Origin of the sequence: Pseudomonas sp. MF6394 (assembly GCF_002018845.1) — a bacterium.
In the GTDB taxonomy this organism is placed as follows: Bacteria; Pseudomonadota; Gammaproteobacteria; order Pseudomonadales; family Pseudomonadaceae; genus Aquipseudomonas; species Aquipseudomonas lactis.
In genome coordinates this window covers 1-109669 of sequence record NZ_MVOJ01000012.1, presented here as the reverse complement: position 1 = coordinate 109669, position 109669 = coordinate 1, and the positions used below count along the sequence as shown (strand labels likewise).

Here is a 109669-nt window from a genome sequence, read left to right as displayed (position 1 = left end):
CCAGCAACATCGCCCTGGACCGCGTCGGGCCACGGCGCTGGATCGCCTGCCTGATGGTGGTGTGGGGCCTAATCTCCACCGGCATGCTGTGGGTGGAGAGCGCGCGCGGGTTCTACGTGCTGCGCTTTCTACTGGGGGTGGCCGAGGCCGGGTTTTTCCCGGGGATCCTGGTGTTCCTCAACCGCTGGTACCCGGCGCGCCGTCGCGCCCAGGTCACTGCCTTGTTTGCCATTGCGGTGCCCATGGCCGGGGTGTTGGGCGGGCCGATTTCCGGGGCGATCCTGGAGAACTTCCACGACGTCGGCAGCCTGCGCGGCTGGCAGTGGATGTTCCTGATCGAAGGCGCGCCCGTGGTGCTGCTGGGGCTGGTGGTACTCAAGTGGTTGCCGGACAGCTTCGAGTCGGTGCACTGGCTGACTGCCGAGCAAAAACAGCAACTGCGCACCCAATTGAGCAACGAGGAACAGCGCAAGACCATCACCTCGTTCGGCGGCATCCTGCGAGACCCGCAGGTGTGGCTGCTGGTGGCTGTGTACTTTGCGGTGATGCTGGCGGTCAATACCCTGGCGTTCTGGATGCCCACCCTGATCCACGGCGCCGGCATCGGCCGTGACAGCCAGGTCGGCTTGCTCAGCGCCGTGCCGTACCTGGCCGGCTGCTTCTTCATGCTCGGCTGCGGGCGCTCGTCCGATCGCCACCGCGAGCGCCGCTGGCACCTGTGCGTGCCCCTGCTGATGGCGGCGCTCGGTATCGCCGTGGCGGGTTTGGCGCCCGGCAATGCGCTGCTGGTGATGAGCGGGCTGGTGGTCGCCGGCATGGGCGCCAGTGCCGCGCTGCCGATGTTCTGGCAACTGCCGCCGGCGTTTCTTTCCCACACCACCCAGGCGGCGGGCATCGCCATGATCAGCTCGTTCGGCAGCATCGCGGCGTTCCTCGCGCCGTACCTGATCGGCTGGATGCGCGACGCCACCCAGAGCGCCAGCCTGGCCTTGTACGTACTTGCCCTGTTTATCGCCCTCGGTGGCTTGCTGGTGCTGCGCACCCAGGCCGCCATCGTCAACCCACACTAGAGACCGTTGCCATGCTCGACTCCCAGCAAATCCTCGCGGCCGCCGCCCACCTGGACCGTGCCGAACGCAGCCGCGAACAGGTGCGTCAGTTTTCCCTCGACTACCCCGGCATGACGATCGAGGATGCCTACGCCGTCCAGCGTGAATGGGTCGCGCAAAAGATCAAGGCCGGGCGCACGCTCAAGGGCCACAAGATCGGCCTGACCTCACGGGCCATGCAGGTGTCGTCGAATATCACCGAACCCGATTACGGCGCCCTGCTCGACGACATGTTTTTCGACGAAGGCAGCGACATCCCCTTCGAGCGCTTCATCGTGCCCCGGGTGGAAGTGGAACTGGCCTTCATCCTCGGCAAGCCGCTCAAGGGCCCCAACTGCACGGTGTTCGATGTACTCGACGCCACCGAATGGGTGATCCCGGCGCTGGAAATCATCGACGCCCGCATCCAGCAGGTCGACCCCCACACCAACGCCACCCGCAAGGTGTTCGACACCATCTCCGACAACGCCGCCAATGCCGGTGTGGTGCTCGGCGGCCGCGCCGTGCGCCCCACCGAGATCGACCTGCGCAAGGTGCCGGCGGTGCTGTATCGCAATGGCGTGATCGAGGAGTCCGGGGTGTCGGCGGCGGTGCTCAACCACCCGGCCAAAGGCGTGGCGTGGCTGGCCAACAAGCTGGCGCCCTATGACGTCACCCTGCTGCCCGGCCAGGTGATTCTCGGCGGCTCGTTTACCCGCCCGGTCGCGGCCCGCCCTGGCGATACCTTCCACGTCGATTACGACCTGCTCGGCTCGATTGCCTGCCGCTTCGTCTGAACCCAGGAGTGCTGTCATGGACATGCCTGTCAACCGCTTCAAGCAACGCCTGCACAACGGCGACGTACAGATCGGCCTGTGGCTGGGCCTAGCCAACGCCTACTGCGCCGAACTGGCCGCCAACGCCGGTTTCGACTGGCTGCTGATCGACGGCGAACATGCGCCCAATCAACTGGGAGACATGCTCGCGCAACTACAGGCCATCGCGCACTACCCCAGCCAGGCGTTGATTCGCCCGGTGATCGGCGACACGGCGCTGATCAAGCAACTGCTGGATATCGGCGCGCAGACGCTGTTGGTGCCCATGGTAGAAAGCGCCGCCCAGGCCCGGGAACTGGTGCGCGCCCTGCGCTACCCGCCCCAGGGTATTCGCGGGGTCGGCAGCGCCCTGGCCCGCGCTTCGCGCTGGAACAGCATCACCGACTACCTCGACCAGGCCGATGCGCAGATGTGCCTGCTGGTGCAGATTGAGAACGCCGAGGGTCTGGCCAATCTGGACGCCATCGCCGCCGTCGAAGGCGTGGACGGGGTGTTCATTGGCCCTGCGGATTTGAGCGCGGCCATGGGGCATCGCGGTAACCCGGGGCACCCTGAAGTGCAGGCGGCGATTGAGGATGCCATCGTGCGTATCGTCAAGGCGGGTAAGGCGGCGGGGATTCTCAGTGCCGATGAGCGCCTGGCACGGCGCTATATCGAGTTGGGGGCGACGTTCGTGGCGGTGGGGGTCGATACCACGGTGTTGATGCGGGGGCTGCAAAGCCTGGCCGGGAAGTTCAAAGATATTCCACAGGCCACCACCACTGGCGCAGTGTATTGATATCCCCTGTGGGAGCGGGCTTGCTCGCGAATGCGGCGTGTCAGTCAGCAGATTCATTGACGGATATACCGCATTCGCGAGCAAGCCCGCTCCCACATTTTGATCGGTGGTGATTCAGCTGTTGGTTTATCGCTTGATGTTCTTCAAGTCATCCAGCAACCCCAACAAGGTCTGGAATTTCTCTGCGCCCAACTGATCCTGCAAACGCTGATAGTTGGCCTCCATGCACTGGCTCATGGACTCGAAACTCGCCTTGCCCTTGTCCGCCAGGGTAATCAGCACCCGGCGCTGGTCCTGTTCGGCCTTGCGCCGGTGCACCATGCCGGCCGCTTCCATGCGCACCAGCACGCCGGTCATGCTCGGCTTGAGGATGCAGGCCAGTTCAGCCAGTTGATAGATCTCCAACTCACCGTGCTGTTCAAGGATGCGGATGATGCGCCATTGCTGTTCGGTCAGGCCGTGTTCATTCAGGGAAGGACGGAAAAAACTCATCGCGGCCTCGCGCGCTTGCAGCAAGGCCAGGGTCAGGGATTGTCGAGGTGTGGACATAGGGCTCAGGGTCACGAAGTATTTAGTTAATAGTTTAACGAAACTCTAACATTCCCGGCCGGCGAGCGCGCTATAACTTATAGGTGCCCTCGCCCGTGGCGCGCTGAATCAAAAACCCGGGCACGCAGGATCAAGACTTCCAGCCCGCCAAGGGCCCTAATGGAGGCATCCGCTTTAGCGCCTTCCTTCACATTTTCAGGCTGCGCCATGATCAACATCGAAACCCCCACGTACTACACCGCCACCAAGAAATACAACCTCAGCTTCCCCACCCTGGAACAGGATATCGACGCAGACGTCGTGGTCATCGGCGGCGGCTTTTCCGGGATCAACACGGCCCTTGAGCTGGCGGAAAAAGGCATCACCAACATTGTGGTGCTTGAAGCGCGCTACCTGGGCTTTGGCGGCACGGGCCGCAACGGCGGGCAGATCATGGCAGGCATCGGCCATGACCTGGAGAAGATCAAGAAGGACGTGGGCGAAGACGGCCTGCGCCAGGTGTTCGAGATCAGCGACCTGGGCGCCGACATCATCAAGAACCGCATCGCCAAGTACAACATCGACGCGGACTTTTGCCACGGCTACGGCTACATGGGCTTCAACGCCCGCCAGGAAAAAACCCTGCGCGCCTGGGAGAAGGACTTCAAGTCGATCAACAGCCAGCACGAAATCCGCTTTCTGGGCGGCTCTGACGTGCAGCAGATCATCGGCTCCACCGCCTACACCAGCGCCCTGCTGCACATGGGCGGCGGGCATGTGCATTCACTCAACCTGCTGCTGGGCGAAGCCACCGCGCTGGTCAGCCATGGTGTGAAAATCTTCGAGAACAGCCCGGCGCTGGAAGTCAGCTACGGCGAGCGCATCACCGTGCGCACCGGTCGCGGTTCGGTACGCGCCAGCAAGTTGCTGTGGGCCTGTGACAGCTTTCTCAACAAGCTGGAGCCGGAACTGCACCGCTCGACCATCAACACCTACGCGTTCCAGATGATGACCGAGCCGTTGTCCGAGGAGTTGATCCAGCGCATCAGCCCGATCCGTGGGGCGTATAGCGACATCCGCCCGGTGATCGACTACTACCGCGTGACCAATGAAAACCGTCTGCTGTTCGGCGCCGCCACGCCGTTGGTGGAGCACATTCCCGGCGATCTGAAAGCCTGGAACCGCCAGCTGATGCTGAAGATTTTCCCCTACCTCAAGGACGTGAAAATCGACCTGGCCTGGGGCGGCCCGATGGCGTGCAGCCCGAACCTGTTCCCGCAGGTGGGCACCTTGCCGGGGCGCAGCAATGCGTTTTTCGTGCAGGGCTATTCCGGCTTTGGTGTCACCCCCAGCCACATCATCTGCAAGGTACTGGCCGAAGGCATGAGCGAAGGCTCGGCGCGTTATGACCTGGTCAGTTCAATCCCCCGCCCCACCAGCATCGGCAAGGACGCGATTCGCCCGCTGCTGCTGACGGCGGGCAAATCCTGGCACCAACTTTCCGGCTACTGGAACGGTCGCCGCTAACCCCTGTAGGAGCGGGCTTGCCCGCGAAAAACGTCAACGATAACGGGTGCTTTCTGAATGAACGTGGCGCCTGTGAGTTTTTCGCGAGCAAGCTCGCTCCTACAAAAAATAATGTCGTATTTATCAGGAGCATCTGCCATGACCCTTACCGCTATCAAACACAACGTCCAGCTGTCGGAACTCGACGCCTGGGGCACCGTGGCCGACCTCGGCTCGCAAATCCTCGAAGGCGAAGTACGCGCCTTCGGCAAGATGACCTTCGGCGCGCCCACCGATGCGGTCAGCAGTGCGTACTTCGGCACCACCCAGGGCAAGTTCCGCATGGTTTACCCGTTTGCCGAACAGGCCACGATAGTCACCGGCGAAGTGGTACTCACCGATGAATCCACCGGCCAGTCCACCCGCTACAAGGCCGGTGACAGCTGGTTCGTGACCAAGGGCACGCCTGTGCTGTGGGAAGTGGTCAGCGAGAGTTTCGTCAAACACTACTTCGCCGTCGTGTAAGGGAGGCGTTGCCATGTCGAATTCATCTGACTGGATCACCGTAGGCGCCCTGGCTGAGGGTTTTGCACCCGAAGCGTTCATTCTGCCGAACCTGGCCGACCTGGCCGGCCAGACGTTCACCCTGCACTTTGCCAACGGCTGGCAGATCGAACACCGCTTCGAACAGGAACGCCTGGCCTGGCACGCCGCCGATGGCCACTCCAGCGGCAGCGCCGCCTACCGCGCCAGCTCGATTCGCCCGGGCCTGTACCTGGTGGACTTTATCAAGCACGAGGCTGGGCAAAGCTGGTCGATCAGCCTGGTGCTGGACACGCCAACTGCCTCCTTTACCGCCGTGATTGGCCGTATGCCAGAACCGGCAGAGACCCACGAAGGCCTGTACCACCGCGCCCTGGCCGGCAAACCGCTGACCTCGGTACAGGTCGACTTCCTCCACGGCAGCCTCGACCGGCCGTGGCAGGATGGCCACTGCCTGCACGCCCCCACCGACGAGTTGGTCGGCCTGCGCAACCACTATCGCTACAGCCCCAGCGAGGTCTACGAACACATCTACCTCAACCCACGGTTCTACGCCTGGCAATGCCTTGAGGGCGTGGAGAAAGGCCTGTGCGACACCGACCGCTGCCATTACTACAAAATCGCCGAACAGCTGTACCTGTTCGTCTGGCAGGAGAAGATCGTGCCGACCCTCGGCCTGGTGCTGATCGACCTGCAACAGCACCGCAGCGACGGCAAGATCTTCGGCTATGCCGGGGCGTCCTTCGACGCGTTGTCGAACTTCCCGATCAGTTCCTATTGCCAGGTGCTCAACCGCACGGAGTACCCCCGTGACTGACCCGCGCACGGTGGTGATCACCGGGGCCGGCACCGGCATCGGCGCCGCCTGCGCACGTTTGTACGCACAGGAAGGCGCACAGCTGGTGCTGATCGGTCGGCGCCGTGAGCCACTGGAACAGGTGGCGCAGGACACCGGCGGGCTGATCCTGGTGGGCGATGCCGCCTGCCCGGACACCTGGGACGGTTTCATCCAGCAAATCCGCACCCACTTCGGGCGCCTCGATGTGCTGCTGGCCTGTGCCGGTGGCCACGGCCTGGGCAGCGCGACCCAGACCAGCCCGGCCACCTGGGAAGGCGCGCTGCGCAGCAACCTCGACAGTGCGTTCTACAGCGCTCGCGCCTGCCTGCCGTTGTTGCAGGAAAGCGCCGGGAACATGGTGCTGATTGGCTCCATCGCCTCATTGGCAGCAGGCCCCGAGGTGTGTGGCTACACCACCGCCAAGCATGCGTTGCTCGGGCTCAACCGCTCGCTGGCCCGTGACTATGGGCCCCATGGCGTACGGGTGAACGCGGTGTGCCCAGGCTGGGTGCACACGCCGATGGCCGACGCCGAGATGCAGCCGTTGATGGAGGCGTACGGCGAGACCTTGCAGCAGGCCTATGCGCGTGTGTGTGCCGATGTACCGCTGCGGCGCGCCGCCCGTGCCGACGAGATCGCCAAGGTGTGCCGCTTCCTGGCCAGCGACGACGCCTCGATCATTACCGGCGCCACCTTGGTGGCGGACGGTGGCTCCAGCATCGTCGACGTGCCGACGCTGGCGTTTACGCGCCTGGAGCCTGCCCATGCCCAATGACCTGGATTTCAGCGGCCAGCTCGTGCTGGTCACCGGCGGCGCCCAGGGCATTGGCCTTGGCATCGTCCAAGCCTTTGCCCAACGCGGTGCGCGGGTGGTGATTGCCGACCGTCTGCTTGAACAGGCTGAAGCCGTGGCTGCCGAGTTGTGCGCGCAGGGCTATCAAGTGGAAGCCGTTGGCGTTGACCTGGCGGATGCCGAAGCGGTGTTTGCTTGCGTCCAAGGCTTGGCGCAACTGGATGTGCTGGTGCACAACGCCGGGTACTTTCCGCTGACCGCCTTTGCCGACATCACCCCAGCGATTCTGGAGCGCACCCTGGCGGTGAACCTGTCGGCGCTGTTCTGGCTGACCCAGGCGGCGTTGCCGAGGTTTCGCGCCCAAGGCGGGGGCTGCGTGCTGGTGACGTCTTCGGTTACCGGCAACCGTGTCGGTTATCCGGGGCTGAGCCACTATGCGGCGTCCAAGGCCGGGGTGAATGGGTTTATCCGCAATGCAGCGCTGGAGCTGGCGCCGTTGAATGTGCGGGTAAACGGCGTAGAGCCGGGCATGATCGCCACCCCGGCGATGGATAACCTGGGCGACGCGGCCGTGAATGACAGCATCGCGCGCCGTGTGCCGCTGGGACGCCTGGGCGCAGCGGCGGATATTGCCGGGGCGATGGTGTTTCTGGCCTCTGACCTGGCGGGCTATATCACTGGGCAGACGCTGGTGGTGGATGGTGGGTCTACCCTACCCGAAACCTGAAACCCGAACTAACTGTGGGGCTTGTCACAATACCAGTCAGTTAAGCGCAATCCCCTGTGGGAGCTGGCTTGCCTGCGATGGCGGTTGGGCGCACTGATATGCCAACTGACAGTTCGCTATCGCAGCATAGGTATCTACACAACTTTGGGGGCTGTAGCAGCAGACGGTAACCACGATGCGAAGCGAGTCGCTCTTGATCTTGATCTGCTTTTGATCTCAGGCGCCCCGTTAAACCACGCTGGCCGGAATTCGACAGGGATTTGGGGGGTAAACCGGCAGGGATGCCGGTTTAGCCGCCCCGCGCCATGGATGGCGCGTGGCGGCGGCCCCCCAAATCACTGGCGAATTACGGGCACACCGAGCCTAAGCGAGGTGCCGAGTGGTGGGGCAAGAGCCTTTTGCTTACTTTTGGGCTCTTTTCAAAAGTGAGCCGCTGTCAGAGCGGAACCCTAAGCGGCCGTTACCGCAGCAATGGATATGTACCCAATCCAACTGTGTTGACTGTCAGGCCGCCTTCGCGAGCAAGCCCGCTCCCACAGTTGGATTGTGGAATGTCAGGTAGAAAAGTGTCGGCTGCCAGGCCGTCATCGCAGGCAAGCCAGCTCCAACATTAGATCTCATGCACATTGAAGAACCTGTTTACACCCCCACCGCCTGCAACCGGCTGGAACGAAAGTCCTTGGGCGACACCTCAAACTGCTTCTTGAACGAGCGGCTGAAATGCGCCGAGTCGGTAAAGCCCCATTTGTAGGCAATCGAGGTGATCGACTCGCTGCGCAGGAACGGGTTGGTCAAGTCATCCGCACTGCGCTTGAGCCGCGCGCGCTGGATGTAGCGGCAGACGCTGTCGTCCTGTTCCTCGAACAAACGATACAGGTGCCGCACCGAGATATTCAGGCGGTTGGCCAGGCCGATCGGGCTCAGGCCTGGCTGGCTCAGCGACTCGTCGATGACCTTCTGCACATAACTGCGCAGGTTATTGCCCTGCAACGCGGCCACGCCTTCGCGGCACTCGTCGCCCTGCTCCAACGCCGAACCCAACAGCGAGACGAACGCCGCTTGCAGCGCTTCCACTTGCGTGGCGTCTTCGTCGGTATCGTCCTTGCACAGTTGGTCCATCAGTACATGCAGCATGCGCCCACAGGCTTTGGTCGAGGAGACCTTGCCGAAAGCCCGTGCCTGGCCGCCCAGGTGCTTGCACACCGCAGTGCGCGGCAAGGACAGCGAGGCGTGTTCGATCAGGCCGAAGGGGGTAATTTCGATGGCGCCCACCGAGTCCATCAACAGCATTTCGCCGGGGGCCAATTGCACGGTCTGGTCGTTCTGGGTGATTTGCGAATAGCCGCTGCGCTGGCTGACCAGGAAACATTCCTGGTCGTTGTCATGGTCGGCGTGGTGCGTCGGGCGCTTGATCAGCCCGGCATTGGTGCGCAGGATGGCCAGGCCACGCGACAGGTTGTGGATCTCGCCGATAAACAGCGAACGGTTGAAAGCCAGTTCGGTATCGAAGTGGCCGCACGCGGCGCGCAGTTCGCGGTTCCAGCTGTCGAGCCCGTCGGGTGCATGCTGTGGGATGCTCATGGGGTGTCTCCGCAGTGGCGTTATTCTTGTTGTTCTGGTGCAATAGTTAACATGTTATCTATATGCACGCAACAACAACCTGTTTGCCCTTTGCAGAAGCACTAATGGTGCCAATTACAGGTCCGACAATACTCGTTGTAGACCCACCAATGCAGCCAGCAGATACCCCCGTTGCTCGGCGCTCAACGCAATGTAGCGCCGGAACGCCGGCATGCGGTTGACCACCTCGCTGCCACCCATATGCTCCAGGCGCACGTACCATTGCTGGTCGTGCAGCTCGATGCGCAGGCGCTTGAAATCCAGCGGCATCAACGCCTGGAACAACGCGCTGTCAGCCTGTAAACGCGCCTGCAACTCACGGCCCAGTGCCTGGTTGCCAGCGCGGCGCCGCACATGAATGCCGCTGCGCCGGATCGCGCCGCCATGATGCACCTCAAAGCTGCCAGCGCCACCCGCTGCAGCAGGAACGCGCAGGACACATTCGGTCAGCACCAGGTGCATCAACAACTGCGACTCGGTGCGCTCGACAATCTCGAAGGCCACACCGTCCACTTCAAGGGTGGCCAGGCCCAGATCACGTCGCAGATGAGCCAGGGTCACCCCCGGTCGATACCCGACGGGGGCGCGGTCGGCACGAAACAGCTCAAACAGTTTTTGCCGCAAGGTCGCTATAACTGGCATGGGCGTACCCCGGTTCGTGATTGAATTCCCTGGCCAACACCTCCTCTACGCAGGCGGGCTTGAAGGGGTTGACCTTCTGCACCACCAGGGTCCAGAACAGCGCGTAGGTGGCCGTCACGCCGAGCATCACGCCAAACGGCACGTAGATGTCCGCCGGGTTCATGCCGGGCGGGGTGATAAACCACATGCCCAGCAGGATGCCGATGCTGGAGACGATCTGCGGCAGCGGGAACCACGGCGAGCGATAGGCGCGGGGCAAGTCCGGACGCCGAATGCGCAGGATCACCACCGACAGCGTCACCAACAGGTAAGCGAAACTCCAGGCACACACCGCCGCCAGCACCAGGTGCATGATGTTGTCGGTGTTGCCGCCCAGGTACAGCGCGTGCAGACACGGGATCAACATCGCCACCAGGATGCACAACAGCGGCGTCTTGAAACGCGGGTGCAGGTAGGTGAACACCTTGGGCAAGGCGCCATCCACTGCCATGCCGTAGAGAATGCGCGGCACGCCGGCCATCAGGGTATTGATGGTCGCGGCGCCAGCGAACAGAAAACCGATGCCCAGCCACAACGGGCCGATCTGCCCCATTACCTGTTCGGCAAACCGGGGGATGGCCATGGGTGTGTCCAACAGGTGCACACCGGAAGCCGCATCGAGCACTACGTTTTCCACCTGGCGCTTCATCGCCGCGCCATAGATGAACATGCACGTGGCCACGCCCATCAGCCCGAGCATCATCGCCCGTGGCATCACCTTGGCCGATTGGCGCAGGTCCGGCGCCAGCGGCGTGACGAACTCGCAGCCCACGAACATGAACATCGCCATGCCCACCAGCGACAGCACGGTGACCAGGTCGGTGCCCACCAGCGACTCACCGAACCAGCCATCCAACTGCACCGCCGGCGCGGCGATCAGGCCCAGTACACCAAACACCATCAGGGTGGTCCACATGCCGAAGGTCAGGATGATCTCCGCGCGGCCAAATGCGCTGACGCCAAAGGCATTCAGCACACCGAACACCAGCACGAAACCGACGCCCAGCAACCACGAGCCGCCGGCCGACTCTGCCAGGGTATTGAGGTGTTCGAAGTTCACCAGGGCCATGACCCCGGCGAGGATAGTTTCGGCTGTGCCGGCGAACACATGCACGATCAGGTAGGCCGACAAGGTGCCGGTGATCGCAAAGAACCGGCCCATGCCGCAGTTGATGTAGTCGTACACCGAACCGGTGGTGGGCAGTATCGAGGCAGCCTCGGCGAAGGTGGTGGCCTGGGCCAGCATCATCACCACGGCGATCAGCATCGCCAGGGCAAACGCACTGCCACCGATGCCAAAGCCCATGGTGGCGGTGAGGATCACCGGGCTGGCCATGATCAGGCCGATGGTGCTGGCCAACGCAGTGGGAAAACCTACCGTACCCCGGTTGAGGTGTGCGGTGAGTCGGTCGTTGATCGACATGGAGGGGTCCTCGAAGCGGTTTTTTTTAATGTGTCGGCACTCTGCGCCCCACTCCCGTTGATCGTCTTGCCCCTGTCTGCCGCCGGTTTTGTTGCTGCCTGCCAGGGCGTGCGGCCTGGCGGCCAGAGTCAATTGCCTGGCACGCAGGGAAAAGACTTGGCCTCATACCGCTCGCCCTAATGCGCCCTCACTCTTAACCAAGATGGGGGCAATAACAATGGAGCACACACTGAAAAACCGCCGCCTGCGCCAGGCGGTCGGCCTGGGCGTGGCACTGCTGGTGGGCCAGGCGCAGGCCATCGAGTTGTATGCCGACGCCGACACCCAGGTCACCGGCAACTTCCTCGCCGTGTACGGTCTGTTCAACAGCCCGAAGAACTACGATGGGCGCAGCGGCGGCTCCACCTGGCGCGAGGCGTTCATCAAGTACGGTTTGAGCGTCGAACAAAGCCTGGGCCACCTGGGGGGCGTGTATGGCACGGCCAACCTGGTGAGTTCGGGTACCTGGGGCGATGGCGATGCGGCAGGGCTCACCAACGGCATCGAGCGCACCACCAAGTTTGACGAGGCCTTCGCCGGCTGGCGGTCCGGGGAGCTGTTCCCGGTGTTGGGCAAGGACGGTGTGGACCTGTCGTTCGGTCGCCAGATCATCATGCTCGGCGACGGTTTTATCCTTAACGACGACGGCCCCAACCTGGGCAATGGCGTGGGCGACGGCGAGTTCAATCGCGGCGGCGCCTACTACATCGCCGCGCGCCATGCCTTCGATAAAACGGCGGTGATTCGCCTGGGCGGCAAGGACGGCGTGCACGGCAGCCTGATGTGGATCAAGTCCGACAACCGCGCCCAGGCCCTCACCGAAATGGCCGCCGGCACCCTGGAATACAGCGCCGCGCCGGGTACCCTGGGGCTGACCTATATTCACGGCATCGACGTGGATGAGCGCTTCGCCACCGACCTGCAGCGCCAGCGCAAAGGCATGAACCTCTACAGCCTGCGCGGCGCCGGCAGTGCCGGTATCGACAACGCGCACTTCGCCTTCGAACTGGCGCGCCAAAGCCGTCGCGACGGCCAGGAAAATGCCGGCTACGCCGAAGCCGGCTACACCTTCGCCAACCTGCCGTGGTCACCGGATCTGACCTACCGCTACGCCCGTTATTCGAAGAACTGGGACAGCATGTTCTCAGGTTTCAACCGTGGCTACGGCACCTGGGTGCAAGGCGAAGTGGCAGGCAACTATTCCGGCCCCTTCAACAGCAACACCGCCGTGCAGCACGTGGCGCTCAAGGTCAAACCCTTGGAGAACGTCACGCTTGGGGCACTGTTCTTCGACTACACCACCGTGAGTACCCGTGACCAGCCCAATCTGGATGGTCGCGAACTGGACCTGTATGCCGAATGGGCCGTCAACGAGCACCTGATCATCACGCCGCTGCTCGGCCTGTACAAACCGAATAAATCAGCCGACAACGGCGGCAATCAGGTCGGCGGCAACGGCACCAATGTCTACAGCCAACTGGTGGTCGCCGTGCCGTTCTAAACCGCCTCGGGCGCGCACGGAGGCAGCGCCCGGACCTCAGCATAGGCGCCCTGATGATAGAGCAGCGGCGCGCGGCCAAAATCATCAAAGGCCACCACCTTGCCGATCATGATCCAATGGTCGCCGCCGTCCACCTGCTGGTATTTCTCACAGTGAAAACGCGCCGAGCAATCGGCGAACACCGGCGAGCCACCCTCCCCCGGCTCGTATTCGATCAGGGCGAAGCGGTCTTCACGGGGGCGCGCGAAATTGTTGGATAAATGCACCTGGTCCGCCGCCAACACATTCACCGCAAAATGGCTGGCCTCCTCGAACACCGCATGGCTGTTGGAGCGTTTGTCGATGCTCCACAGCACCAGCGGCGGGTCGAGGGACACCGAGTTGAAACTGTTGGCGGTCACGCCCACCTTGCGCCCGGAGGCGGTGGCGGCGGTAACCACGGTCACGCCAGTGGCAAAGTTACCCAAGGCGCGACGAAAGGCTCGTGGGTCGAATACGTCAGACATGCAAGACTCCCGGGTGGCCTCTATGGGCCGCCCTGATTGTTGTAGGGAAAACGCGGCTACACCATGCTCGGGTCGGGTTCCAGGCCCATCAGCTCACGGCCGAGGATCTGCGCGCACACGTCATAGTCGGTGTACGCATGGGCGCCGGTCATATGGGAATCGCGGAACAGGCGCTGCATTTCGTTGTGTTCGAACCAGGCATTGCCACCGGCGGCAGCGAACAGCCGGTCTACCGCTTCGATGCACATCTTGGTGGCGTAGGCCTGGTTGGTGCGCCAGAACGCCAGGGTTTCTCGCGTTGGGTAGCGGTGGGCGGCGCTGTGTTGGGCGTGGTCTTGCCAGGTCTTTTCCAAAAACGCCCGGGCGGCGGCCACTTGGTGGGTGGACTCGGCCAGGCGCATGAGCGCCGGGGTCGCGGCGCCGACGGCAGCGCCGGTGTAGGCACGTACGCGGTTTTTGGTTTTTTCGCGGAACACCTCCAGCATGCGCTCGGCCACGCCGAGGCTGACGGTGGAGAAGCCACTGGCGAAATACGGCCGATACGGCGCGTAGAAAATCTGGCTGTCTGGGTACAGGCCAAAGCCTGCGGACTTGCCTTCCATCATGTCCTTGGCCTTCTGGATCCGGTGCTCGGGCACCCAGGCGTTGTCGATGATCAGGGTCTTGGTGCCGCTGCCTTTCATGCCGGCTGAAAACCAGTCATCGCGGATCTGATAGTCACTGCGCGGCAGCACGGCAAAGCAGTAGTCCTGGGTGCCTTCGGCATTCTGGCGACGGCAGCCGACAATCGCCCATTCGCCATGGTCACAGCCGCTGCTCCAGCCCATCTCGCCACTGAAGTACACGCCGCCCTCGCCCTCGGTCACCCGGCCGAACGGCGCAATACTGCTGCTGGCCGTGGCATCCGGGTTGGCGCCCCAGATTTCCTGCTGCAACTGCGCCGAGAACAGCGCCAGTTGATGGCTGTGGGTGCACAACAAACTCATGGCCCAGGCGGTGCTGGCGCAACTGCCGGCGAGCAAGGCGATGCAGTCGGCGAATTCGGGCAGCGACAGTTCCAGGCCACCGAATGCCTTGGGCTGGAAGGCGCGGTGCAGCCCGATGCTCTTGAGCAGCGCGATATTCTCATCCGGCACTTGTCGCAGTTGTTCGGCACGGCTGGCGTTGGCGGCAATGGCAGGCAGAAGAGGCTTGAGGTCTTCGAGGAGCGGGTTTGGCTTTTTCATGGACGGCCCTGCTTATTATTGGAAGTCCGGCAGGCGTTCCAAATCGTGGAACGGCGCGGGATGCAGGGCCAGTATCGACCGGCTTGCGCCGGCACAACATGCACGTTCGGCAGGCAAGGTTGTACTTTTCACAGGCACGGCAGGCACAGGCATAAAACTTGGCAGGCACGGTCAAGCCGCGTACCTGCGCGTTGGTTAACCTCGAGTTTTCTTTTGTGAACTGCCAGGAACCTGCCATGAGCGATATCCCGCTGCTGCCTCACGTCGAAGCCTTTTTGCGCCGCCGTCATGGGCTCTTCATCGACGGCGCCAGTGTGCGCAGCCACGCCGATGCACGCCTGAGCGTGACCAACCCTGCCACCGGCCAGGTGATCGCCGATGTGGCCGACGCAGACCTGGCGGATATCGACGCTGCGGTCGCTTGCGCCAACCGGGGTTTCCAGTTGTGGTCCCAGACCGCTTCCGCAACCCGTGGCAACGTGCTGCTGAAACTGGCCGACCTGCTGGAGCACCACCGCGAAGAACTGGCGCAGATCGAAACCTGCCAGTCGGGCAAGATCATCCAGATTTCCCGCGCCTTTGAGGTCGACCAGGCCGCGCACTTCCTGCGTTACTACGCAGGTTGGGCCACCAAGCTCAGCGGCCAGACCCTCACGCCATCGCTGCCTTCGTTCAATGGCGAGCGCTACACCGCCTTCACCTTGCGCGAACCGGTGGGCGTGGTGGTAGGCATTGTGCCGTGGAATTTCTCGACCATGATCGCCATCTGGAAGCTCGCCTCGGCACTGGTAACCGGCTGCAGCATCATCATCAAGCCCAGCGAATTCACGCCGCTGACCCTGTTGCGCATCGCCGAACTGGCCATCGACGCCGGGTTGCCGGCGGGCGTGCTCAACGTGTTGACCGGCGGCGGCCATGTCGGCAAGGGGCTGGTGGAACACCCCGGCACGCACAAGGTGTCGTTCACCGGCTCAGTGCCCACCGGTATTGCGGTGGGCCGCAGTGCCATGGGCGCAGGCCTCACCCGCGCGACCCTGGAACTGGGTGGCAAGAACGCCGCCGGCTTCCTGCGCGACATGGACGTGGACAAAGCGGTGGATGGCATCATCGAAGCGGGCTTCTTGCATTCTGGGCAAATCTGCGCAGCGGCCGAGCGTTTCTTCGTGCACCGCTCGCAGATCGACGCCGTGCTGGAAAAACTAAAAGCACGCCTCAGCCGCCTGACCATCGGCTCGCCCCTGGACGAACACACCGACTTCGGCCCGGTGACCCATCAGCAACACCAACACAAACTGCTCGGCTACTTCAACCAGGCCCGCGCCGAAAACAACACGATCATCCACGGCGGCCACCTCATCGACCGCCCCGGCTGCTACGTCGAACCCACCGTGATCCTGGCCAACCACCTGCACGACACCCTGCTCAACGAAGAAACCTTCGGCCCCATCGCCACCTTCCTGCCCTACGACGATGAAGACGAATTGCTGGCCATGATGAACCACGGGCCCTACGGGTTGAGCGCCAGCCTGTGGACCAATGACCTGGGCAAGGCCCTGCGCATGATCCCGGCTGTCAAGGCGGGCACGGTGTGGGTGAACATGCACACCTTGCTCGACCCGGCAGTGCCGTTTGGGGGCAGCCGGTCTTCGGGATTAGGGCGGGAGTTTGGCAGTGCGTTCATTGAGGATTACACCGAGCTTAAGTCGGTGATGGTTCGGTATTGAATGGCTGTAGGAGCGAGCTTGCTCGCGAAAAACCCACAGGCGCCGCGCTTACTCAGGGAGCACGCGTTATCGTTGACGTTTTTCGCGAGCAAGCTCGCTCCTACATGGGGTATTCGGCGTACCCGCAATGGCGCGGTTGTCAGACCGCTCTTACACAACTTTCGGGTTGCGTCCGATGAGCCCCACCGCTAACCTTCGCGGGTCGCTGCAAAATCAGCGAATGGGTGTGGTAGCCCAGTTCTTTCATAGACCCCAAAAACGCTCAAGGGCGTTTTTTTATGCGGGCTGCTTTGTGGCGGCTGTGCATGGGAGGCTTCGGCCTGCCGGGTTTCTATGACCGGTCTACCACCCCGTGTACAGTCGCCTCCTTACTTCGTGTGGTAGCGAAATGGAGGTGCTCATTCATAGGAGCTTCGCCATGAAAAAAGTCACACCCAATCCCCCACCATCCCCCTCGGATGAAAACCCGCAACTGCCTCCAGATGTCATCTTCACCGTCCGCCCCGGACTCAGCACTGAAGCCGCCTTGAGCAATGCCAGCGAAATGCTGGAGTCCGCGACTGTCTGCGCCTACGACTGTGCCGAACAGCTTGACGGTCACGCCCGCAAGCAGGTGTTGGCGGTGGTGCAGATGATCGAGATTGCGCAGTTGCTGGTAGATGAAGCGTTGAACCGTGAGTGCCCGGTGGCCTGATGAAAACGCACACCCCCAACAGGCAATGACATTCCCCTGTGGGAGCCGTCGAGCTTTAGCGAGGCCGCGATAGCGGTGGATCAGGCAATGAATATGTTGACAGTGCCGCCGCCATCGCAGCCTCGCTAAAGCTCGACAGCTCCCACATTGGATCGGCCGCGTCTCAGTAGAGAGTGATCCATGCTGGAACTTCACTGCTATCATCCAGCCACTACTTATGACATGGAGGTCGCTATGCACCAGGTAACAACCCTCGCTTGCTTACTGGTAGGCGGCGCCCTCACCGGCTGCAGTATCACGCAAACCGTCACCCCCGTTCCCTCCTCAACTGTTCACTCGCCCGAAATCTGCATGATTCCCGCCGCAGGCTTGCGTGAAGGCTTCAATACGACTTACACCGCTCAATTACGCAGTAAGGGCTTTCAACCCCGCGAGTTGCCGCCAGGCGCCCCGCCCGCCAGTTGCGCGCTGTCGACCACTTATATCGGTACATGGAGCTGGGACATGGCGCTGTACATGAGCTTCGCCGATATCCAGGTGTTCGAGAACGGTCGAAGCGTCGGACAGGCGTTGTATGACTCAACTTCGGGTGGCGCCCGAATGGGCAAGTTCATCGATGCGCAAAGCAAAATCATCGAGATGACCAATCAGCTGTTTCCCAATGCTGATTACGGCATGACTCGACGTCAGGCTGACCTTCTTCCCTAGAGCGAGCTCATCCACCTGCCTGCGCCACACTTCACACCACCTTCTGTAGGAGCGAGCTTGCTCGCGAAAAACCCACAGGCGCCGCGCTTACTCAGGGAGCACGCGTTATCGTTGACGTTTTTCGCGAGCAAGCTCGCTCCTACAGGGCATTATCGTGCCAGGCTACCAGGTGCCCATCGCCAGGCTGTGTGGCGAAAATTCCGCGAATTGCCAGCGCAAGGCCAACGCTGCCGGGCGGCGGACCACATGTTCCACCGTCACCGTCCACAAGCGCTGCGCGCCTTCGAACTCAGCCACTTGCGGCCCACCCAGGATCAACGAAGTACGCCCGGCCACTTGCAGCACGTCGCCGGTCTCAAAATCCACAAACAACAACCCCGCCACCGGGTTGGCGTGCAGGTTGCCGAGGGTGTTGAAGAACAGGTTGCCGGCAAAATCCGGGATGGTCAGTACGTTGCCTTGCACCCGCACAAATCCCGTATTGCCGCCTCGGTGGGAGACGTCTACCGAGCGTTCGCCGTGCAGGTCGACGTAGCTGGCGACGAAGAAGGTGTCGGCGTGGCGGATCAGTGCTTGAGCCGCGTCGTCCAGGCGGTTGCTGCGCTCGGCCAGGTTGCCGGGTTTGCGCGCAATGCCGGCGACGGGGCGCAGTTGGATGTACTTGGGGCAGTTGCCGAAGGTGTGTACCACGTCGACCGTGAAGCCCTCCTGCTCATGCGTTCCAATGCGGCCATTCATGCGGTTGCGGCGGCGGGTGTTGAGGTCGATGCCCAGCAGGCCAATGGCCGAGCCATCCGTTATTCCAGCCCAGGCGGGATCAGTTCTGGAAGGCAGGCTGTCGATCTGCAACGTGTGCGGATCGGGTGAGTGCGCGAAGCCTGGTGCGCCTTCCAGCATCGTCGCCCAGGGGATGCCCTGTTCGTCCACCACACCCGCGATCAGGTACGGCAGTAGCGGATAGAAATCGCGATGCTGCTCAGGCAAATGATCACGAATGACTTTGGGCCCGATCATGGCCATGCGTTCAGAAACGCCGGCACTGTCCTGCATGTGTCGTTCGCCGACATGCCAAGGGGTTGGTTCAATCGAGTGCATGGCGCTCACCTCCGGTTAGAGACTGAAGATGCTGCGCCCACACCGCGATGAAGAGAATGCCCACCCTGGGCAATCCACTATTACGCCAACTGAAACGCCGGATGCTCGCGCAACGCGCTGACGCAGTAGTCAACAAAGCTGCGCACGCGCATCGACGCATGGCGGCCTTCGCGGTAGACCACATGCACCGGCTGCGGCGGTAACTCGAAGGCAGGCAACAGGCGCTGCAACTGGCCGCTCGCCAGGTGTTCGTGCAGCGGGTAACTCAAGGTTCGAATCACGCCCGCCCCCTGCACCGCCGCATTGATCGCGCCTTGGACAGTGGCGCAACTCAGCCGGGCGCGAGCCTTGAGGGTGTAATGCGGGAAATCCCAGTGCACCGGGTCGGCGCTGGCAATCAGATGATGCTGCTTGAGTTCAGCTGGATGCCGGGGCTCCCCCCGGGTCGCCAGGTAAGCGGGGCTGGCGCAAAGGACTGTGCCCACCTGCCCGACCTGCCGCGCAATCAGCGACGAACTGGGCAATTCGCCGACCAGCACCGCCACGTCCAGCCCCTCTACGTGCAGGTTCGGGTAATAGTCGTGGTAATGCGCGATCACACGCACCGCCGGGTAGCGATCCGCATAGCCGGCCAACAGCGGCGCCATGACATAGCGGCTGAACAGCAATGGCAGGAATATCCGCAGGTCGCCCTGGGCCTGCACATGCAAACCGTTGGCCGAAGCCTCGGCCGCGTCCACCGCTGCCAGCAGGCGCACGCAGTCGGCAAGGTAAGCTTGGCCTGCGTCGCTTAAACTGACGCCGCGGGTGCTGCGTTGCAGCAACACCACGCGCAGGCGTGTCTCCAGGCGCGCAACTGCACGTACCAGCGTCGGCCCGGAAACCTGCGCATGACGTGCCGCCGACGCCAGGCTCGGTTGCCCGGCCAGCGCGGTAAACAGCTGCATATCGCGAAAACGCTCCATCAGGCGCGCCGCTTGGTCGCCGCGTTCAGGGCCGGGTCCTGCCCGAGGCGCTGGCTGAGGAAATCCACAAACGTATTGACCTTGGCCGGTACGCGGCCGTTTTGCTGGAACACCACGTGGATCGGCAGCGGCGCCGGTTCGAAATCCTCCAGCACCAGCTCCAGCTCACCCGCCGCCACCGCTGCCGCGACTTGATAAGACAGCACCCGCGTCATACCCCAGCCCAGGCGGGCCAGGGTGATCGCGGCATTGTTGGCGGTGACCACCAGGCGTGGCTCGATCGGTACCTTCAGCGGCTGGCCGGCGTCGATAAATGTCCACTCACTGACCCGTTGGCTGGACGATGAGGTGACAAGCTTGGCCTCACGCAACTGCTCGGGGCGCTGGGGCCGCCCGTGTTGGTCAAGATAAGCCGGCGATGCGCACACCACCCGGCGTACTTCGCCGACCTTGATCGCTTGCTGCCCGGATTGTTGCAGGTGGCCGATACGTACCGCCACGTCAACACCTTCGTCGGTCATATTGACCACCCTGTCGACCAGCAAGGCGTTGATACTCACCAAAGGAAAACGGTCCAGGTAATCCCCCAGCACCGGCGCCACATACAGCTCGCCAAACAGTACCGGTGCGGTCACCGTCAACTGGCCGCCCGGGATGGAGTAACTGCCCGCCGCCGCTTCCTCGGCCTCGTCCAGCTCGGCAAGGATGCGTCGGCAATCTTCCAGGTAACGCTGGCCGGCTTCGGTCAAGTGCAGGCTGCGGGTGGTGCGCGCCAGCAACTGGGTGCCGATGCGTTGTTCCATGGCGGCAATGGCCCGAGTCACGCTGGGCGGCGACGTGTTCAGGCGGCGCGCGGCAGCCGCGAAGCCCTCCTCCTCGGCCACGGCCAGGAACACCTGCATTTCATGAAATCGGTCCATCGGCGCCCCTTGTTTGTTATTGCGATTGCAGCCCCACCGCCGTACGCGGCATGCCAACGAAACCCGGCAGTGCTTCGATGCTGGCCAGCCAGGCGCGTACCTTAGGGTAGTCGGCCAGGGACACATTGCCTTCCGGCGCGTGGGCCACGTAGGTGTAGAAGGCGATATCGGCAATGCTGGGCTGCTCACTGGCGAGGAAACGGCTCTGGCTCAGTTGCTGCTCCATCACGCTCAACAAGGCATGGGCACGGTTGATTGCGCTGACAGTGTCCACCTCGGCGCCAAACACCGTGGCCAAGCGCGCCGTGGCAGGCCCGGCATGCAGTGGGCCGGCAGCGGCCGAGAGCCAGCGTTGTACTCGCGCTTGCCCGACAAGGTCACTCGGCAGCCATTGGCCGTTGCCATAGTTGCTGGCCAGGTAAAGCAGGATGGCATTGGAGTCGGCCAGTACCGTGCCGCCGTCATCAATCACCGGCACCTGGCCGAAGCTGTTCAGGGTGGTGAGAAACTCAGGCGTTTTATGCGCACCTTGCTTGAGATCCACCAGGATAAATTCGCTCGTCAGCCCCAGCAGGGACAACATCAGCTCGACCCGGTGGGAGTGGCCGGACAGGGGAAAACCATAGAGTTTGATCGCAGGCTGGGTCATGACAGGCTCCAAATGAGTGGGTATCGACGCCAGGGATGTTCTACCGCTGCCCTGTCTGGCGGAATGACCAGGATTCACAATCCAGCATTTCATCCAGCGAAACAATCCCTCGTGCACGTCGCAGCCAAGCCTGGCGCGAGCATTTCATGAAAAAATTCAAACTATCGCCGTCCCCATCGTTCACACCTTCACGTGCAACGTTAAGTAGGAGGCAACATGCAGTACCGACAACTGGGTCATTCCGGCCTGCTGGTATCGGAAATCATCCTGGGCACCGTGCCCTTTGGCGGTCGCGCAGAGTTTGAAAAATGCGGTGCGGTGGACGTGCCCCTGGCCAAGCGCATGTTCGATATGGCGTTCGACGCCGGAGTGAATATGGTCGACACCGCCGACCTCTATTCCCACGGCCTGGCCGAAGAAGTGGTGGGCAAGGCGCTGGGCGACAAGCGCAACGACATTCTGCTGGCCACCAAGGGCCGCAGCCCGGTAGACGACAACCCCAACAACTCCGGCTCGTCGCGCTACCACTTGATCCGCGCCTGCGAAGACAGCCTCAAGCGCTTGGGCACCGACCACATCGACTTGTACCAACTGCACAACTGGGACGGCATGACGCCAATCGAAGAGACCCTGGAAGCCCTGCGCCTGTTGGTCGGCTCGGGCAAGATCCGCTACTTCGGCACCAGCAACTTCACCGCCTGGCAGATGATGAAAACCCTGGGCAAGGCTGAACTGCACGGCATGCTCAAGCCGATTACCCAGCAGATCTACTACACCCCGGAATCCCGCGAGGCCGAGTACGAGTTGCTGCCGTTGGCCCTGGACCAGCAGGTTGGCACTTTGGTGTGGGGCCCGATGGGCGAAGGCTTGCTGACCGGCACAACCCGACGCGGGCACAAGCCGCCGGCCAATACCCGCCAGGGCAGCGGTTGGCCGGAACCCTACGTCCACGACCAGGAACGTGCGCTGGACATTATCGAGACCCTCGCCGCCGTCGGCGATGAACACGGCGTCTCGGTCGCCCGCACCTGCCTGGCCTGGCTCAAGGATCGCCCGGGGATCACCTCGCTGATTGTCGGCGCCCGTACCGAAGCACACCTGCGCGATAACCTGGCGGCCACCGAGCTGAAACTCACCGAAGCGCAGTCGGCGCGTATCGAGGCCGTCACTCGCCGTCAGCCGTTGTACCCCTACTGGCACCGCTTCACCGCCGGGATTGATCGTTTTGACCCCGCGGAGCAACCGTTCCTGGCCGAGCATCAAAAGACCCTGGATGCGCGCAAGGACAGGTAAAACAACACCCGCCCCAATACCGATTAATTAAGCGAGCGCAATGCTCAAAGCAACGAAGACCCAATGTGGGAGCTGGCTTGCCTGCTCCCACAGTTGGATCGAGGGGTGTCGGGTAGATATGCGCAGGCTTTCAGGGCGTCACGGGAGCAAGCTCCCTCGCCACAGGTCCGGCATCGCCATCTACACAACTTTTTTGGGTAGCCGCAGACGGTAACCACGATGCGAAGCGAGCCGCTCTTGATCTTGATCTGCTTTTGATCTTAGGCGCCCCGTTAAACCACGCTGGCCGGAATTCGACAGGGATTTGGGGGGTAAACCGGCAGGGATGCCGGTTTAGCCGCCCCGCGCCATGGATGGCGCGTGGCGGCGGCCCCCCAAATCACTGGCGGATTACGGGCACACCGAGCCTAAGCGAGGTGCCGAGTGGTGGGGCAAGAGCGTTTTGCTTACTTTTGCGCTGTTCAAAAGTGAGCCGCTGTCAGAGCGGAACCCTAAGTGGCCGTTACCGCAGCAATGGATATGTACACAATCCAACTGTGTCGCCTGCCAGACCGCCTTCGCGAGCAAGCCCGCTCCCACAGCAAGCTGCCTCGCCACAGGTCCAGCGTCGCGTCGAAGTTGGGTAGATACCTATGCTCATCGCAGGCAAGCCAGCGCCTTCATTTGACATGCATCCCCTGTGGACGGGCTTGCCCTCATGCCGATGAGTTAAGCAAATACGATGCTCAAAGCAATGAAGCTCAACGCGTGGGTGACATCCCGGCGACGCGCGCCATCGCCGCCGGGTGGAGCATTTCCAGGCAGCGGCACAGGGAATTGAAATCCGGCGACTGCGACAACGACAGATGCAAGGTCTGGCTGGCCGACACCGGCACCATCGACCGCTGCGCGCACTGCCCGTCATAGAGCAGCGCATGCCGGATCATCGGATTTTCTCGGCAGAACTTCAGCAGGTCGACCTGGCGCGAACGCACCAGCGCGGTGTTGATGATCAACAGGTCGAACATCACGCCGTTCGAGCGCGTCAGCGCCTCCACTTCTTCGAATGAGCTCAAGGGGGCGATACGGTGATAGCCCAACTGGTTGAGCATCTTCTCGATCTTGACCCGCTGCAGATGCTCTCCATCGGCGATCAGAAAACGTAACGCTTTATTGGGCATAGGCAAACCTGGCAGATGGGCAGCGACGACGATCCTTCAACGCTCGCTACATTACCCGCCAAGGGTGAAGCCTGGCTTTAAGACGATTCCGAAACGGCAACGAGCCGCGAGCCTCGCAAGTGATTAGACTGGCGTGCAGACCACGCCACCCCGTTCTTCGAGACCCAGCCCATGCGAAACCTGCTCTTTGCCAGCCTCTGCTTGCTCACCACCGCCCTCGCGGGCTGCCAGCAACACCCGCCTGCCAACGACCAACTCGACGCCGTGCTCTGGACTCAGACCTCCATCGAGCACGAACTGATCTACCGCCAGCTCTTCGCCAATGCCACCCGCCAACTGGACGTCGCCCTGGCCGACCCGAGCTGGGACGCCCTACCCTTTGCCCCACGCAACCTGGCCGGCTTGCCCCCGGCCGTGGTGGTGGACATCGACGAAACCCTGCTGGACAACGTGCCCCTCAACGCCCGCGACATCATCAACAATCAGGTCTATTCCTATGACCGCTGGAACACCTGGGTCGAGCAGGCCAAGGCCCAGGCATTGCCAGGCTCGGTGGCGTTCCTGCAGGCGGCCCGGCAAAAAGGCATCCAGGTTTACTACCTCACCAACCGAGAACACAGCCAAGTCGCGGCCACGGCCAAAAACCTGCGTTTGCGCGGTTTCCCGATTGAGAGCGACGCACAGATCCTGGCGGCCAGCACCCCCACCGGCCACTGCGAAAGCGCAGGCTACGGCAAGCAGTGCCGCCGCCAGTGGGTCGCCAGCCATGCCCGCGTGCTGTTGATGGCCGGAGACTCGCTGGGAGATTTCGTGCAAGCCGAACACAACACCCTGGATGCGCAGCGCAAGGCCGTCGAACCCTATGTGAACTGGCTAGGCCAGCGTTGGTTTCTGCTGCCCAACCCGAGCTACGGCAACTGGTATAGCGCGCCGTATGGTGACGATGAGAGCTTGCCGTTTGCGCACAAACGCAGGCTCAAGCAGGGGGCGTTGCTGTTGCAGGAATAGGGTGAAGCCCTGCCATGATGATCGTTCCCACGCAGAGCGTACTCACACCGCCCTGGCCGCAATCGCCTCCACCTCCACCAACGCCCCCGGCAACGGCAGCGCCACTACTTGCAACGCGGTGCGCGCCGGTTTGTTTGGCTGTTCGGGTGTGCCAAAGAACTGGGTATAGCCGCGCTGCAACCCGGCAAAATCCAGCTTGCCACCGGTCTCTTCGGCGCCGACCAGAAACACCCGTAACTGCACGATGTCGCCCACGTCCAGGTCGTGTTGGCGCAGGATCTGGCGCAGTTTGTTGAACACTGAAACGCTCTGCACTTCGGTGTCGCCATACACCCCAGGCACCTTCGGGTCGGCGGGGTCCGGTAGCGTGCCGCTGACAAATACCAAGCTGGCTGAGGCCGGCACGGTGACGGTTTGCGAGATGGGGAATTCACCGACGCTGGTGCGTTGGATGCTGTCGCTCATGGTGTGGCTCCTCAGGATGCGGCCAACGCCGCGAGTTGGTGTTGTTGGGTGATGCGCTCGGCCAGTTGCGCGACCACATGGCGCGCCGAGTTGGCTGCCGATTCCTGCCAGATACCCACGCCGCTTTGCACCAGGCCGTCGCCGGCGAAATACACGCGGCCATGGGGCTGTTCAAGCAAGGCGTGGGCCTGGGCTGGGAAATGTTCACGTTGCAACCACGGGCCTTCGCTGTAGGGGATCTGCTCCCAGGACACCGCCAGTGGATTGCGCAAATGCCTGGAATTACCTGGATGCAACAGCTCCACGGCGTGTCGGGAGGCGGCGTACTGCTGATCGAGCGGTTGGGCGCCAAACACGTCGGCGCCCTCGCCGGTCACGTAACCGGCCACCAGCACGCCTTCGCGGGTGTTGAGGTCGTTGCTGGGGTACCACAGCAGGCGCGCCGGATGCTCGATCCACGACAAGCCGCCGTAGGTACGGTAGTCGGTCTCCCAAAAGCGCGGGGATTGCCAGGCCACCTTGGTCGCCTGGTCGCTGCGAGTGCTGAGCAGGGCCGCCTTGACCGGTGCGCTGAAGTCCGTATCGAGCTTGGCCAGCAGGGGCAGCGGCAAGGTGGAGACCAGAAAGTCGGCACGCACCACCTGTTCGCGGCCACTGTGCTGGTCGTGGTAGGTCACCGCCACGCCGTCCTCCAACTGGCGAATCTGCCGCACCTGGGCGCCCAGTTGCACCTGCTCCTGCACGCGTCGGTAGAGGGCGTCGGTGATGCGGTCCATGCCGCCCACGGGCTGGAACATGGTCGCCGAAAATTCCGGGAATTCGGTGTGTAACAGAGCGCCCCAGAGTTCCGGGTGCAGCAAGCGGTCCAACGTCAACGGGCTGCGGCGGGCGGGCAAGGCGCCAGGGTGAGCGGCGGATTCGAGGTGCCCCGAACGCAGAGTGCCCTCAAACGCCAACGCCTGGGACAGGTCGCCATAGACCTGCAAAAAAGCCAGCAGGCGCGTGCGTTCTTCGCCACTCAGTACATCATCAAGAGCATCGCGTTGCACCGCCTTGGCCAACAAGCCGGATAAATGCCCACGCGTATCGTTGAGCGCCTGGCCGACGCTGAACGCTGCCTGGCTCAAGTCCGGTCGCACCTGGGCACCATGACTGCTGTTGACCAGCACTTCCAGGGGCACGCCCAGTTCACTGCAATAGTCGAGGATCGTGCGGTGCTGGCTGGGAATACGCGCCGGCCCAGCGTTGAAATACTGGCCAGGGTCAAACCCCACCGTTTGCGAGCGACCGTCCTTATAGTCCACGCGGTCGCCGTGGCGCAGGGTCCAGGTACGGCCACCCACGCGCTCGCGGGCCTCCAGCACCTGCACGCTGAAGCCGGCGCGCGTCAATTCCAGCGCAGTGACCAGCCCGGCAATCCCGGCGCCCAGCACCAGTACACGGGTGCCCTGCCCCAGGCCGTCCTTGAGTTTCAGTGGTTGCGGTCGACGGTGTGACGATGGGCCCAGGCCCAACACTGCCAGTGCATCCTTGACCGCTTTCTCACCGCCCACCGCTGCGATACTCGACAGCGCTTCACGTCGTGTCAGTCCCATGTCTGTGCCTCCTTAATCCGGCAGCCCAGGCGGGTTGATCAGCGACTGGTCGACCCGTTCCACATCCAGGCCCCAACGTTGCAGCACCTGCGCATATTGCCCCCCGGCAATCGCACCTTGCAGGGCGGTGTGAATCGGTTTGACCAAGCCGTTGTCCTTGCGCGTGGTTACCGCGATATCGGCCTGCAACGGCCAGCCACCGTTGACGGTGCCGACGCGCTTGATGCCGCCGGTGATCGCCGCCGAATAGGCGTACACTGAGTTCGGCCCGAACAGTGCGTCACTGCGTCCCGACTGCACCGCCAGTTGTGCGGCGGCCTGGTCGTCGAAGTACTGCAACAACGCAGGTTTGAGACCGGCTTTCTCATTGGCCTCGTTCCAGGCCAGCAGGACCTTTTCCTGGTTGGTGCCGGAGCCGACGATGATCTTCAGCCCGGCAATGTCCGCCGCCTGCTTGATCTCATTGATCTTGCTGGTGCTCTTGACGTAAAAGCCGAGCACATCCTGGCGGTAGGTGGCGAAGTCGAAACGCTTCTTGCGTGCCTCGGTCACGGTGACATTGCTGATCACCGCGTCGTATTTGCCCGAGCTGACGCCCAGGGGCCAGTCTTCCCAACTGGTCTGCACCACGTTGAGTTGCAGACCAAGGCTGTCGGCCACCAATTGGGCGGTGTCGGCCTCGCTGCCGATGGTGGTCTTGTCGTCATTGGCCAGCAGCGCCAGCGGTGGCCCGGCTACGCCTGACACGGCCACGGTGAACTTGCCCGGCTGGGCGAACTTGAAGCCCGGCGGGATCTGCGCGATGGCCGCTTCATTGCGTGGCGCATGGATGCGCGGGCGGTCGGGGCTGAGGTCGACCTGTTGCACGGCGAATGCGCTGTGGGCCGTGGCCCCGGCAATGGCCAACAGGGCGACACGGGCAGTGGTGATAAACATGGGCAGTCACTCCTTGAACTAAAGCACTTTGCCGAGAAAGGCCTGGGTGCGGGGATGTCGGGGTTGGCGCAAGATTTGTTCGGGCGGGCCTTCTTCGATCAGTTGACCGTCGCAGAGGAACACCACGTGGTCGGCCACTTCGCGGGCAAAGCCGATCTCATGGGTGACGATCACCAGGGTCACACCCAGTTGGGTCAGGCCCTTGATCACGTCCAGCACCTCGCCCACCAGTTCCGGGTCGAGGGCCGAGGTGGGCTCGTCGAACAGCAGCACTTTGGGGTCGAGCGCCAAGGCCCGGGCGATGGCGACGCGTTGCTGTTGGCCGCCGGAAAGCTGGCGCGGGTAAGCGTCGGCCTTGTCCGCCAGGCCGACCTTGGCGAGCAGTTCATCGGCCTTGTCACGGGCCTGCACCCGGCTCCAGCGCTTGTGCGCCAGGGGCGCTTCGGCGATGTTTTCCCAGGCAGTGAGGTGGGGAAACAGGTTGAAGTTCTGGAACACAAAGCCCACGTCGATACGGCGCTTGAGGATCTCGCGTTCGGTGAGTTCAAACAGCAGGTCGCCTTTGCGCCGATAGCCGACGTATTCACCGTCGATGGTGATATGCCCGCTGTCGATCTTCTCCAAGTGGTTGATGGTGCGCAGCAAGGTGGACTTGCCCGAGCCGGACGGCCCGAGGATCACCGTGACCTTGCCAGGGTCGATGCTCAGGTCGATATGATCGAGTACCTGCTGGTTGCCAAAGCGCTTGCCCACGCCCTGGATCTGAATGCGCCCGGCGCGTGCTTCAGGCATGGGCCTTCTCCTTGAACCAGCGGCGCACGCGCTGCAGCGGCGTGGGTGGCAGCACCCGCGCGGTGCCCCGGGCGAAGTGGCGCTCGACGTAGTACTGGGCGCTGGTGAGCGCGGTGGTGATGATCAAGTACCAGACCGTGGCGACGATCAGCAACGGGATCACCGCCTGGGTGCGGTTGTAGATGACCTGCACGGTGTAGAACAGCTCGGGCAAGGCCAGCACGTAGACAATCGAGGTGCCCTTGACCAGGCCGATGATTTCATTGAACCCCGACGGCAAGATCGAGCGCAGCGCCTGGGGCAAAATGATCCGGAAGATGCGTCGAGAGGCCGGCAACCCCAAGGCCGCCGCCGCTTCATGCTGGCCGGCATCCACGCCAATCAGCCCACCGCGAATGATCTCCGCCGCGTAGGCCGCCTGCATCAGGCTCAAGCCCAGGACGGCCACGGTGAATTGGCTGAGCACATCCACCGTCGACCACTCGACGAACACCAGGTCGGTGAACGGCACGCCTAGCACGATGTGGTCGTACAGGTAGGCAAAGTTGTAGAGGATGATCAGCACCAGCAGGGCCGGCATCGAGCGGAAGAACCAGATATAGCCCCAGGCCAACGCCGCCAGCAACGGCGAACCCGACAGCCGCGCCAGGGCCAACGCGGTGCCCAGCAGGATGCTGAACACTGTGCTCAGCAGCGTCAGCAGCAACGTCTGGCCCAGCCCGCGCAGCACCGAGGGCGAAAAAAACCACTGGCCGAACACCCCCCATTCCCAGCGCGGGTTGGTGGCCAGAGAGTGCACGATGGCGAGTAATACCAGCGCGGCGAAAATCGACCCGGCCCAGCGCCAGGGGTGCCGGGCCGGCACCACGCGCAACGCCTTGATCGGCGTGGCGGCACGGCGCTGGTGCAGCGGTTGGGCGCTGACTTCATTCAGCAGGTCATAGGGTTTGGCGACAATGGGCATGTTCTTTTCCTCGCAGGCCTCAGAAGGCGTAAGTCAGCCGGGTGTAGTAATACCCGCCGGTAAAACCGTAGGGCGAATAGGTGCCGTAGCTGGCAACCATGGTGCTGCTCGGCACCCCTTGTTTCTTGGGATAGAGGTCGAACAGGTTCTTGGCGCCGATGGCGATGTTCAGGTCTTTGGTGAGGCTGTAGCCAAGGTCGAGGTCGGTGATCCAGCGGGCGTTGTAGACCCGGTCCAGGTCACGATTGGCCGATGAGTTCACTTCCTTGTACGAGCCGTAGCGGGTCAGGGCCAGGTTGAGATTGAAGCGTTCGATGCGCCAGTCACCGCCCAGGATCAGCTTGGTGTTGGGTTGCACGCCGGTGATCAGGTTGCGCGCCTGGCGGTCCATCAGGTCGTAGGAGGTGCCGAGGATGTCGGTAGATGCCCTGTAGTTGAGGATGTTGGTCTGGTTCCAGTTGAACGCTGCGGTCCACTTCAGCGCGCCGAACGCGCCCAGGTCCTGGTTGTAGCTGCTGACCAAGTCCAGGCCTTTGGTGCGAGTGTCGGCACCGTTGATAAAGTACTGGCCGCCGGAGGTGGAGTTGATGCCGTTGTTCTGCAGCACCTGGGTGACTTCCGGGCCCAGCAAGGTGCCGGTAAGGGTAATGCGGTCACGCAGGTTGATCACGTAGGCATCGGCGGTGAAACTCAGGCGGTCGGTGGGTGTGAGCGTGAAACCGAGGCTGAAGTTGGTAGAGCGCTCGGGCTTGAGCTCCTGCGCGCCTAGTGCCTGGGCCGCCGCCGAACCCACCGGCAGCACGCCATAGTTGATCGACTGATACACCCCATCGACGACGCCATAGGTGGTGGAGCGCGCACTGAACAGGCTGTTGGCCAGGGACGGCGCACGAAAGCCATTGCTCACCGTGGCGCGCACTGCGAACTGCGGGGTGAAGTCGTAGCGGGTGGTCAGCTTGCCGCTGCGGGTGGCGCCCACGCCCTCGTTGTAATGCTCATAACGCACCGCTGTGCCGACGTACCAGTTAGGCAAGGGGTTGAAACCCACGTCCACATAACCGGCCAGGCTGTTGCGCGAGGCGCTGCTTTCTTCGTCCGGTGAAATACCATTGGTGACCTGCGCCCCGGACGATGCGCAGTTACCCGGCGCCACGCAGTAACCGCCATTGGCATAGGACGCGTAATCACCGGCTTGCACCTCGTAGGTGTCGCGCCGATGCTCGAAGCCGTAGGACAGGTCCAAGGGCTTTTGCAGTCCGATGTCGAAGCCACGCTTGAAGTCCAGGTTGGTGGTCAGCTCGGTGGAAATCCAGGTGCCGGAGGTGAAGCTGTTCGGGGTGGCTTGGCCCAGGGAAGGGTTCTGGTTATGGGTGGTGCCCTGCTCCGCTTCGTTGCGCCCATAGGTGGTAGACAAGTCCCAGTCCCACTCGCCCACAATGCCCTTGCCACCGAACGCCGCCTGGAAGTCGTCCTCGTCGATGTACCAGGTGGGGGTGTACCCGGCCGGGTAACCGTTGGGCCCGCTAGTGATGGTGTTGGTGATGGTCGGCAGGCGGAAGTTCTGCCCCTGCTCGGCCTTGCGTCGCGAGTAGGTGGTGAAGGAATAGAGGCTGAGGCTGTCGTCGATCGGCAACTCGGCGTTGTAGCCCAGGGTCAGCAGGTTGGTCTTGGGCGTACCGTAGCCGCCATAGGTGGACTTGCCCGCCAGGCCATAGGCTTGCTCATAGGTGTAGCCGTTGGCGCTGGCCTTGTTGTCATCGTTCTGGCTGCGCGCATCCAGGGCCAGTTGCACGATGCCGCCGTTGCCGATTTCGAAGCCCTTGTTGAGGCTTTGCTGCACGGTCTGTTTCTTGCCGTCGTAGCCAAGGCCGGCGTGGGTCACCGAGGTACCGCGGGTGTCGGCCTTGAGGATCACGTTGATCACCCCTGCGATGGCGTCAGACCCGTATTGGGCAGCCGCACCATCGCGCAGCACTTCGACATGGTCGATGGCGCTGATGGGGATCAGGTCCAGATCAGCCGGCGCCGCGCCGGTGTTAATGCCGTTGATATTCAAGGTGGCACTGGTGTGGCGGCGCTTGCCGTTGACCAGCACCAACACTTCGGCGGCGCTCAAACCCCGCAGGTTCGGTGCCCGGGCAATGCCGCTGGCGTCCCAACCGGTTTTTTCCGGCAGGGTCAGCGACGGGATCACCGCGCTCAACGCCTCCATCAACCCGGGCTTGCCGGTGTTTTGCAATTGCCGGGCGCTGACCACGTCAATCGGCACCGGGCTGCTGGTGACCGTACGCTGCTCGGCGCCACGGTTGCCGGTCACAACGACCGTAGACAAAGTGCTGTCTTCCTGGGCCTGCGAAGCTGCGGCGAACAGCGACAGGGTCAGGGCAGCAGTAGGTTGCAGAATGTGCTTCATATCCATTCCCAGCTTTTTCCAAATCGCAAAGTCGAGCAGGCACGCGCCAGGCGCGGCGGGGCCGATGTTCAAAGGGGCGATACGGCGTGGGCTAGGTGTGGGGCAAGCGAGGGGTTTGAAGTGGCAACATGCGTTGAGCTCCCGTCCAACGACTCTGCGGCGGCGGGAGGATTACCCGGTCAGGCGCGCAGAATCTGAATCACGCTGGGTACCATCCGAGGTCAGGGGTAGGCTGTTGGGATCAAACATAACGGAATGGATTTTAAAAATATAATGCTATTTGGGCATAAGCTAATATTCTCTACTTTCATTATTTTTAAAAATAATTATTCATAAAAATGATTTTTAATCTGAGCGCGCAAAACGCTAAAAATGTGGGAGGGGGCGTACTACCGATGACCGTGGGCCAGTCAAAATACATTCACTGACACGCCCCCACCGCAACGGTAACTACGATGCGAAGCGAGCCGCTCTTGATCTTGATCTGCTTGTGATCTTGATCTCAGGCGCCCCGTTAAACCACGCTGGCCGGAATTCGACAGGGATTTGGGGGGTAAACCGGCAGGGATGCCGGTTTAGCCGCCCCGCGCCATGGATGGCGCGTGGCGGCGGCCCCCCAAATCACTGGCGAATTACGGGCACACCGAGCCCAAGCGAGGTGCCGAGTGGTGGGGCAAGAGCGTTTTGCTTACTTTGCCGCTTTTGCAAAGTGAGCCGCCGTCAGGGCGGAAACCTAAGTGGCCGTGACCGCAGGAATGGATATGTACCCGGTATAACTGCGTCGCCTGTTAGGCCGTCATCGCAGGCAAGCCAGCTCCCACATTTTTGATCGCGGGCTGTCAGGCCACCATCGGGAGCGAGCCCCCTCCCACATTGGTACTCGGTGCAGCCAGGATCACTGAGCCGGCCGCAACAGCTGCATCTGCTGGCGATAATCATCCGTCACCTGCCGCGCCTGGCTGCTGCTGGTAATCACCCTCGGCGTAATCAGCACAATCAGCTCCGTGCGGTCCTTGGACTTGCCGGTATTGCCAAACAACCAGCGCAACCCCGGAATCTTCCCCAGGTAAGGCACGGCACTGACACGCTCCGCGTTGTCCTGCTTGATCAACCCACCGAGCAACACTGTCTGGCCACTCTGAACCGCCACCTGGGTCGACACCGAGCGCGTGGAGATGCGTGGGTTCACCGGCGTCTCACTGCTCCCCGTCGGGTTCTGAGCATCACTGACCTGTTGCTGAATATCCATGTACACCAGCCCACCCGGATTGATGCGCGGCACCACATCCAGAATCACCCCCGTCTGCACATATTCGACACTGCTCAAGGTGGTGTCGGCGTCGCCGGTATTGACGGTGGTCTGGCTGATGGGAATGTTGTCCCCCACCTGGATCTGCGCCGGCTGGTTGTTCATCACCACCAGCGATGGCGCCGACAGCACCTGGGTGCGGCCGTTGGTTTCCAGGGCATGCAGGGCCACTTGCAGGTTGGAGCTGACGAAGGAATAGAACAACGAGTCCGCCGCCCCCAGCCCTGCCCCGCCACCGCCCAGGGCGCCTTGACTGCCGGAGGCGTTGGCCACCGTGGTGCTGGTGGAATTACCGGCCAGGCGGCCCAGGTACCACTGCACGCCCAGGTCCAGTTCGCCGGTGAGCTTAACCTCCAGGATGCGAGTTTCGATCTGCACTTGCAGCGGTGGGTTGTCGAGGCGTTTGATCGCCGCTTCGATCTCTTTCCACTGCGCCGGGCGGGTGCGCACCAGCAGTTGGTTGCTGCTCTTTTGCGCGGTGATGCGCGTGCCCGCTTCGAGGTCGCTGGTGGGCGATGCAGGGGTGATTTCGGCAGGCTCGGCTTCAGGTTCTTCGGCTGCGGGCACGGGCGCGTTGGCCTGCAAACCGGCGCTGGTGGACGAGGACAAGGTGGTGGTACGCAAGCCCGGCGCTACCTTCGCCGGGGCGTCATCCTTGATCGCGCCGTTGCCGTAGATCTGCCGCAGGTACTTGGCGAGGTCGGCGGCCTTCATATTGCGCACGTCGTACACATACATCTGCGGCTCGTTGCCGCCGCCCTCGTCGATGGTGCGGATCCAGTCGCCCACTTCGCTGAGGTACTGGGGCTGGGAAGAAATCGCCACCACCGAGTTGGTGCGCTCCACCGGCAAGAACCGCAGCATGCCGGCCAGGGGTGTGCCACTGTCCGTGCCGAACATGGCTTGCAGCTCGGGCATCAGCTCGGCTACCGAGGCGCGTTGCAGGCCAAACACCGCCACCGACATACCCTTGAGCCAGTCCACATCGAAGGTGTCGATCGTGTCCTGGTAGTTGGCCAGTTCTTCAGGCGTGCCGGCCAGGCTCAGCACATTGCGCGCCGGGTCCACCAACAAAAAAGCGTTTTCACGGGCGAAGGGTTTGAGCAGTTTCTGCATCTCGGTGGCCGAGATATAGCGCAGTGAAAACAGACGTGCCGAGAGGCCGCTGGCCGGTTGCGCCACGCGCATCTGCGGCACCAACTTGCCCGCCACTGCCTGGTTAGCCGGCAGGACCACATAGCGGTTGCCCTGTTTGATCATGGCGTTGTCGGTCCAGGACAGCAGGGTTTCGAGAATCGACAGCGCTTGCTGTTTGTCCACCGGTTTGGAAGTGGAGAAGCTGACAGTACCTTTCACGCCCTCGGCGATGCTGTAGTTCTCGTGCAGCAGGTCGCCCATCACACTGTTGATCACGGCCTCGATGGGCTGGCCGGCGAAGTTGAACACGATGTCGCCGCCCTGCTCCGGCACGTTTACAGGCGCCTTGGGCTGGCGCACGAACGCTTGATTGCCGCGAATCAACTGGCGCTGTGGCGGGGCCTGGGTGGCAGGTGGAGGGCTTTGGGCCACAGGCGTCTGAAGCGGCGGGCGTTGCGCGCCGGTGCCCTGCAGGGCCTCGTGCAGCAGCTCGTCGTCCGGGTCGAGGGTGTCGGGCAAAGAGCCACAGCCGCCCAGGGAGACGGCGGTAGCCAGGCAAAACAGCGAAGTGCGCATATCGATCAAGGGAGAGACTCGCGGGGATGTGAGATCAGGGGTAGCCGCTTACCGTAGAGGCTCAGGGTCTGGGTGCGCCCGTCCAGGGCAAAACGGGCGTATTGCGGGGTCAGGTGTTCCAGGCGCCAGCCGTTGGGCAACGCCTGGCCCAAGCGCACCGTGAGCGTGGGGCCACCGGCTTGCTTGAGCATGGCCATTTGCAGGTTGCCGGTGATCAGGATGCCGCTGAGGGTCAGGTTGGCCAGGCTCGCCACCTGGGTTTTACCCACCTCCCGGTCTGGGCGGCGATCCGGGCTGAACAGCGGCGTTTGCCAAGTGCCAGCAAGGTCTTGCAACGCCGGCGTGGGCGCGGCCTGCACCTGGAACGAGGGCGGCGCATGCACCGGCGCATCGGGTAACCACCGCGGGGCATCGCCGATGCTGCTGAGGATCATCGCCATCAACAACCCCAAAAGCGCGGCCACGCCGAGCCAACCCCATTCCAGAGGACGCAAGGGGCCGATCATGGTGCCACCCGCGCCGGTTGCAGGTAGCCGCGTACCAGCAGTTGCACCGCCAGCTTGCCTGCCCCGCCATTGGCCGGCGCCAGTTTGTCACGACGAATATGCAGCTCATCGACGAACAGAAAAGGCGGCTGATATTCCAGCCCATGCAGGATCGCGGTCAGCGGTTCGATGGCGCAATTGAGCGTGAGGCTGACCTTGACCTGACGATAGGGCTCGCTGTCGTCCTGTTCAGGCGTGATCGGCTTGCGCTGGGTGAGGTTGCAGCCGCCGCCGAGGTTGGCGTGGCTGTTGATCAGGTCGGCAAGACGCTGCATCAGGTCGGCGGCGACCACGTCCGGGTCGTCCCCCGGCAACAGGCTGGCGCTGCTGGCCGGGTCTTGCTGTGCTTGCGCCAGTTGTTTGCGCAACGCATCGCCCTGGCGTATGACGCTGGCATAGCGCTGCTGCTGTTCACGCAACTGTTCGGCCTGTTCACCCATGGCCCGCAGCGGGCCGGCGAACCAGCTGTCGATCAACAGCCAATAGGCCGCGCCGAGCACCAAAGCCAGGGTCAACAAGGCGGCGCCGCGGCGTTCACGGGGTGTGAGGGGTCGGCGCATCGGCGGCCTCCTGGCGTAAGTGGGCACGCAAGGCAAACTGGTCCTTGCCGGTGCGTGCGTCGGGTTGGATCACCCCTTCGAACTGTGCGTTGTCCAAGCGCTGGCAGCCTTTGATGCGGCTGATCAGGCCACTGGCCTTGGCGCTCTGGCCGGAGAAACTCACCTCGCCGTCCTTGACGTCCAATTGGTCGAGCCAGGTGTCGGCGGGCAGGCAACTGGTCAAGTCATTCAGCAGCGCGGCCAGGGGTGGTTGCGCCCGTTTACGCTGGGACAGGTACTGCGCCGCACCACGGGTATTGAGCAGTTGCTGGCGCAGGGCGTGCACCTGGGCGACCTCGGCTTTTTGCTGTTGGACAGTGGCGCGCATGCTGTCGAGTACCCGCTGGCGGTCGTTGAGCCACAACAGCATCGCCGCGATCAGCAACGCGCCGCACAACCACGGCAGGCTGCGCTGCAATTGCTTGCCGGCGGAACGCGAACGCGGGCGTAACGGCGCGGGCAGCAGATCAATACCCAAGCCCGCCACATCCACGCGGTGCGGGTACAGGCCGAGGGCAGCGCAGTCGGTGAGAATCTGGTCCAGGCGCTCGCGCAGGATCGCCACCACCCTCACCTCCAGGTGGCCAGGTGTGCGCCGCTCCTGACGGGCGACGAAGTAGAGCTGCTCGGCGTCAAACGGGGTGTAGCGGTCCAGTTCATAGCCAACTACTTCCATGAGGTTACGTGCAGCGGCCAGAGGCAGTTGCACGCTTTGCTGCAACACCGCGTCGGGGGCAAGCATCAGCACCTGGCGCGCATTGCCTGGCACCACCGGCGCCGTCAGCGGCCAGTGATGAACCTGCTCAGGCGGCTCCTGGAACGCCAGCCACTTCGGCACACAGCCGCGTAACTCCGTGAGCCACAAGCGCCAGCCTTGTTGCAGCAGGCTGGCGCGCCAATAGCGGGCAATCGGTTCGAGTTGAATCATTCTTGCCACCGCACCACCCGATAGGGCTGTGCGCTGTCCTCCGCAGGGCTCAATAAAAGGGTGAGTCGCAGGCGTGCCTGATAGCCGCCGGGGCGCTCGGCGCGGCTGTCGATTTCCACCACCTGGCCGGGGTCGACGCCCTCGGCGTCCTGGCGTGGCAGGTTCAACGCCTTGCGCATCAGGGGGCTTGCGAATGCCGGAGCAGGCCGGTCGAGGTCGCTCCACAAGGTGATTTCAGGCAGCAATTGGCTGTAGAGCGCCTGGGTCATGCCGGGGAGTTGACGCACCTCTTCCAGCACCCGAAACGGCGCCAGGCCCTGTTGGCGGCGCGTCTCAAGGGCCTTGGCCAACTGCTGAGCCTGGGCCGCTGTAGCACCGCAGGCCAGGGCCAGGCGCGTGACGTCTTGGAGAGCGGCGTTGACCAGGTACAGCTTGCCGCGCTCACTGCGCACACTGACCTGTAAGCGGGCGTCGTCGAAGGTCAGCGCAATAGAACGCCCGTCCGCCACCCACTGCCCTTGCGCCATGACCTGTGCGATTCCGGCCTGGGCGGCCAACAGTGTCTGGGTGTGCTGGCGCAGCCACAGCGCCTGGCGACTTTGCAGCTGCACCCACCCGGCCAGTCCACCCAGCAATACGCTGAGCAAGGCCAGCACCCACAGCACCAGCAACAGGGCCGCACCGCGTTGGCGCTTCATTCTTCGCTGCTCGCGCTGGACAGGTTCAGGCGCAACGCAACCACCTGAGTAACCCACGGCACCGGCCCGTTGACGGCGGCGTCGATGCGCACCGCTGTGGGCAAGCGCCGGGGCCAGGGCCACGGGCTCAACCAGTCGGTGGGTTGGCCCAGTGGCGATATACCGCGATAACTGAACTGCAGGGCCTCGACGTTATGCAAAAGCACCTGCGGCTCATCGCGCTGCGCGTTGGCGTGGGAGGCCCTCTGCGAAAAAGCCACCTGCAGATCCTGCCCGACCCGTTGCAGGGTAAAGCGCTGGATCCCCCCGCCCAATACACCGGGCAAGGTCGCTACAAACTGCAGCCGCTCCGGCGTGCCGATCAAGAAACCCTCGGCCTGGCTGTCGTCGTCAGTGAGTTTTAACGGCAGCGCCTCGCTGATTGAGGTGCGCAAAAACTGTTGGGCAGCGCGCATTTCATCCAGGCTGGCAGTGTAGGCCTGAGCCTTGGCCACCGCCCGATTGGCCCCCAGCAACGCTGCGCTCACCAGCAGCAACAACACCGACAGCAAGCTGAGTACCACGAGCACTTCCAGCAACGTGAAGCCCTGCTCACGGCGCTTCACAGGCGTGCCTTCAAGGTGCTGAAGTGCGCCTGATGCGCGCCTTCACGCACGTTAAGGTCGAGACGAAACAGGTGCGGCTGTTGGCGGGTACTGGTCAATTGCCAATGGATGCCGTCAAGTTCGCCTTGGCGGGTTCCTTCAATCAGCGGGCCGGCAGCTTCCTGGTCCAGTAGCGTAAGCGCCGCATGGGTGAGGCGGTCGCTGTGGGCCACCTGGGACAAGGAGCGAGCGCTCTGGCCGAAGGCAACCAGCAACACGCTGCTGCACACCGCCATCAACGTCAGGGCGGCGAGCATTTCCAGCAAGGTGAAACCGGCCTGGCGCTTCATGGCAGCGCCTTGGACTGCACACTGCCGGTGAGCCAGCCGATGTCGATGCGCCAACGCCGGCTACCGTTGGCCAGCAGCAGGTTACCGCCGGTGGAACTGCCGTCGGGATAGAACACCACGGCGGCCCCGGCCTGCTCGGCACTGTGCAAGGTCACCTGCACCTGAGCCGGCCACCGCTGTGACGCACGCCCTGGCGCCTGGAACGTGCGGCCCTGGAGGTCGAATTGAGTGTGCGCCGTCTGGCCGCTGACGATCGCGCTCGCCCGCGTGGCGCGCAGGGCCTCGACCATCTGCGCCACCACCCGGCGCTCCATGGCCACCTGCAGCCCTTGCCGTACACCCAGCCCCAACAACCCAGCCGCAATGCCGATCAATAGAATGACCACCAGCATCTCCAGCAGGGTAAAGCCTCGCTGGGCCACGGGCGGGTTATTCCCAGTTGCCCAGATCGGCACTGTAGCCCTCGCCGCCGGGTTGGCCGTCCTGGCCGTAGAAGATCAGGTCGAAGGCGCCGTGCTCACCGGGGAAGCGATAGCCAAACCCATGGCCGAACGGGTCTTTCAGCTCCGAAGGCTTGGCGTAGGGGCCGGCCCAGTTGGACGCACTGGCGGGCTTGTCGAGCAGTTGTTGCAGGTTGTTGGGCGGCGCGCCCACGTCCAGGGCGTAGCTGTCGATCTTCATGCTCAAACTGGCCAGTTGCGCCTTGCCTGCGCCGTACTTGCCCTTGTCCACATTGCCACCGACCTGGCGCACCACAATGGTCGCGACAATGCCCAGCAGCACGATCACCGCCAGCATTTCCAAAAGAGTGAAGCCGCCTTGGCGGTGTCGGGTTTTCATCGGTTCTGCTCCTTGAAAGTTCATATATGACTGGTGAGGCTCATCAGCGGCAGCATGATCGCCAGCATGATCACCGCCACCAGCACCGCCATGACCACGGTCAGGGTCGGCACCAGTGCAGCGAGCAAGCGTTCGATGGCGCGCTTGGCCTCGACGTCGAAGATGTCGGCGACCTTGAGCAGCATGCTGTCCAGTTCACCGGCCTGTTCGCCGACTTCGATCATGTGCAGCGCCAGCTCCGGTAGCAGCGGCTGGCGACCGAACGCATCGGCCAGGGTGCCGCCGCCCTTGACCCGTTGCGCCGCCAGCGCCACTTGCGCCTGGAGCGCACGGTTGCTGCAAACCTGCCGGGCGATCACCAGCGCGGGCAGCAGCGCCACGCCATTGCTCAGCAACGTGCCGAGGGTGCGGGCCAGGCGGGCGGCTTGCACCCGTTGCAACAGCGGGCCGATCACGCGGATGCCCAGCAGGTGACGGTCGTAACGCTCACCGCGCAGGGGGTCCCGTAGGCGCGCCGCCAGGACCCATCCACTGATCGACAACCCGGCCAGCACCACCAGGCCGTAGGCGCCGAGGAACTCGCCGAGCCCCAGGATCACCTGGGTGATCAGTGGAATCGGTACGCCAAGGTCCTGAAAAATCGGCACGAATTGCGGCACCACATAAGCCAGTAACAACGCCAGGGAACCCAGTACACCCACCACCAGGAAGGTCGGGTAGATCAGCGCATTGATCACCTCGCCGCGCAGCAACTGGCTGCGCTCCAGGTAGTCGCTGAGCTGGCGCAGGGTGCCTTCCAGCGCCCCGCCGGCTTCACCGGCGCGCACCATGCTCAGGTACAGCGGGGAAAACGTGCCGCCCTCCTCCTCCAGCGCCGCCGACAGCGGTTTGCCAGCCTTGACCTGGTCGCGGATACGCTCGATCAAGGCCCGCACCTGGGGATGACGGGCTTGCTTGAGCAACAGGTTTAAAGCGCGCTCGAGGGGCTGGCCGGCGCCCAGTAGCGTGGCCAATTGCTGGGTAAAACTCACCAGCGCTGCGCCCTTCAACTGCCCGCGTGCCTGGCGCAACAAGGGGCCGCTGGCCGTTTCGATGTGCAGTAGCAACCACCCGCGCTGATGCAAGACGGCGACAGCGGCCGCCTGGTCAATGGCCTGCAACGTGCCGTTCTGGGCCACGCCCTGGCTGTCCAGGGCGCGGAACTTGAACAGGCTCACGCGTCGTCACCACGGGTGACGCGCAGCACTTCTTCCAGGGACGTGACACCGGCAAGGGCCTGGCGCAAACCGTCTTCATACAAGGTGCGCAAACCGGCGCGGCGGGCGGCGTGTTCGAGGCTGGCGGCGTCGGCGTGGCCCATCAGCAGGCCACGCAACTCGTCGTTCATTACCAACAATTCAGTGAGGGCGCTGCGACCGTGATAAGCGCCGCGGTAAAGCAGGATCGGACGCTGCTCGGTCAGGCGATCCAGGCCGTGCTCCTGGATCAATTCCGGCGGGGCCTGGAAAGCCACCCGCGTGCCAGGGTCCAGGCGGCGCACCAGGCGCTGGGCGAGGATACCGCTGACCGTGGAGGCAATCAGGTAGCTTTCCACGCCCATGTCCAGCAAGCGCGTGATGCTCGCCGCGGCGCTGTTGGTGTGCAGGGTTGAGAGCACCAAGTGACCCGTGAGGGAGGACTGCACGGCGATACGGCAGGTTTCCAGGTCGCGGATTTCGCCGATCATGATCACGTCCGGGTCCTGGCGCACGATGGCGCGCAGCGCTCCGGCAAAGTCCAGGCCGATGGCCGGCTTGACCTGGATCTGGTTAATCCCTTCAAGCTGATATTCCACCGGGTCTTCCACGGTGATGATCTTGCGTTCAGCGGTATTGAGCTGCGACAACGCGGTGTAGAGCGTGGTGGTTTTGCCCGAGCCCGTAGGCCCGGTGACCAACAGGATGCCGTAGGGCCGCGCCAACAGGTCCAGAAAGGCCGCCAGGCGTGGGCCATCAAAGCCCAGGCTGGGGAAGTTGAATTGCACGGTTTGCCGGTCCAACAGGCGCATCACCACCGACTCGCCAAAGCTGGTGGGCACCGTGGACACCCGCAGATCCAGCGCCTTGCCCTGAATACGCAGCATGATGCGCCCGTCCTGGGGCAGGCGCCGTTCGGCAATGTCCAGGCGCGCCATGATCTTCACCCGCGAGATCACCGCCGCCGACGAACTGGCCGGCGGCGCTTCGGCGTCGTGTAACACACCGTCGATGCGGTAGCGCACCTTGAGTTGGTTTTCGAAGGGTTCGATATGGATATCCGAAGCGCGCTGTTCCACCGCGCGCTGCAGGATCAGGTTGACCAAGCGAATCACCGGTGCTTCGGAAGCCATGTCCTTGAGGTGTTCGATATCTTCCAGGGCGCCCCCCTGCTCATCGAGGTTTTCGATCAGGCTGCCCATGGCGGAACGGCCCTGGCCGTAATAGCGCTCGATCAGCGTGTCGACTTCAGTACGCGAACCGATGGCCAGCCACACCGGCACCTCACAGGCGTATGCCAGGGCCTGGAACGGATACCACTGCGCCGGGTTGGCGGCTAGCACACGTAACCCACCCTGCTGCCAACCCATGGGCACTATCTGGTAGTGACGCATGAAGCGCTCGGTGAGCACGGGAAGCGGGTCGAGCAACGGCGGCGCCGCGTCGGCCAGCAGCAGTGGCGCATTCAGCAAATCGGCCCAGGCGCGAGCCAGTTCGATTTCAGACACCAAGCCCAAGCGCGTGAGTAAACCGAGCAGGTCGCCAGGCTCGGTGGATAAACGCTGGGCGCGTTCCAGATCAGCGGTTTTGAGCCCGGCATGCTGCATCAGCCACGCGCACACCTGGTCGGTGTGCGGGATCTGCATCTTGCAAGCATCGATGGGCGCTGACGACATCATTGAGGAATATCTAACGTTGCGAAAAGTATGGCTATTTAGAACTACCGAACAATGCCATTAGTTCGCCATAGCCCAGGCAGGCGTTAGCCGGGTGTATCGACTGGAAGTTATAGCCCTAGTTCCGGATGAGGGGGTAATTAAATACAAAACATTACCAAATGCACTGATTTAGAGCGTTAGCAGCCAATAGCCACTAGTTGCACTTAGCCATAACGGCGGGTCATTCAGGTGCTCTCTCTTTCAATTAACTGACAATACAAAAGATTCAAGCGCTTAACTTCCGCATCGGTGGCTAATACACCCAGACTTTGCAGAACGCGTGTGGCAGCGAGTACACCAATCTCCAACGCGGGTGGCTGGAGGGTGCTGAGGCTGGGCAGCAACATGGGGGCAAACGGGTAGTCGCCGAATCCCAATACGGCGCAGTCCTGGGGGATGCTCAGCCCGGCGCGTTGACCGGCCAGCAAACCGCCAGCGGCGAGGTTGTCATTGGCGAAGAAAATCGCGTCAGGCGTGATCGCCTGCCCCATCAGCGCTTCCATGGCCTGCTTGCCGGCGTCGAAGGGGGCGCGGTCGGCGTCCGGCACAAAGACCCAGGGCTGCACACCCAACTCGGAAAGGGTCGCGGTAAACCCATCGCGGCGCTCCAACGCACTGAAGTCGCCTACTGCGCTGTTCTGTACGAAGGCGATGCGCCGATAGCCCTTGCCATGCAAGTAGCGCGCGGCGCTGACGCCCACTTCGTAATGGGAAAAACCCACTTGCAACGGCGCGCGTTCCGGCACGTAGTCCCAGGTTTCGACGATCGGTATATCTGCCTCGGCGATCATCTTCTCGGTGCCTGGGCTGTGAAAGCGGCTGGTCAGCACCAGCGCTGCCGGCGACCAACCGAGAAAAGCGCGCACCGCGCTTTCCTCCTGCTCGACGCTGAAATAGCTGGAGGCCAGCAACAGCTGGTAGCCGTGACGACTGAGGGTGTCGCTGAAGCCCTGCAGCGTATTGGCAAAAATCGGTCCCGAGATATTCGGGATCACCATCGCAACGATTTTGCCGCGCGCGGAGGCCAATCCACCGGCCACCAGATTCGGCACATACCCCAACTGCGCAACTACCTCGGCGATACGTTCACGGCGCTCGGGCGAAACCTGTTCAGGTTGGTTGAAGTAACGCGACACGGTAATGGCCGACACCCCGGCCTGGCGCGCCACGGTGTTGAGGGTGACGCGGCCGGCGCCCCGGCGCTTGCGCGGTTTGTGTTCGTCCACGGCACAATCCTCAAAAAGGAATATAAAACTAATTTTTTAGTATTTGACGCTCTAAACGGTCGCCTTCAATAATCCAGATGTTAGCGCTAACAAAGCGCACTGTCTGCTACTCGCTCGAGCGAATGCCCAAGACATTTTCACAGGCGCTGACGGTCGCAGAACCGCAGCGGACCAGGGTATTTTTTCGAGCGGGCACAGCATGCATAACTTTCCACGGCACACCCCTTTGTTGCTTCTGGCAGGCCTTTGCGCCTTGCCCGTCTGCGGCGCTGTTGCGGCTGACGCGCAGGAACCCACGCTTCAATCCGTGACAGTCACCGCCACCCGCCGCGAAGAATCGCTGCAAAAAGTCCCGGTGGCCGTCTCGGTGCTCGAGGGCGAGCAACTGGAGCGTGACAATCGCAACGGGGTGGCGAGCATCGCGCAGCAGGTGCCATCGCTGAACTTTCGCACCGGCGCTTCGAACAAGGACACGTCACTGTTCGTGCGTGGCGTGGGCACCATTTCTACCTCGCCGGGCGTTGAGCCAACGGTGGCCACGGTGATTGACGGCGTGGTCTATGCGCGCCCCGGCCAGGCCACGCTCGACCTGTTGGACTTGGAGCGCATCGAGGTGCTGCGTGGCCCGCAAGGCACGCTGTTCGGCAAGAACGCGTCGGCCGGTGTGCTGAATATCACCAGTAAGGCGCCGACTGCCCAGACCCACGGCTTTATCGACCAGTCGTTCTACAGCGGCAATGAAAGCCGCACGCGCTTCGGCATCGGCGGCAGCCTGGTGCCGGAGGTGCTCAAGGGTTCGGTCAGCACCTTGTTCGGCAGCTACGACGGTAACGTCGATAACCGCCACAATGGCCAAGAGGTTAACGGTTACAACCACAAGGGCATTCGCGGCAAGCTGGAATTCACGCCTAACGATGACGTGACACTGACCCTGATCGCCGACTACATGCAATCCCACGATGACGCACCCAATGGCGTGGTCAGCAAGTCCCTGAGCCCGGCGTTCAGCAGTGCCTTGAGGCCAGTGCGTGCCTCAAGTGACAACCGCGATATCAACACCGATACCCGCAGCCATGTGGAAGACACCAACAAGGGTTTGTCGGCGCAGCTGGACTGGAACCTGGGCGACTACACCCTCACCTCGATCACCGCCTGGCGTGGCTGGGACAACACTCAATATCAGGATGGCGACCGCTTGGGCACGGTCACTGCCGCGTTCCCCGGCACCGCCGACAAAGGCGAGCTGGCGTTCGACCAGTATTCCCAGGAGCTGCGCCTGGCCTCGCCCAAAGGTGAGTTCCTGGAGTACGTCGGCGGCCTGTTCTACATGCATGGCAAGGATGAAGAAACCTACCAGCGCACCCTCACCACCACGACGCGTGTCGACCGTGGCATTGCCGACTACAACACCACCAGCGACAGCTACGCGGCGTTCGGCGAGACCACGCTCAACTTCACCTCGCGCTTTCGCGGCATCGCCGGTTTGCGTTACACCCATGACGACTTGAAGTACGACCATCGCCGCGTGTCCACCTCTGCCACTGCCGTCAGCGGCATTCAACCGGCGACGTCGAGTTCTGGTTCGGTAGACGAGGACGGTTGGTCCGGGCGGCTGGGCGTGCAGTACGACATCAGCGACACCGTGACCAGCTACCTCACCTACTCGCGCGGCTACAAAGGCCCGGCCTATAACGTGTTCTTCAACATGCAGCCGCGCGACACCGACGCGCTCAAGCCGGAGACTTCCAATACCTGGGAAGCCGGAATCAAGGCCACTGCCTGGAACAACCGCCTGACCACCAACCTGGCGGTGTTCCACAGTGACTACGACAACTACCAAGCCAACTTTTTCGACACCGTCGCCGGCCAAGTCGTGACACGCCTGATCAACGCTGGCAGCGTCAGCACCGAAGGCGTCGAGCTCGATTACGCCCTGCAAGCCACCCAGCAACTCAAGCTGTCCGGCGCCCTGGCCTATACCCGGGCGCGCATCGATCAGTTCGCGTGCCCGCCAGGCGCAGCGGCAACCTGCGACGTCAATGGCAAGCCACTGCCGTTCAGCCCGGACTGGAAAAGCTACGTGCGCGCCGACTACAGCATCCCCTTGGATAACGGCCTGGATATCGAACTGGGCACTGACTACAGCTGGCAGAGCGAAGTGCAGTACGACATCAGCCAGAATCTGGACACCAAACAAGGCGCCTACGGCATCTGGAACGCCAGCGTGGCCCTGGCCGATTACACCAACGGCTGGCGCGTGGCGCTGTTGGCGAAGAACCTCGCCGACAAATCCTACTCACCGCTGCTGGCCAGCGGCGGCAACTACATCTACCGCGCCGTGCCTCGTGACGATGAGCGTTACTTCGGCGTGCAACTGCGCAAGGATTTCTAGCATGAGCCGTCAACTCAAACTCGGCGCCTTCCTGATGGCTACGGGGCACCACGTGGCCGCCTGGCGCCACCCCGACGTACCGGCGAACGCTGGCCTGGACTTCGCCCAATACAAGCATTTGGCACGGGTGGCGGAAGCGGCGAAGTTCGACGCCCTGTTCGTGGCCGACAGCATTGCCGCGGGCACCGGCGAGGTCGCCAGCCAGATGGCGCGTTCAGATCATTTCGAGCCGCTCACCCTGCTCTCGGCGCTCAGTGCAGTGACCGAGCACATCGGCCTGATCGCGACCGCCACCACCAGCTACAACGAGCCCTACCATGTGGCGCGCAAATTTGCTTCGCTGGATCACCTGTCCGGTGGCCGTGCAGGCTGGAACCTGGTGACCTCGGATAACGCCGCCGAGGCGCTGAATTTCGGTCGCGACGAACACCTGGGGCATGCCGAACGCTACAGCCGCGCGCGGGAGTTTCATCAGGTGGTGACGGGATTGTGGGACAGCTGGGACGACGATGCTTTCGTGCGTGACAAGGCCAGCGGGCGCTATTACGAGCCAAGTAAACGCCATGTGCTGGACCATGTGGGCGAACATTTCCGGGTCAAAGGCCCTCTGAACGTGGCGCGCTCGCCCCAGGGCCAGCCAGTGATCGTTCAGGCCGGTTCCTCGGAAACCGGCCGTGAACTGGCCGCGCAGACCGCCGAAGTGGTGTTTACCGCGCAGACCTCACTGGCCGACGCGCAGGCCTTCTACAGCGACCTCAAAGCTCGCCTGGGCCAATACGAGCGCGAGGCCGATTCGCTGAAAATCATGCCGGGCGTGTTTGTGGTGGTGGGCCAAACCGAAGCCTTGGCCCAGGCCAAATTCGAAGCGTTCCAGGCGCTGGTCGAGCCCGAGGTGGGAGTGGCGTTGCTGGGGCGCATGCTGGGTAATTTCGACCTGTCCGGCTACCCGCTGGATGAGCCGCTGCCCGAGCTACCCTTGACCGACAGCGGACAGCGCAGCCGTCAGCAACTGCTGAGTGAACTGGCCCAACGCGAACAACTGACGCTGGCGCAACTGGGCCGACGCATTGCCGGTGGACGCGGTCATTACAACGTGATCGGCACACCGGTGCAGATCGCTGATGAGCTGCAGCGATGGTTTGAAGAAGGTGCGGCGGATGGCTTCAATATATTGGTACCGCACTTGCCGGGTGGGCTGGAGGATTTTGCCGGTTTGGTCGTTCCTGAGTTACAGCGGCGTGGTTTGTTTCGTCGCGAATACACCGGCACCACACTGCGCGAAAACCTTGGTTTGGTGCGCCCGGGCAACCGTTACAAGGCGGCTCGATCATGAAGAACACGGTCCGCTCGCCGAGCAAAGGTGGCCTGAGCGATTACTGTTTTGTCGCCAACACGAACCGGTGCACGAGCCCACCAAACACGCCACCGAGCAAAGGCACCACCCAGAACACCCACAACTGGGCCATCGCCCAATCGCCTTGAAACAGTGCCACGCCCGTACTGCGCGCCGGGTTAACCGATGTATTGCTCACCGGAATACTGATCAGGTGAATCAAGACCAACGCAAACCCGATGGCCAGCGGCGCAAAACCGGCCGGCGCCTTTTTATCGGTAACACCCAGGATGATCAGCAGGAAAAACGCCGTGAGTACAAACTCGGTGACCACCACTGACAGAAACGAGAAGCCACCCGGCGAGTGCTCGCCATAACCATTGGTGGCAAAACCCGCCGACACATCAAACCCGGCCTTGCCGCTGGCGATCAGGTACAACACCCCGGCCGCTGCAATCGCACCCAGAACCTGAGTGAGGATGTAGGGCACCACGTCCTTGCCATCAATACGCCCCGCGGCGAGCAAACCCAGAGTGACCGCCGGATTGAAATGACCGCCGGAAATGTGGCCGACGGCGTAGGCCATGGTTAATACCGTCAAGCCAAATGCCAACGCCACGCCTACAAAGCCGATGCCCAGCTCAGGGAAGGCGGCAGCCAGAACGGCACTGCCGCAACCGCCCAGTACCAGCCAGAATGTGCCGAAGAACTCGGCAGCTAGACGTTTTGTCATCAGGTAACTCCTTGAAGTTAGGTCAAAGAGTGGGAGCGTAACAACGGGTACTGGCGTTGGATGTGGGAAATTTCCTTGGTGCGTGATGATTATGAAAAATGGTGACGGATGCTGGGAAAGGCATTTAATCCGGACATGAAAAAGCCCAACCGTTACCGATTGGGCTAAATCATTGAAAAATATGGTCGGGACGGAGTGATTCGAACACTCGACCCCTAGCACCCCATGCTAGTGCGCTACCGGACTGCGCTACGCCCCGACTAGGCGTGTTACTGGGTTCGCTTCTTAACGAAGCGAACCGGAATATACCGCAAGCTTTTGAAATGTGGAAGTATTTTTAAAGCTTGAATCATTTTTTCAGCACCACCAGTACATCTTCCAATTCGGAGATCATCTGGCGGATCAGTTGCTTGTATTGGGTGGTGTCGTCTTTGGCTTCATCACCGGACATACGCTGGCGTGCGCCGCTGATGGTGAACCCCTGGTCGTACAGCAACGCGCGGATCTGTCGGATCATCAGCACGTCCTGGCGCTGATAATACCGACGGTTCCCGGTGCGTTTGACGGGGTTGAGTTGAGGAAACTCCTGCTCCCAATAGCGCAGCACGTGCGGTTTTACCGCACACAGCTCGCTGACTTCACCAATGGTGAAGTAGCGTTTGCCTGGGATGACGGGTAGCTCGTCGTTATGACTTGGTTCCAGCATAAGCCTCAACTCGGGCCTTCAACTTCTGCCCTGGACGAAAGGTGACCACACGGCGAGCCGTGATCGGGATTTCTTCTCCCGTTTTTGGATTGCGGCCAGGCCGCTGGCGTTTGTCTCGCAGGTCAAAATTGCCGAAACCGGACAATTTGACCTGTTCGTTGTCTTCCAGAGCGTGTCTGATCTCTTCAAAAAACAGCTCGACCAATTCCTTGGCCTCGCGCTTGTTCAGACCCAACTCTTCGTACAGACGTTCCGCCATCTCAGCTTTCGTCAAAGCCCCCATACGTCACTTCCTTAACGTGGCGTTCAACCTTTGTTCGAGCGAGGTGAGGATATTTTGCGTCGTGGTATTCACCTCATCGTCATTAAGAGTGCGCGATGGATGCTGCCAGGTCAAGCCAACTGCGAGGCTTTTTCTATGCGGATCAATGCCTTTACCCTGATAGACGTCAAATAGCCTGAGGTCTGTCAGCCATTCCCCTGCATTTTCACGGATTACATCCAGAACTGCAGTGGCAGCGACTTCACGGTCGGCAATCAGGGCCAGGTCGCGGCGCACTTCAGGGAAGCGCGACAACTCGCTGAATTTAGGCATCTTGCCCGACGCAACTTCAGCCAAGACTAGCTCAAACACGAAGACTGGACGGTCCAGACCCAAGGTTTTCGACAGTTCCGGGTGAATGGCGCCGACGAAGCCCACCAGGCGACCTTCACGCTCGATACGTGCAGTCTGGCCTGGGTGCAAGGCTGGGTGGCTGCCCGGTACAAACGTAAAGGCGTCCAGCGCACCGGCAAAGCCCAGCACCGCTTCCACGTCAGCCTTGACGTCGAAGAAGTCCACGACCTCACGGCCTTGCGCCCAGCCTTCCGGCAGACGGCTGCCGCAGACAACACCCGCCAGCATTGGCTCTTGCTTCAAGCCATCGAGCTGGCCGACGAAACGCAGGCCGCTTTCGAACAGGCGCACGCGGTCTTGCTGGCGGTTCAGGTTGTGGGAAAGTGCCTTCACCAGGCCCGGCCACAACGAGGAACGCATGGCGGCCATGTCGTTGGAGATCGGGTTGGCCAGCAGCAACGGCTCTACGCCAGGGTTGAACAGTTCGAACTGTTTTGGATCAATGAAGCTATAGGTCACTGCTTCCTGGTAACCACGGGCAACCAGCAAACGACGCAGTTCAGGCAGGTGCGCACGCGCTTCGGCCTTGGGTTGCGGTGCCAGGCGTGCTTGCGGATAGCGAACCGGCAGGCGGTTGTAGCCGTACAGGCGCGCCAGCTCTTCGATCAGGTCGACTTCCAGGCTGATGTCGAAGCGATGGCTAGGTACTGCAACCTGCCACTGCCCTTCCCCGCCCGCAGAAATACCCAGGCCAAGCGCGGACAGCAGTTGCTCGATTTCAGCCGGCTCGATGACCAGGCCAAGCATCTGCTCAACGCTTCTGGCACGCAAGGTGATCGGCGCAATCGACGGCAGGTACTGTTCGCTGACGGTTTCGGTGATCGGGCCGGCTTCGCCACCGGTGATTTCCAGCAGCAGGCCGGTGGCGCGCTCCATGGCTTCACGGGCGAGTTTCCAATCCACACCACGCTCGTAGCGGTGCGACGCATCGGTGTGCAGACCGTAGGAACGGGCCTTGCCAGCGATCGCGATCTGGTCGAAGAACGCGCTTTCAAGGAACACGTCACGAGTGGTCGCGGATACACCGCTGTGCTCGCCACCCATCACGCCGGCAATTGCCAGGGCGCGAGCGTGGTCGGCGATCACCAAGGTGTCGGCACGCAGGCTGACTTCCTGGCCATCGAGCAGCACCAGCTTTTCGCCCTCTTCGGCCATACGCACGCGGATGCCGCCGTTGATTTCGGCGAGATCAAACGCGTGCAACGGCTGGCCCAGTTCGAGCATCACGTAGTTGGTGATGTCGACGGCGGCGTCGATGCTGCGCACGTCGGCACGACGCAGGCGCTCGACCATCCACAGCGGAGTTGGCTTGGACAGGTCGACGTTACGGATCACACGCCCCAGGTAACGCGGGCAAGCGTTGGGCGCCAATACTTCAATCGAGCGGACTTCGTCGTGTACCGCCGGCACGGCAGCAACCACTGGACGGGTGACAGGCGCGTTGTACAGCGCACCCACTTCACGGGCCAGGCCAGCCAGGGACAGGCAGTCGCCGCGGTTGGGGGTCAGGTCGACCTCGATGCTGGCGTCTTCCAGTTCCAGGTAAGCACGAATGTCCTGACCCACTGGCGCGTCGGCCGGCAGCTCCATCAGGCCATCATTGCCCTCACCTACTTGCAGCTCGGCCTGGGAGCACAGCATGCCGTTGGATTCAACGCCACGCAGCTTGGCCTTCTTGATCTTGAAGTCGCCCGGCAACTGGGCGCCGATCATGGCGAACGGGATCTTCAGGCCCGGGCGCACGTTAGGCGCTCCGCACACGACCTGAAAGGTTTCCGAACCGTTGCTGACCTGGCACACACGCAATTTGTCGGCATCCGGGTGCTGCTCGGTGCTCAACACCTCGCCCACCACCACGCCACTGAAAACACCGGCGGCCGGCGTAACGCTATCGACCTCAAGACCGGCCATCGACAGACGAGCAACCAGCTCGTCGCGATCTACCTGCGGGCTTACCCAGCCACGCAGCCATTGTTCACTGAATTTCATCCTGCTCTCCTAAAGATTCGTTACGACTAGCGAAATTGCGCGAGGAACCGCAAGTCGTTGTCGAAGAACAGACGCAAGTCGTTCACGCCGTAACGCAGCATGGCCAGACGCTCAACGCCCATGCCGAAGGCAAAGCCCGAGAACTCTTCCGGGTCGATCCCGGACATGCGCAGCACGTTGGGGTGAACCATGCCGCAGCCCATTACTTCCAGCCAGCCGGTCTGCTTGCACACACGGCAGCCTTTACCGCTGCACATCACGCATTCCATGTCGACTTCGGCGGATGGCTCGGTGAACGGGAAGAACGAAGGACGGAAACGTACCGCCAACTCTTTTTCGAAGAACACCCGCAGGAACTCTTCGATGGTGCCTTTGAGGTCGGCGAAATTGATATCGCGATCAACCAGCAGGCCTTCGACCTGGTGGAACATCGGCGAATGGGTGATATCCGAGTCGCTACGGTACACACGGCCTGGGCAGACAATGCGGATCGGCGGCTTGTTCGCTTCCATGGTGCGGACCTGTACCGGCGAGGTATGGGTGCGCAGCAGCATGTTGGCGTTGAAATAGAAGGTGTCGTGCATCGACCGGGCCGGGTGATGGCCTGGGATGTTGAGCGCCTCGAAGTTGTGGTAGTCGTCTTCGACCTCAGGGCCTTCGGCAATGCCGTAGCCGATGTGGGTGAAGAACTGTTCGATACGTTCCAGAGTCCGGGTGATCGGATGCAGACCGCCCGAGGCCTGGCCACGACCAGGCAAGGTCACGTCAATGGACTCGGCGGCGAGCTTGGCCGCAAGGTCGGCCTCCTCGAGCGACGCCTTGCGCGCATTGAGAACCTCTGTGACACGCTCCTTGGCGACGTTGATCAGCGCACCGACTTGCGGACGCTCTTCAGCAGGCAGATTTCCCAGGGTCTTCATCACCTGAGTCAATTCACCTTTCTTGCCAAGGTAGTGAACCCGGATTTGCTCCAGGGCATTTACATCTTCAGCGCTTTGCACAGCCTCAAGGGCTTGGGCGACGAGCGCGTCCAGGTTTTCCATGTACAGACTCCAGATACAAAATAGGGGAAGAGCTTGAAGGCTCTTCCCCTATTTATGACGTTTACCACCTTGGGCCACAGGAGTAGCCCAGGGTGACTGTCGGGGGTACTTAAGCCAAGGAGGCTTTAGCTTTCTCGACAATCGCAGCAAACACCGCTTTTTCGTTCACGGCCAGTTCAGCCAGAACCTTACGGTCGATTTCGATGGACGCTTTTTTCAGGCCAGCGATGAAACGGCTGTAGGACAGACCGTTAACACGTGCACCAGCGTTGATACGAGCGATCCACAGAGCGCGGAACTGACGTTTTTTCTGACGACGGTCGCGGTAGGCGTATTGGCCTGCCTTGATTACCGCTTGCTTGGCAACACGGAATACGCGTGAACGCGCGCCGTAGTAGCCTTTAGCAAGTTTCAGAATTTTTTTGTGACGCTTACGGGCCATGACGCCACGCTTTACACGAGCCATGAGTTACTTCCTCTATTCTTGAACCAAAATTAACGAAGGCGCAGCATGCGCTCGACTTTTGCCACGTCAGACGGATGCAGCAAGCTGCTACCGCGCAGTTGACGCTTACGCTTGGTCGACATTTTGGTCAGGATGTGGCTCTTGAAAGCGTGCTTGTGCTTGATGCCGTTAGCAGTTTTCAGAAACCGCTTAGCAGCACCACTTTTAGTTTTCATCTTTGGCATGTTCGGTACTCCGCATTCAGTTGATAAACATAATCAGAAGGCCTGCCGTGCCCTGTTGATTACTTCTTCTTTTTCGGGGCGATGACCATAATAAGCTGGCGTCCTTCCATCTTAGGATGCTGTTCGACCGAACCGTACTCGAGCAGGTCAGCTTCAACCCGCTTGAGGAGTTCCATCCCCAGCTCCTGGTGGGCCATCTCACGGCCGCGGAATCGCAAGGATACCTTGGCCCTGTCCCCATCACTCAGGAAACGTACCAGGTTGCGCAGTTTTACCTGGTAATCCCCTTCCTCCGTCCCTGGACGAAACTTGATTTCTTTTACTTGAATCTGCTTCTGGTTCTTCTTCGCTGCGGCAACCTGCTTCTTCTTTTCGAAGATCGATTTGCCGTAGTCCATCACCCGACAAACAGGTGGGATTGCATCGGCGGAGATTTCCACCAGGTCCAGCTTGGACTCTTCTGCAATACGAAGCGCTTCATCAATCGAGACGATGCCAATCTGCTCGCCATCAGCGCCAATTAACCGAACCTCGCGTGCCGAGATATTCTCGTTGATCGGGGCTTTCGGTGCAGCTCGTTTATCTTGTCTCATTTCACGCTTAATAATAATTACTCCGAATCTGGGCGACCACGCCGGGAAACCGCTTGCGCGAGGAACTCAGCGAACTGGGCGACGGGCATCGAGCCCAGGTCAGCACCTTCACGAGTACGCACAGCGACAGTCTGCATCTCGACTTCCCGATCTCCGATAACCAAGAGATAGGGAACCTTGAGCAAGGTATGCTCGCGGATTTTAAAGCCGATCTTTTCATTTCTCAAGTCGGACTTGGCACGAAACCCGCTTTCGTTGAGAGTTTTTTCAACTTCAGCGGCAAAATCTGCCTGTTTATCAGTGATATTCATGATCACTGCCTGGGTCGGAGCCAGCCACGCAGGGAACGCGCCCTCGTAGTGCTCGATCAGGATACCGACGAACCGTTCGAACGAGCCGAGGATCGCCCGGTGCAGCATAACCGGGTGTTTACGGCTGTTGTCTTCGGAGACGTATTCGGCTCCCAGACGGATCGGCAGGTTAAAATCGAGCTGCAGGGTACCACACTGCCAGACACGGCCAAGGCAATCTTTGAGCGAAAACTCGATCTTCGGACCGTAGAAGGCGCCCTCACCCGGCTGCAGATCGTATGCAAGGCCCGCACTGTCGAGCGCTGCCGCCAGTGCCGCTTCGGCGCGATCCCACAGCTCGTCGGAACCGACACGCTTTTCCGGACGAGTGGACAGCTTCATCTCGACTTCGGTAAAGCCGAAATCGCGATAAACGTCCATGGTCAGCTTGATGAACGCTGCGGACTCGGCCTGCATCTGCTCTTCGGTGCAGAAGATGTGGGCATCGTCCTGGGTGAAACCACGCACGCGCATGATGCCGTGCAGCGCACCGGATGGCTCGTTACGGTGGCAGGCACCAAACTCGGCCAGGCGCATCGGCAACTCGCGGTAGCTCTTCAGGCCCTGGTTGAAGACCTGCACGTGGCACGGGCAGTTCATCGGCTTGATGGCGTAGTCGCGGTTTTCCGACTGGGTGGTGAACATGTTGTCGGCATAGTTGGCCCAGTGCCCGGATTTCTCCCACAGGCTGCGATCAACCACCTGTGGAGTCTTGATCTCCAGGTAGCCGTTTTCGCGCTGCACCTTGCGCATGTACTGCTCAAGCACTTGGTACAAGGTCCAGCCATTCGGGTGCCAAAACACCATGCCCGGCGCTTCTTCCTGAAGGTGGAACAGGTTCAGGCGCTTGCCGATCTTGCGATGGTCGCGTTTTTCGGCTTCTTCGATGCGCTGGATATAGGCGGCCAGCTGCTTCTTGTCAGCCCAGGCCGTGCCGTAGATCCGTTGCAGTTGTTCGTTCTTCGCATCACCGCGCCAGTAGGCACCGGACAGCTTGGTCAGCTTGAACGACTTGAGAAAGCGCGTGTTCGGCACGTGCGGGCCACGGCACATGTCGACATATTCTTCGTGGTAGTACAGGCCCATGGCCTGCTCGTCCGGCATGTCTTCCACCAGGCGCAGCTTGTAGTCCTCGCCACGCGCGGTAAACACGTCGATCACTTCGGCACGCGGGGTGACTTTCTTGATGACGTCGTAATCTTTTTCGATCAGCGCGTGCATGCGCTGATCGATGGCCGCCAAGTCGTCCGGAGTAAAAGGACGCTCATAGGCGATGTCGTAATAGAAGCCTTCTTCAATGACCGGGCCGATCACCATCTTGGCGGTTGGGTACAGTTGCTTGACCGCATGGCCAATCAAGTGCGCGCAAGAGTGGCGAATGATCTCCAGCCCCTCCTGATCCTTGGGCGTGATGATTTGCAGGCTGGCGTCGCTGGTGATCAGGTCGCTGGCGTCAACCAGCTTGCCGTCGACCTTGCCGGCCACGGTGGCCTTGGCCAGGCCTGCACCAATGGATGCGGCGACCTCGGCTACGGAAACCGGATGATCGAATGAACGTTGACTGCCGTCGGGAAGAGTAATAGTTGGCATGGCGCCTCCTCTCCTAGTGGTGACCCCTACCAAAGGTCACGTGGGTTGGGATGAGCCAGTACAAGATCCAACACTAGGCCGTTCAATGCTGAACGCCTGCCTTACAGCGGCAGGAGCCTTTCGGCCAACCGATAATCGAACCAGAGTGACTGGAGTGAACAAAAAGAACCTGGCAAGGCGGCAAATGGCGCGCCGGGAAATAGCCAGGCGAGGATGCTAGCACAGATGAACGGTCATCGCGTCGGCCAAGCGTTGGGGAAAGAGCAATTCGTGGCTTTATAGCTGCGAAAGTGAACTTGAGCTGTACGTGAGGCCTCAAAGCCACTGAGAATCGCCGTTCGTCCTCGACCCAAAGGAGCATCCCATGATGCGTTTTACCTCTACCCTCGCTGTCGCCGCTACCCTGAGCCTCCTTTCCCTCGGCGCGCAGGCTGCAGCCCCTTCCAACTGGCCAGCTGGCGCCCGTGACGCCTTCGTCAACGACTGCAGTGCCGCCGCCAGCCAGAACGTGGACGTCAAAACTGCCAAAGCCCACTGTGAATGTGGCGCCGACAAGATCAATGCCGAATTGAGCACTGCCGAGATCAAGGAATTGATGACCAACCAGAACGCCAGCCCGGAGCTAAAAAACAAAGCAGTCGCGGCTATTTCGTCCTGCAAAGTGGTGAAGAAAAAGTAAGATTGGCTGACGATTCGACGGCCATTTCGCTGGAAAAACAGCCTGAAAACTGCCATTTCGCACAAATTATGCAGGTTTTACGGCTTTTTTTAACAGCTGATATTTCGTCGCAAAGCCCCGTAAATCGGGGCTTTCAGCCTAAAGACGGATCAAACGCAAAGCGATTGATTAGCAAACAGTGCCTTGGGGGGGCTCCCAAGCCGAACATTTCGACTATGATAGCCCAGTGTGCCCAGTTGGCCTGAGCAGCACAGCACTACTGAAAATATATGTTTCTTGGAGATACACCATGTCTAATCGCCAAACCGGCACCGTTAAATGGTTCAACGATGAAAAAGGCTTCGGCTTCATCACTCCTCAAGGTGGCGGTGACGACCTGTTCGTACACTTCAAAGCTATCGAAAGCGACGGTTTCAAAAGCCTGAAAGAAGGCCAGACCGTTTCCTTCGTGGCTGAGAAAGGCCAAAAGGGTATGCAAGCTGCACAGGTTCGCCCAGAGTAATTCTGCGCTGAGCTAAAAAAACCCCGTCCATGTGACGGGGTTTTTTATGGGTGATGCAAAAGCCGCATCAGCCGCAGTTAACCCGGTTGATCACCAGGTTGTTGTCGGTGTTCAGGTTCAAGCGGTCGGAGCGATACTCCAGTGTGATCATGTCATTGGGCTTGAGAATGCGTGCATTCTGCGCGCCGGCACGCGTGCGGGCCTGTTCCAGCAATTGAGGCGAGGCTTTCTGGCCGATGGCGAACTCTGCAGCCTTCGACTCACAGCGGCTATGACCGGCATCGGTCGCGGTGGCAGCTTTGCCTGGCTCAGAGGCACCCGGGGTGCTGCAACCTGCCAACGCGAGCGCAGCCAACAAAGTACCGAATGATGCGAGCTTCCAAGGCATGAAGCCTCCTATGATAAAAAGTGGACAGAGATCGTGCGACAGCAGTCAAAGCGATTGGTTTCAAGACGTTAACCGCCTGTAAGCAAGTCTGCCTGAGTCCCGGCCTGCAATCGCTCGGTGAATCGTGACTAGATATGAACGTATTCAGTAGATGTCGATGTAGTCCGACGAAGGCGTAGGCCAATTCTGCTTCAGCGCGTTGAAAATCTGCATAACCCAGACTTCATCGCTGGCTGCCACCTTGCCGACATAGCCGGAACCTTTGGCCCAGGTCTCCAGGCGAAACAGCAGGCCATCGATATCAGCACCCCCGACTACGCCGGAAGAAATGTAGGCGACGCCTTTTTTGGTCACCCGCAGCTGGGTATGTTCGTCGTCACTGGCGCTGCCAAGCAGTTGGCGCACGGCGTCCAGCGTCAGGTTGTCGGGCTTGCTCAAATCGATTTGCACGCGGTGTTTCCCGGCCATTTAACAGGCCGACAGTGTCGCACAGCCTCTGCGTCATGCCTAAGTAGCAGTGCCAAATGCCGTACAAAATGCTTAACTGCGCCCCTCTGGAACAGCGTTCCAGTGCACTGCCCCGCATTTTCAGCCCGTGAGATTTCCATGACCACCGTAACGCTTCAAGCCGACATCAAAGCCAAGTGGCCCCAAGGGCAAAGTTCCTACAGCCCCGGAAGCCCGGAAGAACTGGCGATCATTGGTATCGACCTGCTGGTCAAGGAACTGGGCACCCAGGCGGCGCAAGCGTTCATCGGCCAGATATTCGAGAAATACCCGGTCGATTACGGGGGCGCCCAAGGGCGCGAATAAGAACCGGACGACGAGCGCCGCCCGGTAAAATACCTTACTTCAGACGTGCCAGGCGCTCGGTCAGCAGATCGAAGAAGCCCTGGGCGTCGCCATTCTCAACCCAGAACACATTCTTGGGCTGCTTGAGGCCGTCGTACCAATCGACGATGGTCTGGCCGAAGGTCGGGCCTTCGCGGCTGTCGACCACCATATTGGCCTCACGACCGCTGAACAGCGAAGGCTTGAGCAGGTACGCCACCACGGTAGCGTCGTGGACCGGGCCACCGGGAATGCCGTAGTGCTCCATATCGCCTTTGACGTACTCATTCAGAATACTGCTGACGACCTTGCTCGCGTTGTTGTTCAGGTCGGCAATTTTCTTCAGGCGGGCGTCGCTGGTGAGGACTTTATGGGTCACGTCCAACGGCAGGTAGGTCAACTTCACACCGCTTTTGAGCACGATCTCCGCCGCCACTGGATCGGCGAACAGGTTGAACTCAGCCACTGGGGTGATATTGCCGCCGTTGAAGTGGGCGCCGCCCATCACGACCACTTCCTTGATGCCCTGGGTGATTTCGGGCGCTTGAGTCAGTGCCAGTGCCAGGTTGGTCTGCGGGCCGAGCATGGCGATGGTGATGCTGTGCGGCTTGGCGCTGCTTAGGGTCTTGATCAGGTAATCGACTGCATTGCCTTCGGCCAGGCCTTTTTTCGGTTCATGCACCGTGACGCCCGAGATGCCTTCCTTGCCATGGATATTCTCGGCGTAGATCGGTTTGCGCAGCAGCGGCGCTGGCGCACCGGCGTACACCGGGATGTCCTCGCGCCCTGCCCACTCACGCGCCAGGCGCGCGTTGCGCGAGGTCTTGTCCAGGCGCACATTGCCGGCCACGGTGGTCAGCGCACGAATGCTCAACTCCTGCGGCGAAGCCATGGCAAACAGCAAGGCCACCACATCGTCGGCACCCGGATCGGTGTCGATGATCAGGTCGATTTTTTCCGCCGCTTGGGCGCTTGCAGCAGTGAGCGCGGACAAAAGCAGAACACTCCGGAACAGGTTTTTCAGGGTAGGTAGACCACGTTGCATAAAGCACTCCTTGTCATTGGGGGGGACGCTAGAACGTTACGCCGGACACCAGCGCGATATTGCAGTACGGCTGGCACTCGCCAGTGCGCACCACAGCGCGGGCATTGCGGCTCAATTGCTTGAATTGGTCATGGCTGAGCAGGCGTCTTTCGCCCAATGCAGCCTGCTCAGTGAGCGCATTTAGCGAAGTCAGCGCGGGCGGTTGCTTCAGCAGGATCTCTTCTGCCAGCACATGGCTTTCCACCTGCATTTCGCTAAGCACGATGCGCAAGGTGCTGATGAAGTCCGGGATGCCCTGGGTCAGTGCCAGGTCGATCAATTCGACGCCGGGAGGCACCGGCAAGCCGGCATCGCCGATGACCAGGATGTCGCCGTGGCCCAGGGACGCGATCACGCGCGACAGGGCGATATTCAGCAAAGGAGTCTTTTTCATGCGGGTACAAAACCTTGTACGTCGTGCAGCGTAGGAATGGAAGGCTGAGCGCCGGCGCGGGTCACTGACAACGCGGCCGCCACCTGGCCAAAACGGATCGCCTCGGCTTCGCTCTTGCCCGCGGCCAGCGCGGCGGCAAAGCCACCGACAAAGGTATCGCCAGCAGCGGTGGTATCCACCGCTTTGACCTTCGGCGCCACCAGGTGCTCAAAGCCCTTGCCGTCGGCAAACAGCGCGCCCTGGGCGCCCAGGGTGATGATGACCTTGCCAGCACCCGCCCTGATCAGCGCGGTCGCGGCGACCTTGGCGCTGTCGAGGGAGTCGACCGTCACGCCGCTTAGAGCGCTGGCCTCGCTTTCATTGGGGATCAGATAATCGATCGAGGCATACCAATCAGCGGGCAACGGTCCGCTTGCCGGGGCCGGATTGAGGATGACCGTCTTGCCCAGCTCGCGACCCCGCTTGAGCGCATACCCAACGGTCTCCATTGGCACCTCAAGCTGACAGATGATCACGTCGGCCGTCTGCAGCACAGCGTCGCACGTTCGCAGCGACGCAGGCGTCAACTCACCGTTGCTGCCGGCCACAATGACAATGGCGTTCTGGCTGCTGTCATCGACCACGATCAACGCCACACCGCTGGAGCCCTCCACCGTGCTGACTGCCTGGCAATCGATCCCTTCCACCAGCAGCGCATCGCGCAATTGGCTGCCGTAGGCGTCGGTACCGATGCACCCCACCATTGCGACACTGGCGCCCAGGCGTGCCGAGGCGACGGCCTGGTTGGCGCCCTTGCCACCGGGCACAGTGGAGAACGTCTGGCCGATCAGGGTTTCACCGGCACGCGGCAAGCGACTGGCGCGGGTGACCAGGTCCATGTTCAAGCTGCCTATTACCACTACTTTTGCTGGCATACATCAGTACTCATCAATTCGGTTCAGCGGTATTGGGCGAACACATCAGCCAATGGCGCGGTCGACTCACGCAAAACAATACTGGGCGTCACGATACGTTGATCGATCGGCAGTTGGGGTGTTGCTATTCGTTGCAGTAATAATTCGGCCGCAGTCTCGCCTAACTGCAGGATCGACTGGCCGACCGTTGTCAGCGCCGGGTAGACGTAGCGCCCCATCTGAATGTCATCGAAACCGATGACCGACAGCTCGCCCGGCACCCGCACATTGCGCTCGGCGGCGGCGCGCAGTACGCCAAACCCGATCATATCGTTGCTGGCGAAAATCGCGCTGGGCGGGTGTTGCGATAATAACTGTACGGCTGCGGCATACCCCCCCGTGCTGGTGAAATCGCTTTCCAGGGTACGACTGGCCAACACCTCGATGCCCGCCTCGCGCAATGCACGCTGGTAACCCGCCAGGCGCATCTGCGCCACGCGGGTATGCCCCGGGCCGCCGATACAGGCGATGTCCCGGTGCCCCAATTCCAACAAGTGCCGGGTCGCCAGGTAAGCGCCCTCCTCGTGATCGATGCGCACCAGGTCCACATCAATCCCATCCAGCGCCCGGTCGACAATCACCATGGGCGTGCGCACTGCACTCAAGCCCGCGGCAAGGCCACTGTCATCGCCACCCACGGAGGTCACGATCAAGCCGTCGACGCGTTTTTCCAGCAACACGCGCAAGTAACTGCGCTGTTTCTCTGCGTCGTCATCCGAGTTGCAAAGGATCACGCAATAGCCATTACGCTCGCAGTAATCCTCGATACCCCGGGCCAGTTCGGCAAAATACGGGTTGAGGCTGTTGGGCACCAGCAGGCCGATGGTCGCCGTGGTCTTGGCCTTGAGCGAGCGTGCGACGGCACTGGGCACGTAGTCCAACTGCTTGATCGCCGCCTCGACCTTGATGCGTACCGGCTCGCTCACCGGGCGCGTCTTGTTCACCACATGGGACACGGTGGTGTAGGAAATACCTGCAAGCGCTGCCACATCTTTGATCGTTGCCATGGTTCAGCCCCGCCGACTGGCGCGCTGGCTGCGGTAAGTGTCGAGGACCACGGCGATCACGATCACAGCACCGGTAATGATGCGTTTAGTCGGCTCCGTCGCACCGATCTGCGCCAGCCCGGCCGCCAAGACCGAAATAATCAACACGCCGAAGAACGTACTGATGACTGAACCACGCCCGCCCATCAGGCTGGTGCCACCGATCACCACGGCGGCGATCACTTGCAGCTCCAGGCCCGAACCGGCATTCGGGTCCGCCGCTTCCAGGCGCGAAATCTGAAACAGCGCCGCCACACCGGCCAACAGGCCCATCAGGCTGAACACCAGGATCTTGTAAGGCTTGGGATTAATACCTGCCAGGCGCACCGCTTCTTCGTTGGTGCCGATGCCGATCAGGTAACGGCCGAAGACCGTACGGGTCAGTACCAATTGGGCCGCGATGATCACCAGCAGCGCGATGATAAACGACGGGGAAATACCAAAGGCAATCGGGTTGGACAGCCAGGCAAACGAGTCACCGATATAAGCGGTGCGCGAGCCCGTCATCTGGTAGGCCACGCCGCGGGCCATCTCCAGCACGCCGAGGGATACGATAAATGACGGAATGCGCCAGGCCACCGTGATGGAACCGGTGATAGTGCCGGCCAACGCCGCGCAGCCCATGCCCAGCAGAGCAGCGGGCAACACGCTCCAGCCCCAGCCCAGGATCGCCACGCTGACTGCCGAGGCCGCCAATGCCAGTACCGAGCCCACGGACAGGTCGATGCCGCCAATGATCAGGATGAAGGTCATGCCCACCGCCAGCACCATCAGGTCCGGGATCTGGTTGGCCAGGGTGCTGAAGGTGTCATAGGACAGGAAGTGATCGCTGAGCACCGAGAACAGCGCAATCATCGCCAGCAACGCACCCGCCAGCCCCAGGTAGGTACCCAGGCCATAGAAGTTGCCGCCAGTTTTACCAGGGGAAATGTTTGTTTTCATGGGGTATTCCTAGGCGCTGCTTCGTTGAGCAGCGCATCACGTTTCTGATAGCCGGCAAAGGCGGCGGCGAGCAATTCGTCCTGGGTCCAGCTGTCACGCTCAAAGGTCTCGATCAGGCGCCCGGCAGACAACACACCAATGCGGTCACAGATCAGCATCAGCTCACGCAGGTCACTGGACACCACCACCAGCGCTTTGCCCTGGCGGGTCAGTTCACCGAGCAAGGCATAGATGTCGAACTTGGCACCGACGTCGATGCCGCGGGTGGGCTCATCAAAGAGCATCACCGCGCAATCGCGCTCCAGCCAGCGGCCAATCACCACCTTTTGCTGGTTACCACCCGACAGCTCGGACACCAGTTGCGTCGGGCTGGAACTGCGGATACGCATGGCATCGATCTGGCGCTTGGCCAGAGCAGTTTCATTGCGGCTGTTGACGACGCCACCGCCGGAAATTTCCGGCATGTTGCCCAGGGCGATGTTGGCGCTGATGGATTGGGTCAGCAGCAGACCCTCACCCTTGCGGTCTTCGGTGATCAAGGCAATACCATGACCGACTGCGTCAACCGGAGAGCGAATACTCACCACCTTGGCCGGCGAACCCAAGGCCACGGTGCCGCTGTCGGCCGGGTCGGCGCCGAAGATCAGGCGCAGCAATTCGGTGCGGCCGGCGCCGATCAGGCCGGAAATGCCATAGATTTCACCGGCGCGCACTTCAAAGGACACATCGCGAACCTTGTCCGAACGGGTCAGGCCCGTCACCGTCAAGGCCGGGCCACCGATGGTGCGCGGGCCCAGGTCGATGTGTTCGCCCAGTTCGCGACCGACCATCAAGGTCACCAACTGCTCACTGTTGTAATTGGCCATCGGCTCGACGCAGACCAGCTTGCCGTCGCGCAATACCGCAATGCGCTGGGCGACACGGGCCAGCTCTTCGAGCCGGTGCGAAATATAAATGATCGCCACGCCTCGGGCCTGCAGGCGGGTGATTTGTTCGAACAGCATCTCGACTTCACGGGCGGTGAGCATCGCCGTGGGCTCATCGAGGATCAGTACATGGCAGTCGCCGATCAGGTTACGGGCAATCTCGACCATCTGCTGGTGACCAATGCCCAGGCTGCCCACCAGCGTGTCCGGGTCGATCGCGTCCAGGCCGACTTGGGCCATGGCTTCGATCGCGGCCTTGCGCAGTTGTTTGCGGCTGATCCAGCCACAGCGGCTTGGCAGGTTATCCAGGAACAGGTTCTCAGCCACGGTCAGCGTCGGCAGCAGGTTGAGCTCCTGCATGACCATGCGCACGCCCAAGGCTTCGGCCTGGGTGCGGCTGGCGGGGGCGTAATCCTGACCGTTGAATTGCATGTGCCCGGTGGTGGGCGTGACCAGGCCGCCGATGATCTTCGACAAGGTACTTTTGCCTGCGCCGTTTTCACCGGTCAGCGCCAACACTTCCCCGCGATTGAGCGTCAGGGTGATGTCGGACAGAACCGGTTGGGCATAGGTCTTACCGATACCGCTGACCGAGAGGACAGCGTTCGGGGCGGAAGATGACATAGGAAAATCTCCAGGCGCCCGCTCAGGACGAGCGGGCGCTGTTGGGTACTGCCAGGATTACTGCTTGATGACGAGTTCGACCGGGGTTTCGATCACGCCATCTTTGGCATCGACTTTCTCACCCTTGACCAGCTTCAGCGCGTTCAGGATACCGAACACGGCTTGCTGGGCGGCGGCCTGGTCAGCGGTGGCCAACACGCGGCCGTCCTTGAGCATTGGCTTGATCGCGTCAATGTTGTCGTAACCCACCACCAACACCTTGCCGGCCTTGCCTGCCGCACGCACGGCGGAGACGGCGCCCAGGGCCATGTTGTCGTTACCGGCCAACAGCGCCTTGATATCTGGCGTTTCGCTCAGCATCGCTGCCGCGATCTTGTTGCCCTGGTCGATTTCCCAGTTACCGGATTGGGTGGAAACAATCTTCATGCCCGCCGCGTCCATCGCATCCTTGAAGCCTGCGGTGCGCTGCTGGGCATTGGTGGTAGTGGGTACGCCCTCAATGATGCCGACCTTGTCACCGGCGGCCAGTTGCTTGGCCAGGTAGTCGCCCACCAGTTTGGAGCCTTTGCGGTTATCCGGGCCTACGAACGGGATATCGAGGTTTTTGCTTTTGAGGACATCCGGGTCCAGGCGGTTGTCGATGTTGACGACTTTGATACCGGCATCGGAAGCTTTCTTCAGCACACTGGCGAGTGCCTTGGAGTCGGCGGGAGCGATGACAAGCGCATCGACCTTGGCGTTGATCATTTCGTTGACGATGGCGATCTGCGCGCTGGTATCGGTCTCGTTCTTGATGCCGTTGGAGATCAACTTGAATTCGGTAGGATGCGCTTTCTGGTAGTCCTTCGCACCGTCGGTCATGGTGACAAAAAACTCATTGGCAAGGGACTTCATCACCAAACCCACGGTAGGCGTTTTGGCAGCGTCATCGGCAAATGCAGAAGAGAGAGGCAAAGCGGCGGATGCGGCAGCAAGCACAGCAACAGCAAGAAGACGTCCAGCAAATGGCAGCTTCATGGGTTCACTCCGATCTTATGATTATTGTGAGCAACGCTTGCACCGAAGACCTCTTCGGCAGCCCTCCCACCTGGGCGGCTGATACGAGCTGTGACGATGTGCCAAGGGCGCAGTGAAACATCTCGCAAACGTTTGCGTTGAGCAAACTATGAGAACCTTGTCGAGATTTGTCAACGGTAGCAGCAAGCCTTTCATGGGCGCCCTCCAAGCTCACACTTTAGCTACTGACCGCTGATACGTTTAAGCAAATTCGCCCTGCCTGACCGTTCTCTGAAACGACAGACTGTGCGGCGAACGATCACACAGGGTGCCCGGACAAATCGTGAAGGCTTTCGGACAACCGAACACCACAGCCCTTCTCGTTCGGAAAGCCGGACAGCGCCGCACCCCATCAAACCGAAATATTACTTTAAGTTGTTTTAAATCAATAAGTTAATTTAAAAAAACCAACATGCTCAGCCTGGTACAAATCCTGCTCTTTCTCAGCACCTCGCGGCGTTCAGAACCGCCCGGGTGTTCTAGATGAACCTGCTACAGCACTCATCAAAAACCAGAGAGAAAAATAATGAAATCTGCATTGAAGAACGTTATTCCGGGCGCCCTGGCCCTTCTGCTGCTGTTCCCCGTTGCCGCCCAGGCAAAGGAAGTTGAAAGCAAGACCAAACTGTCCAACGTGGTCATCCTCGCCACCGGCGGTACCATCGCTGGCGCTGGCGCCAGTGCGGCCAACAGTGCCACTTACCAAGCGGCCAAAGTCGGCATCGAACAACTGATCGCCGGCGTTCCTGAGCTTAGCCAGATCGCCAACGTTCGCGGCGAACAAGTGATGCAAATTGCGTCGGAAAGCATCAACAACGAAAACCTGCTGCAACTGGGTCGCCGTGTCGCCGAACTGGCCGACAACAAGGACGTGGATGGCATCGTGATCACCCACGGCACCGATACCCTTGAAGAAACCGCCTACTTCCTGAACCTGGTAGAAAAAACCGACAAGCCTATCGTGGTGGTCGGCTCCATGCGCCCAGGCACCGCGATGTCGGCAGACGGCATGCTCAACCTGTACAACGCTGTTGCGGTCGCGGGTAGCAAGGAAGCCCGCGGCAAAGGCGTGCTGGTGACCATGAACGACGAGATCCAATCGGGTCGCGACGTCAGCAAGATGATCAACATCAAGACCGAAGCCTTCAAGAGCCCATGGGGCCCAATGGGCATGGTCGTTGAAGGCAAATCCTACTGGTTCCGCCTGCCGGCCAAGCGTCACACCATGGATTCTGAGTTCGACATCAAAACCATCAAAAGCCTGCCTGACGTTGAAATTGCCTACGGCTACGGCAACGTGAGCGACACCGCCTACAAAGCACTGGCCCAAGCGGGTGCCAAAGCGATCATTCACGCCGGTACCGGCAATGGCTCGGTATCGTCCAAGGTGGTTCCAGCGCTGGTGGAACTGCGTAAACAAGGCGTGCAGATCATTCGCTCTTCCCACGTCAACGCCGGTGGCATGGTTCTGCGTAACGCCGAACAGCCAGACGACAAATACGACTGGGTCGCCGCCCTTGACCTGAACCCGCAGAAAGCCCGCATCCTGGCGATGGTCGCCCTGACCAAGACCCAGGACAGCAAGGAACTGCAACGGATCTTCTGGGAGTACTGATCCCTGCTGATTCACCCGTAGGAGCGAGCTTGCTCGCGAAAAACTTGATAGCGCCGCGTTAAGTCAGGCTTTACGCGTTATCGTTAACGTTCTTCGCGAGCAAGCTCGCTCCTACAATTGCTGCCCGCCCTTCTCAACAAACTTCCTGATTCGCTGTCAGACGAACTTCTTGAAATTTAAGCAGTTGCGAAATTGCCTACAGTTAAATACTGTATGTGCGTACAGCCAATTAAGGAACACCCTGTGGCAAAGCCCTCTTCCGCAGCATCTACCACGCCTGACGCCTACCAGCGCCTGGCTATCCGCGTGCAAAAAATCATCAACTCAACCAACGCGCAGAAAGCCAAGGCCGCGCTGATCTTCCGTTTACCCGATGAACCGGAGAACGATTGGCAACGTTTACTGGAAGAGATTGCGGAAAACGACAACGTCACCCTCGCTTATCGAGATGACGGTGGCGTGCAGATTTTCTGGGTTGTGCCGAAGGAAGATTGATTCAATGAGTGCCCGTTTTATTGCTGTGTGCTGTCTGTTTTTTACCGTCACCGCCAACGCCCAGGCCCCTCGAACCTTCAGCGAAGCCAAGAAAATCGCCTGGAAGCTCTACGCGCCGCAATCCACTGAATTCTATTGCGGCTGCAAATACACCGGTAATCGGGTGAACCTGAAAGCCTGCGGTTACATACCGCGTAAAAACGCCAACCGCGCCGCGCGCATTGAGTGGGAACACATCGTGCCGGCCTGGCAAATCGGGCATCTGCGTCAATGCTGGCAAAATGGCGGGCGAAAAAACTGCACGCGCCATGATGAGGTGTTCAAGCGCGCCGAGGCCGACCTGCACAACTTGGTGCCGAGCATCGGTGAAGTGAACGGCGACCGTAACAACTTCAGCTTTGGCTGGCTGCCGGTGCAAAGCGGGCAGTACGGCTCATGCCTGACCCAGGTGGACTTCAAGGCGAAGAAGGTCATGCCGCGCCCGTCCATTCGCGGAATGATCGCGCGCACGTATTTTTATATGAGCAAGCAATACGGCCTGCGCCTGTCGAAGCAGGACCGGCAATTATATGAGGCCTGGAACAAGACCTACCCGGTGCAAACCTGGGAACGCCAGCGCAACCAGACCGTGGCTTGCGTGATGGGGCGGGGTAATGAGTTCGTCGGCCCGGTCAACCTCAAGGCCTGCGGCTGAACGTGGGCGGGGGTGCCCGCCCAACTGGCCTGCTACTGCGCTGCCTTGTGTTCGATAATCTCCGACACGGTGTCGTTTTTCTTGGCCCGCGCCATTTTCTCGTTTAGCAGCGCCTGCTTGGCCTCGGCCTCGGCTTTGGTCGCGAACGGCCCCAAAAGCACCTCATCCTTGCCGTCGACTTTCACGATATAGAAATTGAACCCGTGTTCCAGCAACCAGGCGGTCAGGTCGGTGATCGCCTGCAACTTGTGGTCCGGCGGGCCGACCCGGATATCCCATTCCTGGGCGGCAATCGCACCGGCTTGCGGCAGGCTTTCGGTCACGGCAGGCTTGGCCTTGGGGGTATCGACCGACTTACCTTCACCGCATCCGGCCAACGCCAACACCACAATTGCCATCGCTACTTTACGCACTGCCCTGCTCCTTTGAGGATCAAAGAGGCAACTTTACCATTCACTGTCTATTCTGGCCGTCATAAACGTTGGCTTAAACAATGCGAATCATGTATCGCGACCTGTATGATACCGCCATGGGAATTAATGTCGCCTCTACGCGTCCTAAAAGAGGCAGTCACAGGGAAGCGCTTCGCAGTAAGCTACACACATCCGACACCTGCCCTGTCTGAAACATGTGTCCTTAAAAGTAACTCAAGGAGAAGTCCATGCTTATACTCACCCGCAAAGTCGGTGAAAGCATAAACATCGGTGATGACATTACGATCACCATCCTGGGCGTTAGCGGCCAGCAAGTACGAATCGGCATCAACGCCCCTAAGGATGTTGCCGTGCATCGCGAAGAGATTTACCAACGTATCCAGGCCGGCCTGACTGCACCCGACAAAAACCAGACGCCTTGAAACGCCTCCAGTAGCCAGCCTTTTCGTTCACTGTAACGGCTGGCGAAAACCCAATTGGCCTGTTCGCGTACCCCCGCGTGACCAGCGCGCCTTGAACCTTCCCTTCGTTGCAAGATGAAACTGTCAGGGCATCCGGAACTTGTCGCGCTATTGGCAGCCCAATTTCTGACACTTTATCCTGCCATCCGAGTGCATTTCAGGAACACGTCGATGAGGCCAGCCGCGTCGCAACCCCTTGTTTCAAGATCCTGGATGATTGCCCTGCTGATAGGGCTGGTCTTCGTGGCACTCGGGTGTGGGTTGAGAATGGAAGTTGAAGGGGCCGATCCCGACACCCATTCCTGGGTGGATCTGGCGCTTCTGCTCTGTGGCTACCTGCTTGTGTTCTGCCTCAAGCCCATCCAGAAGGTGATCTTGCGCAAGTTGCGCCAGCGCGCCGCCCATCGCGCCCGCGGGAAAGCCGCACGCTGAGCGCTGCTGCCTGCTATCGGATAGCCGGTATTTACAGCGCCGCCGCACCACCTATCATTGGCCTTGCTCTGCGTAGCCAATCAAAGGTGCAAATGCAGATGGACACCCTCAACAAATCCCAAATCGAAAAAGCCTTGGCTGACCGCCTGCCCAGCTACAGAGTTGAGTGCACGCTGCATGCCGACGGCACCCTGTCCGCCGTGCTGACCGGCCCAGAGACCGATCACTTCGCGATTACAGGCATCGTGCGTGCGCACTATCACAGTACAGAAGCCATCAACCGGCTCGCCACCGAGATCCTCAGGGAAATGGTGTTGTCGCGTCAGGGTATGAAAAACAGCCGGCTGCTGGCGTTGTCCGATCCCATCGACAGCCTGGAAGGCCGAAACCGGTAACAGGCTCGGCCTTCCATGTGTCACGGCGCTAACCGACTCAGGGACAGCAAGCCATCAGTCCCACGCTCGGCTTTCAACGCACCGTATTGCTCGATGCAAGCATGGGCCGTCACCATCGGCGCCAAGTGTGTCGAGGTCACCACCATGATATCCGCCCCCGCCGCTTCCCCTGCCTGAATGCCCACTGTGGCGTCCTCGAACACCAGGCAGTCTTGCACCGGCACACCCAGGCGCTGGGCTCCCAGCACATAACAGGCCGGATCAGGCTTACCCGTCTTCACGTCTTCGGCTGTCACCAGTACCGCCGGCACAGGAATGCCCGCCGCTTGCAGCCGGCGCACGGCCAAGGCTTTTGGCGCAGAGGTAACCAACGCCCATTGATCGGCGGGCAGGCTCGCCAAAAACGCCACCGCGCCAGGAACTGCCACGATGCCTTCGACATCGTGCAGCTCAGCCTCGGTGATCCATTGGGCTTCTACCTGTGGATCGACACCCGGCAACGCCTGGCGGGTGATCGTATCAATCGCGCGGGCCCCATGAATGGTGTGCAGAAATGCTTCCACATCCAAGCCATGCCGTGCAGCCCAGATGCCCCAGACGCGCTCCGCAGCGGCAATGGAGTTGAGCAGAGTCCCGTCCATATCGAACAGAAAGGCGCGGTAACGCCGGCTAAATACACTCGGATTTGGACTGGACACTGCGCGGTTTCCTCATGGGCTGGGCCCCTGCAATCTACGGATCACTTAGGCGCTTGTAAACGCCGAGACCTGGCCCGTCAGTTCCGAGGCAAAAATGACGAACTTGTCATGATCCTGTTGGTTGGCTGTTGGGGTCGCCTGGTTACCGTGAACTCACTGCCAACCCGGTAGCCAACCCGAAACGTGAGACACCACCATGAAACTGATTGCCCTGGGCTTCACCGCTTTGCTCGTCACTGGCTCGGCATTCGCTGCCGACGCCGCCCCTGCCGCCAACGTGATCCACGACAAAACCGGCTTCTTCGTCCACCTGGATGTCGCCAAGGTGCTCTCGAGCACCGACACCTACGGCCAATGCGGGGTTGTGCCGGCGCAACTGCGCTACCTCGACCACCAAAACCGCGTACACGTGCTGGATTATCAAGTCCAGGATACCGGTTGCACCAATGACAATTGATCGGGCTACACTGGCGCAACTTATTGAGGCAGAGCACTTCCCATGAACATCCTTGTAGTCGAAGACGAACCCAAGGCCGGCAATTATCTGCTCAATGGCCTGCAGGAGCTGGGGCATTGCGTGAGCCTGGCCCGCGATGGCGTGGATGGTTTGCACCAGGCCCTGGAGACGCCGTTCGACGTGATCGTACTGGACGTGATGATGCCGAAAATGGATGGCTGGGAAGTGCTGCGCCGCCTGCGCAAAGAAGCCGATACCCCGGTGCTGTTCCTCACCGCCCGCGATGACATCGCCGACCGCATCAAGGGCCTTGAGCTGGGTGCCGACGACTACCTGATCAAGCCCTTTTCGTTCGCCGAGCTGGTGGCGCGCCTGCGTACTCTCAACCGTCGCGGCCCGAGCCGGGATGAAGAACACCTGCAAATCGCCGACTTGCACATTGACGTACTCAAGCGCCGGGTGACCCGCGCCGGCACGCGCATTACCCTGACCAACAAAGAATTCGCCCTGCTGCATCTGTTCGCCACGCACCAAGACCAGGTGCTGTCCCGCTCGCTGATTGCTTCGCGGGTGTGGGACATGAATTTCGACAGCGACACCAACGTGGTGGACGTCGCCGTGCGCCGCCTGCGCCTGAAAATCGACGACCCGTTCCAGCTCAAGCTGATCCACAGCGTGCGGGGCATTGGCTACCGCTTCGATACCCAGCCATGAACCGCGGGCATCCTTACTCCCTGACCCTGCGCCTGGCGCTGATCTTCGCCCTGCTCGCCTTCGCCCTGCTGGCAACCCTGGGCGTGGCGCTGTACCGGGAACTGGAGCGCGAACTGATCCGCCGCGATGACGCCGCGCTGATATCCCGAGTGGATCAGCTACGCAACTTGCTCAACGACAGCAATACCCTGGACCTGATCAAGACCAAGCCAGAGCTGTTCCAGAACATGTTGGGCAACCGCGAATCGGTGCTGAGCATCGCCGCACCCGGCCAGCAGCCGCTGCTACTGGTGAACCCGGGGAACATTGCGCTGCCGTCGATCCAGCCGCTGCCCAAGGATCACCGGCTCATATTGAGCGACGTGCAACATTTACCAGGCCTGAACGGCATTCCCTTCTCGCTGGTGGCCGTGGCCATCGACTCCGGCGACCTGGGCAGCTTGCAAATCACCAGCGGCCGCCTGATGACCGAGCGCACCGCAGTACTCGCCAGTTATCGACTCAGCGTATACATCCTGGCGAGTATCGCCGCGATCATCCTGGCGCTGGTCGGTTACCTACTGGTCCATCGCGGCTTGCTGCCCTTGCGCCGTCTGGCCCGACACGCCCAAGGGATCGGCGTCAGCAACCTGGCCGAACGCCTCGACAGCCACGGCGCACCGAAAGAATTACTGCCCATGATCGACTCGTTCAACACCATGCTTGAGCGCCTGGCCAAAGGTTTTGTACAACTGGGCCAAGTGTCCACCGACATGGCCCATGAACTGCGCACCCCGATCAACAACCTGCTCGGCGAAACCCAGGTGGCCCTGCAGCAGCACCGCAGCATCGAGAGCTATCAGCAACTGCTGGCCTCCAATGTCGAAGAGCTGGAGCGCCTGGCGCGGATGCTCGACAACATGCTGTTCCTGGCCCGCACCGACCCCGCCAGCGCACTGCGCCAACGCCAGGCGCTGGATGCGGCGGATGAAGTGGAACGTATCGCGGATTACTTCGAAGGGCTGGCCGGGGATGTGAACATGCACATCACCGCCTTGGGCGAAGGGGTGATCTGGGCTGAACCGATGTTGCTGCGCCGGGCCTTGGCCAACCTGTGTGCCAACGCCATCAAGTATGGCGCGCCGGGCTCGGAGCTGAGTATCCAGGCAGTGCCGGATGGCGCGGGCATCAACCTGAGGGTCAGCAACCACGGCCAGACGATCCCGGCCGAGCACCTGCCGCGGCTGTTCGAACGGTTTTACCGGGTGGATGAATCCCGCGAGCGCTCGTCCCAGTCCAACGGCCTGGGGCTCTCGATCGTGGCGACCATCATGCAGTTGCATAACGGGCGCTACCGCGTCAGCAGTGAAGACGGCGTGACCTGTTTTGAGTTGTTTTTCCCTGGCCGTGAAGCCTGAGGATGCGGTAACTCAATCAAACGCGCCGTTAAGGACTTCGTAGATGATGCCGGTCGCAATGGTCACCAATATCAAGTCGGTTCCCGCTTGCTGCCACTCGTAACCGTCGTAGCGAGGCAACTGCCCCAGCAAGCGGCCGTCGAGTTTCTTGGCAATACCCGGCGGCAGTGGCTTTCCGCGTGCCAGGTTTTTCTGAATGCCAGGCGGTAAGGCCGGGCCAGGGCGCCAATAATCGCGGTGACCGCCCAACACATTCAGCACACGACCTCGATCAACGCTGAAGTCATTGCTGGAGGGGCCGCCCTTGTCTTTGCCCTTACCTTGCCCACCCTGGGCATTACCTTTGTTATTACCGTGACCTTTGCCGGTGTCCTGCCCACCATAGGCATCACCTTTGTTGTTGCCTTGGCCTTTGCCATTACCTGGATCTGCAAGGGCAAGGCCACTGGTGACGGACAGTGCAAGCGACAACGCAATCGATACGAATTTCGTACGCTTTAGCATGGCGACTTTCCAAGGCGAGGGTGTGCTGGAACTGTAGTTGAAATTGCAACACAGCGTATAGCCTCAGCTGATCTGGCCACCGGCAAGGACGACATCCGCCTGGGTTTGCCAGGCGGCCAACGCCGCAACCCGCAACCCCTCCACGGTCGTCAATAACGCCATCGAAGGCTCGCCCGACTCAGGCAAGCCAGGCACATGAATAAACCCACTGCGCACCCCAGTCCCCGCCAACGCATGCTGCAAGCGGTAAAACACCTGGTTACACACAAACGTCCCCGCCGTCTGCGACACCGAGGCCGCAATGCCCGCGTCACGCACCGCCTTGACCATGCCCTTGATCGGCAACGTCGAGAAGTACGCCGCCGGGCCGCCCTCCACCACTGCGGTATCAATTGGCTGCGCGCCCAGATTGTCGGGAATACGCGCATCGTTAACGTTGATCGCAACGCGCTCGATGGAAATATCACTGCGCCCAGGCCCCAGGCCCGTGGCGATGACCATTGCTGGATGCAGTTCGTTGATCAACTGCAGCAAGGTCTCGGCAGCGGTGGCAAATGCGCAGGGCAAGCAACGCGCAACCATCGTCACGCCCTCGCTCAACGGCACACCGTCCAACTGGCGCACGGCCTCCCAAGAGGGGTTTACCGCCGCCTTATCAAAGGGCTCGAAGCCCGTCAGCAATACGTTTTGCACAATGACCTCACATCAACAGGTAAAGCAGCACGATATTGACCACCAGCATCATCAACGCCGTGGGTATCTGGGCCTTGATCACCGCATTTTTGTCCGGCAGTTCCAGTAGCGCCGCCGGTACGATATTGAAGTTGGCCGCCATGGGCGTCATCAACGTACCGCAATAACCCGAAAACATACCAATGGCCGCCATCACCGCAGGGTTGCCGCCGTAAATCCCCACCAGCACCGGCACGCCGACCCCACCGGTCATCACTGGAAAGGCCGCAAAACCATTGCCCATGATCACGGTAAACAAGGCCATGCCCAACACATAGACCATCACCGCCACCAACTTGTAGTCCAGGTTGATGTACGTGGTCGTAACGTGGGCAACCGCCGTGCCCACCCCGGCCTCATTGAACAGCAACCCGAGCATCGCCAGCATTTGCGGGAGCACCATGGCCCAGCCCAGCGCTTCGGTCAGGCGACGAGACTCGCGCAGCGCTTGTACCGGCGTATCACGGGTCAGCCAGCAGGCCAGGCCAAGGGCGATCAGGCAACCGATGCCGAGGGAGACAAAGGTGGTGTTCTTCGGATCCAGCAGCGGGACACCGCCGATTTCGGTGTGTTTGAGCAACACCGAACCAATCACCGTGGTCAGCGGAATCGCCAACGCCGGGATGAACAATTTATGGCCCAGGCGCCCGGCACTGGCGCGAGACGCCTTGTCGTGCAATTCGGCGTGCTGGCCACGACCTACGCCGCCCAAGCCCGCAATCAATGCCATCACCACCACACCCACCCCGATGACCACCGAAGGCAGGCGCTCACCTATAAGGAACGGCACCGCAAACAACAACCAGAACAGCGCACTGGACCAACGCTTGGGGTGGGTACGGTCGAGCAGGATCATGCCGGCGGTGATCAGCAACAGCACGCCAGCCAGCCAGTACAGGTATTGAATGGAAATGATCATTGAGCAGCCTCCACCGGGGTAGTGGCCGAGCTCATTTCGCGGGTCAGGCGCCGGTCGAAACGATGCAACCGGATAGCGTGAATGATGAAGGCACAGATCGCCGTCGGGATGCCCCACACCGCAATGTGCAGCGGCTCCACATCAATCCCCGAGCCGAGCAGGAAGGTGTGCATCAACGCAATCGCACCAAAGGCCACGAAGATGTCCTCACCAAAAAACAACCCGACATTGTCGGTAGCAGCGCACATGGCCAATACCTTGTGACGCAGCTTGTCCGGCAGCTTGCCATAACGTTTCTCCGCTGCACCCTCGGCCATCGGCGCCAGCAGCGGCCGCACCATCTGCGGATGCCCACCCAGGCTGGTCAACCCCATGGCCGCCGTGGACTCACGCACAAACAAATAGATGATCAACAAGCGGCCGACCGTGGCGCGTTCAAAGCGTGCGATCCAGTTCTGCGCATGCAGGCGCAGGCCATGGCGCTCCAACAGGCCAATCACCGCCAGCGGCAATAACAGAATCAGTTGCAGGGCACGGGTCTGAAGGAAGCCATCGCCCATGGTGGAGAGAATTTTTTCCAGCGGGAACTGGGCGGCAAGCCCGGTGGCGATGGCGGCCGCAGTGACCACCAACAGCGGATTGAAGCGCAATACAAAGCCGACCACGATGACAAGTACGCCGATCAACGGCCATAAGTTCACAACAGTTTGCATGGCGGGGAGGTCCTTTAGTGCGCGCTGCGGCGCCATTACAGCAGGATGTGGGCAAAGGGCTCACAGCTTGAAAGTGGCGTGCAGTCGGCTCGGTTTTTTATTGTTGACCTGGAAGGTCGAGCGTCAGTGGCGGCAACTTTGCTGCCTGGGGCCTTGGGGTGTCCAACAAGAAAAATTGTTGCTGCAAACCAATAATTTTTGTGGGGGGATGACACTGTTCGGTACGGTGCCTGGAAGGAATTGAGCCCAGTTTTTTTTGGACAAATCGCGTGGGTGAGCTCGCTATGGCGTCGGAAGTGAAAATTCCTGATCAGCACCTATACTCCACGATGCAGCTGTGTGTACTTGCAGTTCATTCACGGCGTCATGCCGACAATGAGGGGGTCCCGCTATGTATGCCGGACAAATGAGTAATATGGCGACCACGCTTGGCGAAATACGCTGCCAACTGTTCGCCCAGGTAATTTGCCTGCTGGCGGTGGCGACGCTGTTCGCCTGATTGGACTTTGTAGCCCTGTAAGGACGCCGCCAGGCGTCTTGGCTTTGCTGTGCCCAAATTTCAGGCAACAAAAAAGGGCCCACCTTTCGGTGAGCCCTTCTAGACCGCCCAGCAGAGCGGATTTTGTTTGGTAGGCGCGATTGGACTCGAACCAACGACCCCCACCATGTCAAGGTGACCCCGTAACATACGTAGACTATTGATTTATAATGAAATAGGGGCCGTTTATAGAACATCAAAGCGCCTCGGTTCGACCTATAAGAATCAATAACTTAGCGTTGTATATTCCTACAGTATTCTCCTTCCCCGGCGTCCTGCCGAACGACCTCCCAACTCAATAATTTGCCTGCTACGCTGTTCGCTCCACGGAGGAACAACGATGCCGAACTCAGACCTAATCCCTTCCCTGCTTTCCAAACTCTACGAAAACCAACTTGCCCTCGAAGCGTCCATCCTGGAGCTGTCAAATTGGGTTGAGCAACGCGGCTCCGCCGAGGTGGCAGAAAACGTGCGAGGCGCCCTCTTCACAGTCGGACACAACGAAGAGTTCATCAAAATGACTCTCGCCGTGCTGATGGAATCGGAATAGCCGCAAGCCCCTACAGCTCGTCGGCTCAAATCGCGCCACGTCCAAACCTCGATTACTGTACGCACATACAGTATTTGAGATTCACGCTATGAACGTTGACATGGACACCGATGATTGGCTCGGCTGCCCCACTCCGCTGGAGATGTACCAGCACCAGTGCGCAATCCTCGTGGACGAGCTGGTAGAGACCGAGCGCATGCTGCGTAGAGCGCGGGCGAATATCGCAGGCCTGGTGCAGATGAATGACCTGCTGATGACGGGAAAGGCCGAGACAGAAGCAAAGCTCGCTGCGGCTGAGGAAAAGATCAGCACGCTGGAACAGCAGTACTCGTTTGCCTCAGTGCAAAGCGTGAAAATCATCACCGGGCAGCGCGACCATCTGCTCAGGGAGAATCAGCGCCTGCTGCTCGAGCTTAGCGTTTACAAGCAGCCATTAGCCTAGCTCGTCGGCATAGGCCGCAACTGCTTCCTCAGTCAGCTCACGCCACTCACCTTCGTTGATCAGCCCCTGTTGCTTGAGGTCGTCAGCCAGGGCCAGTCGCGTTTCGTAACGCTCTTCCGGTGTGGCCGATATGAAGGTTGGATCGTTACGCAACGCAAACCACGCCTCCATTGCGTTCACCTGATCAATGTTGATCGCCATGACGAATACCTCGGGCCAGTGTCTACAGTGTAGAGATTGGCCGGGGACCGGCTGTTCATCGGCGCCGACGAGCGGAGATGCTTATGTGCGGGAGACTTTCGCAGTACCGGGGAATCCACGACTTCGTTGCAGCGCTGAGAATGCCCAATGCTCTGGCGAACTCCCTGGGCGATCAGCCGATTGAGCGCTACAACGTGGCACCGACAACCGCGGTTGCGCTGCTGCACCTGCAGGGCGACCTACTCCACGCCGACCCGGTACGCTGGGGCTGGCGACCGCACTGGGCAAAAGACCGGGCAGCGCCGATCAATGCCCGCGTGGAAAAGGTAGCCCACGGCCCGTTCTTCCGGGCGATCTGGCCGCATCGGGCGATCACGCCTATAGACAACTGGTTTGAGTGGGTGGATGAGGGCGGGCCCAAGAAGCAGCCGTACCTTATCCGCCGGCGGGATGGTGCCCCGATACTCTGCGCTGCGATTGGCCAGCTACCGGACGCTGATGAAGGACCTGGCGAGCATGATGGCTTTGTGATCATCACCGCCGACAGTGCCGGGGGCATGGTGGACATTCACGACCGCCGCCCGGTGGTGCTTACCCCGGACCTGGCGCGGGAATGGTTGGACCCGGCCACGCCCAAGGAGCGCGCCGAGCAAATGGTCCTTCACCAGGGCGAGCCGTCCGAAGTGTTCGAATGGTTCAAGGTCAGCATGGCCGTGGGTAACGTGCGGAATAAGGGACCAGAAGTGATACGACTTTTAGGTTAATTGTCGTAGAAATACCACATGACAGACGCCACTGTGACGACCCATCCAAGGGTGAGCAGTATTGACAGCCCCGCAAGCCGCTTATCCATGGTGCCCTTCAGTTACCAAAATGATCGAAGTCAGAGCGCACCCGGCAATATTAGCTCAACGCACTCATCGTGCAATTGCGCGGACATAGGCCTGGCACGCGCGCAAGGCGATTATGGCGTTATCCCCGTCGTCGGTGATGGCGACAATTCGTTGCGCATGCGCTGGGTCAAGTTGGGCTCGACGGGCTGCATGAACCACGCCGACGGCGCCGGGGGTGGTAGGCACGTTGCAGCTACTGGCTGGATCCTCGGCAAGGAGGACTGACAGCCGGACATCAGCAGTAGCAAGCTGGTCACGCAGGCGAGCCTGGTTGCGCTGGGCATCGGATAATTCCTTGGTGTGTTGTTGGTCCTGGAGCGTGAGCTTTTCCTCGGTGGCCAGGCGCTTGTCCTGTTCGGCCGCCTGCTGACGCCAGGCCTCGCCAGTGATTGCATCCAGTTCCTTCTGATGGTGGGCTCCCTGCTCCGCAATACGCTCGGCCATCTTCTTGCCCATACGCCAGCCCTGAACCTGCCACGCACTACCAAAGCCGATGGCCAGCGCCAGCAGGATTGCCAGCCCAAGGCCGATCAGCTTCTGTACCGGCGTCATCACGGCACATCCTTGAAGAATATGTGGTGACCAAGGCGCAGCGTCTGCTTGGCCTTTGCCGCCCAGGCTGGGGCCTTTGGCATCGTGGTCGCGTAGTAATGCGTGGCGCCGCCGGTTGGATCAGGCGCGGCGCCGGACATCACCTGGTCAGCCGCACGCTGGGCCTGGGCGAACTGCGCGGCCGGGATCTGCTTGGCACCGCTCAGGTAGGCGTAGTTCGGGTCGTTCTGGTTCCAGCAGCTGAACTGCCAGGGCTTCAGGCACACCCCAGCGTAACCCTCCCCCCACCAAGACCTGGCCTTGCCGTCGAACACACGGTTGCGGATGGTCCAGGCAACGGCGATCTGGCCGTCTAGCCCTTCGCCGCGGGCTTCGCCCCACAGCGTGCGCGCCAGGATGTCCCGGTCTTTCTCGGTTGCGTTCATACTTTTCTCCAGGCGTAAAAAAGCCCGCTCAGTTGGCGGGCTACTATTTCTAATAATCGAATCAGGCTTCAGGTGACAGGCGTTTGGCCCGATGATTGATTGCTCAGTGCTCGCTCTCGCCTGACCTTTTTCCGATCCGTGAACAGGAAAAAGACCAGCGCTATTAGAACTGTCAACTTTATAAGTGACCACCATGAACTGGATATCTGATCGCTGAAAAGCGAAAGTACGATAGACGACATGAAAAACGACGCAAGCATCATGTAGTAAACATTGCCTGACTTCGCTTTAAAGTACGTATATGTCGATATAACTGAGTACATTGACAGGAAAGCGACTACACCGAGAATACCAAATTTTGGATATAAGGAAAAGTACATGCTGTACACATTGCCCTCCAGATCTGGAGCGTACCTATTGAAGGCCAAGTGCTGAGGATCTGGCATGCATAAACCGACGAATGAAAGCATGTGGCATATAGAGCTGAATGGAGACCATAGAGGCTCTAGGCTTATATCCCCATCAAAATAACGAGCAAACAGAACAGGCCCCTGAAACGCATAACCTGCAAAGTGCTCTAAAAACGCGTAAACAAAGTCTCCAGCGCTTTCGTCCGAATCAAGAGCAACCTTTGCCGTAGCAATCGCGCCGCCAATCAACACAAGAAGAAAGCATCCGCCAACCCAAATTACTAACTTGGCAGACAACTTGCCGCGCACGATAACCCATATGAAAAGCACACCTATCAGCAGTTGAAGAAGTCCGGAACGCCCAGAAGCAAGCAGAATAAGCAACGACCATGGGGCTGATATTATTAGGAGCGAAGACGCTGAGCACCACTTTTTCAGATAGCAAACAACAAAAAGAGGGATCAGCATAGTGCCGACCTGTAGATAATTTGAAGCCGCCCAACCTAGTACGTCGTCGCCCTCAACGCTTCTCTGCCTTGCTATGTAAGCAGCTTGAACAAGGTCTGGTGAAAGACTTGTAAGGTCAAAATATATACTTGGCAGTATTGCCACATGGAGAACGCAAAAGAAAAACACCATTTTTTTTGCGTTAATAGGTTTGTAGAAGTAACCAGATGCCACACTCTTAGAATTAGACCTGCGCAAAATTTCAGATGTAGCAATGCTGGCGACAGAAAATACAATGCCCCCTGCGATGAACAGAAGTAGAGCTTCTGATTCTATTGGGTAGAACCCTAGCAACTCAGATGCGCTTACTCCCCAAAGGCCGAAGGCCCAGGTGAATGGGAATACCGCAGACGGGTGCCATTTGTCCTTAGAAAACAAAGACGCCAAGATTCCAATCAGAAGAAATATCATGCCAACAGCAAAGCTATACATCCTAGTCAAGTCCTTTCGATGTGACCCCAAGTGAAATTGCTTGCGAAAAGCATTATTGCACCCAAGCCCTTTCGCAAGCACGAGAAAAATATCGAATTGACGGATGCCAGCTTCGGTATTTTTTCAAGCTACCTGACCAGATAGGTCAGCGAGGCAGAAAGCCTGTCTCCCGCAGCCCATGAAAACGGCGTGCCAGCCCTAACGCCTGCGCCGTTACGGCCGAAGTTCAGAAGGCTTCCGCCGCCAGGGATTTGTCCGAACACAACAAAGTCGGTCGAGGCACTGGCGTCGAACGCATTACCGGCCATGCCATCAGCATTGATGTTCGGTGTTGCTGTAAACGGAAGAGTAAATGTCCAAGCCGAAGCACCGTCACCCGCTGTAGTGGTTGAGCCGAACTCAAGCCTAAGTTGTACCGTCACGATCCGTCCTAAACGCACGTAGTTTAGGGTTAGCGACCCGTTTCCAATCGACGGCGCCACGCCTGACGCTTGTGTCCAGCCTGTGTTAGAGATCGTCCCGCGAGCGTCAAACGAGTTCGAGTTACTTGCGGCATCTTCGGTAATCTCACCATCGCAACCGGCAAAACGGTGCCCAATACCGGAAACGATATTCACATCCCCTGCAAAGGATATCCCTGTAAAAGTAGAACCACCCCCGCTTATCGTCATCAGCGAGGTATTCCCGAAACGGCCATTTGCGAAGTGCATCAAGCCAGCGCCAGCACCGTGCTTGAGCGTGGTCATGTAAAACTCGCTCATGCTGCAGCCGTTGCCTGACCCGGTAACGTCCATGAAGCCGCCCGACAACCAAATCCCTCTGAAGAAGATTGGCCGAACGGTCGACACGCCCCCCAGGTCAATCGCAGCGACAGTAGCCGGCTCGAATGTGCTGCCCTCAAACGAGGCAATGTTAAATCCGCCCGCAGCACCTGGGAAACTGAGCGCGAACCCCTTCATCAGGTTTGAACGGCAACGCTCGACGCTACCGGAGAACCCTTCGCAAATAATTCCTTTGCCAGTGAAGGTGGCACCAACGCCCTCGAAGTTGATATCGGAAATTCGCGAAAGGTTGCCAACGTAAATAGCGTCACAGTCAGCGATTTTAGTAAAGGTGGTTCCTCGCTGACCGCCCGCGCCATGCCAGTGCTGACCGTCGGGAACGGTCAGGCGTACGCTCTGAGAGTAAGCGCCAGGCTCGAAAAATAGGTCAGCACCAGCGCCCTTAGGCGACATTAGACTATTGATCGCGGCGGCGTCATCTGCCCCTCCACCAATAGGGGAAACAAATATCGCTCGGCGCAGAATTGCTTTTAGGGTGCTACCTACAGTGCCTGATGCGTATGTTTGCGAATCAAGAAAGCCGAGCATCCCAGCGCCTGGAGGCTGCGACAATTCTTGCCGGAGTATATCGTCGGAGTTCATCAGGCTAAACTTGGTTTGCTCAAGCGCCCAATTGCCCGTGGTGGTATATGGCAGGGTGGTGGAGTCCGCCAATCGGTAGGCGTAGCCATCCCGTACCAGATACTGGCTTCGACTGGTAAATGTGATCCCAGCGCCGTAATCGCCAAGCCAAACAAAAGCCGAACCTGCCAAGAACTGATCGAATTGAGTTGCGCGGCCCTCCTGGGCGTTGTTGAAGTCTTCCTCCATTCCCATCCAGGTTCGGCGTTGCTCGCCAAGTCGATCAGCGACAAAAGGCTGATCTCCATTCACGTACTTGTCCGTGATGGCGGCGTTGTCATACAGGTCTCGAGGATCGGTAGACGGGACTGGGTTCAGGGTGTCGTATGGCATTCTTTTCTCCGGGCACAAAAAAGCCCGCTCAATGGCGGACCTGTGTGGGCTTAGTTATTTAGTCTGGCGCTGATGCGTTGTCGTACAGGTAAACCCTGTCGTCGTAGTTGAATCCTTGAACAGAAACGCTTTCGCTTCCTTTGGGGGTTACCTTGCTGATCAGAACGCGGTGGCATTCCCTGGTTACCGGGCCGAATAGCAGATGCGGCGGTTCCCTGTCCCAGCTTGTGTCAGGGACGAAGTCGAGCGTCGGAATGCTAAGGTGGTAGTCGCCTATCCTTGTGGCCGTCCATGGGCCGCTGAGGGTGCCGTCTTGACGCCTGATGCCGACGGTGTGGGCTACGCCTGGCTCCCATATAAAAGCTTCAGAGCTTTCGAGGATGTAGCTGCCAGAGCCCAGGGATATGCCAAGCAGCAAGGCGCTCTGCCCTCTTCCTGGCGTATCGTCTGACACGCCGGCAAGACCCATGTAATCGCTGTTGTTGCCGTCAAGTTCCGTTTCAAACGAATAGCTCCAGCGTCGATATCTGGTCTCGCTTGCGCGCCGCATCCCTAGACGGTAAGCGCGGTCACGGTCGCCTATCCCCAGGGCCTGGACCTTCTCGGCTTTCAGGCCTTGCTGCCCAGGCAGCCGACACTTAACCGTCTCGGTTTGGCGCGTGCGGCGATCCTTGTACTCAACGTCCACGCCGTCATGCTCTGACCCAGGGTCTGGGGATTTGAAGCTGATGCGCAGCGGCCCCTTCATGTTCTGGGCCGAGTAACCTTGCGTGCCGGGCGGGAAATACTCTGTATCGAAGCCTTCCCGCTTCTGGTCGCGCACAGGGCGCAGCCGACCGCGACTGATGGTGAACTCCGCAAAGCCTGGGGCAAGCGCGGTGTTCAGTGCCTCCTTGACTGTCATGAGCGAATCAATCGACAGGTTGAAGGTGTCGCCCCTGGCCTTGCAAACCGCGTCAAACGCTGCCAGCTCGTCCGTGTCGATGTCGGCATCCTGATATCCGGGCGCCTTGGCGATATAGTTGAACGCTGGCGCGATATCGCGGGTTACGCGGTTATCCGACGTCCAGGCCCCATTGACCAATATCGGCAGCTTGCGCGTGGCCACCACCGACACCTTGTTCTCGCTTTGGCTTGATAGCTTGCCGCCGCCAGCCGCAGATAGCGCCAGAATAGTCCAGCCTGGGTAACTGGTCGGACTTGGAAGCAATGCCCGAACGTCGTACCACTGGATATTGTCCTGCACGTTGGTCAGCGTGGACTTGGCACCGATTCGGCGCATTCGCCCTTCCGGCTCAATAGCAGACGCCGTTGTCAGCTCTCGCGTGAAACCGATCTGGTCCAGGGTTCGATCACTGATCGTTTCGGTGAACGAAACCCATGCCCCGGCAGTTGTTCTGTCCCGGTACTGGAACTCGTAGGTGACACTCCAGGGCTCAAGATCGCCCTTGTTATTGACCCCCGCCAAACCACTTGGGAACAGCACGGTGAAAGAAAGCTTCGTTGCCTTCAGGCCTGGCGGGCAAAGTGCAAACGGTCCAGCCCAGTCGCCTTCAAGGTTCGAATTGTCCAGCCTGAGAACGGCTGAGTTGCTTTCGATAAAGTCAAATCCGGGCCAGTCATTGTCTGTAACGCCAGTGTCAGTCAGGCGGTCTACGGCAATCTGCGACGTACTCGCCGCCGTGAGCCGGTACCGAAGCCCCGCATACCCAATACAGGCCCAGCCAATACCAGCCAGGAGCCCAGAAACCGGCGCGCCACTGGTGGTGTTGAGGGTCATGTGGGCCGGATCACCGCCGGCAGCCGGAGTGAAATCGTTCACGATGTAGCGGCCGGCATTCGCCCCCACTACCTCGATCTGCATTCCAGGGAAGGCGCCAAGCTGCTCCAGCGGCCCGGAAATCACATCCCGACCACCAGCACCACCGCCAGCCGTGACCATGTACTGATACATGACCTCGATGCGTAGGATCATGCCAACAGCCCAGCCAGCAGGGAATGCCCCGGCTCCAGTTGGGACGGCTACCAAATCACCGTTGAACTGATAGGCCTGGGCGCCTGGTACTGGAGGGACTGTGACAGTGGTCTTCAGCTCGATGCCAGACGTACCGGTAGCGGTTACGCCCACCTCAGGCGCCTGGTACCACCACTTGGCGGCTGGCTCGCTGCTCAGGTCTTCACCTGGGCCGTATACCCTGGCGGTCGCGTTGGCACCCAGCGATATCACCGCCGTGTTCCCGATCTTGATGTCGCTCGGATTTACCTGGCACTCACCACGGGTAATGCACAGCAGCATGTGCTGCCATTCATCCCGAGGGCCTTTGAAGTATCGGCGCGGCTCTACTATATAGTCAGGAAAGATTTCATCCTCACCGAACAGCTCGCGCACCGGGTCGCCATAGCGAACCTGGTTGGCCTTGGCGTTTGCACTGGACAACGTGCTGCCCTGCTGCGGCGAACCGGTCTTTGGCAGCTTCACCCTTGGGGTTATGAGCTTCATCACCGCTTGCACGCCTTTAATGGCGGCGATGGTGATGGAGATCGGGTCTGTACCCTTCGGCTCGTACCAGATTTGCACAAAGTCGTCAGGGCCAAACTGCAATTCAGGCCAGGAATGATGAATGCTCGGGCACCCATTGACCGATATGCTCACTGGCGGCACGTCCCGGCGCTCGTATGCCTTCATGTTTTCGATGAGCCACTGCTCAACGGTGGTAGGCGAACTCACCCGATACGTTCTTAAAGCAACCGGGTCAGCCTTGTTCCCATAGAACTCGATCACGATAGAACACCACCGTCATGTAGTTATCTTTGAATTCCTGTAGCCGGATGATCCTGGCCCCGCTGCCGGGGTTGATCTCCAGCACCTGAAGGCGGTCGTCTTTGAGCACCACCAGAGCAACGTGGGCGCAGATGTCACCCTTCATTGCGGCGGCGATTGCTCCCGGGAAAGGCTCGCAGCGCTCTAGAGCCCTTCCAACCTCAGTCCTGTAGGAACGCTGGAAGGCGTGAATGCCCAGGCGAGTCACCTCTCCAAACTTGGATAGCCCAGGCAGGCCGTATAGCTCCGACCTGGCTATCGTCGTTAGGCCCCAGCAATCTACTGACGGCAGTTCGCGACCGCCGTCTTGGTAGATGGCAGTTAGGTATCGTGATGGCATGGTTATAGGTACTTAATGCAGGGGGCGTTGAGCGCGTTGAAGGTTTCGCGGTTGAAGTTCGTGTCGATGAGGTTGAAGTAGCCACCGTCGACACGGATTGTTGCGCCTTCGAAGCTTCCGCCGCTCACGACAAGGTAATAGGGCCTTTGGGATGGCTGGCTGAGGTCCGTGCTCAGATAAAGGCGAAGAGTGGCGCGGATGATTGCGTCGGCGTCCATTGCCTGACGAATCAGTCTTTGCGCCTGACCCGTGACACCATCAATCGCAAACGTAATTGTCTGGCTGCCGGTGTTGTCCTTGGTCGGGTACGAAACGTCCAACCCTCCGGCAAGGAACGTCACGGCGCGCCCGTCCTCGGTACCGCACGCCTGATTTTCGAAGCCCGCGCAAATCAGGACCGATTCGCTCCAGCCTGAGCTGGAGATTTCAAATGTCGGTATCAATACCTCGGTACCTGGCGATGCGTAGCAAACGTCGAGTGGGTTCATACCTCGGGCCACTCCTCGTTTACGCCAGAGTCAAATGCCCCCATGTGCGTCTGATATGGGCTGAGCGGCCACTCCCTGTTTATCGCCATGTCGATGATGTTCTTGCCGAACCAGAGTTCAGGGAAGTTTTCCCAACCTGGCGCCATCAATGGGCGATCGCGCAACTCAAGCGTTGCAGAGTACGCCCAATGATCAACCCCTATCAGCTCTGGCCCGTCATAGATATCTGTGAAGCGGCATACATAATCCTTCAACCCCAGAGGGGTCTTCAAAGTAGCCTGGAACCACAACGCACCATCACCGAGAGTTCTCGCAAACCACGCCTCAAAAAACGAAGCCTGGTTATCGTTAAATATCCACTTCACCGAAACCTCTGTGGGGACACTGGTGAACTTCCTCCTTTGGCGCGACCGCCCACTATCGAGTCTTGTCCTCATCAAGGGGCTGATCGTGTCTAGCTTGTAGCCATCATGTAGCGGCAATGAAAGTTGCTTTGGGTAAATGATCATGAGCCCCTCGTCTGTAATCCGTACTTCTGCTGAAGGGCATCATGGGCGGGTCCATCGCTCAGTATGTTTGCAACCCAGACATCCACACCACCATCCGAATTTGCCCTGGATGTCCCAGCCTTAGAGGCGTCCTCGTATAGGTTCACCACAGGAGCAATCGCACCTTTGCGTGACTGGCCTGCTTGAATCTTGCTAAGAGTGCTGTCTAGTTTTGCACTGGTCTCAGCAGTCGTAACCCGCTCCCCCTTCGCCAATAACCAAGTCCCAGTTTCCGGAACGGAATCCAAACCATCATGCGCCATGCCGGCGAGGCTGGCGGCCGAAACGCCTGCAACAAGAGGCGCCGCAAAAGTAGCGGCTGCAGCCGCAGCGCCTGGAGCTAGGAGAGGGCCGACAATTGGTATTGCCGCAGTACTCGCAAACGCCGCGAGAGAGGCTTGAAACGCAGTAGCTTGTGCGTTAGCGACCATGGCTACGGATGCGCTGGCCTGAGTCGCCTTTCCGGCAACGAGTTGAACTGCCTGATAGACCAGCCACTGCGCCGCCATTTGTGCCAGGGCATTGATGATGCTCTTAGCCATAGTGGCCGCCACATTAACGAACGCATCTCCAAGACTCTCCGACTCCAGAATCATTGATGCGATGCCGTCGCTAACAGTCCCGGTGAGCGTATCCAAAGTACTGGCCGTAAAGTCCGCCGCCTGCTGCTGGTAGTCCATCGCGGTATCGCGATAGTTTTCCCAAGCAGATGCAACGCCATCGAGCCAGTTGTTTTGGGCTTCATCTTGCTGTTCGTAATATTCCTGCTGGATTTCCATACGCTGGGCCAAGGCCTCACGCAGTAACTCCGTCTCTTGATTGTAAAGATCTTCGCTAATGTCGCCGCCGTTGTATTGCTTCTGAAGCTCAGCGAGTTGCTTGTTGAAGTCTTGCTGAATGGCGAGATCTGCCTTCAAGCGCTCCTTGAGCTTATCCCCACTGCCACCGCCTGAAAGCTCGATTTCAAACCCCATGCGTGCGGTTTGATTTCCATCGGTCAATGTCGCGCCAAAGGCACGAGCCTTAGCCGCATCCTCGTTGGCTAACTTCAGTTTCTGAAGACTATCCAGCTCAGCGGCAAGGATCTTCAAGCGCTCCTGCTGCTGGGCATTGATGCCCACCAGCTTTCCAGACTCTATTTCAAATTGAAGTTTGGAAACCTCGGTCGCCTTTTTTCTAGCGTCAGCACTGGTATTAATTAGTGCAATCTGACGCTGGTAGTCAGTGACGGCATCTTCCCCTCGCTTACGCGTAGCGTTTTCGGCATTAACGACTGCCTTCGCTGCACTCTTAGCCGACTCAGCTCTCTTTTTCTCGGCCGTAGCAGCCGCCTCGCTGGCATCTAAGGTTTTTGCCTTAGCTACAAGAAGCTCGCCCTCCCCCTCTTTGAGACCCGTCACCAATCCGGCACCAATGCGCGCAGAGAGCTTGTCGGCATTCGTCTTCTTTCCGGCTAGCAATATCTGCTCGTCCAGCGTCTTTGCAAGATCTCGATAGGCCTTTGACTGCTCAATAACAGGCGCTGCAGACAAAATTCCGTTAAGGATATTAATCTGATCACCGAACGCTTCTACTTTTTGGCGCGCTGTATCGAGTTCGCCCTGGGCAGTGATCAGCGATTCATTCCATTCGCGCTGCCGAGAATCACTTGGATGCTCGCGCAGCAGGCGCTGGTACTGGCTAACGGCGCTTTCTGCGTCAATGGCGCGCAACTGCGCATCTAGAAGATCCTTGTTGATTTCCTGTAGGGCGGCAGCGGCCTGGCTCTTGGTGAAGCCCTCAAATGACTGAGTTAGCAAATCAACCTTAGTAGACAACGTGGTCGCCGACTCATCGGCGTCATTGCCACTTAATGCGAAGTACGCGAGCGCGCTTGCCGCGAGCAGCACCACCCCTGCAGGTCCACCAAGGAGAGCCATCGCAGCAGAGGCGCCACGAGCTGCGACACCAACGCTGACAATACCAGCGGCGGCGGCAGGCGCCACACCAGCCATGCGGGCGAGGGCTAACTGATAACGCACGGCCTCAACCTGGCCCACGACAAATGCAGCAGACGTTACGACGGCGCCAGCGGCAAGCCGAGTCACCAGTATAACCGCCAATGCAGAGGCAGCCTGCGCCGTCAGATTTAGGACCGTCTTGGCCTTTGGATCAGAGAGAACAGTAGTCAGGCCTTCGATTGCAGCTTTTGCAGAATCCAGGCTACCCTCGCCTGTCAGCAGCCCAGAGACAGCATTTCGCAAGCCATCCAGCGCGCCGCCGAAGGTATCGCGCGCAGCGGCGGCGGCACCTCCGTATGACTCCTCGAGAGATTTAAGGATGATGCCCTGAGCGCTGGCAACATCCCCGGTAGATTCGAATGACTCCGCGAGTTTCTTCTGCTCTTCAGTGAACCTGAAGCCTTGCTTGCTCAGTGAGCTGAGCCCCTCAGAGGGAACGTCGAGCGCCCGGCCAATAGTCTCTGCCGCCTGCTGCACAGTTACCCCTGTTCGAGCAGCCATATCAGCTGCTGCTTGCAGGGCGCGGGGAAACTGATCACCGACCACTCCAGTGAATGCAAGAAGCGCTGTCTGCGCCTTATTGATGTCACCGCCGGAATATGTGGTCGCTTTTTCCAAAGCGCCGGCCATGTCGTTTAGTTGACTGCGACTAAACCCCGCCGCCTCGCCAGTAGATCTAAGCACTGCTGCCAACTGTGCCTGCTCCTGCTCAGCAGCTTTAGTCTCAGCAATAAACGCTGTAAATATAGCTCCTACCGAAAGTCCGGCTAGGGCGCCCGCAGCCACCTGGCCGAGCGCCTCCCAAGCAAGAGCGGCGACATCAGCCGATTCCGCAATGGCCTTGCCGGATTTGCGCGCCGCGGCCGCGGCCTTGTCCATAGGACCTGTGAAGCCACCAATCCTGGCAATAAGGTCGAGCGTCAGCGTTCCGAGTGTCGAAGCCATTGGCTACCCCAGCGTTTCCCATTTTCGTTGATCGATACACTCAGGCCCAACTTTCAAGGGCCTCTTCCAATGTCAGTTCAGGCTCCGACTCGTGCGGCATAAAGTCGTAAATTGTGTAGCGGGCTTTGTCCGCGTGGGTATTTGCATAGAGCGTGGAAAGAAGCGCACAGCCACGCTCCATGCGCATCCCCCAATTGAGCGAGCCACGCTTTCGCCTGTACTCAACCCAGCGCCTGAACTCTGGAAGGCTCAATCGCTCTTGGGCTTCCGCGATCGTGCAGGAGAGCGTGATCGCGAGCTCGTGCCAGACTTCGTCGAAGTCGCTGAGGGCTGGGTCTTTCCCAGGTTGTTCACCTCGCCGATGGCTGTAAGTAATGCCGTGGTGAGGTTGCGATCGAGCGAGCCACGATCAGGGTCTGCATCGCCAGTGATATCCGCGACGGTGAAAACTGGAGCACCTGACTCGTCGCAAATGCTGGCCGCTATTCGGCCAGCAATGCCGTCCTGCATGCCGGCGGATGCAATCAGGTCGCTCACGGCAGCTCGGTATCCCAATGGGCGCACGAAGACATCGCCCTTCAGAGACTTACCTCCCTGCTCCCACTTGATCGTTTTTTTCACAGGGGCGCCGGTGAAGGCACCAAACCCCTTGAGGCTTTCAATATTGAGCTGCATGATTTTTCCTTAAGTGGTCTTACGGATCCAGGCGGAACCGCCAGAGCGCTGAATCGTCGCCGCGCTGGTCACAACAGTGTTTGCCGCAAAGTCGAACGGGAAGTCGGATACGTACCCGTCGAAAACAAACCATGTTCGGGTTGGCGGAAGAACAAAATCATCACCATCACCAAGTTCCGCAGTAGCTGTAGCCCCAGAGCCGGCGCCGCCAGTGAGCGCGACAGTTGGTGCACTGGTGTAACCGGTGCCCGGCGATGTGATGCTGATGCCGGTAACCGACCCTCCGGCGACGGTGGCCGTTGCCGTAGCGCCAGTACCGCCACCGCCTGTGATAGCTACTGTCGGCGCCGTGGTATAGCCAGTACCGCCAGACAAAACGCTGATGGCCGCGAGAGAGCCCGTAGTGCCAATGGTAGGGGCAATGCCTTTTCCATCAGACCAGCCCACAACCCAGCGGACACTCTCGATAGAGTCGTCTTCGGAAAGCTGGTGCAGTCGTACGTGCGATGGATTCCGAGGATCTGCGTTCAGAGTTAGTGTTGCCTGGCCTGGAGTACGAAGTCCGCGCATATAGCTGCGAACCGTTTCGCTCAGGCAGGTGGTTTCGATCTGGTCAGCTGGGTTTCCGCCGGGACTGAATGCCGTAGCGCACTCGATCTCCATAACCTCGAAGACAGATGGATTACCTGCACTGGGTACCGCGGCGTAAATCTGGGTTCCTTGGGAAAGGATCGACATGGCGTTCTCCAAATGTCGGGCAAAAAAACGCCCGCACTCGGCGGGCAATGAGGATGCAAACCCCTCGAATAACGCGTGTTTTTTATGCATTAGGATGCATTGGCCAATTCGGCACACTCGAGGAAGAATCTATGAAACGTTTGAAACTGATGCTCCGTAAGCTACTTCGACTCCCAGCCACCAAGTCAAAAGGTGATCTCCAGAAAGAGCAGTTCGACAACCTGATGAATGCAATGAAGGACTTTGAAGACATGTACAAAAAGCTCTGAGTAGCTGCCCCGCTGCCGTTCAGCGGGGCACGAACCAACTCACGTCGAAGCTGTACCGGTAATTCTTTGTTGCAGGGTCGCGGCTCTCACCACCCCAGCGGATGATGTGGGCCTTCAGCTCGATGGCGTCTCTGATGGCCTTGGCCACAGCCCGCGCGTCCTTACCGGTCGTGGCGTACACATCGACCTGCAGCGTGTAGCCGTCGATGTCTGGGCGCCCCGCCAGGTAGTTCTCCGGATCACCGCCGATGGTCTGCCAGACCGCATAAGGCTTTTGCCCATCCTGCGGCGCATCACCGAACGGGTAGAGCCGCTGAGGTGCTGATCCAAGTACTGCGATCACGCCAGCATCCAGGGCGCACACGGCGTTTATTGGTGCGAACATCAGCTGCTCCTGGACTTCTGGTCACGACGAATTGCCCGGTCGAGGCCTTTCTCGAACTGAGTGGCGAATTCATTGGTTACTTCGCCGATATGGTCTTCCAGGGCCGGGCGTGCCACCGGGTCAGCAGCGATATGCTCGGTACCAAACTCAAGCAGACGCCAATGCGGTGTCGGCGCGCTTTTCTCAGTGCTGCCATTCTTGACCAGCACCGCGCCGTGCAGCACGCCAACTCGAAAGCCCAGGTCGCCAGTGCGGCGAAACAGCCGGCCATTCCACCGCAGCACAATGTTGTCGGAAATGGATCGCCCAGTGTCCGGATCATCCCATCGCCGGGCGCCCTCTTTGAAGTTGTTGGCGACCATCTCGGCAGCGCGCCGAAGCGCGGTGCGGCCGGTCTTGCGCTTGACCTCATCATTCACCGTAGCCAGCTTTCCAAGCAGGCCGTCGACACCGATAAGGCTGAACTGGATGTCGTCAGCCATCATTCACTCCCTCGGAATAGGGTAGCGTCAGGTAGTCCAAGCCGGACTTTGGGTCGGGCAGGACACCTTGGATGTTGTAGATCCGACCCCGGTAAACCCCACGCATCTGCGCCTTGATGTCGGTACGGCGGCGAATCACGATGCGCCCCAGGACCTCAGACTGAACCGCCTGGGCAGCGATGAATTCCCTACCACTCAAAGGCTCGATAGAGGCATAGACCTTTGCAACATCGACCCACTCGCCTGCTATGGGCTCTTGGGTTTCAGGATCGACGCCCGGAACCAGCTTCTGAAATTGAATACGGTGCCGCAGGTCGCCGGCCCTCATGGGATCACCTCGGGATCAGCCACACCGCGCCAGTTCCTGGAAGCCCAAAGAAGCGAATCGACAGCCAGGGGAAGCTCGGCGGTAATGGTGCCGATCACAACCGCTTCACGAGTCGCATACGAGTGCCCTAGCAGCAGCAAAAGCGCTGCTTTGAAGGACGCAGGGAAGTCAGCCACCAACTTGAGTGCCGGGTTGTCGCAATACCACAGCGCCCAAGCCAGTGCCGATTCGGCGTAGAGCTCGATCAGGTCGTCATCGTCTTCATGGTCGACGCGCAGATGCTTTCGCATCAAGGCGATCGGCAGCAGATCGGTGACGGGGATGCTCATTTTTTACCGCCTGCCTTCTTGGTAGTCTCGGTGGTGGCTTCTGGCTCTGGCTCTGGCTCTGGCTCTGGCTCTGGCTCTGGCTCTGGCTCTGGCTCTGGCTCTGGCTCTGGCTCTGGCTCTGGCTCTGGCTCTGGCTCTGGCTCTGGCTCCAGGATTGGATCGGCCTCAACCTCTTCTGCCAAGTCCAATCCGATCAAAGCCTCGGCATATTCGTCCTTTACTTCACGAACCTCGAACTGGCTGAAGTTACCGGCGTGGTAGTGCGAAAACTGGCGCAACGCGCGAATCTTGATCATGACGCAATCGGGGCAGTTACCTGCCCCGGCCTCGGTTATGGTGCGGTTGCGAAAGGACCGGTGATGATCGCGGTTGGCCGGTAGTGAGCCAGGGCCAGGCGCTCTTCACAGAGGATGGTCAGCATGTTCTTGACGAAGTTGTCGCGATCTTCGCGGCTGACTTCGACGGTTGCGTCCATGCGGTCCCAGACCTGGGATGCCAGATCAAAGCCGCCGACGGTGAACGTGCCCAGGGCTTGGGCTTTAGTGGCAACCACCGGCAGGCCCCACATGACCTTGGCAGCGAACGCAGCTGGTCCACCGAAGATGTAGCGACCATCAGCGTCTTTCAGCAGCGCGATTGCGTGCCAGTCGCGCGGGTTGAGGATGATGCCGGAGGCTTCAAACTCAGACTCACTGGTCTGGAAGATCGCGTGGGCAATCTTGTCAGCACGGGTGTCACCGGTCACGTTCAGCGCTGCGTCGTAGGCCGTGGCAACCTTGTTCAGCCCGGTCAGGTTGTCGCCGGTACCGTCACCGTTCAGCAACTGCCCCTCCTCAACCAGGGCCAGGCCGAACAGCAGTCGGTTGTTCACGTACGACTCGAGCATCGGAGCATCGTCCATGACCTGGCGCGAGGCCTGAATCCAGTGAGCGATGGTTTTGACGTTCGCCGTTTCCTTGGTGAACGTCAGGTTGGACTCGGGCTTCAGCGTGCCCTCGGCGACCGGTGCAGCGCTGTTGGTAAAGATGTTCTCGCGAACATATTCCAGCGAGTTCGAGCTGATACGGCCCTGGGCGAGCAGGTCCCGAATCGTGAGGCGGCGCAGGCCTGGCATCAAAATGCCCGCATTACGCTGTGGCTCGATCAATGCGCCGGCGGAACCTGCCGTACTGCCGAGCTGCTTGTTGAAGCTCTTGACGTCGACCTTGCCCGAGGACTTGCCATCCCACGACTTTTGAAGATCGATTGCCGTTTGTTCTGCGAAGGACTTCTTCGTTTCCGGATTGTCCAGGTTACCGGCGGCAAGCTTTTGCTCCAGGTCGAACAGGCGAGTGCCGGATTTGGTCAGCTCTTCCTGGACGGTTTGGAGATCGGACTGCAGCTTTTTACTGACCGCACCGGTCTCGGTGATTTCTTTTTTCTGCGCATCGAACAATTCAGTCATGTTCTTTTGCGATTCTTCAATAGCCTTTTGGATCTGGGCCAATTCGGACATGGTTTATTTTCCTACAGATGGGAAGGACTTGAGGCGATCCAGGATCGCGGTGATTTCGCCACCTTCGGAATCGCTCCGAACTGCGGACTTAATCCGGGCCACGAGGCCCAGAGCTTGCGACTTCGACAGACCGACCGAATCCCTCAGCCAGTGCTCAACGTCGCGAATAGTTGTGATCGACTCCATGGATTTCATGGACTCGATTGTTGCCAGTTCATTGGCTGGGAACGTGCAAATGCTGATCTCGCGAAGTGCCGCCACGCTCTTGAACGCGCGGCCGGTGGCGATCATGTCGAAATCGTCTTTCATGACGGTGAATCCGACAGACATGCCCTCGACAGTCTTGTGTTCCATCGCGGCGCGAAGATCGTTAGAAACAGAGAGGCCTGGCGTGAGCTCGCCGCGAACGATCAAGCCTTTGCTGTCCTCTTCAAGCGACTGCCATTTACCCACGGGCAAACCGTAGGTTTGATGGTTGAAGAACATCCCAACCTGCCGGCTCTGCGTGCTTAAGGCTTTTTTAAAGGCGCCTGGAAGGATGATGTCTCCATCCGAATCGATCACATCGAAAACGCTGGCATATCCCTCGAAAACCCCGGCCCTTCCGCCGGAATCGAATTTGATCTCAGCCTCAGCGAACGCCAGGGTCTTTTGGATGTTTGACATTTGGCAGCTCCAGAAAAACTAAACCCCGCTGGGTGCGGGGCTTGTTTGACCAAGTTGGGTAAGCGGTACGTTCTGCGACTGCCTGGTGGCGACATCGCCACCGGCAACGGGTGGCCGGTTGTTGACTCGCCTGCCTTCGTTGATCGTCAGCAAGCCGGTATCAACCAGCGTTTTCATGTAGTTCGCCCTGGCGGTAGAGTCACCACTGAGAAGTCCGTCGCGGTTGTGCTCAGCATGAACCCGACCAAGATCAGACGGCTTTACCAGCCAGCGCAGGATGCTGCACTCCCAGATCTCCAAGTAGGGATCAAGCGCGTACTGTAGGAAACCGAGGTTCTGTTGCTCGATACCGGAGCCCCAACTGGTGGACTTTTCAACATCGCCCACCAGGTGGGGAGGCACACCAAAGAATCGGGCCAGCTCGCTAACCTGAAATTTCCGCGCAGCCATCGTTTCAGCGTCCTGCGGACTCACACCAATAGCCTGGGTGGTAAAGCCGCCCTCAAGGATCCACAACCGCTTTTTCACCGGACCGCCGGATATCTCCTTGAAGTTCTCTTCAACCTGGGCGCGCTGTTCTTTATTGAGAACCTTGCCATCACCGGTCATCAGCAACTGCGGAGACTTCGCCCCGTTCGCGTAGAAGTCTCGCTGCTGATCCTCCATGGCCACCGCCACACCTGCGCTCTTAGCCGCAAACGCGATCGGGGAAAGCCCTACGAGACCATTGAAGCCAAACCCCTTGAGGTGGAAGATTTCTGATTGTTTGAAGTCCGCGTACTCATTGTCGCGGCGATATCGATACACAACCTTGCGGCCTTCAAGCCTGACGTCCATGTTGGCTGAAAGAAGCGGGACAAGACTGATCACATCCCCGGTGCTATTGCGCTCGATCAGTGCGTAAGCGTTGCCGTAATAACAGAGCTGCATTGTCATCGACACGCGGAAATCAAAGGCGGTCATGAAAGAGTTGGGGCTATACCGCAGCAACCGCGCCAGGGGATTATTAAGATCCGCCTTCCTGCGGTCATCACCCGTCGTTTCAAATACATCCAAGGGCATGCACGCGGTAACGCTGGATATCAGCCTTACACATGCGAACACCGTGGATATCTGGAGCGAACGCTCATCGTTTACGACCGAATCACCCACTACACCCTGGGCTGATACTGGGCCTGTCTGCGAACCTTTTTCAGGTGTAACCAGGCGGCCGCCGACAAAGAAGCTCGCCATACGCGCCCAGAAGGGACTGCGCGTGCGCAAGTCGATGCTGTAGTCGGTATCTGCCATTACATGCTCATCGGTCTGGAGAGGAAGTCGTCGACAGAACCTTGCACCTCAGCGTTCGCCAGGATGCGGCCTATCGTCATGATCAGCGCCACAGCGCCGTCGATCTTGTTGTCATCGCCCTGTTTAATAGGGCGCACGACGTCATCGTTGCCGGGCAAGTTCTTGCCGATAACGTTGCCGATACACCAGGTCATGATCGGATTACCGTCATGATGAAACCGGCCCGCCTCAATAGCGGCCTCCAGTTCTTTCATCGGGTCCGACATGTTGGTGTAGTTCTGCGTGATCGTGACCGGGTTGAACCCCTGGTCATCCAGGTCGTGGCTTAAGCCCGTAGCCCCGTGCGGGTCAATTGGGCATTCACGCACTGGGGCGTGGTGATTCGCCTCCTTGGTGTCCTCAAGGATCTCGCGGTAGTCGACCTCGGCACCGTCAGTCACATCCAGATGCTTGGAGTGAATCCAGGCCTGGAAGCGCTCAGCCATACGTTTGTTGTCAGTGTTGAAGGCTGTGTCATAGGGAACCCAGAACTTCGGCGCAATGCTGTAGTAGTGGTTCTTCCCATCAATGACGCGCCAGAACAACCTGGCCCTCGAGTTCATATCGAGCTTGCGCGCCAAGTCGAAGCCGGCAATCCACTCCTGCCCCTCGAATTGTTCAAGGGTGAGAGAGGTGTCTTCGCAGGCCTTCCAGCTTTCCATGTTGTAGAAGCCGGACTTGGCGCTCACCCAGAGGTTGAGGTGCTTCGTCTTGAAGGTGTTGGCAAAGCGCGCAGAGCGAATGGCCCTGGCCTGCTGACTCTCCAGGTATTCCTGAAACACTGACACGCCGTGGTTCGGGTTGGCCTTGGCCAGCATCTTCGGATCGGTCCAGTCGTCGCCCTCGTCGAGCGTCCAAATCCAGCCGAACAACTCCTCGTCCGGCACGGTACCGGCCAGCATCTCGACGACCTGGCGGCGTTTGTCGTAGCAGGGGCCTTCAATGTCAGCGCCGGCAGTGGTGATGATGAACATCAAAGGCTGACGCCGCGCGCCCATGCCGGTGAGCATGGTGTCGTACTGGGCTGACGTTGGGTGCTCGTGGTATTCGTCGACGATGGCGCAGCTTGGCGACGCGCCGTCGCCGGGGTTGCCGATCAAGGGTTCGAAGCGGCTGAAGTCGGACGGAATGTTCATGTTCGAGGCGTTCACCTCGATGCCGGCGGCCTGAATCAGCATCGGCGACTTGCTGACCATCAGCTTGGCGGGCCGGAAAACCTCCCACGCTTGCTTCTCTGTGGTCGCACCGGCATACACCTCGGCGCCGAACTCGCCATCGGCGACGAACATACTGATGCCTACGCCGCCGGCGACAACCGATTTTCCGTTCTTCCGGGGCACTTCCCAGTAGCTTTCACGGAACCGGCGGTGCCCGCCCTTCTTCTTGACCCAGCCGAATGTCACGGCCAGGCCGAAAAGTTGCCAAGGCTCCAGCGTAATCAGCTGACGCTTGAATGCCCACTCGCCCTTGGTGTGCGGGAGCAGCTGCATCAGCTTGAGCTTTTTTTCTGCCTTGGCTGGGTCGAACTTGAAACGGAACGCGCGTTTGCGGCTCGCCGCAAGATCATCGAAGTGGCGCTGCACTGCCTGGTGGATATAACGGCATGCCGGGACCTTGCCGCGGAGCAATGACCGACCCCACGCCATTGCCTTATCGACATTGGGGTGGGCAGATTTGGTCATCAGGTTCTCAGCAAGTTGGCAAATTCGTTGGTTTCTTTCTCCTTGTTGCCGCCGATCAGTCGTGTGCGACTGGCCGGGTCTAGGCCCAGCATCGAACCGAACGTCACCATCTGGCGCATCGTTTCGTTCGCGGCGGTAAGTGCGGGGTTCTTCATAGGCCCACCAGTGGCACCGGCGACGACGATGCCATGCAACTGGATCGATTCCTGCGCAAGGCGCCAGTTGTCGTATGCGCTACAGAAGGCCTCGACGTTGTGCAAGTCCGTGATCGCCACCACGTTCTCCCGCAACAGCTCCGGGACAATCATGTTCCACATGGTGGCGGCCCGCGGGCTGAACCACTCCGGCGGGTCGATCTGGGTGATCTTGGAAAACTGCGGCTCGGCTGTATTCAGCGCACGCTTGCCAGGGTTTCCGGCGAGTGCTTTCTTGGCCGTTGGCTTGGGTTTGCGACCACGGCCGGCGACCGTGGCGGTGCCTCCCATCGCGCAACTCCTGAATTTTTAATTTCGCGGGTGTGAAAAAACGATTGAGGGCGCGGTCTAGAAGCGAAAAGGCCCAGACTTTCGACCCTCCCCCTCCCTTTCTGCGAGAATCGTTCTCATTTGATCGCTTTCCACTGATTTTCGGTCGATTTTCTGTTTTCAGCGCCGTGAATTTCCGAAACCACCATCCTCGGAGGCAGTTTTGCTGGAGTGGCACGGACCACACAGGCTCTGCCAGTTGTCACGATCCCAGAACAGGGTCATGTCACCTTTGTGCGGGATGATGTGGTCAACATCCGTCGCCGCGACCACCTTGCCTACCTGCTCGCAGCACCTGCATAGCGGATGCTTGGCCAGCCAGCCTGCCCGAGCCTGCTGCCACTTATAGTTGTAGTGGCGCTTGGTGCTGCTCTCTCGAGGCTTGGCCCAGGTCGAGCTCTTGAGTAGGTGAGCGTGATCATCACAGTACCGAGGGTTGCGGGTCAGCGTATTGCAGCCCTGGGCGTTGCACGGCTTCTGCGGTCTCAGCGGCACGGGGTGCCATCCATGTACGTCAACGGGCGGGCATCAGGGTCTTGCTCGGCTTGATCCTCTGCCAGCGCCTGGATCAGTAGCGCTTGGTGCGTCTCCATCCGCTCCAGCAGCGCGGTCTGTTTCTTCATCTCGGCCAGCATCTCGGCCTGTAAGCAGTTCGCTTGCTCGCTCATAGGCCAGCCTCTTCATCTTGTTGAACCATTCGCGCCGGGCGGCGCATCCACTGCAAGCCATCACTCAGACTTGCGACTGGGAAACTTGAACTCCGCAACCCGATCAGCAAAGTCGGCCAGCTTCTTAACACCCAAGAATCCGATAAACACACCGGCCGCCGTCGCAAGGTTCTGCGGCAGCCCGAAGTACTCAAGGACCGGGATCAGTCCGATCGTGATCAAGGTGCAGATTGCGGCCTCGAGCAGAGCCTGGCGCCGGGTCCCGCCGCCGTAGATGATCCTGATACCAGCCATCAATGCAGATAAGCCTGCGGCATATAGAGTCGGCGAATGCTGACTCAGCCATGCAAGCACGATGAGCCAGGTATCTGGTTTGTCTGGCATGTTCGACATCTCAGGTTCCTCCCTTTAGGGGAGTGAATAGATCGGCCCCAACAGCACTCCCAGCTCAGCGCGATGGATGTGGTGGAGCCGAAAACGAAAAAGCCCCGGCAAATGCCGAGGCTCGATATGGGCGGAGATGGAGACCCTGTCAGGCCTCTGTCGTGGCGTTTCCCTCCAGTCCCCACGCTGACTGTTACCCCTGCACGTTGCCGCCGGGCTTTGATCATCTCCAGAAAGCAAAAAGCCCAACTCTAGGGTCGGGCTTTGCTCGCGGAAAAACCGCAAAGTAACTTAAATCTATATATCGTCCCCGGTCCTGTCAAGCAGCCTGGCGACGAATATCTAAAGCTCCATCAATCCACGCAACACCCGCCTTCCAGAGCTGCCGCGTCTTCTCTTCTCCGAAGCCCATCTTCTTGCCAACCTCCATTAAGGAGCTGTCGAGCCTAGTGTAGTACTTCATCAACACCTGGCCGCATTCCGGGTAACGCTTAAGCAGCCGCCCCATCAGACCATCAATCATCAGAGCGTCGTCGTCAGTGATCATCGGCGACAGGATGGTGTTCTCTCGGGATGCGCAGCAGGACACGCCAGAACCCAGCACGACCCAGCGGCCCCAGTGCTCAAGCAGATCCTCGGCGGTACGCTCTTTAAATGTCGGTGTGAAGGCCATGGCTCAATCCCCTGCTTGTCTGTTGATAAAGCGGCGACCTGGGCGCGCCAAGACCATGTCCTGGCACGCGTGGATCGCCCTGCAAAACTCATCGCGCTCCATCGGATGTTCGGTTGGGAGCTTTAGGTACTCGTTCCACACGCCGGCAAGAAGGCCAGCGATAAACGCTTCGCGGTCAGTCAATACGATCGGCATGTCAGTCCCCTGTGAAGTTAGTGCCGCCGGCGCCGCGACGGTTGTTCTGTTCGTACTGCTGGTGCGCACCACCAGCAGCGCGGTTCGCCTTGGCAATCTCGTCCAGCGCCTCACGCAGTCTGGTGTTAAGCACCTGCACAACATCGATGAGCGGCAGCGCTTTAAGCGTTCTCCCGCAAACCCAGCCAGAGGCATGGCAGTTCTCGCAGGTCATTTGATGAAAGACACCCGTGTAAATGCCAGTGCCTCGGCAAACGGAGCACTCAACGATGAACTTCAATTCCCGGCGAAAGGCGGGGCCATGCTGCTTTTTCATCGTTTTTAAACCTCGCCTATGGTTGATTCTTGAATGGCCTTGCAGCCCTTGTTTTCCGTGGCTTCCAGCGAATCACCGGAATCTCCCGTTCTAACGCCGGTCAACCCGTGAATCAGGGCAAAGCCACGCTGGTCTAGATGCGCGTGCCACTTCTCCAAGGCATCGCGCTTGCGCCCCATCACGTCGGATTGGATGTACACCTTCACGTTGTGACCCATGGCATGGTTAATCAGCAGCTCACCGATCAAGTGGTCGATGCCGATATCTGCCCAACCGGTGCGGGCCACCTTGCGCAGGTCGTGGCTGGTCCACTCACCACGTCCCAGGCGCGTGAACACGGCACTGGCCTGGCCCTCGCCCAGTGGCTTGCCGTTGCGGGCCGGGAATACGTACTGCCCGTCGTAGCCATTGGCGTACTGCCATTCGCGGTAACGCTTCAGGATTTCGCACATCTGCTCGGTCAGCGGCAGGTGATGCTCGACGCCGGTCTTGGTGTGGTCGCCAGGGATGAACCACTCGCGCTCGGCCAGGCTAACGTGCGGCCACTGGGTCAACCGGCTTTCACCGATCCGGGTGCCGTGGCACAGCATCAGTAGGGCCAGCATTGCATCACGCGGAGCTGAGACGAACACGCCAGCCAGTTGCTTGAGCACTTCAGGTAACTGGACGCCACGCAGCCGGGACGGCTTGATCCCTACCTTGGCCTTGGAGAAGTCGCTGAACTTGATGCCGGCCATGGGATTGGAGGCGATGAGGCCCAGTTTGAATGCCTGGCGAAAGGCCAGGGCCAGGAGCTGGAACACCAGGCGCACGTAGTCGATGGACAGCGTCTCCTGCAATGGCCACATCAACTGGCTGTCCAGTGTGGCCTTGTCGACTCCATTAAGGGGGAGGTCACCCAGTCGCGGAATCAGGTGGCACTTGACAGCCGAGGCGCCGGTTTTCTTGCGCTTGCTCGACAGGTTGCGATCACGGGCCATGCGCTCGGCGTACCAGGCCAGCAACTCACCGACTGTGCCCCACTTCGAAAGACTGGAGCCCTCGCCCGCTTCCAGGCGCAGGCGAATGGCCGGGAGTGCCGCGACAACCTGCTTGGTGCTGAGGTCGGGGTACCAACCGATCAGGTTCCACTCGCGCTTTTTGACCAAGTACCAGGACGCGCGGTCACGGGCCTTGGTGAAGCGCAGGTAAAGGCCGCGGTTGTCTGTGTCCCGCAGATCCCGCGCGGCGCCGGCGGCCTGGCGCTTGATCTCAGCATCGGTGATCTTCACCGCTGAAGTCTTCACGCCGATAACCCTCTGGACTTCTGCTGCTCTATGGATGCGCCGCCATCCAAGGGCATTAACTCGGCAGTGCCGTAAGCTGTATTCAGGGGAGCGATCAGCGGATGGGTAACAAGCCAACCTAAGGTCGGCAAAACAAAAGGGTAGCCTTTCATCGTCAGCGTCTGGCCCTTCTCGAGGCGCCCAACGATTTCTACCTGGCTTCCTTGTGGGATGTCAGCGTCAAAAACTAGTGTCAGCGCCAAATCGCCCGGCTTGAAGTTATGGCTCATGCGGCAGCCCTCGTTTGTGGTTGGAGTAGGTAGGCCCGGATTGCCTCAATGGCGTCGAAGTGCCCGCGGCAGACGATGGCCAGGTAACCCTGATCGGTCAGCGCCTGAAGGTATGCGTCCTGGGCCGGGGAAACGGCGGCGTCATGCGGCGCCGTGGCCTTAAATTCGATGTACAGACCGAAGTACCCGCCGCGGGCCATTGGCAGTATCAGGTCGGGAACACCCGCCTTCACGCCCTGCTCTTTCAGCTTGATCGCCACCAGCTTGTGCCGGTGGCCACCGTTCGGGACGTGAAAAATCAGCTTGGCGGCGACTGGGTAACGCAGCGCGACCTCCTTGAGCAACGCGGCCTGCTCCAGGCCCTCACGGTCGATGGACTTGGCGCGCACTGGCTTTGCAATGAATGGCTTCAAAGTTTTACCTTCCCTTCACTGATCAGGATGTCTTGGGTGCGCATGACGCCTTCGGCGAGGAACAGGCGGACCTCGTATTTGGTCAGCTCCCCGGGCGCACGCAGGCGTCCGTCGGCAATGTCGTGGCAGTAGCCACAGGCCCAGGCCGCCTGGAAGTCGTTGGGTTTCATGCCCATGCCGCAAGTACCGGCCAGGCGGTAGTGCGCCAGGACTGTGGTGGACGGCTCGCAAGAACAGCCAGGGAACCGAACCTGGCAGTCACGATCACGCGCGGCCTGGGTGAGCTTGCTCATTGGGAGCCACCCGCAAGCTTGGCGCGGAGCTCGGCCAGTGCCCCCCTCCCCACTTCTGGGGTGATTCGCCCATCAACCTTTGCCGGCAACGCCTTGGGCATTGGCTGAAGCGGCAATCCATCAAGCAGACGGCGAGTTGTTATCGTGTAGTTACGCTCGAATAACTTGAGGCTGAGCGCAGTGTCGAGCTTGTTCAGGCTCTCAAACCCGCACTCTTTGGCCGTGTGCCATACCGCGTCGTGCGACCACTTCCCCTGGCCGGCCATGCTCGGGTGAGCATTTCGGACAGCTTCGCGATGAGCGTCCGCAAGCGATGGCAGTCCGAGCATTTCGGGCGAAGGCTTGCACCACTCGATGAACTGACCAGGGCTAGGGATGAAATCGGAAACCTGCTTACGAGCCTTGATCATGCCGAACTCGATCTGCCCCTGAGTGCGAATGCCTTCGTCGAGGAACGCCTGCATCCACTGGACCTTCGCAGCCCGGTAGGTCTCCTTATCGGGCCATGCCTGGCGCCAGGCTGAGCGGATCAGGCGAAGCTCAGTGAATAGGTCGTTGATCGCGGAGGCCATTTGGCGGCGGCCTTCGTCCTGGGGCGAAGCGCTTTCGTCTGCCGAGATAAATTCGCCTGCCTTGGGGTTGGCCCAAAGGCCCTGGGTTACGGCGGATACTTGCTTCATCATGATTGCACCCCGTTCTGCCAGTCAGTGCTGTCATCGTCGAAGTCGGAGGCTGGTACGGTCTTCTGCCGAATGGGCGTGACGTTGTTCGCTGCAGCGCGGACCTTGTCGTTGTTCACCCACTTGACCAACATGCTCACCCATTCGGCCTGGGTGTTTACTTGGTGTTGAGGTTCGTAGTGAGCAGTGAACGCGATGCGCACCTCTTCGGTGAACAGATCGAGTGCCAAGCCGCGGTGGAATGCGTAGGTGGTCAGTAATTTTTCGTCCGGCACCCAATCGAGCGTCATCTCGCTTGGCATTCGAGGGTCGACAGGCTCCTGCGCAGAGATAGGGTTTTGATCTTCTCTTCTCTTCTCTTCTTTAGGTAACGCACCGCTAACGTTTGAACCGTTACCTTTTGCGTTACTTGCCTTGTGGTTAGCCACACGCTTTGCCGTGAGAAGCCTGTTTTTAGCGGTCTTGCCGTTGTGACGGTCGAAATGAGGAAGGCTGATAACACCGTCCACCTCGATCATCCAGGCCACCGATTTCATGTGCTCGCAGAAACCGATAACGCCAACCAGACGATCAAGTAACTTTTTGCTAACGCTTGGAGCGTTACCGTTTTCTGTTTGTTGGTCGAACCAGCCCCATACGCGCATCAGTTTTCCGACGACGGCATCCGGGTCGATGTCAGCCAAGTCCGCGATCTGGCAAACCTCGGGCTTGTCCAAGGTGGTGAGTTCGAATTTGATCCAGTCGCCGGCCATTACGCGGCCTCCTGCAGAAGTTCAGCGAGGCGTGTAAGCCCCTTGGGGGTGATCATTGGATCGAAGGCGGCACGCTCTAGACCGGTCTCTGGATCAGGCTTCAATGCAGTGACCTTATGGGTCATATGTCCGGAAGTGATACGTGGCTGGTATGCAACCCAGCGCTTGCATCCATGGCGGCGGAAGATCCAACGATTCTGTTCGAGCCATGCAAAGAGCCGAGACGGTGCAATGCCAAGCTGTTTGGCCGCGTCAGTGATGCAGATAGCTCCACCGGCGGCAGCCAAACGCTTGATAGCCGCCACCTTTGGCGCCTGGACTGAAACGAGTCGCTGAAGCTCACCGTTCTTTTCGGCCAGGTCAGCCGCGAGACGCAGCGCGTCTGGGAGGGTTTGAGGAATAACTACGTGTCGCGACACGCTTTCAAGTTCGCCAAGACGTGTCACGACACGATGACGGAGCGGAATGCTGTAGCCGGTCAGTAGCGTTTCGGTGAGGATGCGGTCGAGTAGGAACTCGGCGGTGTAGCCGCGACCATCCTTCTCTTCCTGAAGATGGAGCAAAGTTGCGCCATCTTTCTGAAGGGCATCACGCATCACGCGGATATCACGAATGACGTCCTTGTGCTGCTTGCCAGTGAGATCAGCGATCTCCCGGCTCGACATGGTGACGGTATTGCTTGGAGCAACAAGTGTGTTCATAATGGCCCCACTGTGTTTTACAAGTTGTTGAAAGAGCCGGGTTGCAGCCCGGCTTTTTTGTGCCTGCGATTCAGGCGTTATGGGTGTCCGGCGCATCCGTGGTAGCTTTTTGCTTCCACACGAAAAGGTCACGGAGACCGGACATGAAAAAGATCAAAGCGCTCTGGGCGCGCTGGAAGGTCAAGCATTGGGACAAGAGCGTGTACACGTACGATGGCGGTGACTTCGGGATGCTTGGTTTCAACAGCCCTCCGCTGAGAGCGTTCTGGGAAAAGCGCGGACCAAGCATCAAGAAGGCATTCATTTGGCTATTCCTTGTCATTGCTGGTGGCGTTATCACCAAGCTTGTCGGTCTGGCCTAAGGCACCCTTCCGCACCAATTCAGCAGCCATATCGAGAAATCGAAGTTTTTCCAGCCTGGACATTCCGGAGTCGAAAGACACATGTGTCAGCGGGAAAACTTCAGCTCGAGGTGCCTTCGCGCTGGAAGTGAAAAACCCTACGAAAAAGCCAAACGCACCTGCGCCGAAGACGGCACAAGCGATCAGGACTCCGGAGGAAATCATTTGAATCTCCGCGAATCGAGGACGCCATGGCAGAGCATTGCCGCGTAAAACTCAGCACGGCTCTGCACGTCCGTTTTGATCAAGGTTTTCTCCTCTGCCATCTCTATTCCCTTCCTATGCACTGTATGAATTAACAGCTGATCCAGAATCTCTATCTGGGCGGCCTCGAATTCCGGAGAATTACCTCAGCCAGCGAGTTCTTCATTTGGATAAAGGTCGGGCCTCAGCTCAAAGCGAGTGACCTTCCCGCCCACCGCTCGCTCGAACGGAATAACGAGGTCGGCAGGGATGCGTTTATTGCGGTGAACGCACTGCCAAATACGTGGCTGGCTGGTGCTACACCGGCGTGCAAGCTCAGCCTGTCCACCAGCTAGTCTCACCACCTCGTCGATTGGCCTTTCTTTGTTTGGCATGTCAGCTGCCTCAATGGGTCGTGGAAGGAATGATAACCTAAGTTATGGATATGACCAACACATGTTATTTGATGAGCGATAACACATGTTTTAATCTCGCTCACATGGAAAACAGAACCGAAACGCTTAAAGACCGGGTACTCACCACGCGATTGAAACGAGAGTTAAGCCAACAGCAGTTGGCTGACATTGCAGGAGTGAGCCAGGTGACGATTCAGCACCTGGAGAGCGGGAGGAATCAGACATCCAAGAAGCTTGTAGAAATCGCGAGAGCACTTCGTGTGTCCGCAGAGTGGCTGATGAGCGGCGCTTCACCTTCAAAAACGGCCGACGATCAATTTGAATCAAATGTCGGGCTAGCCCCTCAGCCGCGGAGATCATTCGAATATCCAGAGTTAAGCTGGGTGCAAGCGGGAGCTGCTAAGGAGTCTGTGCAGGAACTGAATCTGGCGGACTGCGAAAGGCACTCATCAGAGGCCTGGGCAGGTGAGAATGGATTTTGGCTGAGGGTGGTCGGCCCTTCGATGACCCCAATATTTCAGGAGGGAATGGTCATCCTCGTGGCGCCGGACATCGAGCCTGAGAACGGGCAATACGTTGTAGCTCGCATGATCGACACCGATGAGGCAACCTTTAAGCAATTCATTCGCGATTCCGGAAGATATTATCTGAAGCCGCTGAACCCATCATTTCCCACAACCCCGATGGATGATACGTGGGAGATTGTAGGAACCGTCATTGATGGGAAGCTTGCCAAGTCTGTGTTCCGATAAAATTCACTCCTGAAAAAAACCTGCCGCTGAGCAGGTTTTTTTTCGCCTGGGATAAATTTAATAACTTAGGTTATTGACAGAAAGCAAACCTGAGTTATTATCTGATCCATAACTTAGGTTATCAAACGACTGGTGAAGCCGCCAGATAGCACGGGATCAGCGAAGTGATCTCCCAGCCCCGGATAACGGGACCGACTGGACCAAGTTCTTTAAGCAGAACGGAAGATTTCACTGGCTGGCCTTGGCGACAGGGCCAGACAGGAAACCAACCGGGAGTCACATTGATGGAAGCAACAATCGTCAGCGGCGCATGGAAGGGTCATCTCGGACGCGGCCTTGCGCCAAAGGAAGTTCAGTACCTGCTGGGCACCGCCCAGGGCAAGACAGCAAAAGAGATCGCACGCCAGTTCGACGTGGCGGCCTGCACCGTGGCCAAGCGTCTTTCCTGCGCCATGTTCAAGCTCGGCGTGACCCGCCAGACAGCGGCGGTCGCCGAAGCCATGCGCCGGCAGATCATCTCGCCGATGTGCTTTGTGCTGGCCAGCCTGATCGCCATGCACGCAATGATCGGTGACGACTCTATGCGTCGTGACCGCCGAGTACCGGAACGCCGTACCGCCCAGGTGCGGATGGTGCGCCGGGCCGAACAACCCGTGTTGCTCGCCTAATTCATCCACCAGAGGCACCCACCATGAAGCACGCAACAGCAATCTCCCAGCTCGACACCCACGCATCCAACTGCGAAAACAACGCAGCCATCCAGGAGCGCGAAGGCGAACACGAAAGTGCCGCCACCAACCGTTCCAACGCTGCCGACTACCGCCAGGCAATCGAAGCGCTGCAGGCCGAATAAGCATCGCCTCTGCCCATTCTTTGAGTGGGCTTTGGGATGCGGACGCCAACCCAGCAGACGCTGGCCACCTGCATTCAACCCACTCAGCACGGAGGATTGGCAGCCATGTGAACCACAACGAACCCTAGACGCTACAGCGTCGACCGCGTGACGTAGGGAGGTCTACGAAGCGCACTGAAAGCCCGGTTTCGACTGGGCTTTTTTACGACTTGCCTTTACCCGCCAGCACCCTCCCCTGGGCCCAACGGCACATACCAGGCGGTCAGGGTGCTGACGAATAAACGCAACCCACTGAGGTATCCACCATGCACGCATCAATTCAACAGCGCGTAGACGGGGTTGCGGCCCTGCACGTTCGCTCCCGCATCGCCACCGAAGACTTCTACGCCATCATCGGCAAGGAGCAACCCGTGCAGAAGATTCGCTTTCAGATCCGCACCGCCGGCAATGCTTACCACATCGTGGAGCTCGCCACCGACAAGGTGAAGGGCTTCCGCTGGACATGGAAAGAGGCCAGTAACTTCGCCCAGGCCCTGGAGTCTCGTGCAGACGGCGTGAAGGTAACGCTCTCGGTCGGTGCGCAATGATCGGCGAGCCAATGCCGGATCCACGGCACTCGATTATCGACAACCTGAACCAGCAGCTGGAAGCGTTCTTCGGCTCTGGCAAGAAAGCCCAGGTCATACCGAACGGCGTTGGTGTGGACGGTCCCTACAACGGCACCACGGCACACCACGAACGCCTGCGCAAAGAACGCGACAAGCTTGCACCGGCCGTACGCGCCGAAGCAGCCAAGGGTGTCGTGGCCAGCGTGGCAGCGAAGAACCTGGGCATGCACATCAAGCGCGTGACGCTGATCGCCCAGGAGAACGGCTTCAAGTTCGCCAACATCCCATGAGGCGCTTAAGCAACCAGGTGCGCCAACGCCTTCGCCAATCGCAATTCAGCCTACCACCCAGCGGCCTCTTGGCCACCCCGGAGAAACAGCCATGTCCACAGCAACAGATACAGCCGAGTTTCTTGAAGAACTCAACGGCGGCGCCTTCGCCAGCCAAATCGGTCACGCCATCTCCGAAGTAGCCGCGGGGGTCGTTGACCATGGCAAGGCGGGGAAGCTGGTGATCACTCTGGATTTCAGCCAGATCGGCGAATCGCACCAGGTGAAGATCAAGCACAAGCTCGACTACAAGGTGCCAACCAAACGCGGCACCCGCAGCGAAAACACCAGCCTCGATACGCCAATGCACGTGGGGACCGGTGGCCGCGTGACCCTCTTCGCGGAAAAGCATGACCAACTGTTCAGTCGCGATGACGCACCAATTCCCAAACGCACCTGATTCACCCCGCTCACCCTCCCTCCGCAATCCAAGGAAATAAGCGATGTCACTCACCAAAGATGCAATTCAGCTGATCACCGATACGGCGCTGGAAGCCAACGGCAAGAAGCTGGAAACATTGGTCCCTACCGTGGTGCTTCCGGAAAGCTCGAAAGTCATCGACTTGGAGAAGTTTCAGTCCGGCCGTAGCCGCTTCCGTGGCACCTACAGCACCCATTCGCTGGCAGACTTCAGCACCTATGTGGTGGAACGCGCAGAACCAGGCGCGCGCGGCTTCATCGACCAAGACGCAATGAGCTGTGTCCTGCTGTTCAACCTGGGCACCACTGGCGAACCCGGCCATGCCGATGACCGCGCCGTCCTCAAGC

Annotated in this window: 129 protein-coding genes, 1 tRNA gene and 1 pseudogene (1 of these 131 cut by a window edge); 40 read left to right on the top strand and 91 right to left on the bottom strand. The window is 60.0% G+C overall.

The features are described from left to right. The 3 genes in view from MF6394_RS14735 to hpaI are tightly spaced (at most 16 nt apart) and all read left to right on the top strand, a layout consistent with a single transcriptional unit that may run on beyond the window. Positions 1-1070: the 3' portion of an MFS transporter gene (locus tag MF6394_RS14735; protein WP_078466971.1), read on the top strand. The gene continues 235 nt to the left of window position 1, outside the view; 1070 of the gene's 1305 nt are visible here — the last part of the coding sequence; its start codon lies off the left edge, out of view; its stop codon occupies positions 1068-1070. A gap of 11 nt (positions 1071-1081) precedes the next feature. Beyond that, the gene (gene hpaH, locus MF6394_RS14730) at positions 1082-1885 is read left to right on the top strand and encodes a 2-oxo-hept-4-ene-1,7-dioate hydratase (RefSeq protein ID WP_044269222.1); all 804 of its coding nucleotides are present in this window, start codon (positions 1082-1084) and stop codon (positions 1883-1885) included. A 16-nt stretch (positions 1886-1901) separates the two neighbouring features. After that, positions 1902-2702 carry a 4-hydroxy-2-oxoheptanedioate aldolase gene (hpaI, locus tag MF6394_RS14725; RefSeq protein ID WP_078466946.1) on the top strand — a complete coding sequence of 267 codons (801 nt, stop codon included), beginning with the start codon at positions 1902-1904 and terminating at the stop codon, positions 2700-2702. A 126-nt stretch (positions 2703-2828) separates the two neighbouring features. On the opposite strand, the gene hpaR is transcribed toward hpaI, so the two are convergent. Further along, positions 2829-3251: a homoprotocatechuate degradation operon regulator HpaR gene (hpaR, locus tag MF6394_RS14720; RefSeq protein WP_044269224.1), complete on the bottom strand. Its 423-nt coding sequence runs from the start codon at positions 3249-3251 to the stop codon at positions 2829-2831. Between the two features lie 207 nt (positions 3252-3458). On the opposite strand from hpaR, the gene MF6394_RS14715 reads away from it, so the two are divergent. From MF6394_RS14715 to MF6394_RS14695, 5 genes are all read left to right on the top strand, one after another. Continuing rightward, on the top strand, positions 3459-4757 hold the full coding sequence (locus tag MF6394_RS14715; protein WP_078466945.1) for an NAD(P)/FAD-dependent oxidoreductase: 1299 nt from the start codon (positions 3459-3461) through the stop codon (positions 4755-4757). A 138-nt stretch (positions 4758-4895) separates the two neighbouring features. After that, positions 4896-5261, top strand: coding sequence for a cupin domain-containing protein (locus MF6394_RS14710; RefSeq protein ID WP_056787204.1), 366 nt, complete (start codon positions 4896-4898; stop codon positions 5259-5261). A 13-nt stretch (positions 5262-5274) separates the two neighbouring features. Beyond that, positions 5275-6096, top strand: coding sequence for a molybdenum cofactor biosynthesis F family protein (locus MF6394_RS14705; RefSeq protein ID WP_047711253.1), 822 nt, complete (start codon positions 5275-5277; stop codon positions 6094-6096). Then, positions 6089-6892 carry an SDR family NAD(P)-dependent oxidoreductase gene (locus MF6394_RS14700; protein ID WP_078466944.1) on the top strand — a complete coding sequence of 268 codons (804 nt, stop codon included), beginning with the start codon at positions 6089-6091 and terminating at the stop codon, positions 6890-6892. Before MF6394_RS14705 ends, MF6394_RS14700 begins: the two co-directional genes overlap by 8 nt. Beyond that, on the top strand, positions 6882-7637 hold the full coding sequence (locus tag MF6394_RS14695) for an SDR family oxidoreductase (protein ID WP_047711255.1): 756 nt from the start codon (positions 6882-6884) through the stop codon (positions 7635-7637). The genes MF6394_RS14700 and MF6394_RS14695 overlap by 11 nt, the downstream gene beginning before the upstream one ends. Positions 7638-8276: 639 nt before the next feature. Here the strand turns inward: MF6394_RS14695 and feaR are convergent. From feaR to MF6394_RS14670, 3 genes are all read right to left on the bottom strand, one after another. Next, a complete protein-coding gene (gene feaR / locus MF6394_RS14680; RefSeq protein WP_047711256.1) occupies positions 8277-9218 on the bottom strand; it encodes a transcriptional regulator FeaR in 942 nt (313 codons plus the stop codon). A gap of 114 nt (positions 9219-9332) precedes the next feature. After that, entirely contained in the window at positions 9333-9899 is a 567-nt protein-coding gene (locus MF6394_RS14675) for a DUF3156 family protein (RefSeq protein WP_078466970.1), read from the bottom strand. Next, a complete protein-coding gene (locus MF6394_RS14670) occupies positions 9862-11361 on the bottom strand; it encodes an APC family permease (protein WP_047711258.1) in 1500 nt (499 codons plus the stop codon). Before MF6394_RS14670 ends, MF6394_RS14675 begins: the two co-directional genes overlap by 38 nt. A gap of 217 nt (positions 11362-11578) precedes the next feature. Here MF6394_RS14670 and MF6394_RS14660 point away from each other — a divergent pair, with 217 nt between their 5' ends. Then, positions 11579-12901: a hypothetical protein gene (locus MF6394_RS14660; protein WP_078466942.1), complete on the top strand. Its 1323-nt coding sequence runs from the start codon at positions 11579-11581 to the stop codon at positions 12899-12901. Positions 12902-12933: 32 nt separating this feature from the next. Here MF6394_RS14660 and MF6394_RS14655 read toward each other — a convergent pair. Next, positions 12934-13407 (bottom strand): annotated as a pseudogene (locus MF6394_RS14655) (flavin reductase family protein); the annotation flags it as partial. A gap of 56 nt (positions 13408-13463) precedes the next feature. Continuing rightward, positions 13464-14633 (bottom strand): p-hydroxyphenylacetate 3-hydroxylase oxygenase component, encoded by a 1170-nt coding sequence (locus MF6394_RS14650; protein ID WP_078466941.1) that lies wholly within the window; start codon positions 14631-14633, stop codon positions 13464-13466. Between the two features lie 236 nt (positions 14634-14869). On the opposite strand from MF6394_RS14650, the gene MF6394_RS14645 reads away from it, so the two are divergent. The 3 genes from MF6394_RS14645 to MF6394_RS14630 all read left to right on the top strand — a co-directional run bounded on the left by MF6394_RS14645 (position 14870) and on the right by MF6394_RS14630 (position 17759). Further along, on the top strand, positions 14870-16357 hold the full coding sequence (locus MF6394_RS14645; protein ID WP_078466940.1) for an aldehyde dehydrogenase family protein: 1488 nt from the start codon (positions 14870-14872) through the stop codon (positions 16355-16357). A gap of 418 nt (positions 16358-16775) precedes the next feature. Next, a complete protein-coding gene (locus MF6394_RS14635; protein ID WP_034134247.1) occupies positions 16776-17051 on the top strand; it encodes a DUF6124 family protein in 276 nt (91 codons plus the stop codon). A gap of 180 nt (positions 17052-17231) precedes the next feature. After that, positions 17232-17759 carry an Sbal_3080 family lipoprotein gene (locus MF6394_RS14630; protein WP_228391200.1) on the top strand — a complete coding sequence of 176 codons (528 nt, stop codon included), beginning with the start codon at positions 17232-17234 and terminating at the stop codon, positions 17757-17759. A 162-nt stretch (positions 17760-17921) separates the two neighbouring features. Here the strand turns inward: MF6394_RS14630 and MF6394_RS14625 are convergent, their stop codons facing one another. The 4 genes from MF6394_RS14625 to MF6394_RS14610 all read right to left on the bottom strand — a co-directional run bounded on the left by MF6394_RS14625 (position 17922) and on the right by MF6394_RS14610 (position 21388). Next, positions 17922-18854, bottom strand: a complete 933-nt coding sequence (locus tag MF6394_RS14625) for a pyridoxamine 5'-phosphate oxidase family protein (protein WP_078466938.1) — start codon at positions 18852-18854, stop codon at positions 17922-17924. A gap of 80 nt (positions 18855-18934) precedes the next feature. Next, a complete protein-coding gene (locus tag MF6394_RS14620; RefSeq protein WP_047711265.1) occupies positions 18935-19819 on the bottom strand; it encodes a LysR family transcriptional regulator in 885 nt (294 codons plus the stop codon). After that, on the bottom strand, positions 19819-20739 hold the full coding sequence (locus MF6394_RS14615) for a LysR family transcriptional regulator (protein ID WP_078466937.1): 921 nt from the start codon (positions 20737-20739) through the stop codon (positions 19819-19821). The genes MF6394_RS14620 and MF6394_RS14615 overlap by 1 nt, the downstream gene beginning before the upstream one ends. A gap of 16 nt (positions 20740-20755) precedes the next feature. After that, the gene (locus tag MF6394_RS14610; protein WP_078466936.1) at positions 20756-21388 is read right to left on the bottom strand and encodes a glutathione S-transferase family protein; all 633 of its coding nucleotides are present in this window, start codon (positions 21386-21388) and stop codon (positions 20756-20758) included. A gap of 216 nt (positions 21389-21604) precedes the next feature. Between MF6394_RS14610 and MF6394_RS14605 the strand changes: the two genes are divergently transcribed. Further along, positions 21605-22681: an aldo/keto reductase gene (locus MF6394_RS14605; protein WP_047711268.1), complete on the top strand. Its 1077-nt coding sequence runs from the start codon at positions 21605-21607 to the stop codon at positions 22679-22681. Between the two features lie 740 nt (positions 22682-23421). Here MF6394_RS14605 and MF6394_RS14595 read toward each other — a convergent pair. Then, positions 23422-23841, bottom strand: coding sequence for a chemotaxis protein CheY (locus tag MF6394_RS14595; RefSeq protein ID WP_078466934.1), 420 nt, complete (start codon positions 23839-23841; stop codon positions 23422-23424). A gap of 171 nt (positions 23842-24012) precedes the next feature. Between MF6394_RS14595 and MF6394_RS14590 the strand changes: the two genes are divergently transcribed. After that, a complete protein-coding gene (locus tag MF6394_RS14590; RefSeq protein ID WP_078466933.1) occupies positions 24013-24849 on the top strand; it encodes a 5'-nucleotidase, lipoprotein e(P4) family in 837 nt (278 codons plus the stop codon). Between the two features lie 42 nt (positions 24850-24891). Here the strand turns inward: MF6394_RS14590 and MF6394_RS14585 are convergent, their stop codons facing one another. The 18 genes from MF6394_RS14585 to MF6394_RS14500 all read right to left on the bottom strand — a co-directional run bounded on the left by MF6394_RS14585 (position 24892) and on the right by MF6394_RS14500 (position 43759). After that, the gene (locus MF6394_RS14585) at positions 24892-25314 is read right to left on the bottom strand and encodes a RidA family protein (RefSeq protein ID WP_047711273.1); all 423 of its coding nucleotides are present in this window, start codon (positions 25312-25314) and stop codon (positions 24892-24894) included. Between the two features lie 11 nt (positions 25315-25325). Then, positions 25326-26909, bottom strand: a complete 1584-nt coding sequence (locus MF6394_RS14580) for a flavin monoamine oxidase family protein (protein ID WP_078466932.1) — start codon at positions 26907-26909, stop codon at positions 25326-25328. A 12-nt stretch (positions 26910-26921) separates the two neighbouring features. Then, a complete protein-coding gene (locus MF6394_RS14575; protein WP_078466931.1) occupies positions 26922-27845 on the bottom strand; it encodes an ABC transporter substrate-binding protein in 924 nt (307 codons plus the stop codon). 18 nt (positions 27846-27863) lie between these two features. Continuing rightward, positions 27864-28637 (bottom strand): amino acid ABC transporter ATP-binding protein, encoded by a 774-nt coding sequence (locus tag MF6394_RS14570; RefSeq protein ID WP_047711276.1) that lies wholly within the window; start codon positions 28635-28637, stop codon positions 27864-27866. Continuing rightward, positions 28630-29601, bottom strand: coding sequence for an amino acid ABC transporter permease (locus MF6394_RS14565; RefSeq protein WP_047711277.1), 972 nt, complete (start codon positions 29599-29601; stop codon positions 28630-28632). The genes MF6394_RS14570 and MF6394_RS14565 overlap by 8 nt, the downstream gene beginning before the upstream one ends. A gap of 19 nt (positions 29602-29620) precedes the next feature. Continuing rightward, positions 29621-32014 (bottom strand): TonB-dependent receptor plug domain-containing protein, encoded by a 2394-nt coding sequence (locus MF6394_RS14560; RefSeq protein ID WP_078466968.1) that lies wholly within the window; start codon positions 32012-32014, stop codon positions 29621-29623. Positions 32015-32909: 895 nt separating this feature from the next. Further along, entirely contained in the window at positions 32910-35036 is a 2127-nt protein-coding gene (gene gspD / locus MF6394_RS14555; RefSeq protein WP_078466930.1) for a type II secretion system secretin GspD, read from the bottom strand. 5 nt (positions 35037-35041) lie between these two features. After that, positions 35042-35542 carry a general secretion pathway protein GspN gene (locus tag MF6394_RS14550; protein WP_047711279.1) on the bottom strand — a complete coding sequence of 167 codons (501 nt, stop codon included), beginning with the start codon at positions 35540-35542 and terminating at the stop codon, positions 35042-35044. Continuing rightward, positions 35539-36141 (bottom strand): type II secretion system protein GspM, encoded by a 603-nt coding sequence (gene gspM, locus MF6394_RS14545; protein WP_047711280.1) that lies wholly within the window; start codon positions 36139-36141, stop codon positions 35539-35541. The genes MF6394_RS14550 and gspM overlap by 4 nt, the downstream gene beginning before the upstream one ends. After that, positions 36116-37108: a PilN domain-containing protein gene (locus MF6394_RS14540; protein WP_078466929.1), complete on the bottom strand. Its 993-nt coding sequence runs from the start codon at positions 37106-37108 to the stop codon at positions 36116-36118. The genes gspM and MF6394_RS14540 overlap by 26 nt, the downstream gene beginning before the upstream one ends. Further along, complete coding sequence (locus MF6394_RS14535) at positions 37105-37806, bottom strand: hypothetical protein (RefSeq protein ID WP_047711282.1); 702 nt, start codon at positions 37804-37806, stop codon at positions 37105-37107. The genes MF6394_RS14540 and MF6394_RS14535 overlap by 4 nt, the downstream gene beginning before the upstream one ends. Then, positions 37803-38411, bottom strand: coding sequence for a prepilin-type N-terminal cleavage/methylation domain-containing protein (locus MF6394_RS14530; RefSeq protein WP_078466928.1), 609 nt, complete (start codon positions 38409-38411; stop codon positions 37803-37805). Before MF6394_RS14530 ends, MF6394_RS14535 begins: the two co-directional genes overlap by 4 nt. Beyond that, a complete protein-coding gene (locus tag MF6394_RS14525) occupies positions 38408-38740 on the bottom strand; it encodes a type II secretion system protein (RefSeq protein ID WP_069556981.1) in 333 nt (110 codons plus the stop codon). Before MF6394_RS14525 ends, MF6394_RS14530 begins: the two co-directional genes overlap by 4 nt. Continuing rightward, complete coding sequence (locus MF6394_RS14520) at positions 38737-39162, bottom strand: type II secretion system protein (RefSeq protein ID WP_078466927.1); 426 nt, start codon at positions 39160-39162, stop codon at positions 38737-38739. The genes MF6394_RS14525 and MF6394_RS14520 overlap by 4 nt, the downstream gene beginning before the upstream one ends. A 7-nt stretch (positions 39163-39169) precedes the next feature. Further along, on the bottom strand, positions 39170-39580 hold the full coding sequence (gspG, locus tag MF6394_RS14515) for a type II secretion system major pseudopilin GspG (RefSeq protein WP_019821138.1): 411 nt from the start codon (positions 39578-39580) through the stop codon (positions 39170-39172). 20 nt (positions 39581-39600) lie between these two features. Then, on the bottom strand, positions 39601-40797 hold the full coding sequence (gene gspF, locus MF6394_RS14510; RefSeq protein ID WP_078466926.1) for a type II secretion system inner membrane protein GspF: 1197 nt from the start codon (positions 40795-40797) through the stop codon (positions 39601-39603). Further along, a complete protein-coding gene (locus MF6394_RS14505; protein WP_177345142.1) occupies positions 40794-42491 on the bottom strand; it encodes a GspE/PulE family protein in 1698 nt (565 codons plus the stop codon). The genes gspF and MF6394_RS14505 overlap by 4 nt, the downstream gene beginning before the upstream one ends. Before the next feature lie 227 nt (positions 42492-42718). After that, positions 42719-43759, bottom strand: a complete 1041-nt coding sequence (locus tag MF6394_RS14500; RefSeq protein ID WP_078466924.1) for a LacI family DNA-binding transcriptional regulator — start codon at positions 43757-43759, stop codon at positions 42719-42721. A 199-nt stretch (positions 43760-43958) separates the two neighbouring features. On the opposite strand from MF6394_RS14500, the gene MF6394_RS14495 reads away from it, so the two are divergent. Together MF6394_RS14495 and MF6394_RS14490 are read left to right on the top strand one after the other, a co-directional pair. Next, positions 43959-46151: a TonB-dependent receptor gene (locus MF6394_RS14495; RefSeq protein ID WP_078466923.1), complete on the top strand. Its 2193-nt coding sequence runs from the start codon at positions 43959-43961 to the stop codon at positions 46149-46151. 1 nt (position 46152) lies between these two features. Continuing rightward, positions 46153-47484 (top strand): LLM class flavin-dependent oxidoreductase, encoded by a 1332-nt coding sequence (locus tag MF6394_RS14490; protein WP_078466922.1) that lies wholly within the window; start codon positions 46153-46155, stop codon positions 47482-47484. 40 nt (positions 47485-47524) lie between these two features. On the opposite strand, the gene aqpZ is transcribed toward MF6394_RS14490, so the two are convergent. From aqpZ to thrS, 10 genes are all read right to left on the bottom strand, one after another. Next, positions 47525-48217 carry an aquaporin Z gene (aqpZ, locus tag MF6394_RS14485; protein WP_078466921.1) on the bottom strand — a complete coding sequence of 231 codons (693 nt, stop codon included), beginning with the start codon at positions 48215-48217 and terminating at the stop codon, positions 47525-47527. A gap of 182 nt (positions 48218-48399) precedes the next feature. After that, positions 48400-48476: transfer RNA gene (locus tag MF6394_RS14480), tRNA-Pro, on the bottom strand. Positions 48477-48566: 90 nt separating this feature from the next. Next, entirely contained in the window at positions 48567-48923 is a 357-nt protein-coding gene (locus tag MF6394_RS14475) for a MerR family transcriptional regulator (protein ID WP_003174972.1), read from the bottom strand. Then, positions 48904-49206, bottom strand: coding sequence for an integration host factor subunit alpha (gene ihfA, locus MF6394_RS14470; protein WP_002553164.1), 303 nt, complete (start codon positions 49204-49206; stop codon positions 48904-48906). The genes MF6394_RS14475 and ihfA overlap by 20 nt, the downstream gene beginning before the upstream one ends. A gap of 3 nt (positions 49207-49209) precedes the next feature. After that, positions 49210-51588 (bottom strand): phenylalanine--tRNA ligase subunit beta, encoded by a 2379-nt coding sequence (gene pheT, locus MF6394_RS14465; protein ID WP_078466920.1) that lies wholly within the window; start codon positions 51586-51588, stop codon positions 49210-49212. Between the two features lie 26 nt (positions 51589-51614). After that, on the bottom strand, positions 51615-52631 hold the full coding sequence (pheS, locus tag MF6394_RS14460) for a phenylalanine--tRNA ligase subunit alpha (protein WP_003192486.1): 1017 nt from the start codon (positions 52629-52631) through the stop codon (positions 51615-51617). Between the two features lie 109 nt (positions 52632-52740). Then, positions 52741-53097: a 50S ribosomal protein L20 gene (gene rplT / locus MF6394_RS14455; protein ID WP_003192488.1), complete on the bottom strand. Its 357-nt coding sequence runs from the start codon at positions 53095-53097 to the stop codon at positions 52741-52743. A gap of 29 nt (positions 53098-53126) precedes the next feature. After that, positions 53127-53321 (bottom strand): 50S ribosomal protein L35, encoded by a 195-nt coding sequence (gene rpmI / locus MF6394_RS14450; protein ID WP_002553160.1) that lies wholly within the window; start codon positions 53319-53321, stop codon positions 53127-53129. A gap of 59 nt (positions 53322-53380) precedes the next feature. Continuing rightward, positions 53381-53932, bottom strand: coding sequence for a translation initiation factor IF-3 (gene infC / locus MF6394_RS14445; protein WP_015884933.1), 552 nt, complete (start codon positions 53930-53932; stop codon positions 53381-53383). After that, positions 53932-55854, bottom strand: a complete 1923-nt coding sequence (gene thrS / locus MF6394_RS14440; protein WP_078466919.1) for a threonine--tRNA ligase — start codon at positions 55852-55854, stop codon at positions 53932-53934. Before thrS ends, infC begins: the two co-directional genes overlap by 1 nt. A 364-nt stretch (positions 55855-56218) precedes the next feature. Between thrS and MF6394_RS14435 the strand changes: the two genes are divergently transcribed. Then, positions 56219-56533 carry a hypothetical protein gene (locus MF6394_RS14435; protein ID WP_019820908.1) on the top strand — a complete coding sequence of 105 codons (315 nt, stop codon included), beginning with the start codon at positions 56219-56221 and terminating at the stop codon, positions 56531-56533. Positions 56534-56822: 289 nt separating this feature from the next. Next, the gene (locus MF6394_RS14430; RefSeq protein ID WP_003179963.1) at positions 56823-57035 is read left to right on the top strand and encodes a cold-shock protein; all 213 of its coding nucleotides are present in this window, start codon (positions 56823-56825) and stop codon (positions 57033-57035) included. A 67-nt stretch (positions 57036-57102) separates the two neighbouring features. Here the strand turns inward: MF6394_RS14430 and MF6394_RS14425 are convergent, their stop codons facing one another. Both MF6394_RS14425 and MF6394_RS14420 read right to left on the bottom strand, forming a co-directional pair. Then, on the bottom strand, positions 57103-57423 hold the full coding sequence (locus MF6394_RS14425) for an I78 family peptidase inhibitor (RefSeq protein ID WP_003192494.1): 321 nt from the start codon (positions 57421-57423) through the stop codon (positions 57103-57105). Positions 57424-57567: 144 nt separating this feature from the next. Further along, the gene (locus tag MF6394_RS14420) at positions 57568-57873 is read right to left on the bottom strand and encodes a hypothetical protein (RefSeq protein ID WP_044275308.1); all 306 of its coding nucleotides are present in this window, start codon (positions 57871-57873) and stop codon (positions 57568-57570) included. A 156-nt stretch (positions 57874-58029) separates the two neighbouring features. On the opposite strand from MF6394_RS14420, the gene MF6394_RS14415 reads away from it, so the two are divergent. Further along, on the top strand, positions 58030-58236 hold the full coding sequence (locus MF6394_RS14415; protein WP_047711348.1) for a hypothetical protein: 207 nt from the start codon (positions 58030-58032) through the stop codon (positions 58234-58236). Positions 58237-58270: 34 nt separating this feature from the next. Here MF6394_RS14415 and MF6394_RS14410 read toward each other — a convergent pair whose 3' ends face one another. From MF6394_RS14410 to MF6394_RS14380, 7 genes are read right to left on the bottom strand one after another with little or no spacing between them, the layout of a single operon-like run. Next, complete coding sequence (locus MF6394_RS14410) at positions 58271-59299, bottom strand: nucleoside hydrolase (RefSeq protein ID WP_032896207.1); 1029 nt, start codon at positions 59297-59299, stop codon at positions 58271-58273. Between the two features lie 28 nt (positions 59300-59327). Further along, positions 59328-59732 (bottom strand): D-ribose pyranase, encoded by a 405-nt coding sequence (gene rbsD / locus MF6394_RS14405; protein WP_047711349.1) that lies wholly within the window; start codon positions 59730-59732, stop codon positions 59328-59330. Further along, positions 59729-60646, bottom strand: coding sequence for a ribokinase (rbsK, locus tag MF6394_RS14400; RefSeq protein ID WP_078466918.1), 918 nt, complete (start codon positions 60644-60646; stop codon positions 59729-59731). The genes rbsD and rbsK overlap by 4 nt, the downstream gene beginning before the upstream one ends. A 23-nt stretch (positions 60647-60669) precedes the next feature. Continuing rightward, on the bottom strand, positions 60670-61692 hold the full coding sequence (locus tag MF6394_RS14395; RefSeq protein ID WP_003192500.1) for a LacI family DNA-binding transcriptional regulator: 1023 nt from the start codon (positions 61690-61692) through the stop codon (positions 60670-60672). 3 nt (positions 61693-61695) lie between these two features. Beyond that, complete coding sequence (locus MF6394_RS14390) at positions 61696-62673, bottom strand: ABC transporter permease (protein ID WP_044275169.1); 978 nt, start codon at positions 62671-62673, stop codon at positions 61696-61698. Next, positions 62670-64223: a sugar ABC transporter ATP-binding protein gene (locus MF6394_RS14385; RefSeq protein WP_032896204.1), complete on the bottom strand. Its 1554-nt coding sequence runs from the start codon at positions 64221-64223 to the stop codon at positions 62670-62672. Before MF6394_RS14385 ends, MF6394_RS14390 begins: the two co-directional genes overlap by 4 nt. Before the next feature lie 57 nt (positions 64224-64280). Further along, complete coding sequence (locus MF6394_RS14380; protein ID WP_078466917.1) at positions 64281-65240, bottom strand: sugar ABC transporter substrate-binding protein; 960 nt, start codon at positions 65238-65240, stop codon at positions 64281-64283. Positions 65241-65805: 565 nt separating this feature from the next. Here MF6394_RS14380 and MF6394_RS14375 point away from each other — a divergent pair. The 3 genes from MF6394_RS14375 to MF6394_RS14365 all read left to right on the top strand — a co-directional run bounded on the left by MF6394_RS14375 (position 65806) and on the right by MF6394_RS14365 (position 68083). Continuing rightward, positions 65806-66894 (top strand): asparaginase, encoded by a 1089-nt coding sequence (locus MF6394_RS14375; RefSeq protein WP_032896200.1) that lies wholly within the window; start codon positions 65806-65808, stop codon positions 66892-66894. Between the two features lie 243 nt (positions 66895-67137). Further along, positions 67138-67389 (top strand): DUF1654 domain-containing protein, encoded by a 252-nt coding sequence (locus MF6394_RS14370; protein ID WP_044275172.1) that lies wholly within the window; start codon positions 67138-67140, stop codon positions 67387-67389. Between the two features lie 4 nt (positions 67390-67393). Beyond that, complete coding sequence (locus tag MF6394_RS14365; RefSeq protein WP_003192508.1) at positions 67394-68083, top strand: endonuclease; 690 nt, start codon at positions 67394-67396, stop codon at positions 68081-68083. A 32-nt stretch (positions 68084-68115) separates the two neighbouring features. Here MF6394_RS14365 and MF6394_RS14360 read toward each other — a convergent pair whose 3' ends face one another. Continuing rightward, entirely contained in the window at positions 68116-68481 is a 366-nt protein-coding gene (locus tag MF6394_RS14360; protein ID WP_044275175.1) for an SPOR domain-containing protein, read from the bottom strand. A gap of 263 nt (positions 68482-68744) precedes the next feature. On the opposite strand from MF6394_RS14360, the gene csrA reads away from it, so the two are divergent. From csrA to MF6394_RS14345, 3 genes are all read left to right on the top strand, one after another. Next, positions 68745-68939 (top strand): carbon storage regulator CsrA, encoded by a 195-nt coding sequence (gene csrA, locus MF6394_RS14355; RefSeq protein ID WP_003192511.1) that lies wholly within the window; start codon positions 68745-68747, stop codon positions 68937-68939. Between the two features lie 210 nt (positions 68940-69149). Further along, positions 69150-69410 carry a hypothetical protein gene (locus tag MF6394_RS14350; RefSeq protein WP_044275177.1) on the top strand — a complete coding sequence of 87 codons (261 nt, stop codon included), beginning with the start codon at positions 69150-69152 and terminating at the stop codon, positions 69408-69410. A gap of 98 nt (positions 69411-69508) precedes the next feature. Next, positions 69509-69805, top strand: a complete 297-nt coding sequence (locus MF6394_RS14345; protein WP_078466915.1) for a hypothetical protein — start codon at positions 69509-69511, stop codon at positions 69803-69805. Between the two features lie 20 nt (positions 69806-69825). Here MF6394_RS14345 and MF6394_RS14340 read toward each other — a convergent pair whose 3' ends face one another. Beyond that, positions 69826-70446, bottom strand: coding sequence for an HAD-IA family hydrolase (locus tag MF6394_RS14340; protein ID WP_153474734.1), 621 nt, complete (start codon positions 70444-70446; stop codon positions 69826-69828). Positions 70447-70699: 253 nt separating this feature from the next. Here MF6394_RS14340 and MF6394_RS14335 point away from each other — a divergent pair, with 253 nt between their 5' ends. From MF6394_RS14335 to MF6394_RS14325, 3 genes are read left to right on the top strand one after another with little or no spacing between them, the layout of a single operon-like run. Beyond that, positions 70700-70960 carry a DUF2790 domain-containing protein gene (locus tag MF6394_RS14335; protein WP_044275182.1) on the top strand — a complete coding sequence of 87 codons (261 nt, stop codon included), beginning with the start codon at positions 70700-70702 and terminating at the stop codon, positions 70958-70960. Between the two features lie 42 nt (positions 70961-71002). Next, positions 71003-71674, top strand: a complete 672-nt coding sequence (locus MF6394_RS14330) for a heavy metal response regulator transcription factor (protein WP_044275184.1) — start codon at positions 71003-71005, stop codon at positions 71672-71674. After that, a complete protein-coding gene (locus MF6394_RS14325) occupies positions 71671-73071 on the top strand; it encodes a heavy metal sensor histidine kinase (protein ID WP_078466914.1) in 1401 nt (466 codons plus the stop codon). The genes MF6394_RS14330 and MF6394_RS14325 overlap by 4 nt, the downstream gene beginning before the upstream one ends. Positions 73072-73083: 12 nt before the next feature. Here MF6394_RS14325 and MF6394_RS14320 read toward each other — a convergent pair whose 3' ends face one another. The 4 genes from MF6394_RS14320 to MF6394_RS14305 all read right to left on the bottom strand — a co-directional run bounded on the left by MF6394_RS14320 (position 73084) and on the right by MF6394_RS14305 (position 75939). After that, a complete protein-coding gene (locus MF6394_RS14320) occupies positions 73084-73575 on the bottom strand; it encodes an anti-virulence regulator CigR family protein (protein WP_032896178.1) in 492 nt (163 codons plus the stop codon). 63 nt (positions 73576-73638) lie between these two features. Then, entirely contained in the window at positions 73639-74268 is a 630-nt protein-coding gene (gene pcp, locus MF6394_RS14315; RefSeq protein WP_069556780.1) for a pyroglutamyl-peptidase I, read from the bottom strand. A 7-nt stretch (positions 74269-74275) separates the two neighbouring features. Beyond that, positions 74276-75226 (bottom strand): DUF979 domain-containing protein, encoded by a 951-nt coding sequence (locus MF6394_RS14310; protein ID WP_032896174.1) that lies wholly within the window; start codon positions 75224-75226, stop codon positions 74276-74278. Then, positions 75223-75939, bottom strand: a complete 717-nt coding sequence (locus tag MF6394_RS14305; protein WP_034135980.1) for a DUF969 domain-containing protein — start codon at positions 75937-75939, stop codon at positions 75223-75225. The genes MF6394_RS14310 and MF6394_RS14305 overlap by 4 nt, the downstream gene beginning before the upstream one ends. 878 nt (positions 75940-76817) lie before the next feature. Here MF6394_RS14305 and MF6394_RS14295 point away from each other — a divergent pair. Together MF6394_RS14295 and MF6394_RS14290 are read left to right on the top strand one after the other, a co-directional pair. Next, positions 76818-77027 (top strand): hypothetical protein, encoded by a 210-nt coding sequence (locus tag MF6394_RS14295; protein ID WP_078466913.1) that lies wholly within the window; start codon positions 76818-76820, stop codon positions 77025-77027. A gap of 88 nt (positions 77028-77115) precedes the next feature. Then, a complete protein-coding gene (locus MF6394_RS14290) occupies positions 77116-77469 on the top strand; it encodes a hypothetical protein (RefSeq protein ID WP_078466912.1) in 354 nt (117 codons plus the stop codon). On the opposite strand, the gene MF6394_RS14285 is transcribed toward MF6394_RS14290, so the two are convergent. Next, complete coding sequence (locus MF6394_RS14285; RefSeq protein ID WP_038449292.1) at positions 77461-77670, bottom strand: hypothetical protein; 210 nt, start codon at positions 77668-77670, stop codon at positions 77461-77463. The genes MF6394_RS14290 and MF6394_RS14285 overlap by 9 nt on opposite strands. Before the next feature lie 83 nt (positions 77671-77753). Here MF6394_RS14285 and MF6394_RS14280 point away from each other — a divergent pair, with 83 nt between their 5' ends. After that, entirely contained in the window at positions 77754-78434 is a 681-nt protein-coding gene (locus tag MF6394_RS14280) for an SOS response-associated peptidase family protein (protein ID WP_078466911.1), read from the top strand. 153 nt (positions 78435-78587) lie between these two features. Here MF6394_RS14280 and MF6394_RS14275 read toward each other — a convergent pair whose 3' ends face one another. The 12 genes from MF6394_RS14275 to MF6394_RS35175 form a co-directional block, all read right to left on the bottom strand. Continuing rightward, positions 78588-79115 (bottom strand): lysis system i-spanin subunit Rz, encoded by a 528-nt coding sequence (locus MF6394_RS14275; RefSeq protein ID WP_078466910.1) that lies wholly within the window; start codon positions 79113-79115, stop codon positions 78588-78590. Next, positions 79115-79540, bottom strand: a complete 426-nt coding sequence (locus tag MF6394_RS14270; RefSeq protein ID WP_078466909.1) for a cell wall hydrolase — start codon at positions 79538-79540, stop codon at positions 79115-79117. The genes MF6394_RS14275 and MF6394_RS14270 overlap by 1 nt, the downstream gene beginning before the upstream one ends. A 68-nt stretch (positions 79541-79608) precedes the next feature. Next, on the bottom strand, positions 79609-80889 hold the full coding sequence (locus MF6394_RS14265; protein WP_078466908.1) for an O-antigen polymerase: 1281 nt from the start codon (positions 80887-80889) through the stop codon (positions 79609-79611). 128 nt (positions 80890-81017) lie between these two features. Then, complete coding sequence (locus MF6394_RS14260) at positions 81018-82685, bottom strand: hypothetical protein (RefSeq protein ID WP_078466907.1); 1668 nt, start codon at positions 82683-82685, stop codon at positions 81018-81020. 58 nt (positions 82686-82743) lie between these two features. After that, positions 82744-85467 (bottom strand): host specificity factor TipJ family phage tail protein, encoded by a 2724-nt coding sequence (locus MF6394_RS14255; RefSeq protein ID WP_078466906.1) that lies wholly within the window; start codon positions 85465-85467, stop codon positions 82744-82746. Next, positions 85439-85612, bottom strand: a complete 174-nt coding sequence (locus tag MF6394_RS34605; protein WP_238597291.1) for a hypothetical protein — start codon at positions 85610-85612, stop codon at positions 85439-85441. Before MF6394_RS34605 ends, MF6394_RS14255 begins: the two co-directional genes overlap by 29 nt. 236 nt (positions 85613-85848) lie before the next feature. Beyond that, positions 85849-86334 (bottom strand): DUF1833 family protein, encoded by a 486-nt coding sequence (locus tag MF6394_RS14245; protein WP_078466904.1) that lies wholly within the window; start codon positions 86332-86334, stop codon positions 85849-85851. Next, positions 86331-86843 carry a transposase gene (locus MF6394_RS14240; protein ID WP_202971609.1) on the bottom strand — a complete coding sequence of 171 codons (513 nt, stop codon included), beginning with the start codon at positions 86841-86843 and terminating at the stop codon, positions 86331-86333. Before MF6394_RS14240 ends, MF6394_RS14245 begins: the two co-directional genes overlap by 4 nt. Further along, positions 86840-89827, bottom strand: coding sequence for a phage tail tape measure protein (locus MF6394_RS14235; RefSeq protein ID WP_078466903.1), 2988 nt, complete (start codon positions 89825-89827; stop codon positions 86840-86842). The genes MF6394_RS14240 and MF6394_RS14235 overlap by 4 nt, the downstream gene beginning before the upstream one ends. 40 nt (positions 89828-89867) lie before the next feature. Continuing rightward, on the bottom strand, positions 89868-90080 hold the full coding sequence (locus MF6394_RS35025; RefSeq protein ID WP_078466902.1) for a phage tail assembly protein T: 213 nt from the start codon (positions 90078-90080) through the stop codon (positions 89868-89870). Beyond that, positions 90077-90502, bottom strand: a complete 426-nt coding sequence (locus MF6394_RS14225; protein WP_078466901.1) for a phage tail assembly chaperone family protein, TAC — start codon at positions 90500-90502, stop codon at positions 90077-90079. The genes MF6394_RS35025 and MF6394_RS14225 overlap by 4 nt, the downstream gene beginning before the upstream one ends. A 9-nt stretch (positions 90503-90511) precedes the next feature. Then, positions 90512-91240 carry a phage tail tube protein gene (locus tag MF6394_RS35175; protein WP_078466900.1) on the bottom strand — a complete coding sequence of 243 codons (729 nt, stop codon included), beginning with the start codon at positions 91238-91240 and terminating at the stop codon, positions 90512-90514. A 131-nt stretch (positions 91241-91371) separates the two neighbouring features. Between MF6394_RS35175 and MF6394_RS34150 the strand changes: the two genes are divergently transcribed. Next, entirely contained in the window at positions 91372-91509 is a 138-nt protein-coding gene (locus MF6394_RS34150; protein WP_158245734.1) for a hypothetical protein, read from the top strand. A gap of 19 nt (positions 91510-91528) precedes the next feature. Here the strand turns inward: MF6394_RS34150 and MF6394_RS14215 are convergent, their stop codons facing one another. From MF6394_RS14215 to MF6394_RS14105, 23 genes are all read right to left on the bottom strand, one after another. After that, complete coding sequence (locus MF6394_RS14215; RefSeq protein ID WP_078466899.1) at positions 91529-91894, bottom strand: DUF3168 domain-containing protein; 366 nt, start codon at positions 91892-91894, stop codon at positions 91529-91531. After that, complete coding sequence (locus MF6394_RS14210; protein WP_078466898.1) at positions 91894-92376, bottom strand: HK97-gp10 family putative phage morphogenesis protein; 483 nt, start codon at positions 92374-92376, stop codon at positions 91894-91896. The genes MF6394_RS14215 and MF6394_RS14210 overlap by 1 nt, the downstream gene beginning before the upstream one ends. Continuing rightward, positions 92369-92704, bottom strand: a complete 336-nt coding sequence (locus tag MF6394_RS14205; RefSeq protein WP_078466897.1) for a phage head closure protein — start codon at positions 92702-92704, stop codon at positions 92369-92371. Before MF6394_RS14205 ends, MF6394_RS14210 begins: the two co-directional genes overlap by 8 nt. Then, entirely contained in the window at positions 92701-93033 is a 333-nt protein-coding gene (locus tag MF6394_RS14200) for a head-tail connector protein (RefSeq protein ID WP_078466896.1), read from the bottom strand. Before MF6394_RS14200 ends, MF6394_RS14205 begins: the two co-directional genes overlap by 4 nt. Next, complete coding sequence (locus MF6394_RS34295) at positions 93030-93329, bottom strand: hypothetical protein (protein WP_102047786.1); 300 nt, start codon at positions 93327-93329, stop codon at positions 93030-93032. Before MF6394_RS34295 ends, MF6394_RS14200 begins: the two co-directional genes overlap by 4 nt. 35 nt (positions 93330-93364) lie before the next feature. Further along, entirely contained in the window at positions 93365-94528 is a 1164-nt protein-coding gene (locus tag MF6394_RS14190; protein WP_078466895.1) for a phage major capsid protein, read from the bottom strand. A 3-nt stretch (positions 94529-94531) separates the two neighbouring features. Then, the gene (locus MF6394_RS14185) at positions 94532-95194 is read right to left on the bottom strand and encodes an HK97 family phage prohead protease (protein ID WP_078466894.1); all 663 of its coding nucleotides are present in this window, start codon (positions 95192-95194) and stop codon (positions 94532-94534) included. An 18-nt stretch (positions 95195-95212) separates the two neighbouring features. Next, positions 95213-96484 carry a phage portal protein gene (locus tag MF6394_RS14180; protein WP_078466893.1) on the bottom strand — a complete coding sequence of 424 codons (1272 nt, stop codon included), beginning with the start codon at positions 96482-96484 and terminating at the stop codon, positions 95213-95215. Next, positions 96484-98205, bottom strand: a complete 1722-nt coding sequence (locus tag MF6394_RS14175; protein WP_078466892.1) for a terminase large subunit — start codon at positions 98203-98205, stop codon at positions 96484-96486. Before MF6394_RS14175 ends, MF6394_RS14180 begins: the two co-directional genes overlap by 1 nt. Then, positions 98205-98690, bottom strand: coding sequence for a phage terminase small subunit P27 family (locus MF6394_RS14170; RefSeq protein WP_078466891.1), 486 nt, complete (start codon positions 98688-98690; stop codon positions 98205-98207). The genes MF6394_RS14175 and MF6394_RS14170 overlap by 1 nt, the downstream gene beginning before the upstream one ends. Positions 98691-98849: 159 nt before the next feature. Then, complete coding sequence (locus MF6394_RS14165) at positions 98850-99224, bottom strand: HNH endonuclease signature motif containing protein (RefSeq protein ID WP_078466890.1); 375 nt, start codon at positions 99222-99224, stop codon at positions 98850-98852. Then, on the bottom strand, positions 99215-99397 hold the full coding sequence (locus MF6394_RS14160; protein ID WP_078466889.1) for a hypothetical protein: 183 nt from the start codon (positions 99395-99397) through the stop codon (positions 99215-99217). Before MF6394_RS14160 ends, MF6394_RS14165 begins: the two co-directional genes overlap by 10 nt. A 60-nt stretch (positions 99398-99457) precedes the next feature. Then, on the bottom strand, positions 99458-99790 hold the full coding sequence (locus tag MF6394_RS14155) for a phage holin, lambda family (RefSeq protein ID WP_032903643.1): 333 nt from the start codon (positions 99788-99790) through the stop codon (positions 99458-99460). A gap of 310 nt (positions 99791-100100) precedes the next feature. Further along, a complete protein-coding gene (locus tag MF6394_RS14150) occupies positions 100101-100454 on the bottom strand; it encodes an antiterminator Q family protein (RefSeq protein WP_078466888.1) in 354 nt (117 codons plus the stop codon). A 3-nt stretch (positions 100455-100457) separates the two neighbouring features. After that, positions 100458-100649, bottom strand: a complete 192-nt coding sequence (locus tag MF6394_RS14145; protein WP_078466887.1) for a hypothetical protein — start codon at positions 100647-100649, stop codon at positions 100458-100460. Position 100650: 1 nt separating this feature from the next. Next, complete coding sequence (locus MF6394_RS14140; protein WP_078466886.1) at positions 100651-100965, bottom strand: hypothetical protein; 315 nt, start codon at positions 100963-100965, stop codon at positions 100651-100653. A 5-nt stretch (positions 100966-100970) separates the two neighbouring features. After that, a complete protein-coding gene (locus MF6394_RS14135) occupies positions 100971-102251 on the bottom strand; it encodes a tyrosine-type recombinase/integrase (RefSeq protein WP_078466885.1) in 1281 nt (426 codons plus the stop codon). Further along, positions 102248-102520, bottom strand: a complete 273-nt coding sequence (locus MF6394_RS14130) for a hypothetical protein (protein ID WP_078466884.1) — start codon at positions 102518-102520, stop codon at positions 102248-102250. Before MF6394_RS14130 ends, MF6394_RS14135 begins: the two co-directional genes overlap by 4 nt. Further along, positions 102517-102933, bottom strand: a complete 417-nt coding sequence (locus tag MF6394_RS14125; RefSeq protein WP_078466883.1) for a VRR-NUC domain-containing protein — start codon at positions 102931-102933, stop codon at positions 102517-102519. The genes MF6394_RS14130 and MF6394_RS14125 overlap by 4 nt, the downstream gene beginning before the upstream one ends. After that, positions 102930-103226, bottom strand: a complete 297-nt coding sequence (locus MF6394_RS14120; protein WP_078466882.1) for a DUF1364 domain-containing protein — start codon at positions 103224-103226, stop codon at positions 102930-102932. Before MF6394_RS14120 ends, MF6394_RS14125 begins: the two co-directional genes overlap by 4 nt. Then, positions 103223-103909, bottom strand: a complete 687-nt coding sequence (locus tag MF6394_RS14115; RefSeq protein ID WP_238597290.1) for a replication protein P — start codon at positions 103907-103909, stop codon at positions 103223-103225. The genes MF6394_RS14120 and MF6394_RS14115 overlap by 4 nt, the downstream gene beginning before the upstream one ends. Beyond that, positions 103906-104658 (bottom strand): DnaT-like ssDNA-binding domain-containing protein, encoded by a 753-nt coding sequence (locus MF6394_RS14110; RefSeq protein WP_078466881.1) that lies wholly within the window; start codon positions 104656-104658, stop codon positions 103906-103908. The genes MF6394_RS14115 and MF6394_RS14110 overlap by 4 nt, the downstream gene beginning before the upstream one ends. Then, positions 104658-105359, bottom strand: a complete 702-nt coding sequence (locus MF6394_RS14105; protein WP_078466880.1) for a phage antirepressor KilAC domain-containing protein — start codon at positions 105357-105359, stop codon at positions 104658-104660. Before MF6394_RS14105 ends, MF6394_RS14110 begins: the two co-directional genes overlap by 1 nt. Positions 105360-105502: 143 nt before the next feature. Between MF6394_RS14105 and MF6394_RS34225 the strand changes: the two genes are divergently transcribed. Beyond that, positions 105503-105721, top strand: coding sequence for a hypothetical protein (locus tag MF6394_RS34225; protein ID WP_162552014.1), 219 nt, complete (start codon positions 105503-105505; stop codon positions 105719-105721). A 389-nt stretch (positions 105722-106110) separates the two neighbouring features. Here MF6394_RS34225 and MF6394_RS14090 read toward each other — a convergent pair whose 3' ends face one another. Beyond that, entirely contained in the window at positions 106111-106338 is a 228-nt protein-coding gene (locus tag MF6394_RS14090) for a transcriptional regulator (RefSeq protein WP_078466877.1), read from the bottom strand. A 44-nt stretch (positions 106339-106382) separates the two neighbouring features. On the opposite strand from MF6394_RS14090, the gene MF6394_RS14085 reads away from it, so the two are divergent. From MF6394_RS14085 to MF6394_RS14060, 7 genes are all read left to right on the top strand, one after another. Then, positions 106383-107111: a LexA family protein gene (locus MF6394_RS14085; RefSeq protein ID WP_238597289.1), complete on the top strand. Its 729-nt coding sequence runs from the start codon at positions 106383-106385 to the stop codon at positions 107109-107111. Between the two features lie 284 nt (positions 107112-107395). Next, positions 107396-107779: a LuxR C-terminal-related transcriptional regulator gene (locus tag MF6394_RS14080; RefSeq protein ID WP_032903581.1), complete on the top strand. Its 384-nt coding sequence runs from the start codon at positions 107396-107398 to the stop codon at positions 107777-107779. 23 nt (positions 107780-107802) lie between these two features. Continuing rightward, positions 107803-107964: a hypothetical protein gene (locus tag MF6394_RS34145; protein WP_158245735.1), complete on the top strand. Its 162-nt coding sequence runs from the start codon at positions 107803-107805 to the stop codon at positions 107962-107964. Between the two features lie 305 nt (positions 107965-108269). Beyond that, the gene (locus MF6394_RS14075; RefSeq protein WP_078466876.1) at positions 108270-108551 is read left to right on the top strand and encodes a hypothetical protein; all 282 of its coding nucleotides are present in this window, start codon (positions 108270-108272) and stop codon (positions 108549-108551) included. Positions 108552-108562: 11 nt separating this feature from the next. Then, a complete protein-coding gene (locus MF6394_RS14070; protein ID WP_238597288.1) occupies positions 108563-108862 on the top strand; it encodes a hypothetical protein in 300 nt (99 codons plus the stop codon). Between the two features lie 91 nt (positions 108863-108953). Further along, positions 108954-109301, top strand: coding sequence for a hypothetical protein (locus MF6394_RS14065; protein ID WP_028619156.1), 348 nt, complete (start codon positions 108954-108956; stop codon positions 109299-109301). 43 nt (positions 109302-109344) lie between these two features. Continuing rightward, positions 109345-109669 (top strand): DUF2303 family protein (locus MF6394_RS14060; RefSeq protein ID WP_153046011.1); only part of this gene is annotated, 325 nt, incomplete at its 3' end.

Excerpts from the sequence above, each read along its gene's own strand:
- MF6394_RS14360 (WP_044275175.1), bottom strand. The coding sequence starts at position 68,481 with ATGGCAATTGTGGTGTTGGCGTTGGCCGGATGCGGTGAAGGTAAGTCG.
- hpaR (WP_044269224.1), bottom strand. The coding sequence starts at position 3,251 with ATGTCCACACCTCGACAATCCCTGACCCTGGCCTTGCTGCAAGCGCGC.
- feaR (WP_047711256.1), bottom strand. The coding sequence starts at position 9,218 with ATGAGCATCCCACAGCATGCACCCGACGGGCTCGACAGCTGGAACCGC.
- MF6394_RS14490 (WP_078466922.1), top strand. The coding sequence starts at position 46,153 with ATGAGCCGTCAACTCAAACTCGGCGCCTTCCTGATGGCTACGGGGCAC.
- MF6394_RS14335 (WP_044275182.1), top strand. The coding sequence starts at position 70,700 with ATGAAACTGATTGCCCTGGGCTTCACCGCTTTGCTCGTCACTGGCTCG.
- rpmI (WP_002553160.1), bottom strand. The coding sequence starts at position 53,321 with ATGCCAAAGATGAAAACTAAAAGTGGTGCTGCTAAGCGGTTTCTGAAA.
- MF6394_RS14620 (WP_047711265.1), bottom strand. The coding sequence starts at position 19,819 with ATGGAGCGTTTTCGCGATATGCAGCTGTTTACCGCGCTGGCCGGGCAA.
- MF6394_RS34150 (WP_158245734.1), top strand. The coding sequence starts at position 91,372 with ATGAAACGTTTGAAACTGATGCTCCGTAAGCTACTTCGACTCCCAGCC.
- MF6394_RS14305 (WP_034135980.1), bottom strand. The coding sequence starts at position 75,939 with ATGCAAACTGTTGTGAACTTATGGCCGTTGATCGGCGTACTTGTCATC.
- MF6394_RS14275 (WP_078466910.1), bottom strand. The coding sequence starts at position 79,115 with ATGACGCCGGTACAGAAGCTGATCGGCCTTGGGCTGGCAATCCTGCTG.
- gspM (WP_047711280.1), bottom strand. The coding sequence starts at position 36,141 with ATGCGCCGACCCCTCACACCCCGTGAACGCCGCGGCGCCGCCTTGTTG.
- MF6394_RS14535 (WP_047711282.1), bottom strand. The coding sequence starts at position 37,806 with ATGAAGCGCCAACGCGGTGCGGCCCTGTTGCTGGTGCTGTGGGTGCTG.
- MF6394_RS14160 (WP_078466889.1), bottom strand. The coding sequence starts at position 99,397 with ATGAGCGAGCAAGCGAACTGCTTACAGGCCGAGATGCTGGCCGAGATG.
- MF6394_RS14330 (WP_044275184.1), top strand. The coding sequence starts at position 71,003 with ATGAACATCCTTGTAGTCGAAGACGAACCCAAGGCCGGCAATTATCTG.
- MF6394_RS14380 (WP_078466917.1), bottom strand. The coding sequence starts at position 65,240 with ATGAAGCTGCCATTTGCTGGACGTCTTCTTGCTGTTGCTGTGCTTGCT.
- MF6394_RS14325 (WP_078466914.1), top strand. The coding sequence starts at position 71,671 with ATGAACCGCGGGCATCCTTACTCCCTGACCCTGCGCCTGGCGCTGATC.
- MF6394_RS14415 (WP_047711348.1), top strand. The coding sequence starts at position 58,030 with ATGACCACCGTAACGCTTCAAGCCGACATCAAAGCCAAGTGGCCCCAA.
- aqpZ (WP_078466921.1), bottom strand. The coding sequence starts at position 48,217 with ATGACAAAACGTCTAGCTGCCGAGTTCTTCGGCACATTCTGGCTGGTA.
- MF6394_RS14540 (WP_078466929.1), bottom strand. The coding sequence starts at position 37,108 with ATGATTCAACTCGAACCGATTGCCCGCTATTGGCGCGCCAGCCTGCTG.
- MF6394_RS14705 (WP_047711253.1), top strand. The coding sequence starts at position 5,275 with ATGTCGAATTCATCTGACTGGATCACCGTAGGCGCCCTGGCTGAGGGT.
- MF6394_RS14190 (WP_078466895.1), bottom strand. The coding sequence starts at position 94,528 with ATGTCCGAATTGGCCCAGATCCAAAAGGCTATTGAAGAATCGCAAAAG.
- MF6394_RS14365 (WP_003192508.1), top strand. The coding sequence starts at position 67,394 with ATGAGTGCCCGTTTTATTGCTGTGTGCTGTCTGTTTTTTACCGTCACC.
- MF6394_RS14200 (WP_078466896.1), bottom strand. The coding sequence starts at position 93,033 with ATGAGCATCCCCGTCACCGATCTGCTGCCGATCGCCTTGATGCGAAAG.
- MF6394_RS14290 (WP_078466912.1), top strand. The coding sequence starts at position 77,116 with ATGAACGTTGACATGGACACCGATGATTGGCTCGGCTGCCCCACTCCG.
- thrS (WP_078466919.1), bottom strand. The coding sequence starts at position 55,854 with ATGCCAACTATTACTCTTCCCGACGGCAGTCAACGTTCATTCGATCAT.
- MF6394_RS14215 (WP_078466899.1), bottom strand. The coding sequence starts at position 91,894 with ATGTTCGCACCAATAAACGCCGTGTGCGCCCTGGATGCTGGCGTGATC.
- MF6394_RS14645 (WP_078466940.1), top strand. The coding sequence starts at position 14,870 with ATGAGCGATATCCCGCTGCTGCCTCACGTCGAAGCCTTTTTGCGCCGC.
- MF6394_RS14245 (WP_078466904.1), bottom strand. The coding sequence starts at position 86,334 with ATGAACCCACTCGACGTTTGCTACGCATCGCCAGGTACCGAGGTATTG.
- MF6394_RS14130 (WP_078466884.1), bottom strand. The coding sequence starts at position 102,520 with ATGAGCCATAACTTCAAGCCGGGCGATTTGGCGCTGACACTAGTTTTT.
- MF6394_RS14505 (WP_177345142.1), bottom strand. The coding sequence starts at position 42,491 with ATGTCGTCAGCGCCCATCGATGCTTGCAAGATGCAGATCCCGCACACC.
- MF6394_RS14710 (WP_056787204.1), top strand. The coding sequence starts at position 4,896 with ATGACCCTTACCGCTATCAAACACAACGTCCAGCTGTCGGAACTCGAC.
- MF6394_RS14375 (WP_032896200.1), top strand. The coding sequence starts at position 65,806 with ATGAAATCTGCATTGAAGAACGTTATTCCGGGCGCCCTGGCCCTTCTG.
- MF6394_RS14270 (WP_078466909.1), bottom strand. The coding sequence starts at position 79,540 with ATGAACGCAACCGAGAAAGACCGGGACATCCTGGCGCGCACGCTGTGG.
- MF6394_RS14350 (WP_044275177.1), top strand. The coding sequence starts at position 69,150 with ATGAGGCCAGCCGCGTCGCAACCCCTTGTTTCAAGATCCTGGATGATT.
- MF6394_RS14090 (WP_078466877.1), bottom strand. The coding sequence starts at position 106,338 with ATGCCAAACAAAGAAAGGCCAATCGACGAGGTGGTGAGACTAGCTGGT.
- MF6394_RS14570 (WP_047711276.1), bottom strand. The coding sequence starts at position 28,637 with ATGCCTGAAGCACGCGCCGGGCGCATTCAGATCCAGGGCGTGGGCAAG.
- MF6394_RS14285 (WP_038449292.1), bottom strand. The coding sequence starts at position 77,670 with ATGGCGATCAACATTGATCAGGTGAACGCAATGGAGGCGTGGTTTGCG.
- MF6394_RS14345 (WP_078466915.1), top strand. The coding sequence starts at position 69,509 with ATGGACACCCTCAACAAATCCCAAATCGAAAAAGCCTTGGCTGACCGC.
- MF6394_RS14210 (WP_078466898.1), bottom strand. The coding sequence starts at position 92,376 with ATGGCTGACGACATCCAGTTCAGCCTTATCGGTGTCGACGGCCTGCTT.
- MF6394_RS14610 (WP_078466936.1), bottom strand. The coding sequence starts at position 21,388 with ATGACCCAGCCTGCGATCAAACTCTATGGTTTTCCCCTGTCCGGCCAC.
- MF6394_RS14110 (WP_078466881.1), bottom strand. The coding sequence starts at position 104,658 with ATGGCCGGCGACTGGATCAAATTCGAACTCACCACCTTGGACAAGCCC.
- MF6394_RS14260 (WP_078466907.1), bottom strand. The coding sequence starts at position 82,685 with ATGCCATACGACACCCTGAACCCAGTCCCGTCTACCGATCCTCGAGAC.
- MF6394_RS14395 (WP_003192500.1), bottom strand. The coding sequence starts at position 61,692 with ATGGCAACGATCAAAGATGTGGCAGCGCTTGCAGGTATTTCCTACACC.
- MF6394_RS34145 (WP_158245735.1), top strand. The coding sequence starts at position 107,803 with ATGAAGCACGCAACAGCAATCTCCCAGCTCGACACCCACGCATCCAAC.
- MF6394_RS14615 (WP_078466937.1), bottom strand. The coding sequence starts at position 20,739 with ATGGACCGATTTCATGAAATGCAGGTGTTCCTGGCCGTGGCCGAGGAG.
- hpaI (WP_078466946.1), top strand. The coding sequence starts at position 1,902 with ATGGACATGCCTGTCAACCGCTTCAAGCAACGCCTGCACAACGGCGAC.
- MF6394_RS14580 (WP_078466932.1), bottom strand. The coding sequence starts at position 26,909 with ATGGGACTGACACGACGTGAAGCGCTGTCGAGTATCGCAGCGGTGGGC.
- hpaH (WP_044269222.1), top strand. The coding sequence starts at position 1,082 with ATGCTCGACTCCCAGCAAATCCTCGCGGCCGCCGCCCACCTGGACCGT.
- MF6394_RS14295 (WP_078466913.1), top strand. The coding sequence starts at position 76,818 with ATGCCGAACTCAGACCTAATCCCTTCCCTGCTTTCCAAACTCTACGAA.
- MF6394_RS14410 (WP_032896207.1), bottom strand. The coding sequence starts at position 59,299 with ATGCAACGTGGTCTACCTACCCTGAAAAACCTGTTCCGGAGTGTTCTG.
- MF6394_RS14670 (WP_047711258.1), bottom strand. The coding sequence starts at position 11,361 with ATGTCGATCAACGACCGACTCACCGCACACCTCAACCGGGGTACGGTA.
- MF6394_RS14475 (WP_003174972.1), bottom strand. The coding sequence starts at position 48,923 with ATGCTGGAACCAAGTCATAACGACGAGCTACCCGTCATCCCAGGCAAA.
- MF6394_RS14340 (WP_153474734.1), bottom strand. The coding sequence starts at position 70,446 with ATGGACGGGACTCTGCTCAACTCCATTGCCGCTGCGGAGCGCGTCTGG.
- MF6394_RS14105 (WP_078466880.1), bottom strand. The coding sequence starts at position 105,359 with ATGAACACACTTGTTGCTCCAAGCAATACCGTCACCATGTCGAGCCGG.
- MF6394_RS14115 (WP_238597290.1), bottom strand. The coding sequence starts at position 103,909 with ATGATGAAGCAAGTATCCGCCGTAACCCAGGGCCTTTGGGCCAACCCC.
- MF6394_RS14430 (WP_003179963.1), top strand. The coding sequence starts at position 56,823 with ATGTCTAATCGCCAAACCGGCACCGTTAAATGGTTCAACGATGAAAAA.
- MF6394_RS14390 (WP_044275169.1), bottom strand. The coding sequence starts at position 62,673 with ATGAAAACAAACATTTCCCCTGGTAAAACTGGCGGCAACTTCTATGGC.
- MF6394_RS14240 (WP_202971609.1), bottom strand. The coding sequence starts at position 86,843 with ATGATCATTTACCCAAAGCAACTTTCATTGCCGCTACATGATGGCTAC.
- MF6394_RS14585 (WP_047711273.1), bottom strand. The coding sequence starts at position 25,314 with ATGAGCGACAGCATCCAACGCACCAGCGTCGGTGAATTCCCCATCTCG.
- pheT (WP_078466920.1), bottom strand. The coding sequence starts at position 51,588 with ATGAAATTCAGTGAACAATGGCTGCGTGGCTGGGTAAGCCCGCAGGTA.
- MF6394_RS14205 (WP_078466897.1), bottom strand. The coding sequence starts at position 92,704 with ATGAGGGCCGGCGACCTGCGGCACCGTATTCAATTTCAGAAGCTGGTT.
- pheS (WP_003192486.1), bottom strand. The coding sequence starts at position 52,631 with ATGGAAAACCTGGACGCGCTCGTCGCCCAAGCCCTTGAGGCTGTGCAA.
- MF6394_RS14595 (WP_078466934.1), bottom strand. The coding sequence starts at position 23,841 with ATGCCCAATAAAGCGTTACGTTTTCTGATCGCCGATGGAGAGCATCTG.
- MF6394_RS14080 (WP_032903581.1), top strand. The coding sequence starts at position 107,396 with ATGGAAGCAACAATCGTCAGCGGCGCATGGAAGGGTCATCTCGGACGC.
- MF6394_RS14065 (WP_028619156.1), top strand. The coding sequence starts at position 108,954 with ATGTCCACAGCAACAGATACAGCCGAGTTTCTTGAAGAACTCAACGGC.
- MF6394_RS14150 (WP_078466888.1), bottom strand. The coding sequence starts at position 100,454 with ATGGCCTTCACACCGACATTTAAAGAGCGTACCGCCGAGGATCTGCTT.
- gspG (WP_019821138.1), bottom strand. The coding sequence starts at position 39,580 with ATGAAAACCCGACACCGCCAAGGCGGCTTCACTCTTTTGGAAATGCTG.
- MF6394_RS14120 (WP_078466882.1), bottom strand. The coding sequence starts at position 103,226 with ATGAGCAAGCTCACCCAGGCCGCGCGTGATCGTGACTGCCAGGTTCGG.
- MF6394_RS34225 (WP_162552014.1), top strand. The coding sequence starts at position 105,503 with ATGAAAAAGATCAAAGCGCTCTGGGCGCGCTGGAAGGTCAAGCATTGG.
- MF6394_RS14235 (WP_078466903.1), bottom strand. The coding sequence starts at position 89,827 with ATGGCTTCGACACTCGGAACGCTGACGCTCGACCTTATTGCCAGGATT.
- MF6394_RS14175 (WP_078466892.1), bottom strand. The coding sequence starts at position 98,205 with ATGACCAAATCTGCCCACCCCAATGTCGATAAGGCAATGGCGTGGGGT.
- MF6394_RS14145 (WP_078466887.1), bottom strand. The coding sequence starts at position 100,649 with ATGCCGATCGTATTGACTGACCGCGAAGCGTTTATCGCTGGCCTTCTT.
- MF6394_RS14310 (WP_032896174.1), bottom strand. The coding sequence starts at position 75,226 with ATGATCATTTCCATTCAATACCTGTACTGGCTGGCTGGCGTGCTGTTG.
- MF6394_RS14225 (WP_078466901.1), bottom strand. The coding sequence starts at position 90,502 with ATGCAGCTCAATATTGAAAGCCTCAAGGGGTTTGGTGCCTTCACCGGC.
- MF6394_RS14715 (WP_078466945.1), top strand. The coding sequence starts at position 3,459 with ATGATCAACATCGAAACCCCCACGTACTACACCGCCACCAAGAAATAC.
- MF6394_RS14185 (WP_078466894.1), bottom strand. The coding sequence starts at position 95,194 with ATGTCAAACATCCAAAAGACCCTGGCGTTCGCTGAGGCTGAGATCAAA.
- MF6394_RS14180 (WP_078466893.1), bottom strand. The coding sequence starts at position 96,484 with ATGGCAGATACCGACTACAGCATCGACTTGCGCACGCGCAGTCCCTTC.
- MF6394_RS14385 (WP_032896204.1), bottom strand. The coding sequence starts at position 64,223 with ATGTCATCTTCCGCCCCGAACGCTGTCCTCTCGGTCAGCGGTATCGGT.
- MF6394_RS14435 (WP_019820908.1), top strand. The coding sequence starts at position 56,219 with ATGATGCGTTTTACCTCTACCCTCGCTGTCGCCGCTACCCTGAGCCTC.
- MF6394_RS14070 (WP_238597288.1), top strand. The coding sequence starts at position 108,563 with ATGCCGGATCCACGGCACTCGATTATCGACAACCTGAACCAGCAGCTG.
- MF6394_RS14695 (WP_047711255.1), top strand. The coding sequence starts at position 6,882 with ATGCCCAATGACCTGGATTTCAGCGGCCAGCTCGTGCTGGTCACCGGC.
- MF6394_RS14265 (WP_078466908.1), bottom strand. The coding sequence starts at position 80,889 with ATGTATAGCTTTGCTGTTGGCATGATATTTCTTCTGATTGGAATCTTG.
- rplT (WP_003192488.1), bottom strand. The coding sequence starts at position 53,097 with ATGGCTCGTGTAAAGCGTGGCGTCATGGCCCGTAAGCGTCACAAAAAA.
- MF6394_RS14590 (WP_078466933.1), top strand. The coding sequence starts at position 24,013 with ATGCGAAACCTGCTCTTTGCCAGCCTCTGCTTGCTCACCACCGCCCTC.
- MF6394_RS14085 (WP_238597289.1), top strand. The coding sequence starts at position 106,383 with ATGGATATGACCAACACATGTTATTTGATGAGCGATAACACATGTTTT.
- MF6394_RS14075 (WP_078466876.1), top strand. The coding sequence starts at position 108,270 with ATGCACGCATCAATTCAACAGCGCGTAGACGGGGTTGCGGCCCTGCAC.
- MF6394_RS14625 (WP_078466938.1), bottom strand. The coding sequence starts at position 18,854 with ATGCACTCGATTGAACCAACCCCTTGGCATGTCGGCGAACGACACATG.
- MF6394_RS34295 (WP_102047786.1), bottom strand. The coding sequence starts at position 93,329 with ATGATCAAGATTCGCGCGTTGCGCCAGTTTTCGCACTACCACGCCGGT.
- MF6394_RS14425 (WP_003192494.1), bottom strand. The coding sequence starts at position 57,423 with ATGCCTTGGAAGCTCGCATCATTCGGTACTTTGTTGGCTGCGCTCGCG.
- MF6394_RS14320 (WP_032896178.1), bottom strand. The coding sequence starts at position 73,575 with ATGCTAAAGCGTACGAAATTCGTATCGATTGCGTTGTCGCTTGCACTG.
- MF6394_RS14170 (WP_078466891.1), bottom strand. The coding sequence starts at position 98,690 with ATGGGAGGCACCGCCACGGTCGCCGGCCGTGGTCGCAAACCCAAGCCA.
- MF6394_RS14675 (WP_078466970.1), bottom strand. The coding sequence starts at position 9,899 with ATGCCAGTTATAGCGACCTTGCGGCAAAAACTGTTTGAGCTGTTTCGT.
- MF6394_RS14525 (WP_069556981.1), bottom strand. The coding sequence starts at position 38,740 with ATGAAGCGCCAGGCCGGTTTCACCTTGCTGGAAATGCTCGCCGCCCTG.
- MF6394_RS14565 (WP_047711277.1), bottom strand. The coding sequence starts at position 29,601 with ATGCCCATTGTCGCCAAACCCTATGACCTGCTGAATGAAGTCAGCGCC.
- MF6394_RS34605 (WP_238597291.1), bottom strand. The coding sequence starts at position 85,612 with ATGAAGGGTGACATCTGCGCCCACGTTGCTCTGGTGGTGCTCAAAGAC.
- MF6394_RS14495 (WP_078466923.1), top strand. The coding sequence starts at position 43,959 with ATGCATAACTTTCCACGGCACACCCCTTTGTTGCTTCTGGCAGGCCTT.
- rbsK (WP_078466918.1), bottom strand. The coding sequence starts at position 60,646 with ATGCCAGCAAAAGTAGTGGTAATAGGCAGCTTGAACATGGACCTGGTC.
- ihfA (WP_002553164.1), bottom strand. The coding sequence starts at position 49,206 with ATGGGGGCTTTGACGAAAGCTGAGATGGCGGAACGTCTGTACGAAGAG.
- MF6394_RS14630 (WP_228391200.1), top strand. The coding sequence starts at position 17,232 with ATGCTGGAACTTCACTGCTATCATCCAGCCACTACTTATGACATGGAG.
- MF6394_RS14575 (WP_078466931.1), bottom strand. The coding sequence starts at position 27,845 with ATGTTTATCACCACTGCCCGTGTCGCCCTGTTGGCCATTGCCGGGGCC.
- MF6394_RS14660 (WP_078466942.1), top strand. The coding sequence starts at position 11,579 with ATGGAGCACACACTGAAAAACCGCCGCCTGCGCCAGGCGGTCGGCCTG.
- MF6394_RS14605 (WP_047711268.1), top strand. The coding sequence starts at position 21,605 with ATGCAGTACCGACAACTGGGTCATTCCGGCCTGCTGGTATCGGAAATC.
- MF6394_RS14635 (WP_034134247.1), top strand. The coding sequence starts at position 16,776 with ATGAAAAAAGTCACACCCAATCCCCCACCATCCCCCTCGGATGAAAAC.
- MF6394_RS14140 (WP_078466886.1), bottom strand. The coding sequence starts at position 100,965 with ATGAAAAAGCAGCATGGCCCCGCCTTTCGCCGGGAATTGAAGTTCATC.
- csrA (WP_003192511.1), top strand. The coding sequence starts at position 68,745 with ATGCTTATACTCACCCGCAAAGTCGGTGAAAGCATAAACATCGGTGAT.
- gspD (WP_078466930.1), bottom strand. The coding sequence starts at position 35,036 with ATGCGCACTTCGCTGTTTTGCCTGGCTACCGCCGTCTCCCTGGGCGGC.
- MF6394_RS14550 (WP_047711279.1), bottom strand. The coding sequence starts at position 35,542 with ATGATCGGCCCCTTGCGTCCTCTGGAATGGGGTTGGCTCGGCGTGGCC.
- MF6394_RS14155 (WP_032903643.1), bottom strand. The coding sequence starts at position 99,790 with ATGTCGAACATGCCAGACAAACCAGATACCTGGCTCATCGTGCTTGCA.
- MF6394_RS35175 (WP_078466900.1), bottom strand. The coding sequence starts at position 91,240 with ATGTCGATCCTTTCCCAAGGAACCCAGATTTACGCCGCGGTACCCAGT.
- MF6394_RS14650 (WP_078466941.1), bottom strand. The coding sequence starts at position 14,633 with ATGAAAAAGCCAAACCCGCTCCTCGAAGACCTCAAGCCTCTTCTGCCT.
- MF6394_RS14280 (WP_078466911.1), top strand. The coding sequence starts at position 77,754 with ATGTGCGGGAGACTTTCGCAGTACCGGGGAATCCACGACTTCGTTGCA.
- rbsD (WP_047711349.1), bottom strand. The coding sequence starts at position 59,732 with ATGAAAAAGACTCCTTTGCTGAATATCGCCCTGTCGCGCGTGATCGCG.
- MF6394_RS14560 (WP_078466968.1), bottom strand. The coding sequence starts at position 32,014 with ATGAAGCACATTCTGCAACCTACTGCTGCCCTGACCCTGTCGCTGTTC.